Here is a 115,343-nt window from a genome sequence, read left to right as displayed (position 1 = left end):
ACGTTCCCGCGCTGCGACTCGGTCGCAGCGTTGTACGCCTTGCAGAACTCCATGATGTTGACGCCGTGCTGGCCAAGTGCAGGACCGACCGGCGGGGCGGGGTTGGCCTGCCCGGCCTGGATCTGCAGCTTGATGAGCCCGGCGACCTTTTTCTTCTTCGGGGCCATGCTTCTGGTGTTCCTTTACTTGCTCATCCAAGGGCGCGTGAACGCCCTTTGTTACTAGCCGCTGTGGCGACTAAATCTTGGAGACCTGGGTGAAGGTCAGCTCGACTGGTGTCTCGCGGCCGAAGATGGACACCAGCACCTTGAGCTTCTGCTGCTCGGCATTGACCTCGCTGATGGAGGCGGGCAGTGTCGCGAACGGGCCGTCCATGACGGTGACGGACTCGCCGACCTCGAAATCGACCAGGATCTCGGGCCGCTCCAGGGTGGCCTCGGTGCTGGCACCGGCCGCGGCGGCGGCGCTGGACTTGGCGGGCTTCTTGGCTGCGCCCTGCGGCAGCAGGAACTTCACCACGTCGTTCAGCGACAGAGGCGACGGACGCGAGGTGGCACCGACGAAGCCGGTGACGCCCGGTGTGTTGCGCACCGCACCCCACGACTCGTCGTTGAGCTCCATGCGCACCAGGATGTAACCCGGCAGCACCTTGCGGTTGACCTGCTTGCGCTGGCCGTTCTTGATCTCGGTGACCTCTTCGGTGGGCACCTCGACCTGGAAGATGTAGTCACCGACGTCCAGGTTCTGCACGCGGGTCTCGAGGTTGGCTTTCACCTTGTTCTCGTAACCGGCGTAGGAGTGGATCACATACCAGTCGCCGGGCTTGAGTCGCAGCTCCTTCTTGAGCGCGACTGCCGGGTCCTCGTCTTCGTCGACCTCAGGAGCCTCGTCGGCAGCAGCCTCTTCGGCCGGAGCCGCGTCCGTCTCGTCGACCGTATCGGCCTCGACGGCCTCCTGGCCCTCGGTCAGATCGTCGGTCTGCGACTCGACGCCGTCGACGGTCTCGTCGGCGACCGTCTCGTCGCCGTCGAACGTAGTCACGTTGTCAGTCCTCTCTCAAATTCCAGATCAGGTGCCGAACACCAGCGACACCAGCCGCGCCAGTCCAAGGTCGGCGCCGGAGATCAGCGCAACCATGAACACCAGGAAGGCCAGCACCACCGTGGTGTAGCTGACCATCTGCTTGCGGTTCGGCCAGATCACCTTGCGCAACTCGGCAACGACCTGCTGCAGGTAGTTGACGACGAACATGATCGGGTTCCGCGACGGACCGGTTTTCTTGGCCTTCGCGTTCTTCTTGGCTTTCTTCGACTTCCCGGAGTCGGCCTTGGCATCGTCGCTCGACGCGTCGCCATCGGCGGCCTCGTCGCTGTCGGCCTCATCAGCCACACCACGACGGGTCCGCTTACCGGTCGGGCGCAGCGGCCGGGTCACCACCGCGGTCTGACCGTGGGTGGTGTCCGTAGCCCCGGTATCGGTGCCAGCGTCGGTTCCAGTGTCGTCTGCGGAGCCGGCACCTTCGCGCTCGTCGCTCACCGCATGCCTTTCATCCTGGTTTGTGTGTTCACCTTCCAGTGTCCACACGTTGTCGAGTATTCAGTTTGAGCAGGGGCGACAGGACTTGAACCTGCAACCTGCGGTTTTGGAGACCGCTGCTCTGCCAGTTGAGCTACGCCCCTCTGTTGGTGACATGCTGGCGCTTTCGTCACCGTGCTGCGCCGAGGCTTACACAATTCGCGCGCTCTCCGATCGCTCGATGGTCAAGCCGACGGACAGCGCGCTGAAATGGGAAAAACCCCGGGTTCCGAGTGTACCCGGCGTGGGCGCCAGAAACTAATCGCGCCCATTGATGACAACTACTCCCCGGCGGCCTTCCGCATGACCTTGCCGGTTTCCGGATCCCACTTCACCTGGATGGAATCGTCGGCATCGTGACCCATCATGGTGGTGATGGCTTCCAGAACCACCGCACCGTCATCGTCGGTGCAGACGTTGTGGGTGACGACGATGTCGGCGCCGAAGCGCTCCTCGACCGAGGTGACCTCCATGATGGCGTGCAGCTGATCGCCGGCCTTGAGCGGCTTGCGGTACACGAACTTCTGATCCACCTGGACGATCTGCTTGGTTTCCATGCCGATGTCGACGTTCTGGAAGAAGTGTTCCTGCACCAGTAGCGCCAGAGTTGAGGCGAAGGTGAGTGGCGCGACCAGGGCGTCATGGCCGAGTTCGGCGGCGGCAGCCTCGTCGTGGCTGGCCGGATCCATGGCCTTGACAGCCTTGGCGTACTGACGGATCTGCTCGCGGCCGATCAGGAACGGATACGGATACTTCCAGACCATTCCCTTGATGTCAGCCTTGAGTGCCATTGGCCCAGAACTCCTTACGCCAGTTTCGCGGTCGCTACGGCCCGCCCGAAGATCTTCTTCCCGCCCGCGGTCGCCGAGATGGCGACGGTGACCAATTTGGCTTCGGGATCCACGGACTTGACCCGCCCGTTGAAGACGATCTCTGCTCCGACACCGTCATTGGGGACCGGCACCACCGCGGTGAACCGGACGTTGTACTCGGTCACGGCAGCCGGGTCGCCGACCCATTCGGTGACGTAGCCGCCACCGAGGCCCATGGTCAGCATGCCGTGGGCGATCGCGGTGTCGAGGCCGACCTGCTTGGCGATCTCGTCGTCCCAGTGGATCGGGTTGAGGTCACCGGACACACCGGCGTAGTTGACCAGATCTCCGCGGGTCAACGGGATCACGCGCTCCGGAAGCGTGTCACCGACCTTGACCGAACTGAACTCGCGCAGCGCCATCAGTTAAAACCCTCTTCTCCGTCACCCGCACGCCCGGCCAGGGTCGTGTAGGCCTCCTGGACCACCTCACCCTTGTCATCGGTGATGATGTTCTTGGTCACGATGATGTCGGTGCCGTGCGCCTTGCGAACGGAGTGCACGTACACGTCGCAGTACAGCTTGTCACCGGCCCTGACCGGCTTGAGGAACTTCAGCTCCTGGTCGACCTGGACGATCTGAGCGTCCTGAATACCGATTTCGGCCCATTCGAAGAACGCCCACTGCGCCTGGTAACCGAAAATGCAGATAAAGGTCAGAGGCGCGAGCAGCGAGTCGTGTCCGAGCTCGGCCGCGGCAGCCTCATCGTGAAAGCACGCGTCGTTGTTCTTGACCGCGAGAGCATGCTCGCGGATCTTTTCGCGTCCGACCTCATAGTGCTCAGGATGCCGATAGTGCATCCCGACGATGTTCGTCGATAGAGCCACGGCGAATTGCTATCGCGACTCTTTGTGCGGCTGGTGGGTGCCGCAGTTGGGGCAGAACTTCTTGATCTCGAGCCGGTCGGGATCGTTGCGGCGGTTCTTCTTGGTGATGTAGTTGCGGTGCTTGCACACCTCGCACGCCAAAGTGATCTTCGGCCGTACGTCGGTACTCGACGCCACGTCAGTTCTCCCTGCTCAAAATCATGCTCTGCTTTGATGTTCCTGTAGCGGTGGGGGGACTCGATCCCCCGACCTCACGATTATGAGTCGTGCGCTCTAACCAGCTGAGCTACACCGCCCCGATGAGGCGAGTCGGCGCACCGCCTGCTCGTCCACCGAGCCCCCTAACGGAATCGAACCGTTGACCTTTTCCTTACCATGGAAACGCTCTGCCGACTGAGCTAAGGGGGCTTGTCCCGCAGCGTTGCGGCTGCGGGGCCTTAAAGAGGGTACAACCTCCCCGGCGGCCGCACCAAACCGCAGGTCAACGCGGCCGCCGGGGAGCTATTTTGCCTGGTCGGCTAGTCCAGGAGCCAATCGTTGGGTGCGAACAGCTCGCAGTGCACCCGCTCGGTGGCGACTCCGCGCTCGCTCAGTTGGGTGCGGACCGCCTCGATGAATCCGGCCCCGCCGCACAGGTAGTAGGCGGCGTCGGCGGGCAGCTCGATGCCGTCGAGCTTGAGCAGGCCGGCGTGTACACCGGGGGCACCACCGGTGACGCCGTCCTCGTACCAGAGGTCGAGGCTGGCGTTGGGCAGTGCGTCGATCAGCTCGTGCTGACGCTCCCGCAGCGGGTGGCCGTTGTCGGTGCGGTCGGCATGCAGGACGCGCACGTGGGCGTCGGGCGCCTCGGCGGCCAGGAATTCCAGGATGCCGACCATCGGGGTGACACCGATTCCCGCGGACACCAGCACCAGCGGGCCATCGGGCCGGCCGCCGTTGTACAGGTCGCCGAAGGGCACCGTGACGTCGAGCAGGTCGCCGACGCAGAGGTTGGCCCGGATCCAGGACGACACCTCGCCTGCGGGCTGGTCCGCGACGGCGTCGACCGGTTTGACCGCAAACGTCAGATCGGTCGATCCGGGCGCCCCGACGAGGCTGTACTGGCGTAGCTGACGGGCCCCGTCGGGCAGTGTCACGCCGACCGAGACGTATTGTCCGGCAGCGAAGTTGACGGGCTCGGCGGCGCGGACGGTGACGAGCACGGCGCCGGACGGGTCGTCGACGCGGGAGATGACGCGCAGCCGCCGGAAGACGTCACCGGGTTCGACGCCGGCTCCCGCGTACAGATCCCGCTCCAGCGCGATCAGGGTGTCGGCCATGATCCAGTAGACCCGGTCCCAGGCCTCGGCCACCTCGGCGGTCACGGTGTCGGCGCCCAGCACCTCCACGATCGCGGCGAACAGGTTGTCGTGCACGATCGGGTACTGGTCGGCGGTGATCCCGAGCGAGGCGTGCTTGTGGCCGATGCGCGCCAGCAGGGCCGAGGGGTGGGGCAGGTCGGGGTTCACCAGATGGGTGGCGAACGTGGCGATCGAGGCCGCCAATGCGCGCTGCTGGGCACCCTGGGCCTGGTTGCCACGGTTGAACAGGTTGCGCAGCAACTCGGGGTGGTTGGCAAACAGCCGCCGGTAGAACTCCGAGGTGATCTCGTCGATGTGCGCGCCGATGAGAGGCAGTGTCGCCGAGACGATCTCGGCGTGGTGCGGCTCCAGTTCGTCGCGTACCGCAGACGGCTCGGGGCTGGTGACGGTCATCGGAGATTCCCTTCGGTTGTGAGTTGTAAAACAATCGGTAGGCGGTTGCCTGCCGTCAGGTCTGTCACGGTGTACCGGTCGAGTTCGCGATAGAACGCCTCTTTGGCGTCGGCCAGTACGCGGCGGAGCCGGCAGGCCGCGATGAGCGGACACGGGGAATCCCCGCCGCATTCGATGACCTCACGGTCACCTTCGAGTTCGCGCACCAGCCAGCCGATCGAGGCGTTGCGCCCGGCGTCGGTGAGCACCAGTCCCCCGACGCGGCCGCGCCGGGCATGCACCATGCCCAGTTCGGACAGCTTGGACACCGCCTTGGCGACGTGATGCTCGGAGGCATTGGCGCCCGTGGCGATGGTGCGGGTGGTGATGCGCCGGTCCTCGGACTCACCCGAGGCCAGCAGCATCAGCGTGCGCAGTCCTAGGTCGGTGAACCGGGTGAGGTGCATACCGCTGACGCTAGTAATTCCGCATTTGAGATGCGAGTTTTATGCCGTGTGGGGTCAAACACTTCGTGACGTGCGGTTTTTAGACCTGCGGGGATGCGCGCAGCGGGTGATTCAGGGCACCGCACACCCCGTCGGTCATGGGCCTCGTAGCGCCCACGAATAGTCTTGATTCATGTCCGAGCCCCAGGTTGATGACCGCTTGTACTTCCGGCAGTTGCTGTCCGGTCGCGACTACGCGGCGGGCGACGTGATCGCCCAGCAGATGCGCAACTTCTCCTACCTGATCGGCGACCGCGAGACGGGCGACGCCGTGGTGGTCGACCCTGCGTACGCGGCCAACGACCTCGTCGACGTGATCGAGAACGACGGCATGCACCTGTCCGGCGTGCTCGTCACCCACCACCACCCCGACCACGTCGGCGGCACGATGGCGGGCTTCTCCCTCAAGGGCCTGGCCGAGCTGCTGGAACGTCAGAGCGTGCCGGTCCACGTCAACACCCACGAGGCCGAGTGGGTCTCCCAGGTCACCGGAATCGCGCCGAGCGAGCTGATGGGGCACGTGCACGGCGACAAGGTTTCGGTGGGCGCGGTGCAGATCGAGCTGCTACACACTCCCGGCCATACCCCGGGCAGCCAGTGCTTCCTGCTGGACGGCCGCCTGGTCGCCGGGGACACGTTGTTCCTCGACGGATGCGGGCGCACCGACTTTCCCGGCGGCAATGTCGACGACATGTTCCGCAGCCTGCAGGCGCTCGCCAAGCTGCCCGGCGACCCGACCGTCTTCCCCGGGCACTGGTACTCGGAGGAACCGAGCGCCCCACTCGATGAAGTCAAACGCAGCAACTACGTGTATCGGGCGTCAAACCTTGAGCAATGGAACATGTTGATGGGCGGCTGATGAATCGTTCCAGTCCGGCCGAATACGGAATCCAGTGAATTAACGGCGCCGCAACGGAGCAATTCCGCCTTAGGATCAGCCGTCTGCCACGGATTTCGTTGCCTGAATGGTTGCAAGGGGAACTATGGCCCATTTTGCGCGATTCGAGTAGTGCAATACTCAGGACATCAGGCCGCATACCCGGCAAAGTAAATGTCAGCAATTGTCGAGGAGTAGTTGACAGTCCCGCCGGGGGTCACCGTGAAGAACATCGTGCTGTGCTTCGACCACACAGATGAACATCCCGGACTCCGTGACGCATCGAATACCGAGATGCTGTTTCGGTTGCTGGACGGCACCGATCAGCTGAACTGGTATCACAGCGGCACGCCGATGCGACCCGGTCGAAGAATCACGCCGGGCCGCCGCGGCGACGCCGTCAGCGAAGCCCGGACAGCCATCGTCGAGGCGTACCGGTTCCTCGGAGACGCGTGGGATCCCGGGGACCGGATCTTCGTGTTCGGGGGCGGCGAGGGCGGACACCGCGCCGGTGAGCTGGCCACCCTGCTCGGCACGGTCGGCCTGTTGCCGGCCCACTCCGACGACGTACTGGATTACGCGCTCGCCACCTACGTACTGTCCCGCACCCCGCGCACGCCGCAGGATTGGCGACAGATCAGGGTGCTGGCGGCGCAACTCGTCGGCGACCGCGACCCCGCGGTCCCGGTGCGGTTCGTCGGCCTGTGGAACGCGACGGCCACTCCGGGCACCAAACAGCAGATGGGCCCGCTACCGACCGTGGAATCGGGTCGGCACGCGGTGGGCGTGGATGGCGGGCGCCGGACCATGCGGTACTGCGAGCGCCTGGACGAAGTCTGGTTCCGGGGAACCCGCTGCGATGTCACCGGCGGCACCGGCGCGTGCTGGCCGCTGTCCGATATCGCGCTGGACTGGATGCTGGACGGGGCCATTGCCGCGGGGCTGCTGGTTGTCGACAACAGTGCCTGCCCCACTGACCTCGATGCGCTGGCCGGGACCGCGCCGACGATCGGTCGGTGCCGGCCGCCGCTGGACGCCAAGGTGCACGCGAGTGTGGAGGTGTATCTCCGTTCGCACCCGCACTATTGGCGGCGACTGCCCGCGCGTATCGAATGGGCCGACGTCGAATGGCTGGCCCGCGGTGAGCGCCTGGTGCACACACCGGTCACCGAGACCGTGCACCGCGACATCCTGACTGCCGTCGCGTCATGAGGCCGGTTTTGGTCGGAGTTTGCTGAGCCGGACCGCTGCCCGCGCCGAATGTCCGTGATATACCCACTTGGTGGGGATCATCGATTCAGTCACGGAGCGGGGGCGTGAGTTGGCTAGTTTCGAACCGGGTGCATGGACTGCGCTCGCGGCATGGGTGGCAATTGTCGTCGTCGTCATCGCGTTGATCTATGCGTGGCGGCAGTATCTGAAAGCCAAGGACCGGCAGGCCGAGCTGACCCAGCCCAATGTGTCGATGTTCATGGAGCCCAGCAGTGCCGATTGGCACCTGGTCGAGCTGGTCGTCCGCAATTACGGGCAACGGCCGGCCTACGGTTTGCGGTTCGAATTCGCGAACCCGCCGACGGTCGGCAAGTACGAAAGCTCCTATGACGACAACTTCGTCGACATCGTGCCGCTGAACCTGCCCGCCGAGATCCCGTACCTGGCGCCATCGCAGGAGTGGCGCATCGTGTGGGATTCGGCGCTGGACCGCAAGCAATTGGGTGAGGCCATCGCGTCCCGCTTCGATGGCGCGGTCACCTACTACGACGAGCCGGGCTCCCCCGGCAAGCCCAGTGGCCGCAAGCTGCGCAACACCGCGGTGCTGGACTGGGCCACGCTGCCGCCGGTGGACCGCATGGAGCTGCTGACCACGCATGACCAGGCGCGCCGGGAGAAGCAGAAGCTGGAGTTGTTGCGCGGTGTGCTGACCTATTTCCAGTACGCGGCCAAGGAGAGCGACGAGCAGACGCTGCGGAACGAGATCAACCGCATCAACTCCTTGGGCTCCGAGGTGCGGTCCCGCTGGCGCGACCGCTACGAGGCCAGTCATGACGATGACGACGACGATTACGACGATGACGATCCCGAGACCGACCTGATCAAACCGGCGGCAACGTCCGGCAGGCGTCATCGGGCCTGAGGCCACTCACTACCATCGGTGCGATGAGCAGTCTGGTGAGCTACGAGCTCAACAATGCCGTGGCCACGATCACGATGGACGACGGCAAAGTCAACGCACTGTCGCCTGCGATGCAGGCCGAGATCAACGCGGCGCTGGATCAGGCGGCCGCCGGCGCGGCGGCCGGCGAGGTGAAAGCCGTGGTGCTGGCGGGCAGTTCGAAGGTGTTCAGCGGCGGGTTCGACCTGAGCGTGTTCTCGTCCGGCGACGTGGCGGCGACGCTGGGCATGCTCGCCGGCGGCTTCGAACTGTCGGTGCGGTGTCTGAGTTTCCCGGTCCCGGTGATCATGGCCGCGACCGGACACGCCATCGCGATGGGCTCGTTCCTGCTGCTGTCCGGTGATCACCGGGTCGGCTCGTCGACTGCGCGGTGTCAGGCCAACGAGGTGAAGATCGGGATGACGCTGCCGATCGCGGCCATCGAGATCATGCGGATGCGCTTGACCCGGGCGGCTTTTCAGCGCGCGATCGCCATGGCCGCGGTGTTCACCGGTGATGCGGCGATCGCGGGCGGCTGGCTCGATGAGGTCGTCGAGGCCGACGCGGTCCTGTCCCGCGCTCAGGAGGTCGCCGCCGAGGCCGCCGCGACCTTGAACACCGGTGCGCATGTGGCCAGCAAGCTCAAGGCCCGCGCCGAGACCCTGACCGCGATTCGCGCTGGAATCGACGGACTGGCAAAGGAATTCGCGGGCTAGGCGCAGTTTTTTGGGCGTTGGCTTCGCGTACGTAGCGCTACGGCGATTTTTCGACCGTTTTTCCGCCACAGCGCTACGCACGCGAGGCGCGAGCTTTGGCGATCCGGCCGAGCACGTTGGCGGCACCGTCCCTGCGAGTGACCCGGATGACGATCCAACCCATCTCGATCATCTCGTCGACCCGGGCGATGTCCTTGCGGAGCCGGTCGAGGTCGGTGTGAAGGCGCCCTTCGTATTCGAGCGCAATCTTCAGCTCCGGCCAGGCGAGATCGACCTCGCCGACCACCACGCCGTACTCGTTGCAGACGGGATACTGCGTTTGGGGCGGCGGATAACCAGCGCGAACGACCAAGAGCCGCAACCAGGTTTCCTGCGGTGACTCCGCTCCCGGATCCACCAAAGCGATCGCGGCGCGGGCCCGCTTGATACCTTTACGGCCCGAATGGCGTTCGGCCGCCAACTCGATGTCAGAGACCTTCAGCCGGGCCGATCTCGCCAGTGCATCGATGGCCGCCACTGCCGTATCTTCGGGAAACTTGCAGGCCAGATCGAGCGCGGTGCGGGCAGGTGTGGTGAGGCGGATATCGCCGACCCGGCAGATTTCGTCGTCCGCGATCGCGTCGGCCCACGTGACGATCCCTCGGGCCGGCCTCCGATTGTTGTTGTTGATGACGTAGGCGGGCAGGCCCGCATCAATCCACCGCGCCCCATGGAAGGCCGACGCCGAGAACCCGGCCAGGACTCCGTTTCCGCGACATCGCAACCAGCAGGCCTTGGCGCGCATGAGGGCAGTCGGCTGAGTGCCGTTGGCGACGTAGATGTCCCGATGAACGGCCATGAACCGGGTTCGCAGCTGATGCCGGGTCAGAGCACCTGAGGCCAGCGCTTCGCTTCCGACGAATGGATCCCCCATGGGCGGAGTGTGCCGAGGCCTACCGACATCTCACGTGTGTAGCGCCACGGTGATTTTTCGACCGTTTTTGCGCCCTGGCGCTACGTACGCGGATCAGTTCGGCCACGCACGCGCCGCGGCCGCCAATATATCTATGTGCTATGCACATATGGTGCCTCGCTACAACCAACTCGATGAGCTTCTCGTGCGCATCCACACCGTCCGGCAGCGCCCGGGATGGCGGCGCCGGCTGATCGACGCATCGGGCAGTGTTCCGACGCTGTCGACGCTGCGGGTGTTGCGCGCCGTCGAGCAACGGGAGAAGGCCGGGCAGAGTGCATCGGTCGGCGAGGTGGCCGAGTACATGGCGGTCGAGCACTCCACCGCCAGCCGCACCGTCGCCAATGTCGTCGCTGCCGGTCTCCTGACCAAAACCCAAGACGTCGAGGATCAGCGTCGGTGCGCGCTCGCCCTCACCGACACCGGGCGCCAGGCCCTGGCCGACGTGACCGAACGGCGCCAGGAGATGGTCGCCGAGACCGTGGCCGACTGGCCCGCATCCGACGTGGACAAACTCGTCGACCTGTTGGAGCAGCTGGTCTCCGATTTCGAGCGGGGGATCAGCTCGTGACGGCCCAGGCCACTTCCCGCCCGCAGCCGCGCGGTGCCCTCCGGCTGATGTTCGACCCGGTCTTCGGCGCCTTGTTCTGGGGCAAGATGTTCTCGGTCGTCGCGGTGTGGACGCACGGCATCGTGGCGGCCATCGTCATCTTCGACGCGACCGGCTCGGCGGTGATGGTGGGCATGGTCGGCGTCGCGCAGTTCCTGCCCCAGCTCATCCTCAGCCCGACCAGCGGCAAGTGGGCCGACGTCGGCAACCCGGCCCGCCAGATCCTGTGGGGCCGGGTGTTGTGCATCATCGGCTCCGGTTCGACCGCGGTCTGGCTGGCGCTGTCCCCCGATCTGCAGGGCACCGCCGCCGCGGTACCGGTACTCGTCGGCTCCACCCTCGTGGGCTTCGGATTCGTCATCGGAGGACCGGCCATGCAGTCGGTCGTGCCGAGCCTGATCCGCGACGGCGAACTGCCGACGGCCATGGCGCTCAACAGCATTCCGATGACCATCGGCCGCATCCTGGGCCCGGCCATCGGCGCGTTCCTGGCCGCTCGTCTCGGTGCGGCGCCGGGCTTCGCGATCAGCGCGGGCCTGCACATGGTGTTCGCGATCTTCCTGCTGCTGGTCACTTTCCCGGCCCGGCCCGAGCGCAGCCCCGACGGCGACTACCGGGTGCGCGCGGCGCTCAATTACGTCTGGCGGGACCGCCCGCTGCTGCTGGCGCTGCTGGCCGTGACGACCGTCGGGTTCGCCTCCGATCCGTCGATCACGCTCACCCCGTCGATGGCAGAGGAGCTTGGCGGCGGCGCCCACCTGGTGGGTGCGTTGTCGGCGGCGTTCGGCCTCGGCGCGGCCGTCGGCATGGTGGTGCTGGCCTCGATGCGCGGACGGTTGCCCGCTGCCCAGGTGTCGGCGATCGGTCTGTGGCTTCTGGTGGCCGGGTCTGGCCTGCTGGCGCTGGGCACCGTGACGGCCTTGGCCCTGGCCGGTTTCGCGGTCGCGGGGCTGGGTTTCGGTTGGGCGATGACGGGCCTGAGCACCGTCGTGCAGGAGCGTGCCCCAGAGGAACTGCGGGGCCGCATCATGGCGTTGTGGCTCGTCGGCTTCCTCGGGTCGCGTCCGTTCGCGGCGGCGCTGCTGGGCGGCGCGGCCGACGTGTTCAACGTGCGGGTGGCGTTCGTCATCGCCGGTGCCGTCACACTGCTCGTCACCCTGGCTGCCCGACCCGCCGCGCTGTCGGCCCCGAATCCGGTGACGGTCTGACGGTCTGACGCTCAAGCCACCCGCACGATGCGTCCGGCGGCCCCGTCGACCTCGACGATGTGGCCGGTACGCAGCACCCGGCTGGCGGTCTTCGATCCCACCACGCACGGTATGCCGAACTCCCGGGCGATGATCGCCGCGTGCGACATCGTGGCCCCGGTACTCATGACGACGGCGGCCGCGTAGGTGAAGTACGGGGTCCAGCCGACGTCGACGCTGTCGGCGACCAGGATTTCGCCGGGGCTCAGTTGGTGCAGCGATTCCACGGTCACCACCCGCACCCGACCGGTGGCGGAGCCGACAGACGCCGGTATTCCGGAAAGCGCTTCGCCACATCCGATTTCGGGAACCGTCTCCGGACTCGGCGTCCAGGTCCCGACGAAGTCCAGCGGTGGCCGCTCGCGCTCCAGACGCGCCCGTTCGGCCCGCCGACGCAGTACCAGGTACCGGACGTCGAGCGGAGGCCACAGCAGTTCGTCGAGCACGAGGTAGAACACGTCGTCGGGGTCGACGATGACGCCCTGCGCCACCAGCCGCGCTCCCAGTTCTCGGGCAGCGAGCCGATATTCATGGGTGAGGCGGATCGCGGCGTCGCGTCCGCGTTCCCTGGACCGCTGGAACCACGCTCCGACCCAGGTCAGCAATCGCACCCACGGCGACATCGCCGGCTCGGGCACTCGACGTCGGGCAGCGCTCGCGAGCTTGCCGACCACCTCCAGCAGCACTGCCGGGTCATCGGCGTAGACCGGGTTGGCCAGCTCGCTCTCCCCCGGTCCCCGGTGGCCCCACGCGGCGACCACATCATCGAGCCGCGCAACGAACTCCGGGTGCTGCGTCCTCAGCAGTTCGATGGCCGACGCGGGTGGGTGTTCACCGAGGATGGTCGCGATCGCGGGGTCCGACGCGACATCGGCGGCCAGCGAACGGGTGGCCACGGTGAGACCCGCGCTCGCCAATTTCTCCATCCCGCCGAAGAATTCGGTGGACAGCGAGCGGCGGGCCAGGATCTCCAGAACGCCGGTGAACGACACCGAGGCCAGGGTGATGAGTGCCGCCGTGGCCCAGGCGTCGACGACTTCGTCGTGCAGACAACGCATTTCGTCGCGCAATTGCACGTCGGACCGGCCGCGGTAATGGGCGGCACCGCGCTGCCGGCTGCGCGCGTCGGCGTCCATCCGCTTGGTTTCGGTACCGGAGGATGCCACGAACACCAGCAGCCGCGGCAACCGGCGCGCCTTCGCCCACAGCCCCGCCCGCGCGGTCTCGGAGCCATTGTCGTCATGGTCGGCGCCGAACAGCTTGTCACGCCAGCCCGCCGGTCCAGCGGCGGGAAGCACGGCGCCGGCCGCGAACAGCACGGTGAGGTTGGCGTAGATGCGGTGGCCGAAGGCCCCGGTCTGCTCCTCGATGACCGCGCGGCGCAGCTCACCGTCCACGCTCATCGCCTCGACCGCGTGCACTCCCATCGCCCGCATGCCGTCGAGCGAAAGCTCCAGCGACAGCGGTGTCATCGGCCCCGGAAACGCCTCGGTGGTGTTCACCGCGGTGTACGCGGGCCAGCGTGGATCGATGTCGGTGTCGAATTCGCCGCGGGCCTCGCTGGCCGGGTATCGAGGCGCCGGCGCACGGGTAGGCACACGCGCCCACGGGTAACGCCACGGCAGCCGAACCTGCCTACCGCGCACGACGATGTGGGCCCGGTTGGCCTTGGCGAAGTCCTGCACGCATTCGGCCGTAGACCACCCGGGCCGGAAGCCGAACGCGCTCAGCCGGGTGGTGTCGAGCACCGGTTGGTCCTCGCCGGCCCGTTCGAGGTACGGCTTGCCCAGCAGCGCGGCCACCTGCCGTAGCGGCAGCGGATCGGCGGCCAGGCCCACCGTCCCGGCCCAGTCCGGGGTGTCGACGGCGTCGGCGATGAAGCGCGCGACGTCGTCGTGGTGAATGAACTGCACCGTGTTGGGCCGGTTCCTGGCCCCGACGATGACGGGTGCGCCGTAACGCTGTCGCGCCGCACCGGCCGAATCCCGGCCCAGTACCGGGGCCAGCTCGACGCGCAGCTCGGCGTCCCGTGTCACCGTGATGACGCGGGACGCGAGCCGGAGGACGACGGCGGGGACAACGGAGCTGCCCGCCTCGGACAGGTGGTGTCCCCTGCGCCGCAGTTCCGCCCGGATAGCGGCGTCGGCGCCGTCGCAGGTACCGCTGACCACAACACGCATCCCAATCAGTGTGCGGCGGCCACAGGCGGGCTGTCAGTCGATTTGCTCAGGATCGTCGGCCTGGGGTTTTCGGTGTCAGCCCGCGGTCTTATCGTGTGTGTCGATGGCACTGCACCTGCACCGGGCCGAGCGCACCGATCTGCTCGCCGACGGACTGGCCGGTCTGCTGTCGCAACCTCCGTCCGATCCGTTCGCCCAGGACCTCGTGCTGGTCCCGGCCAAGGGCGTGGAGCGCTGGCTGAGTCAGCGGCTGTCGAACCGGCTCGGGGTGTGCGCGGCGGTCGAGTTCCGCAACCCGCGTTCGCTGATCGCGGAGCTGACCGGGACAACAGATGAGGATCCCTGGTCGGCCGATGCAATGGCCTGGCCCCTGCTGGCGGTCATCGACGACAACCTGGATCAGCCGTGGTGTCAGCCGGTGGCCACACACCTCGGGCATTTCGAGACCGGTGACGAGTATGAGCTGCGTCAGGGCCGGCGCTATGCGGTGGCCCGCCGGTTGGCCGGGCTGTTCGCCTCCTACGCGCGGCAGCGCCCGCAACTTCTGGTTGACTGGGCCGACCTGCCCGACGACCTGGCCTGGCAGGCCCCGCTATGGCAGGCGCTGGTCGAGCGGATCGGCGGCGAGCCGCCGTACCTCCGGCACGCGAAAACCCTTGCCCGGCTGACTGAATCACCCAGTGGCCTGCCTGAGCGGCTGTCGTTGTTCGGGCATACCCGGCTACCGGTGGCCGAGATCGAACTGCTCACCGCGCTGGCCACCCATCACGATCTGCATCTGTGGCTGCCGCACCCCAGTGACGACCTGTGGCAGTCGCTGGCGGCGCACACCGGACCGCTGCCGCGTCGTGAAGACAGCAGCCACCGCGATGTGGGCCACCCGCTGCTGGCCACCCTCGGCCGCGATCTCCGCGAGCTGCAGCGCAGCCTGCCCGCCCCGGACACCGATGAATATCTCAGTGGCACCGGCTATCCCGACACCGTGCTGGGCTGGTTGCAGTCCGATATCGCCGCCAACGCGGTGCGCCCGATCGGGCGGGTGCCCCGTCGCGACGACCGCTCGGTGCAGGTGCACAGCTGCCACGGCCCGGCCCGGCAGATCGAAGTGCTGCGGGAGGTGCTGCTGGGCCTGCTCGCCGACGATCCGAGCCTCGAGCCACGCGACATCCTGGTGATGTGCCCCGACATCGAGACGTATGCGCCGCTGATCACGGCGGGGTTCGGGTTGGGCGATGTGGTGCGCGGCGCACATCCGGCGCACAAGCTGCGGGTGCGGTTGGCCGATCGTGCTCTGGTGCAGACGAATCCGCTGCTGGCGGTGGCGGCGTCGGTGTTGGCCCTGGCCGGCGGGCGGGCCACCGCGAGCGAGGTGCTCAATCTGGCTGAGTCGGATTCGGTGCGGGCCAGGTTCGGGTTCACCGACGACGATCTGGACGCCATCACCGCCTGGGTGCGTGAGGCCAACATCCGGTGGGGTTTCGATCAGGAGCATCGCGGCCCGTACGGCGTCGAATTCCTGCACAACACCTGGCGTTTCGGTATCGACCGGGTGCTGGCCGGGGTGGCGATGTCCGACGATTCGCACGCCTGGCTGGGCACGACTCTGCCGCTCGACGATGTCAGCAGCAACCGCGTCGAGTTGGCCGGCCGGTTCGCCGAGTTCGTGGAAAGGCTCAGGCACGCAGTCGATCAGCTCAGCGGGGTCCGCCCCCTCGGTGAGTGGCTATCCGCGCTGAGCACCGGGATCGAGGCGCTCGCCTCCTCCGACGAGGAGTGGCCCGCCGCCCAGGTGCAGCGCGAGTTCGCCGAGATCACCGAGGCCGCAGGCGCGGCCGCGACGCCCATGCGGCTCAGTGACATCCGCGCACTGCTGGACCGGCATTTGGCCGGCCGCCCGACGCGGGCCAACTTCCGCACCGGAACCCTGACGGTGTGCACCATGGTGCCGATGCGCTCGGTGCCGCACCGGGTGGTGTGCCTGGTCGGGTTGGACGACGGGGTGTTCCCGCGGCTGGGGGCCGTCGACGGCGACGACGTCCTGGCTCGTGACCCGCGTACCGGCGAACGCGACATCCGTTCCGAGGACCGCCAGTTGCTGCTCGACGCGATCGGGGCGGCCACCCAGACCCTCGTCGTCACCTATACCGGCGCCAACGAATACTCCGGTCAGGCCCGCCCGCCGGCGGTGCCGTTGGCCGAGCTGCTCGACACGCTCAAGATCACCGCCGAGCAGCCCGTGGATGTGGTGACCGCACACCCGTTGCAGCCCTTCGATATCCGCAACGTCACCCCCGGCGCCCTGCTGCCCGACGGCCCGTTCACGTTCGACCCCACGGCGCTCACCGCGGCGCAGGCCAGCGCCGGGCAGCGGGCCGACCGGCCGCCGTTCTTCGCCCACCCGCTGCCGGAACCAGCTGCCGCGGATGTCGCGCTGGAGGATCTCGTCACGTTCTTCAAAGATCCGGTGAAGGGCTTCTTCCGGGCGCTGGAGTACACGCTGCCCTGGGATGTGGACGGGGTGTCGGATGTGATGCCGGTCGACATCGACGCTCTGGAGGAATGGACCGTCGGCGATCGCATGCTGAACGACATTCTGCGTGGCATGACCCCGGCCGACGCTCAGCAGGCCGAGTGGCGTCGCGGCACCCTGCCGCCCGGACAGTTGGGCTGGCGCCGTGCGATCGCGCTGCGGGATCAATGCGCGCTGCTGGCCGCCGAGGCATTGCGGCACCGCGGCACCGACCCGCAGGCCTACGACGTCGACATCGATCTGGGCACCGGGCGGCGGCTGACCGGTACGGTCTCCCCAGTGTTCGGCGACCGGCTGGTGTCGGTGACGTATTCCAAGCTCGACGGCAAGCACCTGCTGCAATCCTGGATTCCGTTGTTGGCGTTGGCCGCGGGGCATCCGGGGCGGGACTGGTCGGCGGTGTGCATCGGGCGGCCCCGGCGCGGCGACAATCCACGCGTCGAGGGGTTGGGCCGCCCCGATGATGCGGTCGCGCTGCTGGCCGATCTGGTGGCCATCTACGACGCGGGCCGCCGGGAGCCGTTGCCGCTGCCCATCAAGACCTCCTATGCGTGGGCGGCCGCGCGGCACGCCGGTGACGACCCGGAACGGGAAGCCGGATTCCGGTGGCGTAGTTCCAGATTCCCCGGCGAGGACGAGGCGCCCGCCCATGTGCGGGCGTGGGGCCGCGGCGTGCCGTTGAGCCGGTTGGTCGGGCTGGGTGAGTATTCCGAGCGGTTGTGGCTTCCGATGCTGCGGGCCGAGAGGTCACCATCGTGAAGGTCTTCGATCTGCTCGGCCCCTTGCCGGAGAAGAACAGCACCACGGTGCTGGAGGCCAGCGCGGGCACCGGCAAGACGTTCGCGCTGGCCGGGTTGGTGACCCGGCTCGTTGCCGAGGGCGCGGCGACGCTGGATCAGATGCTGCTCATCACGTTCGGCCGGGCCGCCAGCCAGGAGTTGCGTGAGCGGGTGCGCGCGCAGATCGTCGGTGCGCTCGTGGCTTTGGAGGATCCCTCGCGTGCCGACAACGATCTGCTGCGGTATCTGATATCCGAAGATCAGCAGGCCCGCGGGCAGCGGCTGCGCGACGCGCTGGCCGGTTTCGATGCCGCGACCATCGCCACCACGCATCAGTTCTGCCAGATCGTGCTGAAATCCCTTGGCGTGGCCGGGGACAGCGATTCGGGTGTGACGCTGGTCGAGAGTCTTGACGAGCTGGTGTGCGAGATCGTGGACGATCTGTATCTCGCCCACTTCGGTGCTCAGCGGGATGTCCCGGAGCTGGGGTATGCCGAGGCCCTGCGGTTGGCCCGCGTCGTGGTGGCCAATCCGGCGACAGAACTGCGCCCGCTGGATCCCGAGCCGGAGTCCCCGGCGGGGATACGGATCGGGTTCGCGCGGGCAGTGCTGGCGGAGTTGGAGATTCGTAAACGCCGCCGCAGTGTGCTGGGCTATGACGATCTGCTGACCCGGCTGGCCGGATCGCTGGCGGCGGAGGGCTCGGCGGCCCGGGTACGTATGGCGCAGCGCTGGCCGATCGTGATGGTCGACGAGTTCCAGGACACCGACCCGGTGCAGTGGCAGGTGATCGAGCGGGCCTTCTCCGGGCGTTCCACCCTGATTCTGATCGGCGACCCCAAGCAGGCGATCTACGCGTTCCGCGGTGGGGATATCGACACCTATCTGCGGGCCGCGGCCACCGCCGGCGACAAGCAGACGCTGGGCATCAACTGGCGCAGCGACAGCGTGCTGGTGGACCGGTTGCAGGCCGTGCTGCGCGGCGCCGAACTCGGCGGCCCGGACATCGTGGTGCACGACGTACAGGCCAACCACCAGGGCCACCGGCTGGCCGGGGCGCCGCACAACGATCCGTTCCGGCTGCGGGTGGTGACGCGGAACCGCACCGGCACCAAGGTGATTCCGATCGCCGATCTACGCGGGCACATCGGCAAGGACCTGGCCGCCGACATCGGTGCGCTGTTGACCAGCGGCGCCACCTTCGACGGGGACAAAGTGCAGGCCCGCGACATCGCGGTGATCGTCGAGACCCACAAGGATGCCCGGGCCTGCCACACCGCGCTGATGGAGGCCGGTATCCCTGCGGTCTACACCGGGGATTCGGATGTGTTCAATTCCGAGGCCGCCGAGGACTGGCTGTATCTACTGGAAGCGTTCGACCAACCGCACCGACCCGGGCTGGTGCGCGCCGCGGCGGCCACGATGTTCTTCGGGGAGACCGCCGAAACCCTTGCCGCGGGCGGGGATGCGTTGACCGACAGGGTCGCTGACACGCTCCGCACCTGGGCCGGTCACGCCCGCGAGCGCGGTGTGGCGGCGATCTTCGAGGCCGCGCAACTGGCCGGCATGGGCAAGCGCGTGCTGTCCTGGCAGGGCGGTGAACGGTTGATGACCGACCTGTCCCACGTGACCCAACTGCTCGGCGACACCGCGCACCGGGAGGGGTTCGGGTTGGCAGCGCTGCGGGACTGGCTGCGCACGCAGCGCTCCGAGGGCGGCGGCACGTCCGAGCGCAACCGTCGCCTGGACAGCGATGCCGCGGCGGTCCAGATCATGACGGTGTGGGTGAGCAAGGGCCTGCAGTTCCCGATCGTGTATCTGCCGTTCGCGTTCAATCGGTATGTGCCGGAGCCGGATCTGGTGTTGTTCCACGACGCGGGGGTGCGCTGCCTGCAGGTCGGCGGGCCGGACCCGGCGGTGACCCGGGCCGGGCGGGCCGAGGCGGCCGCCGATGACAGCCGCCTGACCTATGTGGCGATGACGCGGGCCCAGTCCCAGGTGGTGGCGTGGTGGGCACCGTCGAACGACGAGCCGAACGGCGGCCTGTCGCGTCTGCTGCGCGGGCGCGCCCCCGGCCAGGCCGCGGTGCCCGACCGGTGCGCGCCGGCCAAGGTCTCCGATGACGATGCGCTGACCCGGTTGCGGGCCTGGGAGGCCGCGGGTGGTCCGGCGTTGGAGGAGTCGCTGATCTTTCCGGCGCCACCGGTGCCCGCCCCGGCGATACCAGATGATCTGGCGGCGCGGCATTTTCATCGCTCCATCGACACCGCGTGGCGGCGCACCTCGTACTCGGGGCTGCTGCGTGCGGCCGAGGACGACGGGAACTCCGGGGTGTCCAGCGAGCCGGAGGTCGCCGAGCTCGATGACGAGTCGACCGACATCGCCGTCGTCGCCCCCGCCCAGGGTGCCGATGTCCCCTCCCCGATGGCGGCGCTGCCGACCGGGGCCGCATTCGGCTCGCTCGTGCACGCGGTACTTGAGACCGCCGACCCGCTGGCCGCCGATCTGACCGCTGAGCTCCAGGTCGAGGTGCGCCGCCACGCGGCCCACTGGCCGGTCGAGGTGTCAGCCGACGAGCTGGCCGCGGCACTGTTGCCGATGCACGACACCCCGCTGGGCCCGTTGGCGCCCGGCGTGACGCTGCGCCAGATCGGGCTGGCCGACCGCCTGTGCGAGCTGGACTTCGAGTTCCCCATGGCCGGCGGCGATCTGCGCGGCGGCGAGTTCGCGCGGCTGGCCGACGTCGGGGAACTGCTCGATGAACACCTACCGGACGACGATCCGATGGCCGTCTACGCCGAGCGGTTGTCGACGGGGCTGCTGGGCCGCCAGCCGCTGCGCGGGTACCTGTCCGGTTCGGTGGATGTGGTGCTGCGGATCGGGCAGCGCTTCGTCGTCGTCGACTACAAGACCAACTGGCTGGGCACCGGTGACGCGACGCTCACCGCCGCCGATTACGGGCGGGACCGGATGGTCGAGGCCATGCTGCACTCGGACTACCCGCTGCAGGCGTTGCTGTACAGCGTTGTGCTGCACCGGTTCCTGAGGTGGCGGCTGCCGGATTACGACCCGGCCACCCATCTGGGCGGGGTGATGTACCTGTTCGTGCGCGGGATGTGCGGGGCTCAGACACCCGTCGCCGACGGACACCCGGCCGGGGTGTTCAGCTGGGAGCCGCCCGCGGCGCTGGTGATCGCGCTGTCGGAGCTGCTGGATCAGGGAGCCGCGTGATGCTGGACGCTTTCGCCGAGATCCTGGAACCCGCCGATGTGCAAGTGGGCAGGAGGTTGAGCACGCTGGCCGACGAGACCGACCCCTCTGTCATCCTGGCGCTGGCGCTGGCGGTGCGGGCCCTGCGCGGCGGCTCGGTATGCGTGGACCTGCGCACGGTGGCCGAGCAGACCCAGGTGCCGGAGCTGCCGTGGCCCCAGCCCGACGAGTGGCTGGCGGCGGTGGCGGCCAGCCCGCTGACGGGCACTCCCCCGGTGTTGCGGTTGTTCGGGGACCTGCTGTACCTGGACCGGTACTGGCTGGAGGAACAACAGGTCTGCGACGACGTGCTGACCCTGGTGGGAACCCCGCCGGGCGGCTCGGCGCCCGATGTGGCACGGCTGTTCCCGCCGGGTTTCGAGGAGCAGCGAGCCGCGGCGAAAGTGGCGCTGTCGCAGGGATTGACGGTGCTGACGGGTGGGCCGGGCACCGGAAAGACCACCACGGTGGCGCGGCTGTTGGCGCTGCTGGCCGAGCAGGCGGCGCTGGCCGGTCGTCCGTCCCTGCGAATCGCGCTGGCCGCGCCGACCGGTAAGGCCGCCGCCCGGCTGCAGGAGGCCGTGCTGCTCGAGGTGAACCGGCTCGATGCCGTGGACCGTCAGCGGATCTCGGGCCTGCAGGCCACCACGCTGCACCGGCTGCTGGGGTCACGCCCGGACACGTCGTCACGGTTCCGCCATCACCGGGCGAATCGCTTGCCGCACGACGTGATCGTCGTCGACGAGACCTCGATGGTGTCGCTGACCATGATGGCCCGGTTGTTGGAAGCGGTGCGGCCGCAAACCCGCCTGCTACTGGTCGGCGATCCCGATCAGCTCGCCTCGGTGGAAGCCGGCGCGGTGTTGGCCGACCTTGTGGAGGGGCTCGGGTCGCGTGGGGTCGCGGCGCTGCAAACCTCGCACCGGTTCGGCGAGTCGATCGGCGCGCTGGCGTCAGCTATCCGGGCCGGGGACGCCTCGGTCGCGGTGGAGGTGCTGGCGGCCGGTGGTGAGCACGTCGAGTGGGTGTCCGCCGAACCGACCGAGCGGCTGCGGGAAGTGCTTGTGCCGCATGCCCTTGCGCTCCGGCAGGCCGCGATCCTGGGGGACGCGCGTGCGGCCCTGACCATCCTCGACGAGCATCGGTTGTTGTGCGCCCATCGGCACGGTCCGTTCGGCGTCGCGCAATGGAACCGTCAGGTACAGCGGTGGCTGGCCGAGGCGACCGGCGAGCCCACGTGGTCCTCGTGGTACGTGGGACGGCCAATCCTGGTGACGGCCAACGACTATGGGCTCAAGCTCTACAACGGCGATACCGGGGTCACGGTCGCCACCCCGGACGGACTGCGGGCCATCGTGGGTGGGACCGTGGGCGGGTCCGCGTCATTCGCGACGGGCCGGCTCACCGAGGTGGAGACCATGCACGCCATGACGATCCATAAGTCCCAGGGCAGCCAGGCCGACGAGGTGACCGTGCTGCTACCGCCGGAAGACTCCCGCTTGTTGACCAGGGAGTTGTTCTATACCGCGGTCACCCGGGCCAAGACGCGGGTTCGCGTGGTGGGTTCCGAGGCGGAGATTCGCGCAGCCATCGCCCGGCAGGCAGTCCGAGCGACCGGCCTGCGAAAGCGGCTGAAGCTCTAAACGGCGCGTCCGGCGAAAAATGCGCCGGAAATGAGGCCGATCACGAGTGCCAGGGTGGGCAAGCCCATCGCGACAGCCGTGACGACGCCGGCGACCGCACCGATGCCGAGCACCAGCAGAAGTACGCCCACAAATGCACCGACCATTGCACGCCCTTTCCTATGACAGCGATCACAATGTACATCGTCCGTGGGCTGAATCACATACGGATCGCGCACCAATTCGGTTAACGATTTCGCGGCAAAATGTATAGCTGAGCTTGGTATATGCCTCGTTCAGCGGATGTCAGCGAACTCGAGCGCGGCGCTATCCGGCACCCGAGAGGCTCAACGCCGAGAACACCAGCGCGTTGAGGGCCACGAGGGCCAGCAACGAGATGACGAAGGCGCGCCCCCATCGGTTTCTGGGTGCGGCGAACGGCAACACCAGGGCCGAGAAAAGGCTCAGTGGCACGGAGATGAGGACGCCGAAGACGATCCCGTAGCCGTGCGGATCGGTGGCCGGGTCCGTGTCGAAGGCCGAACTCAGCATCGCGAAGACGACGAGAGCCCACAGCGCCGCGGCGCCGGCGCCGATCAACCCGACGAAGGCGCGGATGGCCAGCACGGCCTGGTAGTGACGCTGGGTCGCGGACGTGGGCGGGAGATACCCCTGGGGCACATACACCTGGGGTACATACGCCTGCGGTCCGAACCGGTCGACCCACTCGTGCGGGTATTCCTCTGGCGGCGTTTCGTCCACAGCCACGGCAACCCCCCGGGTTCGGCGTCCACACCAGGATATGGGCCGAATCATGGGGCGGCAGACGCCGATTTTCGACCGTCAGACGGTCAGCGCAACCGGCTGTCCGGCCGGCGGCTCGTACGCCGTGTTCCTGGAACAGGACGTCGAGGATCACCTCGGCGACGCCGTCCCACGGCGTGAACACATGAATTGCCCACCCGGGCTACTGGGCCCGCAGTCCTACCAGTTCGGTCGAGTTTCTCGCGATCAGCGCGGTCCCGACCTGTTCCACAACGCCGCGGTCATCGGGCGCCGGCATCCGCCACAGGCGTTGGCAGGTGGTCAGATCGGTGGCGACGATCTCATCGCGCAACCCTTGATAGATCGTGCTGAGAACGATGTGGCCATCGGATCCGACATAGTGGGTCAAATCGACCTGGCAGCGGGTGCCGGAGCTGCCGGAGTCCAAGCTCCACTGCTGCCAGGTCTCGTTTTCCCAGCCTTCCTCGCCCTGCCACGCATACAGATCGTTGCCGATCACCTGGAATCTGGCATCGCGGTAATCGACTGCGGCACCTGGTAACTCGACGGTCTGCCGACCGTCGCGGGAGTACACCCGGAGCGCAGAACGGTCGAGCACCACCGGCACGGTGGTGGCGTCCAACAGGTTGTATCCCTTGAGTTCCTGCTCCGCCCGCAATTCGCCGGCCGAGTTGTAGAACAGCACGCCGGCCGTATCCTGCGCTTCATATTGATAGGCGAAACCGCCGGGATAGACGGCGGCGCGTCTGAGCGTGGCGCCCGGCGGCGGAGTCGGGGTCCGCTCAGTGCCGTCGATCAGTGAGAACACCCGGTAAGTCGGGTCTTCCGGGGTCGGGATCTGCGTCGCGAGGGTCAGCGGCGCGTCGTCGGAGACGGTCAGCGTCGGCACGTCCAGCTGCCCACTGCCCGGAACGAACCACGTACGCTCACCCGTGGCCCCGATCCCATAGACGCCGGCGCCCAGCACCGTGGCCACCAGCCGAGTCTGCCCGCGCGGGTTTCCGATCGCTTCTACGACCGGCTCGGGACCGTAACCTTCGATGTGCAAGTCGGTTTCGCCTGAGTGGGTGACCTGTCCCCGCTCCAGGTCGAGCACCCATACTCGGCGGGGTTTGCCGCGAATGGTGTCCGCGTCGGTCAGGCACACCGCGGTGTGCTCGCCGTTCAAATGGCAGTTTCCGTCGAACCTGCCCTTCAAGCCCTCCAACAGGATGGGGTCGAACAACCTTGCGCCCGTGCGCAGGTCGATGCCGTACACCCAGCCGCGGTAGCCGTCCCCGCAGGACAGATCGCAGTCGGCGAGAAAGTAGGCCCGCTCACCGGCGCTGCCGAACGGCTTGCCGACCGGAATCTCGTCGGGCAGCCCGATCTCGGCCGGCGTCACCCGCCACCCCTGCGCCGGCGGGTTCTGCAGCGAGAAACCGATCAGCTGCGGTGTCGGCGCGGGCAGCTCAGGTCCGTGGCGTCGCATCCACAACACCGCCGCGGTCACCGCCACCGCGACCGCGGTGGCGGCAGCGAGCCCGGCGAGAACGCCCCGGCGCACCGCTAGAAAACCCAACTGCCCGAGGGCTGCACGACGAATCCGTGATTGACGACCGGGTCGATGCAGGCGACCCCGTCATCGGTCACCGCGCAGGTGGTGTTGACGGCGGTGAGCTTGTGGCCGGGGCGCAGTCTCGGATAGTCCTCTGGCGACGGACAGTGCCCGCTGCCACGGATGAAAGTCGAACCGACCCCGTCGCACGACGATCCGGCCTCGCTCTGACGCGCGTCGGCGGGAATCCCCACGATGGTGCCGCGACACCCCGCGACGACGTGTGCGTTGCGGTCTTGGAGGTAGTCCCAAGTGCACGTCATCGTCGGGGTGGTGAAGCCGATCCTGGAGACCTTGAGACCGTGCTCCACGTACGGCGCCGGATCGACCGCGGAGAACGCGTCGAGATCAGGGAAGCCAGGCGGGGCCGCGTAGACGGTAGGTGCCGTCGCACCAGCGAGGACGATCACAGCCCAGAAGGCCGGCACCACGAATGCACGACGCACGGTCCAATGCTAGGGGCCGTTCGCAGACCTGCTCAGCGGCAAAAAGTCAGCGCAGCGCGCTGCCCTTGACCCATTCGGTCCACGGCACCGACCAGTCGCCGTTGTTGGTCGGCTTGAGCGGGTCGCCGCCGGTGTTGCGGATCTCGACGATGTCGCCGGGCACCGAGAAGTTGTAGAACCACTCGGCATTGTCGCCGTTGAGGTTGAGGCAGCCGTGACTGGTGTTGGTGTTGCCTTGGGCCCACACCGTCGCGTTGAGCTGGTGCAGGTAGATGCCGTCAATGCTGATGCGGGTGGCCCACGGGATGGTCGTTTTGTAGCCCAGGCGGGAATTGACCGGCAGACCGTAGGTCGAGGAGTCCATGACCACCGGGTTGGCCTTGTCCATCACGGTGTAGATGCCGCGCGGGGTCCAGAAACTCATCGTCGTACCGGCGATGGTCTCGGTGCCGCCCATGCCCATCGAGGTCGGCATGGTGCGCACGAGCTTGCCGTTCTCGTAGACCTTGACCTGCTTGTCGGTGTCGTCGGCGACGGTGACGTGCGAGGCGCCGATGGTGAACGACACCTTCTCGTCCTGCGCGCCGTAGAGGTCGTCGCCGAGCTTGGCGCCGTAGATGCCGGCGTCGACGGTGACCTTGGTGCCCGGGACGTAGTACTTCTCGGGACGCCAGTGCGCGGTCTGGTCGTCGATCCAGTTCCACGAGCCGACGGCCTTGGGCTCGGTGATCACCTTCATCCGGTTCTCAGCGGTGGCCTTGTCGGTGACCGGCTCGTCGAAGCGGGCGACGATCACCATGCCGACGCCGTAGGTGGCGCCGTCCTGCAGCGAGGCGTACGAGGTGCCGTTGAGGTAGACGCGGGCCTGGTAGCCGGGGGTAAGGGTGGAGAAGGTGGTGGTCCTGCGGGTCGGCATGCCGCCTGGGCCGCGCGCGTCGACCTTCAACGTGTAGGTGCGTCCGTAGCCGAGCGTGGTGGTCGGCTTCCAGGTCCTGGCATCGGGGGTGAGGACGCCGGGGATCTCCTTGCCGGCGTCGTTGACCATCTTCACGCTCGCCACGGTGCCGGTATCGGCCGTGACCATGACCCGGGCCAGCGGGTCCACCTCGGCGTCAGGCTTGGGGATGATGGTCAACTTGGCCGGCTCGGTGGGCGAGGGCTGCGGCATGCCTTGTGGCGGCGCGGCCAACGTCTGGCAGTGCTCGGCGCAGTCCGGCAGGGCCGAGACAACGACACCACCCGACACGGCCAGCACGGCAAGTGCGACCGCCAGGTAGGCACGGCGAACAGACGTCAATTTCACTCCAATGTGGTTCGGCGACGGCCATATTGATCGAGGTTCCGATCAGTGGCCCAATCGTAACCGGACGGCCTGGTCTTCGGCTCAACGGCTACCCGTTGTGGGCGAGTCGTAATGGTGCTGTTGTCTGCGGTGGCAACACCGTCAGCGGGAGTGACGATTCGCCCGCGCCGGTTCAAAAGTTCGGGGATTGTGAAGCCAGGTCACGAAGGAGGTTCTCGTGATGTGCGGACGGGTCTCGGGCTGGTCGCGCGGTGCGGCTGCGCTGACGGTCATGGCCGCTGCCGCTCTGCAGTCGCCGGCACCGGCCGGCGCGGATCCCGGGGCAACGGCTGTCGTCACTGTCGTGGCCGTCGCCAACGGTGAGCCGGTCAACGGCTACCACGTGATCAACCGCCAACCCTCGCCCAACCTCTCGACATGCCCGGGCCCGTCACCGGCGGCAACGGCCGGCGACATCTACGCGTGTGAGCCAAATCAGGCCTTGGCCCAGGTGTGCTGGCCGAGCCCCGGTTCCGTGCTGTGTGTGGTGGATCCCTGGCGCAAGGAACTTCGCCGGTTCCCCACGCCGGGCGCACTGCCGCCGGTGGATCCGCCGGGTACACCGATGCCGTTCGCGCTGCTCCTCGAGGACGGAACGAGCTGCGTGCTCTCCGGCGGCATCGACTGGGGCGGGCGCAGAGACGGCCTGGTCCCCGCGTACGGATGCGATCCGAGGGTCATATCGCGAGGGGTCCTTATCGATCCCGGCCAGGACTTGGTATCAGCGATCGACCGCTCGCAGGAACCGTGGGCGGTGCAGGTCGGCCAGTTGGGTCCGCGGGGCACATCGTTTGAGCCCCCTCGCCGGTACACCGTGACGACCGCCTGGTTCGCGGGCAACTGACCCGAGGAGCTCGATTACGGGTTTGTACCCGAACCCCCATACCATCGCTAATCGAGATGACCGACAACGCCCTGGCCACCCCTGCCTCCAACACCCCGCAAGCTGCCCGGATCGCCGCCGAGGCGGCCCGTCGCCGCACCTTCGCCGTCATCAGCCACCCCGACGCCGGTAAGTCGACGCTGACCGAGGCGCTTGCATTGCACGCTCGGGTGATCACCGAGGCCGGCGCGATTCACGGCAAGGCGGGCCGGCGCTCCACGGTGTCGGACTGGATGGACATGGAGAAGGCCCGCGGCATCTCGATCACCTCGACGGCGCTGCAGTTCCCGTACCGCGACTGCGTGATCAACCTGCTCGACACTCCCGGGCACGCCGACTTCTCCGAGGACACCTACCGGGTGCTGACCGCGGTGGACTGCGCGGTCATGCTCATCGACGCCGCAAAAGGCCTTGAGCCGCAGACCCTCAAGCTGTTCCAGGTGTGTAAGCACCGGGGAATCCCGATCATCACGGTGATCAACAAGTGGGACCGTCCGGGCCGGCACGCGCTGGAGTTGATGGACGAGATCCACGAGCGGATCGGGCTGCGCACCACTCCCCTGACCTGGCCGGTGGGTATCGCCGGCGATTTCAAGGGCGTGATGGACCGTCGGGCCGAGAAGTTCATCCGGTTCACCCGCACCGCGGGTGGCGCCACCGCCGCTCCCGAGGAGCACATCGCGGCCGCCGACGCCCACGCTGCCGCCGGGGATGACTGGGACACCGCGGTCGAGGAATCCGAGCTGCTGTCGATCGACGGGTCCGACTACGACCGCGAGACCTTCCTGTCCGGCGAGTCCTCCCCGGTGCTGTTCACCTCGGCCGCGTTGAACTTCGGCGTGAACCAGCTGCTGGACATCCTGGTCGAGTTGGCCCCGGCGCCGAGCGGTTCGCTCGGTGTCGACGGGGTTCACCGGCCGGTGGACTCGCCGTTCAGCGCGTTCGTGTTCAAGGTGCAGGCCGGCATGGACTCGTCGCACCGCGATCGCATCGCGTATGCGCGGGTGGTCTCGGGCACGTTCGAGCGCGGCGACGTGCTCACCCACGCCGCCACCGGCAAGCCGTTCGTCACCAAGTACGCGCAGTCGGTGTTCGGCCAGCAGCGCTCGACGCTCGATGACGCCTGGCCCGGCGATGTGATCGGGCTGGCCAACGCCGCGGCCCTGCGCCCCGGCGACACGCTGTACCGCGACATCCCGGTGGTGTACCCGCCGATCCCGAGCTTCTCCCCCGAGCACTTCGCGGTGGCCCGCGGCACCGATCCCAGCAAGCACAAGCAGTTCCGGAAGGGGATCGAGCAGCTCGAGCAGGAAGGTGTCGTGCAGGTCCTGCGCTCCGACAAGCGCGGTGAGCAGGCGCCGGTGTTCGCCGCGGTCGGGCCGATGCAGTTCGAGGTGGCCGCCCACCGGATGGCTACCGAGCTCAGCGCACCGATCTCACTGGAGAACCTGCCCTATCAGGTGGCGCGGGTCGTCCGCCCCGAAGACGCCGACTTTGTGAATCGCCAGGTGTCGGCCGAGGTGCTGACCCGCAGTGACGGCGTCATGCTCGTGCTGTTCTCGACACCGTGGCGGCTGGAGGGTTTCCAGCGCGACAACCCCGACATCAAGCTCGGGTCGCTGGTGGCTGCTGAGGGATAGCCGATGACCGACCCGACACCGCCCGTCAGCGCCCGCAACAGCGGGAAGCACTGGGCGTGGTTCGTCGGGTTGCTCAGCGTCATGGGCATTTTCGGTTTCGTAGTGGCCTTCGTGTTGATGCTGCCGCTGGCCATGGCGACCGACCCTTGCCACGAAGGCGTCACCGACAAGGTGTGCCAACTGTCCGCGAAGGGCGAGAACGTCCTCGTGTGGATTCCGTGGATGTGTCTGGTTGCCGGCACCGCCCTGGCTGTCGCGGGTGCAGCGGTGGCCGAATGGCGCAAGTGGACGCCGCTGATCGGGATCCCGGTCGGAATCCTCGGGTATTTCGCGACGATCCCGATCGGCTACTGGCTGGCATTCGCCGTCTAAGTCGTCATCCCCACCAGAACGATGCGGCGATGATGCAGTACAACGCGATCAGCGCCGCGCCTTCCAACCAGGTGGATTCGCCGTCGAAGGCGATGATGGCCGCCAGAACGACGGCGACCAGCAGTGCGACGATCAGCATGGGCCCGAACACCAGGGTCAACGACGCCAACCCGAAGATTTGACTCACCAGCACGAGCACCGGGGCCAGCACCAGGGCGATCTGGATCGGGCTGTTCAGGATGATCGAAAAGGCGTACTCGGACTGGTTTTTGGCGGCCAACTGCACACCGACCACATTCTCGACCGCGTTGCCCGCGATCGCCACGATCACCAGACCGGCGAACGCCTGCGAAATGTGCAGCGAGTCCATCGCCGGTTCCAGTGCGGCGACGAACCAATCGGATACGAACGCCGCCGATCCGCCGGCGATGGCCAGCATGCCGATCGCCAATCCCACCGGCCACCGCGGCGGCTCCTTATCCGGTTGCGGCACAGCCGCACTGGTCTTGTCCCGGTCGCGGCTCAGCGAGTACGGCAGCGACAGCCCGAACAGCACCAGCAGGACGACCGACACGATCATCGAGAAGGACACTTCGTGTTCGGAAGCGGGAGAGTGCACCTCGTGAGCGATCGACGGAATCGCCATGGCGGTCACCGACAGCACCATCAGCACGAGGATGGTCCGGACCTGGGCCGAGCCGAGCTTCTGCGATCCATGCTTCAGTCCACCGACCACGAAGGCCAAGCCCAGCACCAAGAGCAGGTTGGCCAGGATGGAACCGATCAGCGCGGCCCGCACCACGTCGACCAGCCCGGCCTTGAGCGCGAAGATGCAGATGAACAACTCCGGCAGGTTGCCGAGCGCGGACTGCAGCACTCCGGTTGCCCCGGGGCCGAACCGATCTCCGAGTTGATCGACGGCCAGGCCGACGAGGGAGGCCAGCACGCCCACCGCCAGTGCACTCACGGCGAACGCGAGCAGGTGCGGCCAGCCGCCGTAATGAGACAGCCCCGCCACGACGCAGATGGCAAGGCCACCAAAGATCAACAGCTTGTCGGATCGGATGAGCGCCGTCCCCATGCGCGTCATCATGACACGTCGGCCAGGCTCAGGGGCCGAACCGGCGCTACCCCTTCAGCGCCTCGGCAACCGGGCCCAGATCCAGAAACACGGTTTCGCCGTTGGCGTCGTCGAGCCCGTCATTGTCGGTGACCACGTACAGGTTCTGATTGCCGGCGATCGCGACACCCTCGACCTTCTCCTGCGCATAACCGTTGGTGGCCTGCAGATCGGGCAACAGGTTGCGGGCCAATGTCTTCGGCAGGACGCGTAGCTGGTCGGCCGCCGCGGCTGCGCCCTCGGGAATCGTCACCCGGTACAGCGCCTTCACCCGTGCCTCGGGTCCGTTGAGTTTGTCGCGTTCGAGTACCAGCAATTCGCCGTCGTGGACCGAGATTTCGGAGATGCCGATCCAGTCGTCCTCGGCGCTGGTGGAGTCCAGCTGGTAGCCGAACCACTCCCACTTGTCCCCGCCCGGCGTGTAACGCCCGATGCGGACCACGCCTTTCGGGTCGAACTTGAGCTCGCGCTGCAGCGCCACCCAGACCGAGTCTCCATCGACGGCAACACCTTCGAGCCCGTTGCTCCCGAGTTGTGCCGCAATGTCTTTGGGCAACGGCACCCGCTTCTCGATCTTGCCGTCGGCGGCAACGTAGATGAGCTGGTTCCCGGGCCCGTCTTCGCCTTCCACCGCCAGCACGAATCCGCCGTCAGGCCGGGCTGAGACGCCTTCGGCGTCGAGGGTGACGGGCTTGCCGTCTTCGGTGATCGGCAGTTCGGTGTCGATCAGGGCCGGCTTCTGCGCCACGTCCACGCCGAGGATGCGGGCCGGACCGTAGGCGATGTCGGTGGCGGTGTAGAGCCGGTTGCCGTCCTTCGGGTCTGCCGCCAGCGCGCCGAGCGCGCCCCAGCCGATCGGCGCACCATCGATGTCGCCCGAGACGATGGACGGAAAGTTCGGTTTGCCTGCGGCGGCGAAGGATTCGCCGTAGCCGTAGAGGTTGACCGAGGCTCGCACGTGGTTCTCGGCGTCATCGGCCTCCGAGGAGATGGCCAGCAGATTGCGCGACGGGATCGGCAGGACCCCTTCGGGACCGGGCGTGGTCGGCAGGATCTGCCGGAAGGTCGGCGCCGTGGGGTCGCTGACGTCGTAGACGGCGACGAAGTTGCTGCGTTCCGAGGCGATCAGCGCGGTGGGCCGGCCGCCAATGTTGGTGATGGCCAGGCCTTCCGGCTCGGACCCTTTGGACTTCGCCCGGCTTTCGATGTGCAGGCCGGTGCGCACGGCGAGCTGTTCGAGGGAGTTGTCGGCGTCCCAGGTGACCTCGCCAGTGCCCGCGTCGAAGATCGTCCAGCCCCGCGTACCGCCCTTCCAGTCGCCCTCGTTCGCGGTGGCGACGTGATCGTCACCGATCCAGCCGATGGCGTCCGGTTCGCGCGGGGTATCCGGGATCGAGCCGGTCTGGTCGATCGCACCGTCGTCTTTGGTGTCGATGCCGTGGACGGATTGGCTTCCGGCGCTGAAGATCTTCTGCACCTTGCCGGTGTGGCCGTCGATGACGGCGATGCCGTTGTTCTCCTGCAGAGTCACCGCGACCTGGCCGCGGGAGTTGATGCTGACGTACTCGGGTTCGAGGTCCTCGGGAGTGTCCAGCCCGGCTTTTCGTGCGGCTTCGACATCGAAGTCGACCTTGCGCGGCGTCCAGGTGTTCGGCGCGCCCTTCAGGTCGACGAGTTGCACGAATCCAGTTGGCGGCTGCGGGAGGTCGCCTTCCGCCTTGCCGGGCGGGGTGAACTCCTCGTTGCGCTGGTTCTCCATCGCGATCGCGGCGAAGGTGCCGCCGGGGCTGATGGCGATCGAGTCGGGCTGGCCGTCTAGGTCGATGCTGTGCACGCGGGTGCGGTCACTGACGCGGACGATGTCGACGCGCCCGGTGGGATGCGCGAAGTCACCGCCGGTGGTGTCGACGACGACGAGGACGAACTCGCCGACCGCCGCCACCGAGGTGGGCTGGTCGTCTTTGTGGCCCAGCTCTGCGAGGGAAAGCGTGCCTTTACCAACGGGTTTGGCGGGGTCGGTGATGTCGACGAAGCCGATACGTTTGGCGGCAGCGTCGGTGTAGATAACCGTGTTGCCGTCGGGGGTGACGGTGGATATCTCGGCGACGGTCTCCCTGTCGACCGGATCCTCGGCCGGCTTGTTGAGGTACACCGGGTACGTGGCCGTGCGGTGGTAGCGGTCCGCGTCGGGCAGGTTCCAGTCGATCGGCGACGTCGCCTTCGGGGATGTGACGTCGCCGGGCCGTTCGTCCTCGGTGGAGCAGCCCGCCAAGATCAGCGCTGCCGCCGTGGATACTGCCGCAGCCGCTCTCGCCCGTTTCATTCGCCACCCTCTTCAGTTGTGCCGGTGCGTCGACCGAGCCTGCCTGGCACAGGTAACTGACAGGGATTCCACAGGTGAACGAACGGCGACAGATCGGCCGTCCGGTTCAGGCGCCGTCCGTGACGGTTACAGCGGCGCTGAGAGCGGGCCCAGCACCTGGCACTGCGGGGCGATCTCCGCAATGCCCATCCACCCGCCGCATCCCCGGCCGGTGGACACGTAGGTCGCTCCGGGCCGGTAGGGCGTCAACACCTCCGCCGGTTGGGCTCCCCTGCCCTGATTGCACTGGATGGGTGAGGCGTTGTCCTGACGCTGTACGCACGCCACGCTGAAGCGGGGGTCTGCCGGAGCTCCACACGCGGCTGGGGCGACCGTCACGCTGACCATGTCGGCGCCATCAACGTGGACGACGGCGGGCGGCGACAGTGTGAAAGCGCACGGCGGCGGTGGTTCAGCGTGGGCCACCGTGGCGGTGACGACGCCCGTGAACCCCGCGATCACGACCCCTGACAACAGCACCGAACCGGCCCGAGCCATACGGCGAGCATAGTTGAGTTCCGACGCCACCACGGGCCAAATGCGCATGTCACAGGCACCTCACTCACCGATCGGAATCAGCGACGCGACCACGCCGCACAAGCACTCGACCTCCGTGGTGGACGGCTGCATCTCGAAGGCGTGCACATGGCAGGCGACGCTGAGGCGGTTCCATGCGAGCGCCGCGCGGTCGGCGGCCTCGACAGTGTCCAGGGACTTGAGCACGACGAGCTTGCTGCGCGAATTCGCCCAGGGAGCATCGGCGTTGAGGGCAGAGCACCGCTGATCGATGATCTTTTGGTGGAGGTTCTGCCAAGCCTCGGACCACAGTCGCGTTGCTTCCGGGATGGACTCAGCCTTTGAGCCACCTGCCGATCTCGTAGCACAGGAGGTACAGCAGCGCTGGCGCGCAGTACAGAGGAATGGACGCCACGGCGAGGACGGCGGCGGGCACGTACTGGCGGCGGAAACGCGGGAAACCCCCTGCCATGTCGACAAATCCGATCACCCCCGCGCACAAGGCGAAGATCGCCGCCGCGATGATCGGCGAACCGGCCCAACCTTCGACCCATACGAGGAGGGCGCTCGCACCGACCAAGATCGCCAGCAACCACCACAACGTCGGCGCACTCATTTTTCCGTAGCTGTCTGCCGGCCCGTCGGCCTCACCGTCGTCTGCGGGCGGGTCCGGTCTCCGGTCGCCGCTCGATGCGGCGTAGATGGTGTTGCCGATCTTGAGGTACGGAGTTCTGAAGAACGCCATCATCACCGACATCGCTGCCGAGAAACCCGCGATGCCCAGCGCCCGATCAGGGTTCTGCATCCGGGCAGCGAGGATCATCAACAGTCCGCCGGCCAGCCAGGATAGCCAGTACGTCCGCCGCCCGAGGCGGCGATCGTTGAGGAAGATGCCGCTCAAGATGCCGGCGATCACTATGGCCGCCCCGCCCCAGAATGCCCACTCACTTGCCCCACTGAACTGCATGCCCGAAACACTATTCCGGCGGCTGGTAGCGGCCGTGCACTCCGCGCCTTGGACGCACTTGTCGGAGCACCCGGTTATCGTCGAGATAGATCAATGCGCCGCGCTCCGACTCCGGGCAGCGACTCTGATGCGCAGCGATGTATTCGATCTCTCCCGCCGCCGGCGCGCGAACCGACAACCTGATGATCGATCGGAAGATTGGAGTCACCAGATGACCGACGCCACCGTCCAGGGTTACGACATCATCGGCGACGTACATGGATGCGCCGGCCAACTGGAAGCGCTGCTTGCCGAGCTCGGCTACCGGAAAGCCAGCAGTACAAGCGAATACCGCCATCCCGACCGCCAGGCCATCTTCGTCGGTGACCTGATCGACCGCGGCACAGAACAACTGCAGGTCCTGCAGATCGCCAAGGACATGGTCGATTACGGCAGCGCGCAGATCGTGATGGGCAACCATGAGTTCAACGCGCTGGGCTACGACACCGAATGGCCGCCCGGCAGCGGCAAGTACCTTCGCGCCCACGACGACCCGGACAGCCCGTGGTCGGCGAAGAACACCAGGCAGCACGCGGCGTTTCTCGAGCAGGTCACCGGTGCTGACCGACGGCGGTACCTGGACTGGTTCAAGACCATTCCGCTGTGGCTGGACCTCGGCGCCCTGCGCGTCGTCCATGCCTGCTGGCACCAGGATTCGATCTCGGTCGTCGAAAACCACTGTGGTTCAGCCACTCCGTTCCACGACGTGGACCATCTCGTGGCGGCCACCGATGAGAACCACTGGCTCTACCGGGCGGTCGAGACCCTGCTGAAGGGACCCGAGATCAGTCTGGTCGAGCGTGGCCAGCCCGAATATCACGACAAGGACGGCATCCCGCGGCCCAACGCCCGGGTCCGCTGGTGGAACAGCGACGCCCGCACGCTGCGTGACATCGCTGAAATGGGAGGAAATTTCACCACCACAACCGGTGAGCCCTACCCGCCGCTACCGGAACTGGAACTGTCGGACAGCGACCAGAGCTACGTCTACCCGGCGGGTGTTCCGGTGTTCTACGGGCATTACTGGCGGCAGGGTTCGCCCCAGCATCAGCACGACTGGACGGACTACACCGCATGTGTGGACTTCAGCGCGGTGAGGGGTGGCACGTTGACGGCCTACCGCTGGACGGGTGAAAAGCGGATCGACCCGGCCAATTACGTGCCGGGAGCATCCCGGCCGCCGACGACGGCGTGGATGCGGCCCTGCGGGTAGGGCAGGTCGATGCCGTTTTCGTCGTAGGCGCGCAGAATTTCCCGACGAAGCTTGCGCTGGACTGACCATTGCGCGTTCGGCCGGGTCTTCAACGTCATCCGCAACGTGAGCTGGTCCGCCGACAGCGACTGCACACCGAGCATCTCCGGTTCGCCGATGACCTTGCCGGCCATCGACGGGTCGGCGATCACCTCGTGCGCGGCCTCGACGGCCACCTGCTCGGCACGGTCGACGTCAGCGGTCAACGCGACCGGCACCTCGACCCGCGCGACGGCGTAGTCCTGGCTCATGTTCCCGACGCGGGCGATCTCCCCGTTGCGGACGTACCAGAGCGTGCCGTCGATGTCGCGGACCGTGGTGATCCGCAGCCCGACAGACTGCACTTCCCCGGACACCTCCCCGAGGTCGACGTTGTCACCGACGCCGTACTGGTCCTCCAGCAACATGAACACGCCGCTGACGAAATCGCGCACCAGGTTCTGCGCACCGAAGCCGATGGCGAGGCCGACCACGCCGGCCGAGGCGATGAACGGCGCGATGTTCACGCCCAGCACGCTGAGAATCGCCAGCACCACCCACACCAGCAGCACGATGGACGTGGTGGACTTCAGAACCGACCCGATGGTCTGAGCCCGCTGCTGACGACGTTCGGCCGCTCGGATGCCATTGGTCGTCGCCGAGGCCCGGTCCCGCAGATAGCGCAGCAGCGGAGGTTTCCTAGCTTGCCCCTCAATCGCTCCGCTACGGGGCTTCTTGGTCCGGCCGGTGGTCGCGCGGTCGATCATGCGATGCAGCAAAAATCGAATGATTAACGCGACGACGATGTAAGCGACAACCCGAATGGGAACCTCGATCAGCCAATGCCGATTGGTATCTGTCCATTCGAAAGCCTGGTTGTACATCTCCACGTTTTCGACCGTACGACAGAACTGACGCATGCGTCGAATGGGCGAAACAGCTCACGTTTGGTGGCCAGCAATTCGCCGTAGCAGACGGCGGATTCGCACAAATCGGATTTGAGGCTCACATCACGCTTCAGCGAAACAGCTCGACGGGTGACCGTCTACTCGGGCTGCTGCGTCGATCACACCGCGACACCGTGACCCAGCGCTTACGGTTAGTCAGCAACTGTAAACCGAGAGGATGCCGAGTTGGCTGTCGCAGAACCCACCACACCGACGCTGCGCGAACTGACCCTCCGCGGGATCCTGCTCGGCGGGGCGATCACGCTGGTGTTCACCGCCGCCAACGTCTATCTCGGCCTCAAAGTCGGCCTGACGTTCGCCACCGCGATCCCGGCCGCGGTGATCTCGATGGCGCTGCTGCGCAACTTCGCCAACCACTCCATCGTGGAGAACAACATCGTGCAGACCATCGCCTCGGCGGCGGGCACGCTCTCGGCGATCATCTTCGTGCTGCCCGGGCTCATCATGATCGGCTGGTGGACCGGGTTCCCGTACTGGATCACCGTGGCGGTGTGCGCGGTCGGCGGGATCCTCGGCGTGATGTACTCCATCCCGCTGCGCCGGGCCCTGGTGACCGGCTCCGATCTGCCCTACCCCGAAGGGGTGGCCGCCGCCGAGGTGCTCAAGGTCGGTGACAGCAGCGGCGGTGTCGAGGAGAACCGCGTCGGGATCCGGGTCATCGCGTTCGGCTCACTCGTGTCGGCCGGGTTCGCGCTGCTGGCCAACCTCAAGGTGCTTGCCAATTACGTGGCGGCGTATTTCCGGGTCGGGGCCGGCGGCTCGATGTTCGGTGCCAGCCTGTCCCTGGCATTGGTCGGGGTGGGGCATCTGATCGGGATGACCGTCGGCATCGCGATGCTCGTCGGGCTGGTCATCTCGTTCGGGGTGCTGCTGCCCATCCGGACCATTGGGACGTTCGGGACCGACGAGTCCGTGGCCGACGTCATCGACGGGGTGTTCGTGCACGAGGTGCGGTTCATCGGTGCCGGGGCGATCGCCGTGGCCGCGGTGTGGACGCTGCTCAAGATCCTGCGCCCGATCATCAAGGGCATCACCGAGGCGCTGGCCTCAGCCCGCGACCGCCGGCAGGGACAGCTGGTCGACATCACCCAGCGCGATATCCCGTTCCCCATCGTGGTGGGCATCGTGGTGGCGATGCTGATTCCAATTGCCGTGCTGCTGTGGGATTTCAGCCATGGCACCGTGCTGCACGGCAGCTCCACGGGGATCATCGTGGCGAGCGTGGTGTTCATCTTCGTCATCGGCCTGGTGATCGCCGCGGTGTGCGGTTACATGGCCGGCCTGATCGGCTCGTCCAACAGCCCGATCTCCGGCGTCGGCATCCTCACGGTGCTCATCGCCGCACTGCTGATCAAGCTGGTGTACGGCCCGACCACGCACGACGGATCCCTGGCCCTGGTGGCGTTCACGCTGTTCGTCGCGGCCATCACCTTCGGGGTGGCCACCATCTCCAACGACAACCTCCAAGACCTCAAGACCGGCCAGCTGGTCGGAGCCACCCCGTGGAAACAGCAGGTGGCGTTGGTGATTGGCGTGTTGTTCGGCTCGGCGATCATCCCGCCGGTGCTCGACCTGATGCAACGCGCCTTCGGGTTCCTGGGCGCACCGGGCGCCACCGACCACGCTCTGGCCGCACCCCAGGCCGCCCTGATCTCCTCGCTGGCCAAAGGCGTATTCGGCGGATCCCTGGACTGGTCCCTGATCGGGTTGGGCGCGGCGATCGGGGTGGCGATCGTCATCGTCGACGAGATCCTCACCCGGACAACCCGATTCTCCCTGCCACCGCTGGCCGTCGGGATGGGCATGTACCTGCCGATGAGTCTGACCCTGATCATCCCGCTCGGCTCACTGCTCGGGTACTTCTACAACAAGTGGGCCGACCGCACCGGAGGCAACGTCGAGCGCAAGAAACGCCTCGGCGTGCTGCTGGCCACCGGCATGATCGTCGGCGAGAGTCTCTACGGCGTGGTGTTCGCCGGGTTCGTCGCCGGCACAGGAAGCGACGACCCGTTCGCGATCTTCACCGGCAATGACGGGACGTTCGCCGAAGTCCTCGGGGTGATCGGGTTCGCGCTGGTTCTCCTGTGGCTGTACAAGCGGACGCAGAAGATCTCGGGGCGTGAGCCGGTCAAGAGCTGAGGCTGAGCGATCGCGCGCCGGGCAGCAGGCGAGAGCCGAGTCTCATCGCGACGAATCGTTGATCTCGTCGAGGGTTCCACGCGTGAAGGCATTGAGACCAACGCTCGTCAGGAAGGCGCGTCCAGGCGCAGAAGTGACGGAGCGAGCTTTGTGGCTATCATACTTATGTCACTCTGCGGGCCGAAGGTTTGCCACGGATACTCGCGGACCTTGCGGTGAATCTGTTCAGACGCAACGCTATGGTCGACAATTGAATGGATCTGGACCTTTGACTTCCCGAGCCGCGCGACACGGTCGATAAATGCGTCGAGCTCGTAGGTACACCAATGGGACGACAGGAACCCCGCACTCCACCAGAAGATCACGGCGCCAGACGACTCGATCCCTTTTTCGATTTCCGATACCAGGGTCTCACCGTACTCGATGTCGATCTCATCGAACCACGTTGGGACACTTCGCGAAAGCAATTGTTCCTGCAGTCTGCGAACCTCATCTTTTCTGTCCGAGTTGTGGCTCAGAAAAACCTTGGGGCGACGCTTGAAATTCGCGACAGGCGTGATGCCTAGCTCGTCGAGGCGCTCGCGGCTGGGCAGGATGAAACTCTTCTGCAAGTCGATGACGTTGGACAGCTCAAAGCAGGGGACCGACGTCATGACAAACTTGTCGATGAGGTCCTCTACGACGAGATCGCTCCGACGCCGCGCTCCTACCGCTTCGAAGAGTTGGTAGACCGCCGGTAGCTTCTGAGGGGCTTGCCGATGGGTCGGATTGAAGTACATCACCACAAAGAATTCGTGGTCATATGGCGATCGGCTCGTGTAGATCGAGAATCCTGTCAGTAGTCCGCCTGGGTAATCTCGATCGACGCGTTCTATCGCCGCAAGGATTGGATTTCGGTCCAGCACCGGCGCTTCCCATACCTGAGATTGCCGGTTCGACTCATCTCGCGTCCCGCTACCTCCGCTCGGGTGTGTCATGGCAGCCCCTTCCTTCGTCACGCGTCAGTCCGATGATTGCACTTGGCACTGACATCTGGCCCTTGGTTCGGAATGTCGTTCTCCGGATAACACAGGTGCCGTCACCGCATAGCTTGCTGAGCCGGATCACCCCCGCGGAGATCATCGCAACCTCGGCCCGCAGGACGCCGCGATAGACAATCGGGGACCTCCAGGTAGGCGACGACGTAGCTAATAGGCTGTGCCAGATGATCGACTGGCTGGCCCGGATGGTGGAGCCGCTCAACAGTGCGCTCTTCACGATCGGCAACGACGCGGTCAGTTGGGCCGAGTTCCTCGGCTTCGTCACGGGCGGCCTGTGCGTCGCGCTGACGGTCCGGCGCAACATCTTCAACTTCCCCGTCGGGATCGCCAACAACGCGTTCTTCCTCGTGCTGTTCACCTCAGCCAGTCTGTGGGCGGCCTCGGGTCTGCAGGTGCTCTACATCGCTCTGGGTTTCGCCGGGTGGTGGCAGTGGCTGAAAGGCCGGGCAGATGCGGGCACCACCGTGGTGCGTCGGTGCGGTCGGGTCGAGTTGGCTTGGTGCGCCGTGTTCTTGGTGCTCGGCACCTGGGTTCTGTACGTCATCCTGACCGCCGCGCATGATGCGGCCCCATTCCTGGACGCGGTCACGACGTGCCTGTCGCTGGTAGCTCAATGGCTGCTGAACACCCGGCGGATCGAGACCTGGTACTTCTGGATCGCCGCCGACTGCATCTTCATCCCGCTCTATCTCAGTCAGGGGCTGATCCTCACCGCGGCGGTGTACCTGTTGTTCCTCGGCCTGTGCGTCGCCGGTTTGCGTGCCTGGGCACGCGAGCTGGAACCGGCAGACGCTGCGCTGCCCACAGATAGCGCGGTGCGATGACCGAGTTCCGGCACGGCCTGATGATCGGCAAGTTCTATCCGCCGCGGATCGGGCATCACGACGCGATCCGCGCGGCGGCGGCGCGCTGCGATGTGTTCACAGTGCTGGTGATGGCGGCGGCGGTCGAGACGATCCCGCTGGCCGACCGGATGGCGTGGCTCCGCGAGGAGCACAACCGCGATGTGAACGTGCGGATCGCCGGAATCCCTTGTGATGCACCGGTTGACGTGACTGACCAGCGGGTGTGGGCAGCTCAGGTCGCCGCCATGCGCGCCGGCGTGCACGCTGCCGGCGCCGCGCCGGAGGTCGATGCGGTGTTCAGCGGTGACGACTATGTCGACGAGCTCGCCCGGTGGCTCGACGCTACCGCTGTGAGGACGGGACGCACCGGCAGCAGCACCGCGGTACGACGCGATCTCGGGGGCCAATGGCATGAGTTGGCCGCGGCCACCCGGGCGGGATTGACCACGCGCATCGTCGTAGTGGGTGCCGAATCGACCGGGACCACGACGGTGGCCGAACGCATCACGCAGCACTACGGCGCGCGCGGCGGAGCATGGGCCGCGACGAAATGTGTGCGCGAGTACGGCCGCGAGTACACCGAACTCAAGTGGGCGGCCAATCCCGAGGTCGGCATCACCGAACTGCAGTGGGATGGGCATGATTTCGATGTCATCGGCCCCGAACAGACCCGACTCGAAGAACTTGCGGCCCGGACCGGCTCACCTGTCTTGATCTGCGACACCGACGCCTTTGCGACAGGCGTCTGGAAGCGCCGCTACCTCGGCGACGCCTCCAGTGGGCCCTGGACGGAAGCCCCGCCACGGGCGGTGTACCTGCTCACCGATCACGAAGGCGTGCCGTGGGACGACGACGGAATGCGGGAAGGTGATCTCGCCATCCGTGCCGCGATGACGGGTTGGTTCGCCGATGCGCTTACCGCAGCCGGGCACTCGTGGGTGCTGTTGACCGGGACGCTCGAGGAGCGGCTGGATATTGCCGTCCGCACGATTGAGCCGTTGTTGAAGTTACGGGCGCGGTTCGGAGAGCCGTTGCGGGGGCCGGGGTTTGAGGCGACGCCATAACACCTAGCCCCGGTGTTGTTTCCAGTGCGCAGCGATCCAACTACGTTGAGGGTCGCTGATCGTAGGCACGCGCAATGGCGCACTATGCAGACCAGCGTAGGGCTCAAACCGTCGGAGTGAGGGAAGGACGTCGACAGTAAATTGGTGTGGATCGATGCAAATCCCTCCCCTGTCGAACAGGAAATGCACGTCCTTCCGTAACATGAAGCCTCCATGCTCGTAGTGTGTGCCTAGTTCCGCATAACTGTAGAGGTGCGCAGCATCGAGAACTTCAACTGGCGCGGCGCCCGAGATCGCGCAGACGGGGCCATATTTGGCCAAGATGCTCGCTCTGAAGGACGTCTGGCCGAGCCTGACACGGGTCATCCGCATTTGGTGGCCACCGCTGGCCCTTAACTGGCGTCGTTCAGAAGTCCACGTGCTGACGTCACTCCACCGCGGGTGATGCTTGATTGCATCGAGTAGGGCTTCCCAGTTCATAGATCGCAGACTCAGTTGCGAATCGGGCGAGAAACAGAGTTTGCGAACCTGTTCGCCAGTTAGAGCGCCGTTCAAGTCAACCCAACCTGCATCGTGTCGAGACGTGTACTGCCTAACAAGACGGACGGAGGAATCTGGCACATCGAACTCAGCCTCGCATTTAAAACATCGATACCTTGGCGATTTCTTCCTGCGAGCCTTCAAATTAGCTTTATGACAGCTGGGGCAACGATGAGCGACCTTTGGGACGTTGTCCTCAACGAAGATCTCCTCGATAACGGATGCGCCAAGCAACGTATGCTTGTCCCACAACGCAATGCGATCGCCGGCGCGCAACTTGCCATGGTTCGGAACCGTCTCATCCCAGGTGTAGCTGCAATTGGGCTCGTCGTCATAGCCATCATTGCAGCCGTGCTGACGATCGTCGCCCACAGCCATCAGAAGCCAAGCGGCCGGTTGAGCTCTCGGACCTTCTTCGGTCATCACTCCTCGGTTCACAGAGATCGTTCTCGGCTGGTTCAGTCGGGCTGAGGGTAGCGCTGATATCCGACAATAATCCGCAATACGTTCAAGAGGTCAGTTCCGTTGTCGGCGGAGTACCGGTTTGAATACACGTGCGACATCAAGCAGCCAGCCCGACCGAATGACCGCGTGGAATCCCAACCAGGGGAGACGCACCGTTCCCAATCGCCTTGGCAGACTTGTAGTCTCAAGGAACCTCCGCAGCTTGGAAATGAGGCCCCCTGTGCAAAACGAGACGTCATCTGTCGGCACAGGCCCAGTTCCACTCAATGAAGCGGTCAGCAAGCAGATGAAGAAGATGCCCCGCCGCGACACCACGACCGAGATCGCACTTCGCCGGGAACTGCATCGTCTCGGCCTCCGATTTCGCGTCCACCTCCGCGGAATACCGGGGACACCAGATATCGCATTGACGAAGGCGCGCGTGGCGATATTTGTCGATGGCTGCTTCTGGCACCGTTGCCCCGAACACGGCACGTCACCAAAGAACAACTCGGAATGGTGGGCTGCGAAGCTCAAAGGCAATGTCGAACGTGATCGCCGCAAAGACTGCCAGCTCGCAGACCTCGGGTGGGAGGCTCTCCACGTGTGGGAGCATGAGGATCCCGCAGTCGCCGCTGAGCGGATCCATGACATATGGCGGCTTCGAACAGGGCGCTCGGCGGGTCGGAGGTAAATCTGTCGGTCGGTCGTGAGACCCTGGACTTAATCAAAAGGGAGCCTTTATGCCGAGACAGATGGCCAGTGTCACACCGTCAGCTGCGCGCCTGACCGATTCGCTGCGAGACATCGGGTACGACTTCAGTGCGGCAATTGCGGACCTCGTCGACAACAGCATTACAGCTGAAGCAACCGAAGTGAACATCGTCATCGAGTTCTGCGGCGAACGGTCACGCGTTTACATCGCCGACAACGGCCGAGGCATGACAATCAACGGGCTAACTGAGGCAATGCGGTTCGGTAGCCGTCGCGCGTACGGTCGAGGTGACCTAGGACGCTATGGCCTAGGGCTTAAGACAGCTTCGTTGTCGCAGGGTCGGTGCCTGACTGTGGTGACGCGAACATCCCCTGAACGTCGGGTCATCCAGGCTCGTCAACTCGATCTCGACCTGATCGCGGAGTTCGACGACTGGTTGATCATCGAGCCCGAACGAACCGACGTGATCGGCAAGGCACGAAACCTTCTCGAGGATGCGCCCGGAACAGTGGTGATCTGGGAGAATCTGGATCGTGTGGTACCCGCGAAGAACGCGTCGGGTGGCTGGGCTCGACGCCGCTTCGAAACACTGCAACAGAAAACTGCAGACCACCTGTCTATGGTGTTCCACAAGTTCCTAAACGGTGAGCTGGGGAAAGACCGTCTAGTAATTACCGTCAACGGACAGAAGCTAAAGCCGTGGGATCCTTTTGCGCGCTGCGAACCCCAGACCCAGGAATTGGCAGAGCAGGTGTTCGAGATCGAGCACGGCGACTTCGCCGGACAGGTGACGCTACGACGCTTCGTGCTTCCTGGCCGCGATGGTTTTAGCTCACCCTCCGAGTTCGAACGCATGTCCGGTCCGCTCAAGTGGAATCGGCAGCAGGGGCTATACACCTACAGGGCCGACCGCCTCGTCCAGTGGGGCGGCTGGGCTGGTGTTCGCAGCATCGATGAGCACACCAAGCTGGCGCGAGCCAGTCTGGAGTTTGACACCGATCTTGACGAGGCGTTCAACATTAACGTGGCTAAGATGCGTGTTGCGTTACCTGGCCAATTGCGGCACATGATCGAGCGACCGATAAACGAGCTATGCAGCCTCGCCGACAGCGAATATCGGAAGTCCTCCAACCCGAAAGCCGGTCGGGAGCGAGACCGCACCATTACTGACACGTTCTCAGCGGGATTGAACGTTGGCATTGCGCTCAAAGGCGCAGCCCTCGATGCAGGCGAACTGCGATCGTTCAAGAAGATCGTCGCCGAACTCAGGAGGTCAGAGCCCAGTATTGCCAAATCACTCGGCCTGTAGCATCACTGGTCAGTAAAGGGTTGGACTGGATTCCATAGTCCGTCGCCCCTCGACACAATGGGTCTGCAGAGGACACATGGTGCATTCCGGGTTAGTCGGCCGACACCAACTGTTAGCTAGTTCAATCAAGCCCAAGTGCGCATCACGCGAATACGTGCCGAACCCCACCATTCTGGCGACTGCTAGCCGCCCGTCGGTAAGGCGGTTTCGACGGTCGACGTCGCTGCCCTGGAAGCGGCTTACTACTCGCAGCACGCCTTTGGTCACCAGTACGGGCTCCTCTGGACCTGCGCCAGAAGCATCGAGCATATCGACAGGAGCCGCTAAGACGGCAAGATCGGCTACCGACTCCGCAATCTCAAATGTCGACCGCAGATCATCTGCCGATCCGTTTAGCACCTGAGGCGAAGTGGCAATTCTATCGCGCAACCCTTGCATTCGTTCCAGGCGAGCTTCGCGCCCAGTGTTCTCCACAACGAAATCCAGGTATTCATCGAAACGCTCCTGTTTTGCCTTCGACAACGCCCACGGATTATTGTTCTCCTGGAGCAACTTCCACACTCGGCGCATAAGCGGCTTAGGAGCTCGGTCGAGCAGCTCTTCGGCAGCTATCACCAACCACCGCGACACCTGCCCACCTGGCGTACGTTGCAACCACGGCAACGCCCGGACATGCTTGGATTTGGACATCCATCTGGCCAAAATCTGTGCGCATTCTCGCGTCGAAAGTCCCGCATCGGCACGGTTGTCGAGTGACTCGCGAATCGCTTGGCCCATCACAAATCCCAACCGTGGCGGTACCGCGTTACCGATCTGACGAAACGCCGCGGAAGGTGGCCCATCGAACCTGAAGTCGTCGGGAAAAGTCTGTAGACGCGCCGCCTCCCGAACGGTCAGCGTTCGACTTTGCCGGGGGTGGATGTACCAGTATCCATCTTTGGCAATATGTGCCGTTATTGTCCTCGACAAGTCGTTCTCGTTGAGCCGATTGTATTTGTCATCAAAAATATCTCCGCGATATCGCTGATGTTCCTTATCCAGATCGGTGTACTTGGTCGCGTGCGTCATTGACTCGAAGGCTTCGCGGTCATCATCACGAACCGGCCGCGTGATGTGGTCGAACACCTTGTTTGAGTCCACTGGCGCAATGCGGCCTCGCATCTCACGTTGGTAGGCCGTTATCGGCCCAGCATAGTCGGCCCAGCCGTGTTCACCGCCCTCTGGGCGCCACCCGCCTTCAACCTCAGGCAGGTCGCCAATCGCATTCCAGACGGTAACCTTCCGCGCAGTCTCCGTCGGCCACCGGAACTGTGTGTTGCCCTGAAGCGCAACGAGGATGAGCCGCTGCCTGAATTGAGGAACTCCGTACCGCCACGTGTCGACGACCCGTTCTTCGACGGAGTAACTCATTTGCTCAAGTTCCTCGACCATACTCCGCAGAATGAACATTTCCCGATCAAGCGCCATGTCGGGGACGTTCTCCATAAGAACTGCCTTTGGACGCGCCCGATCGACAATCTCCAAGAATGACCGCCAGAGGTCACGGCGCTCATCATGGGGATCTCGAAGTCCAGTTTGCACCCGGTAGCGAATCATCGATCGGCCCGCCTTGGAGAACGGCTGACATGGTGGTCCGCCGGCGATCAGGTCAATCTCCGCTTCGCGCATTAGATCACCCAGCCGCGCTACCACGGAGGGATCCGACAGGTCCCAGTCAACCGACATCCCGCCAAAGTGGTGCGCATGCGTCCGGCTCGCGAAGGGCTCGTGATCTGCGCCGAAAACTATCTTGAAACCTGCGCTTTCCAGTCCCAAGCTGAGTCCGCCGGCGCCGCTGAAGAAGTCCGCAGCCAAGGGCGCCCCTGTAGCACGCCGCACTGACATCGCATGCTGTACGAAAGAGTCAATATCTTCGACATGGTCGCGGTGAGGCGCCAGCTTCACGAAGGGGCCGCGAATCAGTCGCACGCCATACCCATGTTTCGGCCCCTTGGGTGTCTGCGAGCGCTGAGGTGGCACAGATAGAAGATAGCGGTAGGCACTGACGCACGCGCCCAGCTCATTGTCATCACCGCTGAGGGCGCGTCGCGGTATGCCGCCCCTAGGTGTACCCGAATGAGGCGGAAGGTCCCTCCAACGCCCCTGCATCGAGATCAGCTCCGCACTCAGCACGGCCGCCGACAAGCTCCGATGCTGAGGCCCTCGCGATTCTTCTATCGAGCAAGTCCGTCGAGCATCGGCGTCATCCAACGGAATGACAACGTTTGGTCAGCGTCGTGCGTGCAGTCGATATCCGCGCAGTGACTCGGATAACTGGCGAAAAAATGCAACTGTTACTCGCTATCGACCCAGTATTCAAGGGCGCTAAGTGCGTTCAATGGAGGGTTGAGATCTCCCCGATCCGACGGCGCATCCGAAGGTGCCCTAAGTTCAGGTCAGCCGGGGACTCCACACCAGAACAAAACCTGAACCGCATTCCGGTCCCTGGACGCACCCAGTTCCACTAGCGTCTCCGCGCGGAGGGAAACAGTTGATGGATAGCCAGGCAGTCGCGCAGGTTCGAGGGATCATCATCGGACAGATGGTTCGGCTTCGCCAAAGCCTCGACGAGACGCTCGCGGACCTACGACCGATCATGCGTGACCAGATCTCTTTAGAAACTGCCGCAGACGAGATCCGTCGAGACATCGCAGAGAACGATCTACTCGATTCACCGACAGGTGTCGTCGACCGTCGTTCCCTAATTGCCAATGTGCAGATGGCACCTTGGTACTCGGGCCCCGAGCCCGGGGACCACCATTGGGAGGACCTTGAGACTCGTTTGCTCAGCGGGCGCATGGCTGATGCGGTGCCGGACATCGATCGAGCATCGACCAAGGTCGTCGCTCAAACGGCGAATCCGAACATCCACGGACTTAAGAAGTTAGGGCTGGTTCTCGGGTACGTCCAGTCGGGTAAGACGGCGAACTTCACTGCCGTGATGGCGAAGGCCGCAGACCGCGGCTATGGGCTGTTCATTGTGTTGTCTGGCATCCACAACAACCTCCGCGAGCAGACACAGGTCCGAGTCGAGAAGGACCTGAACTTCGCTGCCGGAGGTTGGGTGGGGCTGACAACCAAGCGAGAAGACTTCATCAACAGCGCCACCCATCGAGGCGCGTCGCAACTTGGCTCGGCGAAACCTGTGGCGATCATCATCAAGAAGAATGCTTCCAGGTTGGAAAACTTGCGCGACTGGCTCAAGGAGACCCCAGTCGACGTCCTACGACGAACGCCAGTGCTCCTGCTGGATGACGAGGCCGACCAAGCCACACCCAACAGTGCTGTCAGTCGGCAGAATCGCTCTGCGATCAATGCGCTCGTCAAGGAGATCTGGGACCTCATACAAAGCGGGACCTATATCGGCTATACGGCCACACCTTTCGCGAACATATTCATGGAGCCAGACGGATCTGACCTCTATCCATCCAACTTCATAATTAATCTTCCGCGGCCGACTGAGTATTTTGGTGCTGAGAGGCTGTTCGGTCGGGAACCCCTCTCAGATGACGACGATCCTGATCCTGGCCTCGACATGATCCGGAAGATCTCGGATGCTGAGGCAGCTGGTTTGCGGCCGCCGAGCGGGACTGAGGCGCGCCTCGCGTTCGACCCGCCCATTCCGATGTCCCTACGCGAAGCTACAGAGTGGTTCGTAGTCGCGACGGCAATCCGAAGGGCAAGAGGGCACGCCGATCACAGCTCGATGCTCATCCACACGACGCATTACTCTGACCCTCACTTCGCGATGCGGAGCACGATGCAGCGATTCATCGAGCAGCTCGCTGTGGAGTGGCACAGTGGGAACACGTCAACACTCGAGGCGTCCTACGACCGGGAACAAGCGCGGGCAGCATCTTGCGCAACCGAGCCCATGCCATTGTGGGATGAGCTCGCAGAACACATTTCGGTCACGCTCTCCGACGTCCGAGTGATCGTCGACAACGGGATGTCCGATGATCGACTGGATTACGACCGCCGCGACAAACAGGGGAACCCCATCCGTGAAGTAGTGATCGCGGTCGGTGGTGGCACCCTTTCTCGGGGGCTCACTCTTGAGGGCTTGACCGTTTCCTATTTCACGCGAACATCGAACACCTACGACACGCTGCTTCAGATGGGTCGCTGGTTTGGGTACAGGCCCGGTTATGAAGATCTCCCCCGGATCTGGCTGCAGCAGTCTCTGGCTGACGAGTATCGGTTTCTCGCGTTGGTCGAAGCCGAGATCAGAGCAGATATAGCCGATATGGAGCTTCAGCTTCAGACCCCAATGGATGTAGGGGTGCGGGTGCGTGAACATCCAGGACGTCTTGCGATCGTCGCCCGGAACAAGATGGGCGCGGCACGTGTCATACGAGTCACGTATGCCGGTGAACGGATGCAGACCTTCATCTTTGACCGCGAGGCCGAGACCGCGAGGAACAATCTCGCGGCAGTCCAAGAGTTCATCGCTCTGTGCAAAGAAGAATCCAGCCTAGCGACCACCAACACCCCACCCCGTTGGCGTTTTGCCAAGGTCTCGGCAGAGAGCGTGTCCAAACTGCTGGAGCAGTACACGTTCCACAAAGACCAAGTGTCGATGCGGTCTGAGTTCATGACGGAATGGATCCGCACCGCTGCCCCGGACAGTCTCTGGAACGTCATCGTGATCAGCACCTCACGGACCGCTCGCGACGAGAGCGGCCGAGTCGTCGAACTTGGCGAACTCGACCTCGGTTTCGGCGAGGTCCGGGCAGTCAACCGTGCTCCCCTCAAAGACTCGGCAGCAGGCACCGCGAACATCAAGTCTTTACTTAACCATGATGACTGGTTCGCAGACTTAGATCCCGAGGACGTACGGAACCTGACCCCGAAACAGCGCCGACAGCCACGGGACGTCCGGCGCCGGCTTGCCAACGGAGCCGGCCAGATTATCATCTACGTAGTCAGTAAAGACTCACTGCCCCAGACAGAAGGATCGCGTCGAGCTCGCGACGCGATGGCAACGGAAGCGCATTTGGTCGGGCTCGGCATCATCTTCCCGAGTAGCGGCGCCGACCCCCGCACGGATGGCACTTACATCGGCGTTACTCCCGACTGGCAGCCGGAACTGGATCCGTCGAGCGAGGAAGTGCCCGCGGACACCGAGGGCGATGCAGAATTCGCCACCGGAGAAATATGATGAGCCGCAATGTATCTGAGCATTTCAGCCTCTTGCTGAGCGACCGGCGCCCTGAAGGGGACCAAATCCTGACACGGCAGAGCGGCGTCACCACCGTCCTAGGCCACGTCCTCCTCGGAGTTGACGGAGACGGAAGGCGCCACCTGTTAGTTCCGATTCCTGCGAAGGATTCTCCGAGTGACCGCGTCAGTCGCGGCATCAACTTGGGCTATCGCGATCTCTCTGTGGGCTCCGGCCCAGTCCGCTTCGCGGACCTGTATTGCACAATTTCTCGATTGGTCGGTCCGTTCGATCGGCTGATCGAAGATGTCCTCAATCGGCTTGAACGTGCCCCGAGTGGAGGACTCAACGCGGTGATCACCACGTTGGACGACTGGAGGGCACTCCTTCGTCGTGCTCTAGGTGGATTGTCGCGGGAAGAGGTGGTCGGTCTGGTTGGCGAGCTAGAGGTTATGCTCCTGCTCGCTGCGGTCGATCCTGCCGCTGCGGTATTCGCTTGGACGGGACCCGCAGGCGCGATTCACGACTTCAGCCGACAGGGACGTGATATCGAAGTCAAGGCAACGGCGGCCGTTAACGCCACGGCAGTTCGGATCTCCAACCTCGACCAGCTCGATCCGGCTCTCTCCGCATCATTGCACCTTGCGGTAGTTCACCTTGCCGCTGCGACGGACGCGCCCGACATCGACGCACGGATCGACTCCTTGCTGGCGCTGGGCGTTCCCGCAGATACTCTCGAAACCAGGCTGGGCGACGCGGGCTACTACCAGGGGATGGAGTGCGCGGTCCCGACTCGCTACCTATTGCGCGAAATCCGCTGGTGGAGAGTCGATACCGGGTTTCCTGGCCTGCGCGCGAGCGATATTGAGAAATCCCGCTTAGTCGGTATTGACGGTGTCTCGTACGAGTTACTGCTTGGAGTGCTCCCTCCGGCGCTATCGACCGACGCAGCCGCCAATATCGCATGCGAATGGGCTGGAGGACCGGTGTGAACGCGACTCGACACATGCAAGACTCGGCGCCTCTCCAACATCCCAGCCGCCTCGACGGTGTCACACAAGCGACGGAACTGACTCGTCAGCGAATCTCCCGAGGCCCCCTGGACTGGTTTCCTCAGAAGTTTGAGCCAGGCGCTATCCAGGGTGTCGGTGCAAAGAAGCTCCTCGGCACACCCCACGTCTCGACGGGAGGGTTGCTCGTCCGAGAGACTGCCCAGAACAGCTGGGATGCCAGGATCGGTGACCGCCCAGTGGAGTTCACGATAAATATCCGCCAGTTGCCGGAGGAAACCGCTGAGCTTCTCGGCAATTCCGTCTTCACGGGGAGCGCGTCTGGTACTCAGATCCGAGGTGCGCTAACGGCTGACGAGGTCTGGGCGGTCGAAATCTCCGACCGCGGGACGGTTGGCCTAGGCGGGCCAGTTCGGAACGATCGCGCGATCCCTCCGAACTCCGTCACCCACTTCATCGACCTCATCTTTAACATTGGTGCTACCAAGGGCGACCCGACATCCGGGGGGACATACGGATTCGGTAAGTCGATCGCGTACATGGTCAGCCAGGTCAGCGCCATCATTGTCTGGTCCAGATGTGCTACGGACAAAGGACCGGAAGATCGCTTGATCGCGTCTGCTATTGGAGACGTATTCGAGCTGGATGGATACCGCTACACCGGTAGACATTGGTGGGGCCGAACAATCGAGGGACGCCCAGAACCGGTAGTAGGCCCATTCGCCCGGGAGCTTGGAAGCCAAATCTTCGCAAAAACATTCGGGGACGATGAGCTTGGCACCAGCATTCTGATCCTCGCTCCCGAACTCGGCGCGCCTGGCCCAGAAGATGACGCAGAGGTACTAACGGAAGCAGTGCTCTGGAACTTGTGGCCGAAGCTGCTTCCCGATAACTCCGGAATGCACCCGATGGACGTGCGCGTACAGGTCGACGGCGTTGACTACCCGATTCCGGATCCATCGAGCCACCCAGTCCTTTGTGGCCCGGTCTCGTGTCTACGCACAGTGCGAGCCATCCAAGCTGGAAGTACTCCTACACCCTCGCTATTCGCTGTGGACGTCATCGAGATCAAACGGTACAACGAGGTCCTCGGGCATCTAGCCCTAACGAAGTACCCCGCGCCTCGCGGCACAGCTGCAGAAGTAGAGCCGAGCCGGGCTATCACGCTTATGCGCAACGGTGCCGAGTTGGTTGTCCGACAGATACAGCGATCGGCGCTCGCTGAGCCAGGCTTCCAATGGGCCGGCGTGTTCAAGCCGGTGTCAGACCTAGATCCCACATTCGCCAAATCAGAACCACCCGCGCACGACGACTGGTCCCCCGCATCACTGCAGGACAAGACTCAGCGCAGCCAAGTCAAGCTAGCGATCCAACGAATCCAAGAAGCTGCAGACAAGTTCGTCGAGCCTTTCAGCACTACTAGGCCAAGCCAGTCCTCAGCCTCGGCCGCCGCAGTTGGCGATATGTTGGCCGGCCTAGTGACTGGGTCGATCGGCTCCGCGCCGACGCTGGCAGGCGGCTCGAAGCCAAGCGCCGGTGCTAGCCGGAGCTCCAAAGCTAGGGCGCAATTAGGCGATCCCCGCTGGACAGACTGTGGCATACCGGGATGGACGCGAACGACACTGCCGATCCGCGTAGATGGTGGCCCGTCAGACGGATCCCGCGTCCAGGTCGAGATTGGCATCGGGACAGACGGCGGCACCGAACGATCGATCGATCCAGACTACTTGCGAGACGGCGGCTGGGAGGGCGCTGACGGTAACGCGACGGCGGTGATCATGCCTGGTCAATCGCTTGAGTATTGGTTCGACTCGAGTGACGAAGTTGCCATCGACATCACAGTCCGGATTGTCGACGAAGGAAGTCATGAGTAAGACACGCCTGCTGCCATACAGATCTCTTGTCTCCAGCAATGTTTCGTGGGGTGGGTGGTGGCTGGAACGGAACGGCCTTCGCGAACCCCTTCCAGATCTTCTTCCAGGGTGGGACTACGCCTCGACCGATGCCATCGGGCTCTCCGTCGAAGTCACGAGTTCAACGGTTCTCGAGGCCACAGGCTTAGAACAGATCGATCTGATCGAGGCGGTCGCAGTTGCAGATTGTCCGGCAATGTTGCGACGCTTCGTCGCTCAGAAGCGCTTGTCGACTGACGACACCCAAACAGTGGAGTTGTCGATCGAGCTGCCTCCAGGCGAAGCCGCACAAAGGCTCGAACTTTCGGCGTTTTTGCTCCTGGCTGAGGACGTCATTCCCAAGGGCCGCGCCGCGTCGCGGCGCGGATCACGGCTCTGCGTGGGACCGCCTCGCAACATCTTGCTAGAAGGTGACGCCTCGCGATTCCCAACCGAGGCAGTTTCGTTCTCGGCGCTCCATCTCGAGAACGCACCTTGGACGATCAGCGCGGTGTTTGATGACGTGAGTGATTCGTTCATGGGGTCTGTTCGACTCCTGGTCAACGAAGAACACGAACTTGGCCGTGCGCTACTCGCACCTCCCGTTGAGCCACAACTCGAGGCCAGGCTCAAGCTCGAGGTGCTTCGGTCTCTAGTCGCGCTCACGAGCGCGCAGGAAATCTCTGACGATGACGATTTTCCGGCAGACTCCGTTGGCCAAGTGGTCGATTCGATGTGCAAGTTGTTCCTGAACCGCTCGCTGCACGAGGCCATTCAGACATACACACGAAACCCTTTGAAGTTCGACAGACTGTTGTTTGCGGGGGTGGGCCCATGAAACTCTGCTATCCGCGATTGAATCGAGGCGACGCTGAGGCGATCTTCGACGAACTTCGCACGAGATATGCGGTAGGCGGCCGTGCAGCGCTCGCCGACGAGGTGAGATTTGATCACGAGCGCAAGGTTCCAGTTGCAACTGGCAGGATTGCGACTCCGGAGGAGATAGCGGGAGTACGGCAATCTGTGCTTGAGCACATGGCATCTTGGCTCGTGCAGGAACGCATATCGGACAAGGCAGGATTCGATGGGGCGCTTGGGCGTTCGCTCCACGGCGTGCTCAACATTGTTCCCGCAGATGCAGCGCACGAGGGGACTTGGAGTTTCCTCACCCTCGTCGTGTTCCCCGATATTGCAGCAGTCCGCTTTCCTGATTTCCATATCAACCGCTTCATCGGGACCGCCCGAAACGCCTTGAGACGCCCGTGGCAGCGGCAAGAGATCCTAGGTGACCTGCCCGAAGACCGCGGTCGTCCGTTGGGAGAAGACGAATTGGTCGGCCTTACCGAACGAAGCGCTCTGGTTCGCAATCGGCGACTGGCCCGAGCCCTTGCTGGCAGAGTCCAAGCGTACGACGGACCCAATCGATCGCAGTGGGCCCGCGGGCTGTACAAGTCGGCTACGTTCCAAAGCGGAGTCCGCCTGCTTGATGCGCTAGACGATGCGGAGATAGATCGCTTTGTCGCATCTCTCCGCCATTCGCTAGAAGGTCAGTGAGCAGACCTAGCGAATCGGCGTTCGTCGCTGAATGCGCGCGCCGCATACGCTGTCGTTGACGGATGTCCGAACCGACCCGCGCCGCCGCCGAGCCAACTCGACCCCAACCCGTAGCCCGCAGATATCCCACCTCCATCACGCGACGAGTGCCCCACAACACCGAGATAACTCGGTCCGATCAGCCACGCACCGACACCGGCACCGGCATATGCAGGGCCAGTTGACCTTCCGTCACGACATCGAGCTGAATGGTCTTGATCGGTCTCAGTGCCCGCAGGTCATCGGCCATCCGCCCCTGCCCGATCTGCAGGTCCACACCTCGCGGGAACCGCGCCGTCCCGGCCGAGAGCACATTGGTCTGGCTCAGCGTGGAATGCCAGGCGCCGCCCAATGACGTATAGGACGTGAGCGTCGAAACCCGCTCCCCCGTCCGATACTTCACCTGAGGCGGGGTGACAGCAGAGAGCGCCAGGTCCACCCCACCGGCGTCATTAGCAACGCGCGCCACAGCGCGATCCGAGTCGATACAGACATCCAGCTCCGCCACCCACTTCGGGAAGCCATACCCGTCATGCCCGCGCACTTGGGCGATCTGCGTGCTCACCGGCAACGACGGCACATAGGAGTGCAGGTGATCGTTGGCCAGACTGCTCGCCAGGTCGGCGAAGCCCAGCTTGCCGTGCCGTGCTGGCCGTACCGCCACGCCGACGGCGGCCTCGGTGTAGAAATCGATGTCGCAGACGTCGTACCGGAAGAACATCACCGACACGATCCCGAGTCCCGGCGCAACCTCCAGGGGCGCAAGTGCTTTGGGCAGCCGGGTGCGGATGTCACGGGACCGGGCCAGCATCACGAGCCGTGCCGTCGAGATGCGGTAGTAGAAGTTCGGAGTCAGCGTCGGACCGATCGCCGAGTTCACCTCGGTCTTGGGCAGCCGCCGGAAGAAGTCGACGCTGGACACCCGGGGATCGCGCTCCACCTCGTCGAGGTCGGTCCGCATCCGAAACTGGTCATACAGGCCACCTTTGGGCACAGTCATCAGACGCCCACCGAGATCAACCTCGACCACATCCTGAACAGACATCAGCCTCTCCCCACGTCGGCCACCAGTCGCTCCGCCAACTTCTCCGAGGACTGCGGGTTCTGCCCGGTGTAGAGATTCCCGTCGACCACGACATGGGGCCGCAGCGGCAACAAGGCCTTGGAGTAGTCAACCCCGGCCTCTTTCAGCTTGTCCTCCAACAACCATGGCGCCTTGCGCCCGAAGCTGTTCAACAACTCCTCCCGGTTCGACAACCCGGTCATCCGCGTCCCGGCGAACGGTGACACCCCGTCCGGCCCAGAAGCAGCCAGGATCGCCGCCGGCGCATGGCACAGCAGGGCCAGTGGCTTGCCGGACGCCAATCGATGCGCCAGCAGTGCACCGGAAACCCGGTCGTAGGCAAGGTCCTCCATCGGGCCGTGCCCGCCGGGGTAGAACACCACGTCGTAGTCGTCGGCGTTCACGGTGTCGAGGGCCACGGGATGGGCCAGCACGTTGGCGATGCTGTCGAGGTAGCTCTTGACCTCGCGGCGCTTCCACGGCAGGCCGCCGGCAATGCCGAGGCTGAGTTTGTCCAGCGTCGGCGTCCTACCGCCCGGTGTCGCCACCGTGATCTGCCACCCGGCCTCGGTGAAGATCTGGTGGGGCCGCGCCACTTCCTCGGCCCAGTACCCCGACGGATGGACCTCCCCTTCGTTGAGTGTCCAGCGGTCGGCCGCCGAGATCACCATCAGAACTTTCGTCATGGCCCCTCTCCCCTTAGATGTGTTGGGCACCAACAACGCGAGCCGGCCGCGGCCGGGTCTTCAACCACCGTGAGTACCCACGCAGGGCACGTCGCGACACCAGTTGATCGACGACCAGCGCGAAAGCCGGTCCGACACCCAGCGCAGGCATCTTCCCCGCACCGAGTCGACGCATCTGGTAGCGCACCATCGCCATGCTGGCGATGGAGGCCAGCGGCTTGTCCGACCAGGTCACGGGCTTCAGTCGTCCGGTGGCCTCCGCGCCCCGGCGCCACCGTGCGGGGAGGTCGGGGGTTTCGGCCAGCGCGGTGGCCATGCCGACCACCGCGACGCCACTGGCCAGCACCCGCTCGGCGGTCTGGTGCCGGGTGATCCCGCCGGTCAGCATGAGCGGGATGGGACTGCTCACGGCGAGCTCGGCGGCCAGCTCCAGGAAGTACGCCTCGCGGGCCGCGGTGCGATCATCGGCCGGGCGGCCGGTCATGGCAGGGCTTTCGTAGCTGCCGCCAGACAGCTCGATGAGGTCGACACCCAGCGGCGCGAGCATGTCGATCACATTTCGGGCGTCGTCGGCGTCAAATCCGCCACGCTGGAAGTCCGCTGAATTCAGTTTCACCGCAACGGAAAAGCCCGGTGCCACCTCGGCGCGGATGGCGCGCACGATCTCGCACAGCAGTCGGGCCCGGTTGTCCAGCGAGCCGCCCCATTCGTCGGTACGGGTGTTGACGAGCGGAGACAGGAACTGCGACAAGAGATATCCGTGCGCGGCATGGACCTCGACCCCGTCGAACCCGGCCTGCTCGGCGCGGCGCGCGGTGGTGGCGAAGCGCGTGATGGTGTCGGCGATCTGCTCGGCCGTCATCGCCATCGGCTGCCCGAAGCGCTTCGAGTGCCGGCCCAGGTCGACCGCGACGTCCGACGGTCCCCACACCACGCCAGGCATGTTGGCCTGGACCTGACGGCCGGGATGACTGATCTGCATCCACATCGCCGCACCGTCGCCCTTGCCTGCACGTGCCCATGCCACGAAGGGCTCCAGCGGGGAGTCGGCGTCCAGCACGACGCCACCTGGCCCGGTCATCGCCTCGGCGTGGACCATGACGTTGCCGGTGATGAGCAGGCCCGTTCCGCCGGAGCCCCATTGCCGGTACAGCGCGATCAGGCGCTCGTCGGGCAGCTGCGCCCGCCCGGCCATGCCCTCTTCCATGGCCGCCTTGGCGATCCGGTTACCCAAGACCTCGCCGGACTTGAGCTGCAGGGGCGCGAACAACGCCTCCGACGCTTTCGACATGGGAACTCCCTACCGATGTTGACAGTGCTTACTTACGATGGGTGCTAACATACGACCAGGATGTAAGCGGTGTCAACACTTGTGAGGTAAGTCCCGAATGCCCACGTCAACGAGGTCGTATCACCACGGCGACCTGCCCAGCGCGCTCGTGCAGGCGGCCCTGGAGCTGCTCGAGGAGGGCGGCGCGACCGAACTGTCGCTGCGCGCAGCGGCCCGGCGTGCGGGAGTCTCGACCGCCGCGCCCTACCGGCACTTCGCCGACCGCGACGCGCTGTTGTCGGCGGTCGCCGCGGTGGGCTATCGCGATCTGGCCACCCAGTTGGCAGCAGCCAGCCCGTCACCGAATACGCCCGACGACCTCGCCGACATCGCCATCGCCTACGTGAACTTCGCACTGAAACGCCCCGGCCTGTTCCGGGCCATGTTCGCCGAACCGTGCGACCCCACCAGCCCGGAGCGGGTCGCCGCGGTCGCGGCGATCAGCGAGTACCTCAGATCGATTGTGCGGCAGGCGATTCCCACGTCAGACCCGGACGCTATGGCGAACGCGGTGTGGGCGCTCGTGCACGGCCTGGCTTTCCTGCACCTCGACGGCAAGTTCGACGCGTCCTCCCCCGAGACCGTCGCCGCGACGGTCCGCGCGGCGGTCGCAGCGGCGCTCGGCCAACGCGCCTGACCGGCTCAGAGCGAGGAAGCCCCTACCAACTAGCCGGCGAGTAGTCCTTCAAGAAGCACCCATAGAGATCCTCGCCCAATTCCCCGCGCACGATCGGGTCATACACGCGCGCAGCACCATCCACCAGATCCAGCGGTGCGTGGAAACCTTCTTCGGCCAGCCGTAGCTTCGTCGGGTGCGGACGCTCGTCGGTGATCCACCCGGTATCGACGGCGGTCATCAAGATCCCGTCCTGCTCCAGCATCTCCCCAGAACTCGTGCGGGTCAGCATGTTCAGCGCGGCCTTGGCCATGTTGGTGTGCGGGTGCCCGGGCCCCTTGTAGCCGCGGCCGAACTGGCCTTCCATCGCTGACACGTTCACCACGTACTTGCGCCGGGCGGGTGAAGCGGCAAGCGCCGGGCGCAGCCGGCTCACCAGAATGAACGGCGCGGTCTGGTTGCACAGCTGCACCTCGAGGAGCTCCATCGCGTCGACCTCGTGCACGCGTTGGGTCCAACTGTTCACCGACGCGGTATCCGGCAGCAGCCCACCCGCGTCAATGGCAACCCCGGCGGAGATCCGCTCGGGCGAGGCGCTGCGCGCGGTCAAGGCGAGCTCGGTCAACGCATGCGCCGACGGGTGCTCGCCGAGACTCCCGGCCAGAGCATGCGGGTGTGCGTCACTGACATGGTCGAAGGTGATCACGTCCACCAATGCCGGTGGCGGCGTCCGCTCGGCCTCGACCAGTGCGGCATACGAGCCCGGCGGGCGGCGCACCGTCTGCGCCGCATTGTTGATCAGGATGTCCAGCGGCCCCTGCGCGGCCACCTCGTCGGCCAGGGCGACCACCTGAGCCGGGTCACGCAGATCGATCCCCACCACCCGCAGCCGGTGCAACCAGTCGGCACTGTCCTCCATCGCGGCGAAGCGGCGCACCGCGTCGTTGGGAAACCGGGTGGTGATCGTGGTGTGCGCACCGTCACGCAACAGCCGCAGCGCGATGTACATGCCGATCTTGGCGCGCCCGCCGGTCAGCAGGGCCCGGCGCCCGGTCAGGTCGGTTCGGGCATCGCGCTTGGCCCGGTTCATTGCGGCACAGTCCGGACAAAGCTGGTGGTAGAAGGCGTCGACCACGGTGTGGTGGTTCTTGCAGATGTAGCAGGCCCGCGAGCGCAGCAACGTGCCCGCACTGGCCCCGACCGCCGTGGACACCAACGGCAAGCCCTGGGTCTCGTCGTCGATCCGCCCCGGCGCACCCGTGGCGGTGGCGGCGATGACAGCGCGGTCAGCAGCCGCGATCGCGTCACGCTTGGCGGTCCGGCGGGCCTTCTTCAGCGCCTTGAACATCTTCGCGGTGGCCTGGCGCACAGCAACGGCGTCGGGGTGCTCGGGAGGCAGTTCTTGCACCTCGGACAGCACCCGCAGGCACGTGCTGAGCTGGTCAGGATCGATCGCGTTCACGATGGAAGGGTACGGGGGGTGGGCACAAATCCCCGTATCGAGCGAACAGCGGCACAACGAAGCGGCCCCGATACATCAGTCGTAGATGACGTCCAGCCCTCGCCGCCGAAGGTCAGCCAGGCCGTCGCGCATGTCCTGCAGCTGCTCGGGTGAATGCCCCACCCAGTCGGTGATCTCACCGACGATTTTCACCGGCTCACGGGTTCGGTAGGAGCGGGTCGGGTTTCCGGGAAGCTTCTTGTCGGTCACGTTCGGGTCGTCCTCGATCGCGCCTTCGGGTTCGACGATGTAGATGCGGCCTCGCCCCTCGCCGACGGCCATCTCGGCTCCCCACACCGCGGCGTCCAATGTGCGGGTGACGTACACATGGTTCATGATCCGCCCAGCTTCGTAGTTCGACTCGCGTCCAGGCACCAAGCAATCACCCACCGCCAGGTCGGCCTTGGTGCCGTGCAGGAGCGCACCGGACTCATGCACCTCAAACGGTTTCGGCGTACTCGTCACAACATCCCCATCTCGTCACGGATCGAAAGATTGTGCAGCACGTCAGGGGCCTTGCCGCAAGCCCCACCCCCCGCCGTATATTGAGAGTGGGAACGGATTCAAATTCCTTCGCGCCCAGCCCATCCGATTCGGCGGCATCCGCACAGCCGACCCTCACGTGGCATTCCGCAGTGGGCCCCGGGCTGACCTCGTGAACTACCGACTCCACCCCACGCTGACCGGAACTAATCTATGGGCAACGAGTTCCCGAGGGGGCAAATGAGCGGATACTTCCGATTTGTCGACGATGGCTGGTCATGGAATTCGTCGGTGACCCACTTCTTGTTCGATTTCCTCGCCGAGCAGCTACCGGAAGGGGCGAAAAGATCAGAAGTCGTTGAGCTGCACGACAACAACGTGCTCATGATGGATTTGCGCGAGCCGTCGAACGACATCATCGTCACGACGATCATCGAGAAGCTACCGACCCACCTCGAAACACTGGATCCGGACACACGTTCGGCGTTTCAACCACCGCTCGAGAAATTGCTTCGTCTGGCTGCGTCCCAGCATCGCCACAATCAGACCGCAGCACAGTAAGCAGGTGCTACCTGGCGCATCCAATGGCAGTGACGGGATCCGAAAGGTGAACTACCTCAACACTGTTCAACGGCTCATCGACGCAGACACACAGCTGGTCGAGGACTGCAAGACGTGAACCCAGGCCGAGTTCCCCCGGCTGCCCCGCCCGGATTCCACACCTGGCCTTCGACCAGGCGCTGTGCAGACGGGACAGCCGGTCCGATTACCTCAGGGACATTCCTCGGTATCGATGCGCACCACCCCGAAGTCGATCTTGGTCGACGCAGAGAACTTCGTCCCGGGCGGCGGGGTCGAACTGCACACCTACCAGTTGCGATCGCTGATCTGCGCCCGGCCCTTCCCGGTGAGATCGGTTGAGCTGCTGAACCACACCTCACCACGGGTCAGCGACTGAATCGCATCCTGCGCACCCTGCAGATCCATCCCGATCAGATTTGGCATCGTCCACGACGGCGCCGCCGCAGCCGTCGGGCTCCCCGCCAGGGCCGCCACCGTCAGCAGCACCGCCACACCACACACACCAGTCTTCATCAGAACCTCCAGTCCTCATTTGAGTGAACCGGGCATCGTCGCACCAGGCACCGACAAATCTCGGTGCCGCTCGTCATGGCGCCTCAACCCCCGAGGGCACCGGCGATCAGAGTTGGCCGAGCAGCCGGTCGACGAGTTTGTTCAATCTCGCGAAATGCGTCCCGGGCCAGTAGATCTGCCCGCAATCCGGGCAATGACTGAACTCGTCGTAGTAGCGGCGGGTCAACGGCTCAAGACGCTCCATCACCGCCTCCTTAGGCACCGCGGCCAGCTTGCCGTTGCATCGCACGCACCGCGTGAATGGCGCGACCCGACGCCGCAGATCCAGTCGTCGCAGCACCTCCAGGGTCTGCTGCTCCGGAAGCTGGGAGTGCACGAACAGGCCGTGGGTGATCGCACGGCGCTTCAACAGACCACGGTCCCGAGTCAGCAAGATCCGCTGCTGCTCGACACTGATATCGGCCAAGCTCTGATCATCGGCGTCGTTGGACCACCACACGTCGAGCCCGAGCAGGCGCAGCAGCCGCGCCAGCCGGCCGAGATTGACGTCGATCACGAACCGCGGATCCCGCAGCGGCACCGGACGCAGCCGGGCCGTCGCCCCGATCTCGAGCGCCTCGAACATCGGGTACACCGCGATCCGGTCGCCGACGACTGGGCGATGCTCGAAGCCCACCGGCTCCCCGTTCACCAGGATCAAGTCGATCTCGGTGTGCGGGATGCCCATCGCCTCGAGCACATCCTTGACCGTCTGATGACTCCGGACTGGCCGGTGCACGGGCAGACCCCGTGACTCGGGGCCCAGGAAGTCGTTGAGCTCGGCGTAGGCCCGGACGGTAACGAAGCCGGCCATACCGCCATGGTCCCGCGCAGGGCCGCCGCGAGCAATCGGGATCCACCGGAACCCTGGGCAACGTCGGACAATCGGCCTAGCGTGAGGTCATGACAGCGCAATCACCCGCGATCACCGTGACGCATCCGCCGAAAGCGATGATGCGCGTCGTCAACCCGGCCCTGGGGTTCATGCTGCGCACGCCCCTCGCCGGCCCCGCACGCCACCAGTTCATGGTTCTGACCGTGCGCGGCCGAAAAACCGGACGGCAGTATGTGATTCCGCTGAGCGCACACGTCGTCGACAACACCCTCTATGCGATGACCGATGCCGGATGGAAGCGCAACTTTCGCGACGGTGCCACCGCCGAGGTCCTCCATGACGGCAAGACAACGACCATGCGGGGCGAACTCATCGAGGACCGCGCGAGCGTCGCCGATCTGTTTCGGCGCTGCGCCGAGTCCTACGGCGTCAAACGCGCCCAACGCATGATGGGGTTGACGTTCCGCGATCAGCGCATCCCCACGCTGGAGGAGTTCACCGAGGCGGTCGATCGTCTGCACCTCACCGCGATCAAGCTGACCCCGTCCGGCCAACCCTGACGGCAGCCCGAAGGTCAGGCGTGCCGGCAGCAATTACGCGTCAATTCCCACTACGGAATCGGCAACCGAGAATAAACTTGTCGGCACCCCACGCTACGTTCGCCTGTTCGCCAGTCGAGGAGGCACAGGATGGTCGAGAACAACCCGCGCGTGGGTGGTCGTTTCGGCAAGTACGAGCTGACCGCGCTGCTCGGCCGAGGCGGCATGGGCGAGGTGTACGAGGCCGTCGACGTCGACAAGGGCCGGACCGTCGCCCTGAAGATCCTGCGCGCGGAGTTTGCGCATGATGAGCTGTTCCGGACCCGGTTCCTACGCGAGTCGCAGGCCGCGGCAGGTTTGGAGGAGCCCCACGTCGTGCCGATTCACGACTGGGGCGAGATCGATGGGAACCTCTACATCGACATGCGCCTGGTCCGCGGACAGACCCTGCACGACCTCATCAACACAGGTCCTCTCGAACCGCGCCGCGCGGTAGCGATCATCGAGCAGATCGCCGCCGCGCTGGACGCCGCGCACGCTCAAGGACTGATCCATCGAGACGTCAAGCCCCAGAACATCATCGTCACCCCCACGGACTTCGCTTACCTGCTGGACTTCGGAATCGCTCAGGCCCAAGGCGATTCGCGGATCACGCAGGCAGACATGCGGATCGGCTCGTTCAGCTACATGGCCCCGGAACGGTTCGGCGACGGGCCGTGCTCGCCCGCCGCCGACACCTACTCGCTGGCCTGCGTGCTCTACGAGGCGCTGACCGCCGATGCACCTTTTCCCACCCACAGCCACGAACAGCTGATCGCGGCGCACCTCTCCAGCCCGCCACCACGGCCTAGTACGGCCCACGCGGGGATCCCCACATCCCTGGACACCGTCATCGCGCGCGGCATGGCCAAAGAACCCGACGACCGTTACGGCAGCGCCGGCGCATTGGGTCGCGCCGCGCAACGCGCGTTGCACACGACGGACGAGGCGATCGCGGCCAGCGCCGAAACCATGATGGCGCCGTATCTTTCACCGCCAGTGTTCACGGCACCACCGGTCTTCGCGCACATGGCATCCGGAACCCCGGATGCCGGCACGCCTTCGCGGCAACCGCTGGTGCCGTTGGCGGTCGTCGGGCTGGTGTCTGCACTTCTGCTCGGCGCCGTGGGACTCGTCATCGGTCTGCTGGTGTCGAAAAACTCTGCGCCGACGGTCAACTCGTCACCGGCACAGACATCAGCGCTCGCGCCGCCGCCGAGCGTGACCGTCGCCGGGCCGACCGTATACAAGACGGTGCCGGCGCCGACGACGCCGTCCTACACACCGACGGCAGCCCGCAACCCCGAAGTGTCGAGTTCCGCGCAGCTACGGCAGATCTCACTGGAAGACCACACCGTCGTCAGCACGCAGGGCTCCGATCGATGGGTGCCGCAATTGAGTTCCAAGCGGCCAGGAGTCGTCGACGAGGGTGTCGTATGGAACAACGCATTGACGCTGGAGGAACATCTGCGCCTGCGCCAGGAGTACGACGCCAAGCTGCTGTGGTCGGGTGACTGGTCGACGTTCGATGCGCCCAACTTCTGGGTCACCATCGCGCCGATCACCTATCCCGACGCGAGCGGGGCGTTGGCCTGGTGCAGCTCCCACGGCTTCGACTCCAACCACTGTTACGCCAAGCTCATCAGCAAGACCCACGCCGTGTCCGGTAGCACCGCGTTCAACTGACCTGGTAACGGAAATTTGGCGCAACCAGCCCTCGACGAGCGATGTCACAATCGCAGGAAGTCTGCTGAACGCAGCGCCATCCGTCGAAAGGACGTCGTCCGTTGTGGGTTTGGTACAACATCGCCCCGTGGTGGGCTCGTTGGCTCGTCACGTCGGCGTGGATGACGGTGTGGTCCTTGCTGTTCTGCTGGGCAGTACTGCAGCCGCAATACCTTTGGTGGACACCATGGCCGGCCTGGGTCATGGTGTCCGGCCTGGCCGTGTTCGGGCTGCTGGCCGGCATCCCGATCACCCTGCTCACCCAGCCCGTCGTCAACACCTACGCCACCGTGCTGAACGGGCTCACCGCGCCGCAACGCACCGCTGTCGCCCGTGCGGTACGCGGCGAACCGATACCCACTGACCGGGCCGTCCTGACTGCGACCGTGCGGGCCACCGACCTCGCCCACGCATATCGGAACCGTGTCACCCCGGCGCGTCGCCGTCTCAGCTGGGTGCTCATCGGATTGTTCGCGGTTCTGCTTCCGGTCCTCGAATTCGTCGCGGACCGGCCGCGGCTGGGGCTGACCTATCTGGGTCTCGCCGTGGTGTTGGTCGTCCTCCAGGTGTGGCCGGAATGGGCCCGGCGTCGCCGCGAGCCACATCTGGCACGGTTGCGTGCCGCGGCCGACGCCGATCCAGAGGTCGCCGCCGCGGTCGCTCAGGCCGTGGCGCCTGCGGTACCGACGGCCCGTCAGCGCTGGCTTCGAGTCGGTCTGGTCCTCGTGTTGGTTGTCGCAGCCGGACTCGCAACCGCTTGGCTCAGCCACGTTTCCGGCCGCGACTGCCGCACCGCGCGGACAGTGGTGGGCTACATCAGTGACCACCAGGATCTTCTCGACCCCGGCCGGATCGCCCCCGGCGGTCCAGACCTGTCCGAGTACCGAGCGTGGTCAGCTCAATTGGGCCGTAATGCCGATCGGGTCGACGACCCGGCGCTCGGCCGGCATCTGCAACAGATCAGTGACCTGTCGGCTGAGGCGGTCGACATCGTCAAGCAGGCCCGCACACCCGGAATGTCCAACGGCGAGATCGGCATCCGACAAATGAGTTACCTCAACATCGTTCATCGACTGGTCGACGCGGATACGCAGCTGCTCGACGAATGCAGGCGGTAAACAACGCTCAGCTGGCACGCTGGACAGCCGCGAGTGCCACCCGCTTGGCGCTGTCACCGCAGTTCTCCCCCGCGGGCGCGTTCAGCCAGACCGAGACCACGGGAATTGGTGGCGCCAGGTCGGGTGCACCGGTTTGGACGTCGGTCGGTTCGATGGTGACATCGGTCTTGGCGATGACGGAACAGCTGGGTGAGTCGGCAGAACTGAAGTCGAGCAGTTGCACACCGTCCTGCTCGCTGCGGACAGGAACATTGCCTGACGGAGACTGGACAACATCGTCGGACCAGACGGCGAGCCCGTACTTGACGATGGCCGACCGGGCCGCGGGGCCGTCAGCGGCCTTTTCCCGTTGCAGCTCACAGACACTGGGATGCCGCCAGGTGGTCGGCCACTGCGCCTCTGGATTGGGTTCCCACCACTTGAAGCTCACCGCGTGAACGTCCGCCGCAGCGGCACACGGATCGGCAGTGAGAAACCGCGTAGCACTTGAGGACTTGTCGGAATGCACCGGCACCCCGTTCGTTTCGACGTGTGCCGCGACGCCACCCGCGATCACGCCACCGAGTTCACACAGCGCGAAGTCGTCGAATTCCACCCGTCCATCGGCGATGTTGATCGGAGTCACCTCGAGCACGGGATCGCGCATCGACGCGGGCGCGCCTTCCAACCCCGTCAGTGGAATCGGGGCGCGGAACGTGCACATCGACGTCCGCTGCATGACACCCGGGTGCGCAGGGTCGGGGCCGAATTGCATGTCATTGCCCCGACGCTCACCCGCTGCGACCGAGAGTTCGAGGCCCACCGTCATCGACGGGAAGGCGATCGTGCAGCCGTCTCCGCCGATCGGGAACACCGGGGACACGCCCTCCACCGCGATCGCGTGCGCGGCGGTGTAGGTATAGCTGAAGTCCTTGTGGCCGTTGTCTTCCAGGGCTTTCCGGTCGACGAAGCCGCACGGATCGATCTGACGAACCGCGTACAACTCGGCCAGGTGGTCCTGGTCGGTCGGTGTGAGGTCGAGCCCGTAGGTCTGCACCGTCCCCGGAAAGAAGACCTTCGATTGATCCGGATGCACTGGCGCAGTGCCGGCGGGCGATTGAACGGGTGGGGCAGCCTGAGTGCGGCACGCCGTCACCGATACACCGAATGCCAACAGCACGGACGTACACACGATCGCTCGCAACATCTGGTCCCCCCCGGTTCCGTCGTCAACCAGATTAAAGCGGGCCGGCCTACTACCGACTCAGAGAATCATGGGGCTCGAAGCGACGGCCTCGAGCCCCATGAGTAACAGCGTCACGGACACTTCTCCGTGCTGATGCGCACCACGCCGAAGTCGATGTCGGTCACCGCCGAGAACTTGGCCCCCGGCGGCGTCGAACTGCACACCTGCCAGTTGCGGTCGCTGATCTGGGCCCGGCCCTTGCCGGTGAGATCGATCGAGCTGCTGAACCACACCTGAGCGCCCGTCAGCGACTGGCACCTGTGCGCCCTGCAGATCCATCCCGATCAGATTCGGCATGGTCCACGACGACGACGCCACCGCCACCGGGCTCGTCGCCAGAGCGGCAGCCACAAGACCGGTCACCGCCGGCGGCGACCGAGCGAGGATTTGTGTGGTCAAAGTCAGCCGGGAGAGATCGTCAAGAATCTTGACGATGTCCCAGCCGCGCATACCGCCCGAACCGGCCCGGCCGATCCGTCGCAGCTGCCATGACGATCGCGACTGGCCACCCACACCCCTCACCAAATGCCCCAATAACCGCCACCCGCCACACCCACCTCGGTAACGTCACACACGATGAGCGGGGCACCGACGTGTTGATCGCGGCGTTACGCGATCTGCAGTGGCGGCGACGGCGATTCATGATCGCCGCGGTCGGCACCGCGTTGGTTTTTGCCATGACGTTGGTGTTGACGGGCCTGGCCCATGGCTTCCGCGTCGAGGCCGAACGCAGTGTCGACGCCCTGGGCCTGGACGCATTCATGATCAAGTCGGGTGCAGCCGGCCCGTTCCTCGGCTCGGCGCCGTTGCCGCCCACTTCAGTTCAGCTGGCGGCCAAGCTTCCGGGTGTCGTCACAGCCGTCCCACTGGTGTACGGCTCGTCGACCATCCCGGCCGGCGGCACCCCGCGCAATGTGAACGTGTTCGGAGTCCCGGACCAGGGCCCCGGCACTCCGGCATTGAAGGACGGCCGGGCGCCCCACGCCCCCGACGAGGTCGCGGTCTCGACGACGATGGACCGCCCGATCGGCGCCGATATCGACGTCGGCGCGTCCAAACTGCGCGTCGTCGGGCTGGTCGACGACCTCACCGCCCTGGCCGCCCAGGACAACATCTACCTGACGGTGCCTGGCGCCCAACAACTGCTGTTCTCCGGGCAGAAGCTGATCTCGTCGGTCGGCATCGTCGGCAACCCGGGCGCGGCACCGCCAGAATTCCGCATCGTCGACCGGGCCGGCGCCATCGACGACATGGTCCGCCCACTGCGCGGCGCCAACCAGGCGATGAGCTTGATGGCCGGCCTGCTGTGGGCGGTCGCGGCGCTGATCGTCGGCTCGGTGATCTACCTGTCCGCCCTGGAACGCACCCGCGACTTCGCGGTGTTCAAGGCCGTCGGCGTGGCCACCCGATCCATCATGGCCGGATTGGCGATGCAGGCCGTCGCCGTCGCCCTGCTCGCCGCCCTGCTGGGCGCGGGGCTGTCACTCGTGCTCGGGCCGCCGTTCCCGATGCGCTGCGACGTCCCCACCCTGGCGTTCATCGCGCTGCCCATCGTCGCCGTCGTGATCGGCCTGCTGGCCAGCGTGGCCGGGCTGCGCCGCGCCGTCACCGTCGACCCTGCCCTGGCATTCCGAGGACCCTGACATGGCCGACCTACTCGTCAAAGACCTCGTCGTGGAGTACTCCAGCGGCGGCTACGCGCTGCGCCCGATCGACGGACTCGACCTCGAGGTTCCAGCCGGATCACTGACAATCCTGCTGGGCCCCAGCGGCTGTGGGAAGACCACCCTCCTGTCCTGCCTGGGCGGGATCCTCAAACCGACCGCGGGCCGCATCGAGTTCGGCGATGTCGATGTGACCACCCTGAACAAGAAGGAGCTGTCGGACTACCGGCGCGACACTGTCGGCATCGTGTTCCAGGCCTTCAACCTCGTACCCAGCCTGACCGCGCTGGAAAACGTGATGGTGCCGCTGCGCGCCGCCGGCAGAACGAGGCACGCAGCCCGCGAACGCGCCACGGAACTGCTGACCCGCGTCAACCTTGAGGACCGACTGCACCACCGCCCCGGCGATCTCAGCGGCGGACAACAACAGCGCGTCGCGGTGGCCCGCGCGATCGCCCTCGATCCGCCGCTGATCCTGGCTGATGAGCCGACTGCACACCTTGATTTCATCCAGGTCGAGGAGGTACTCCGGCTCATCCGTGAGCTCGCCAGCGGTGAGCACGTCGTTGTCGTCGCCACCCACGACACCCGCATCCTCCCGCTCGCCGACCAGGTGGTGGAGCTCGTCCCGCACGTTGCCGTCGAGCATCAAGGCCCCGAAACCGTGACCATCGAAGCCGGCGAGGTGCTGTTCGCGCAGGGCGAGATGGGCGATCTGATCTACATCATCACCGACGGCGACATCGAGCTCGCTCGCGAATTGGCCAGCGGTGGTGAGGAAGTCATCAAAATCGTCGGTCCCGGCGACTACTTCGGCGAGATGGGGCCGCTGTTCAGCCTGCCCCGGTCGGCCACCGCACGCGCCAAGACGGACGCCACCGTCATCGGCTACACGGTGCAGGCATTCCGGGAACTGCTCGGCCCCACCGGCGCTCGAAACCTCATCGGGCGATCCGAATCAGAGGACTGATGTGACCGAACTCGACACCCGCGTCGCGGTCTACCTCGACTTCGACAACATCGTCATCTCCCGTTACGACCAGGTCAACGGCCGCAACTCTTTTCAAAAGGACAAGGCCAAAGGCCTGGAGACCGACAAGCTCACCAAGGCCACCGTCGACCTCGGTGCCATCCTCGACTTCGCCTCGTCCTTCGGCACGCTGGTGCTCACCCGCGCATACGCGGACTGGTCGGCCGACCTCAACGCCGGATACCGCGAGCAGCTGGTCGGCCGTGCCGTGGACCTGGTGCAGCTGTTCCCCGCCGCCGCATATGGCAAGAACGGCGCCGACATCCGGCTGGCCGTCGACGCGGTCGAGGACATGTTCCGGCTCCCCGACCTCACCCATGTGGTGATCGTGGCCGGCGACTCCGACTACATTCCCCTGGCCCAACGCTGTAAACGGCTGGGGCGCTACGTCGTCGGCATCGGGGTGGCCGGGTCCTCCAGCCGGGTGCTGGCCGCCGCGTGCGACGAGTTCGTCGTCTACGACTCGCTGCCTGGCGTCCCTTCTCTCAGTACCGAGCCCGAACCCAAACCGCAGAAGCGAACCCGCAAGCAGGAAGAACCCGATCCGCAGGCAGAGGCCACCGCGCTGCTCACCCGCGCCCTGCAGATCGGCCTGGAGAAGGACGATGCCGAGTGGCTACACAACTCCGCGGTCAAAGCGCAGATGAAGCGGATGGACCCGTCCTTCAATGAGAAGTCGTTGGGCTTCAAGTCGTTCAGTGATTTCCTGCGATCACGTTCCGATGTGGTCGAGTTGGATGAGAGTTCGACGACGCGGCTGGTCAAGCTGCGGTAACCGGCCCCGCACCGGCGCCCGCATGTGTCCTGGTGATGGCCGGCTCCGGATATCCGGCATCGCGCACCGCCTGGACCACCGCGTCACCGACGGCATCCACCCGCGCATCCGGTACCAGCGCGATGACACAGCCGCCGAACCCGCCACCGGTCATCCGGGCCCCGATCGCGCCCGCCCGAACCGCAGTTTCCGCGATCAGGTCGAGGTTCGGGGTGGTGATCTCGAAGTCGTCGCGCATCGAGACGTGCGATGCGGTCCACAGCTCACCAACCGCGGCGAAGTCCGAAAATTCCATCGCGGCAACGCAATCGAGTACCCGCTGGTTCTCGGTCAACACATGACGTGCGCGCCGGGCATCGACCGGATCCTTCACCGCCCCGACCGCTGACGTGCCAGACACCTCACGCAGCGAGGCCACCCCGAGATCGGCGGCAGCCCGCTCGCAGGATGCCCGCCGCGCCGCATACTCGCCACCGGCGTGCGCGTGCCGGGCCCGCGAGTCGATCAACAGCAGGGCCACCCTGGAGGCCTCGGGGTCGAAGCGCACCGGCTGCACGGTGACGTCGCGGAAGTCGATCAGCATCGCCTCCCCCGGCGCGCCGAACAACGACGCCAGCTGATCGAGCAGTCCCGTTGGCGCGCCGACGTACTCGTTCTCGGCCCGCTGGGCGACCCGAGCCTGCGCGACGCGATCGAGATCGACACCGGCCGCGGTGAGCAGGGCACCGAGCACCCCGCATTCCAGCGCGGCCGATGACGACAACCCCGAACCGATCTCGACGTCGCTGGTGATCGTCATGGTCCCGCCCGGCACTTCGATCCCGGCACGCCGCAGGGCCCATACCACCCCGGCGACGTACGCCGCCCAGCCTGTCACTCCTCCCGGCGCGGTGTCCAGGCCGATCCGCGCGTCACCGAACACACTCGACACCGACAGCACACCCGACGAGTCCGGATCGAAACCCACAAAGGTCCGCTGCGGCAATGCAATCGGCAGCGCGAACCCGGAGTTGTAGTCGGTGTGCTCGCCGATCAGATTGATCCGGCCGGGCGCACAGTAGCGGACCGTCATAGCCGAACTCCTCGGTCAGCGCCGATTCACCCGATGGGCCCGGCGGAAGCGGTCCAGGTAGGCCGGCCAGTCCCAGGTGGACAGGAACTCCGTCGTCGCCGCGTAGCCCTTCTCGTACAGGGCTTCGGCCTCATTGAGGGTGATGTCGAAGTCGAGCACCCCGACGTCGGTCGAATCCACCTGGATCGCACGCACCTTCACCCACGGCTGGCTGAGGTAGGCCTGGTCGTGGCCGACCAGCATGGTGGTGATCAGGCTTTCCAGAAAGGTCGGGCGGCCGAAGCGCAACATGCCCAACCCGGGGATGAGTTGCTCGGCCGTCGGCGCGGGCAGGTACGGCACCACCGTCACCCCGAACGTCGGCCAGCGCGGCTCGGCGCCGTCGGGACGGTCGAAGGTGTCGATCGGGAAGTTCGACAACACCCCGCCATCCACGAGCGTGCACGCCTGCCCGTCAGCGGTTTTCAGCGTCACCGGGTGGAACAGGAACGGTATCGCCATCGAGGCCCGCACCGCGTCGGCGACGAGTTGCTCGTCGGGGTCCAGTCCGTAGACTCGCCGGTAGTCCCACGGCAGGCGCACGAGTTGCCCGGTGGTCACGTCGGTCACCGTGACCGTCAGCCGGTAGCGCCGCTCGGGCAGTAGGTTCTTGTCGTCGATGGCCAGATCGCCAAAGGTCTTGACGCCCAGATTCTTCAGCTCGCTGCGGATCCAGTCGTACGCGAAGTCACCGCGATAGATACCGGTCTCGCACAGCAGGCCCCACGCCGTGCCCAGCACCGGGATGCGCTCGATCGGCCCACTGTCGCGAAACTTGCGGTACGGCACGCTCAGCGCCAACTCGCGCAGTTGGTCACTGGTCAACTCGTTACTATGCACCGCCGCGGCCACCACCGCGCCGACCAGTGAGCCGGCCGAGGTGCCCGAGATCCGCTCGATCGCGTATCCCGCGTCCTTGAGCGCGACGACGGCGCCCACCAGGCCAATGCCCTTGACCCCGCCCCCGGAGAGCACGAGGTCGGCACGGTGCGGGGAACGATTCGCAGCCATAGCCCCAGCTTGGCACGCCTGCCTGACAATCAGCCGCAGATCGCGTGACGCATGGCGCGTACTTGTCGGTGGCGGTTTGTACGTTCTCCTGTTCGCCTGGCGTGGGTGCCGGCACGCATCGAACTGCATGACTCGATGTTCTCGGGCGGGGTCACGGTGACCCTGACGCCGTAGCACTCTTGCGTGAGGACCACCCCGACCCCGGACAGTCCTCAGCTGGGGTGTGAGCCCATGGTGGTCTCCAACCCGGTGAACAGCACGTCGAGCCCGCGGTCGAGTTCGGCTGCGCCGTCGTAGGAACCCAGCGCGGAAGCCAGTGCGCGTACCTGTGGGAACTCGGTGATGGACAGTCGGTGCAGACCCAGCCGCAGCACATCGTCGGGCTCCTCTGGCCGTTCGACGACCTCCTGCAACTCGGTGAGGATGTGGCCGTGCAGGTAGCCGAAGAGCATTCGGTAGATATGCAGGGCATCGGTCCCGGAGAATCCGGCCGCCGTCAGCAGCGTCAGGACGTCCTCCAGCGGCCGCAGCATTCCCGGCGGACGCTGCCCCAACGGGGTGGCGAGCGGACGAGTTACCATCAGCGGCACCACATTTGGGTGCGCCAGAGCCAACTGCCGAAAATCACGCGCCACCGTACGGAGCTGGCCGACCCAATCGGGATCGGCGGTGTCGACGCGCAACTGGCCGATCACCATCTCGGTGACACCATCGAGCAAAGCGGCCTTGTTGGGCACATGCCGGTAGAGCACGGCAGGATCCCGGCCGACCTCCTCACTGAGCCGGCGCATGGACAGGCCGTCGACACCGTCGCGGTCCACAAGACGAAGGGCAGCCTGCAGGATCACCGAACGGTTTATCTGCCCCTCCACACCACGCCGTGCCGCGGTCGCCTGTTTGACCATCGTGACGACTCCTCCACCTGACTGGGGAGCGCCAGATTACATCGCATGCCCACAACGGAACGTCTACATCTTGACAGCAGCCCGAACACTTCTCCACGGGCCCGGTTGGTTTCGCGCACGACCGCCAGATCGCACCCTTGTCGCAAGCTCGATCAGTACTCAAGTCAACGCGCTCCGATAAGCACTGTCAACAGTGTAGGCATACATCGTTGCGGTTGCGGTGGACCGCGCGTAGGGTCGAGCCATCGGGACCGCACAGGCCCCCGAGTCAAAGGGGCCAACCATGGCTGACAAGTCGCCACGCCAGAGCATGACCAAGAAATCGGGCAAGTCGCTCAAGGAGAAACGCGCGGCCAAGCGGGACAAGGCAGTCGACGCGCACTCGACCGAGGAAGTCCTACACCACAAGAGGCGCTGAGACTTCGCCAACGCGGCTCGCCAGATAAGCCAGGGGGTAGGAGGGGCCCGGACGTACTCAACGTCCGGGCCTTTCGACGTAAAGGCGCGGCATGCCCGAAACCGCCGCTCACGTAGCATCGAATCGCTATGCGAATCGCCATCAGTGGGGCCGGGGTTGCCGGGGCGGCGCTGGCACATTGGCTGCACCGCACCGGCCACATCCCCACACTGATCGAGCGGGCGCCGGCGTTCCGCACCGGCGGCTACATGATCGACTTCTGGGGCATCGGCTACCGGACGGCCCGGCAGATGGGCATCGAGTCGGCGATCCGCGAGGCGGGCTACGACGTGCAATCGGTGCACTCGGTCGGACCCGATGGCACGACGCGCGCGGCACTCCGCGTCGACGTGTTCCGGCGCATCATCGGCAATGACTTCACCAGCCTGCCGCGCGGTGATCTGGCTGCGGCGATCTACCGCACGATCGAGGGCCGCGTGCCGACCGTGTTCGGCGACAGCATCACCGGCATCGATCAACGCCCCGGCGGGGTGCGGGTGACGTTCGAGAACGGCCCGGCCGACGACTTCGACCTCGTCATCGGCGCCGACGGCCTGCACTCCAACGTGCGTAGCCTGGTCTTCGGGCCCGAGGAGCGGTTCGAGCACTACCTGGGCTGCAAGGTCGCCGCCTGCGTGGTCGACGGGTATCGCGGCGGGACTTCGGATGCCTATCTCACGTACAGCGTTCCGGGCCGGCAGGTCGGGCAGTTCACGTTGCGCGGCGACCGCACCATGTTCCTGTTCGTGTTCCGTGACGAGCACGATGACCACGGCATGACGCCAAAAGAGCAGTTACACAAGCAGTTCGACGATGCGGGCTGGGAATGCAGACAGATCCTGGCCGCGGTGGACGGCTTCGACGACCTCTTCTTCGACGTGGTCAGCCAGATCCGGATGGAGCGCTGGTCAGATGACCGGGTGCTGCTGATCGGTGACGCGGCAGGCTGCATCTCGCTGCTCGGCGGCGAGGGCACCGGGCTGGCTATCACCGAGGCCTACGCCTTGGCCGGGGAACTCGCCCGCGCCGACGGCGACCACCGCCGCGCCTTCGAGAACTATCAGTCGCTGCTGCGGCCGTTCATCGAGAGAAAGCAGGCTGGGGCCGAACGGATGCTCGGCTTCTTCGCCACCAGAACAAGGTTCGGGTTGTGGTTCCGCAACGTGGCGCTGCGGGCGATGAACCTGAGCCGCCCGGTGGCGGGCCTGTTCACCGGCAGCGTGCGCGACGACCTCGACCTGCCCGACTACCGGATCGACTAGCGGCGGGCCGACTCCGCCCGATTGCCCTCAACCTCGAACGGCTCCCGAACCGCCCGCACACAGATCCGCGCCCCGCGGTGCGGGACCAACGTCACGTGCTTCACGCGCTGCTGCTCGCCGGCAGCTGTGGTGGTGAAAAGGTCCACCCGGCGCAGGATTTCGCGCAGCACGACCCGCAGTTCGACCATCGCGAACGTCGCGCCCAGGCAGCGACGGTTGCCACCACCGAACGGGAACCAGGTGGTGGGGCCGAGCGCCACGCCGAGCATCCGGTCCGGGTCGAACCGGTCGGCGTCGGGATACACGTCGTCACGTTCGTGCACCAGGCCGATGCCGGGCGCCACCATCACCCCGGTCGGCAGTCGGTAGCCCGCCAACTCGACCGGCTGCTTGAGCACCCGGCCCACGTCGAACACCACCGGCCGGATCCGCAGGGTTTCCTTGGCCACCGCGTCGAGGTACTCGTCATCGCCGTCGCGCGCGGCCCGCACCGCCTTGTCCAGCACCGCGGGATGACGGGTCAACCGTTCCAGCGCCCACGACAGTGCCGTCGCGGTCGTCTCATGCCCGGCGGCCAGCAGGGTCATCAACTGATCGCGCAGCTCACGGTCGGTCATGGTGTGCCCGCCCTCGCCGGCGGATCGCACCAGCATGGCCAGCACATCGGTGCGGGTCGCGACCTCTGGGTCAGCCCGCCGGTCAGCGATCTCGGCGTACAGCAGCCGGTCGGCCTCCTCGACGTTGCGCTGCAAGGCCCGCCACGGGCGCCGCTGCCGCAGGCCCGGGCTGGCCAGCGCCAGCGTCTCCCAAGGGCCGACACTGAGCAGCCGTGGCATGACCGACCGCAACGCGGCCAGCCGGGCCGGATCCGACGCCCCGATCACGGTCCGCAGGATGACCTCAAGGGTGATCTCGGCCATCTTCGGGGCTACCGGGAAGGAAGTGCCCACCGGCCAGCCCGCGATGTTCGCGGCGGCGATCTCCGTCATGATCTCGGTCTGGCGGACCACCGCGTCGCGGTGAAACGGCGGGAGCATCTGCCGCCGGCGTTCGTGGTGTTCATCCTCATCGATCACCAGCACCGAGCTGTCACCGAGTAGTGAACTCAGCACCGAATTTGCTTCTCCGGCATGAAAGATCGTCGGATCTCCGGCGAACACCACCTTGATGTCAGTGGGGTCTGCCAGATACACCATCGTGCCCATCGCCGCGACCCGCAATGTGAATACGTCGCCGTAGCGGCGCCGGCAGGCCGAAACGAATCGCGGCCAGTAACGCAACATCAACAACGCCTGCACCAAAGGGGGCAACGGAGGCCCCGGGGGTAACCCCACCATGCCTCCACCCTACGAGCCGTTGCCACCTGTTGCTGCGGATACCGACGCCGTGATGCTGGAGCATGCGATTCTCCGGCCGCGACCGTCAGGCATCGATCGTCAGGAGCCCTTCCCGGACAAGACGTTTGACCAGAACCAGGCGGCCCGGATCGTCCAGATTCCCCGGTAGGTCCTGCGGGGTGAAGGCACCGGTGCCGCGGATGAATTCCAGGTCTTCAGAGACGAATTCCGGCATCCGCAGCGTCTTGCCGTGGAAGGTCAGCTCAGCCTTCCCGCCGGCGACTGCGAAGGTAGACGGAGTCGGCCGGCGCCGCACGCGGGTGTCGAGCCGCAGGTCAGGCGTCGCGGTCAGATCGACCAGGTGCCTGTCCAATGACGCCCCGGTTCGACGGGCTATCACCGCAGCGGCGTTCTCGATCATGTGCGGGACATCGACGTGCGGGCCGAAGGTCTCGATCAGGCCAGCCAGTCGACGCTCGGCGTCCACCCGCGCTTCGCCGCCACAGGCGAAGCCCACCGGAAGCGATTCCCGCAGTTGCGGGTCCCGCTCGATGGCCTCCTCCATGGCCGCGAGCAACACGAACGCCCATGTGATCGGCCGGACGCCCACGGTCAGATGCAGCGATGTCGAACCGACCGACACCGCGTCGTGGCCGAAGCCCCGCGGGATGTAGATGGCATCTCCCGGGTACAAGTCGACCTCGGCGATCAGATCGCTCTGCGTCGCGCTGACGGGTCGCATCTCCTGCCCCGGCAAGGGCAACCTCACGGCTTCGTTGAACAGACGCCAATGCTTGACGCCGGCGATCTGAAGGACGAACACGTCGTGAGTGTCGTAGTGGGTGTCGAGCCCTTGTTCGTCCGGCGGGGTCAGGTAGGCATTGACCTGGAAAGTAGCGGAAAGCTCAGCCGCCAATGCCCGGCAGAGACGGGCCAGTGAAGATACCCGCTCCTGCAGGAACTGCAGCGCAATGGTGCATCCCTGTTGAAACTGCCCATAGGTGTCCTCGACGTACCCCGGGCTCCCCACCGACACTTCGTCGCCTTTGCGCAGAATGCGCAGACGTGGAGATCTCAGCGGCAACGCAAGGAGGTCGTCGAAACCCGCGAGCGTCATCAAATCGTGGTAGTAACCGGGCTCCTCACGTTTGATCACCAGAGGCGACTGCTCCCAGTGCCGACGTTTGAAGTCTTCGGGGCTGAACGGATGGATCAGACTCGCCAAAGTCAGCTCGGTATCAGTCATCGAGTTCTCCTCGAACGGATCGTGAACGGAGTGCATGGCGGCAACCCCTCGCTGCCACCATGCGACCGCTGGTCAAATCGATTGCGCTGCCGAGCTAATGCGGAAGATCACCGCCGTGTTCAGGACCACCGTCGTTGAAAGCGTCGGTGCCGTCGTCGTTGTCGGCCCAGAACGGATCTTTGTGTCGGCGTTGTGATCGGGCCGCGCCGGTGGTGACCACCATCTTGTCGAGGAGAGCTGAGCTCGGCACAGTGAAAGTCACTGCCACCGACTCGATGTCACCGTCTCCGAGGGTGGCACGTTGCACTGTGAACGTCGTTTCCTCGGAGGAGCTGAACTTCTTGCGCAACCGGTCGGCTTCCTTCTGGACAGGGTCGACGGCCTGGTGAGTATCGGATTTCTCGGTCATTTCAGGCACTCCTACTGGGCTGTACCGTGGCCCTCCACGGCATGTTCGGTTCCTGCATTGCGATGCTCACACCGAACTGCCCGGCGGCAATAGAGTAGTGCGCTACTCGTTCCTGGGCGGAAGGCCGCACAGCCGGAAGCCCGGACGCTGGCTGCGTCCGGGCCCCGCCTCCCCTGGCCTACTTGGCGTGGTTGTTCTGGTGGTGGTGATGAATCGAGGACCCGGGCTGCGGCATGTTGTGCTGGTTCGGGAAAGCCTTGTGCGAGCTGACCGACGGGCCGGTGTTGGCGACGGAAGCGTCGGCGTGAGCGGTGGCGGCGCCCAGGGCGATCAACGCGGGGGCGGCGGCGAGGGCGAAACCGGCGGCGATGCGGCGGGTGATGGTGCTCATGTCGACTCCTTTGTCGGATAAGGCTTTTGGTGTTTTTGTCCGGTGTGTTCCGGCGTTGAAATAAGAATGCGCCGATCTGATCCGCGGCTGTATCGACCGACCGGCCCCTCCACCGGACGAATCCCGTGTCCCCCGATCGGGGGAACGAGCAGGCTCGCCGGCGCGCGTGCGAGCTGCGGGCTGCGGGCTGCGGGCTGCGGGCTGCGCCGTTTTCTACCCCCGGGTCGTGGCAACTCGACCATCACGACGCGGGCGTAGAAACGGGCGCGAACATCCGACAGAGCAGCTCACCGATTTCCACCCACGGGTCGTTGACTACGCAGACGAGCAGCCGTGGCGTAGAAAACGACGGCAAGGGAGACCTGCTGGCCGGTGCAAAGGAACGAGCCAGTTGTCACCCACTGGCCACCAAATTGCCGTCTGGCGCATTCCGGGTTCGCGATTAGGATCAGCAAACAGATCCAAGGGGGGACCTGATGGGCATCGATCTCAAGGCGGCCGGCGTCACGCTGTGCGCGGTCCTACTCGCCGCCTGCACCCCGACCGTCCCCGGCTCCGACGGCACTCACGTCGACGTCCTGGGCAGCATGATGGCGAGCGAATCCGAGATCAACACCGTGATGAACGCCAAGGTCCGGCCCAAGACCGCGCTGCGCAGCCCGATGACCAACGCCAACTACGAGCCGCTCTCCCGTCCGGAGTGCATCGTCGTCATCGGCAACGGGATGGAGTGGGTCTACGGCGACAGCGGCTACAAAGAGTTCCGCGAGACCCAGCTCGCCGACGACGCCGACGATGTGGAAGTCGACCAGGCCATCACCAGGTTCGACACCCCCAAGGCCGCCGAGGCCATGGTGGCCCGCACCGTCGACATCTGGCGCCGCTGCGGCGACGACACCCTGACGTTCAGCTACGACGGCGGCGAGACGCGGGACGCCCGCCGGATGGCCGTCCCGACCGTGCTCGACGGTGTCAACATCACCCACGACGACCCGACGGATGTCACCGACCGCATGACCCACCGCGCGATCCTGGCTGTCGACGCCTTCGTCGTCGACCTGCGGATCAGCGGCTACACCATCAACGACCAGCAGACGGTCCAGCTGGCCAAGATCATTGCCGGCCGCAACGCACTCTGACCGGCCTACGCTGGTCACAGAAGTGCGAGGACGACGACATGACGAGCGATGTGGTGAATCAAAGGGTCCCGAAGACCCTGCGTTCCCGGTGGATCGTGCGCAGCGCCGCCGTCATCACCGACACCCTGTTCGCCGACGTCTCCGAGTGGCAACGCCCGGTCGACGACACGTACCCGTACCAGGTGCTGTCGATCCGGGTCAGCGACGGCACCTACCGCGACCACAATTTCGCGGCCAACTACGCCTGGATGCGCAGCGCGTTGGATTCCGGGCGGCTCGTGTTCGGCATCGTCTACACCTACTGCCGGCCCAACTGGCAGGCCAACGCCGACACCGTGCGCTCGATGATCGAGGCGAACGGCGGGCTGCACCCCCGCGTCGCGCTCATGCTCGACGTCGAACAGGGCGGCAACCCGCGCGGTGACGGGTCGGATTGGATCAACCGGATGTACTGGAACCTGGCCGGGTACACCGGCAACCGTGCCCGCATCATCGGCTATGGCAACGTGGGCGACCTGAACAACATGTGGCCCACCAAACCCAGCGGCATCAGGCTCATCATCGCGGCGTACGGCAGCAATCCCGACTATCCCGGCAAGGTCGCCCACCAATACACCGACGGGCGCGGTTTCAGCCCGGGATTGCCGCAGGGCGCACCGCCGTTCGGCAGCTGCGACATGAACTCGGCCGACGGCCTCAACCCGGTGCAATTCGCCGCGGCCTGCGGTGTCTCTACCCCATCGCCGGATGGCACCGAGCTCGTCTGACGGGCACGGTCAGACGACATCGAAACACACTGCACCACAATGGATTACAATCGGTCATCCGGCCACGTTGACACGGCTCCCACAACGGCGTGTACTGGGGGTACAGGGCGCGCCACCCGATGATCGACAGCTTCTCCCTGTTCGACCACCAACGGCACAGGGACTGCAGAAGTGAAGTTCCTTTTCGGGATCCCGGTCAGACGGGTGGCGCAGCTCGAAACAGTGATCGCCACCCCGCATTGGGCAGTGCGAGTTTGAAGATCGTCCGCAGCGTCTGCAGATACTGGCGGGCCAGAGAACCGCTGGTGTAGGGCAAGTTGTACTTGTCGCACACGTCGCGCACCCGCACGCTCACCTCTGCCATTCGGTTGCTCGGCAGATCCGGGAACAAGTGGTGCTCGATCTGATAGCACAGGTTTCCACTTGAAAATGCCAGCACCGGACCGGCTTTGAAGTTCGCCGCACCCAGCATTTGTCGCAGGTACCACTCGCCGCGGCTCTCCTCCTGCAACGTTTCCGGGCCGAACCTCTCCGCGCCGTCGGGGAAATGACCGCAGAAGATCACCAGGTACGCCCACAGATTGCGCAGCACGTTCGCACCCAGATTCGCGACGAGCGTCCGCTTCCAGCGCCGCAGGCTCAGCGCCGGCAGAATGATGTAGTCCTTGGTGAGCTGGCGCCCGATCTTGGCGCGCAACAGTGCTCGCGCGGCGTTCTTCCCGTCCTCGGTGTCCGCCCGGTCCCGGGCCGAGTAGAAGTCGTGTAGCGCGATTCCCCACTCGAAGATCATGGCCAACAACACATTTCGCAGTGGTTGCACCAGGTGCTGAGGTTCCCATTGCTGGTCACGGCTCATCCGCAGGATGCCGAAGCCGAGGTCGTCGTCCACGCCCAGCACGTTGCTGAACACGTGATGGTGGTAGTTGTGCGAGTAACGCCACTGCGCAGACGGGCCCACCATGTCCCACTCCCAGGTGGCGGAGTGAATCTCGGGATCGTTCATCCAGTCCCACTGACCGTGGCCGACGTTATGCCCGATTTCCATGTTCTCGACGGATTTCGCGTAGGCCAGCGCAGCCGTCCCAGCCAACAGGCCGGTCTTCGACCGGGTGCCTGCGATCAGCAGCCGTGCGACCACCTCGAGCGCCCGCTGGAACACGATGGTGCGCCGAATGTAGGCGGCGTCCCTTGCCCCCAGCGACTCTTCGATGTCGCTGCGGATGGCGTCGAACTCGGCACCGATCGCGTCGATGTCCGCACGGCTCAACTTCGCGTACGCCGCAATATCCCTGATTGTCAGAATTCCCGGTCCGTCTGTGTACGGCGGCATAGTCCGGGCCACCTGGATGAAAGTACTTTCAGCCTAAGGGGTGATACCGATCCCTGCCACCACACCAGGTCGAGCACCCGTGACCGGTGCCCATGCTGCGCTATGCGCGCAATGCGCCCAGCAGTTCGGGCAGGGGAACGGTGGCGATGCGGATGGCGGAGTCACCGACCCCGAACGGCAGCACCAAGGTGCCGGCGTGCACGAGCGCGCCACAGGAGTACACGACATTGGGCACGTAACCGTCGCGTTCGTCGTCCGCCGCACTCAGCAGCGGTTCGGTCAGCCGACCGAGAATCCGGGTTGGATCGTCGAGGTCGAGCAGAAGGGCCCCGATCCGGTAGGTGCGCATCGGGCCGACGCCGTGAGTGAGCACCAGCCACCCATCCTCGGTCTCGATGGGTGGACCGCAGTTTCCCAGCTGGAGCGCCTCCCAGGCCTGTGTCGGCCGCTGGCACGGCAACGAGCTCGTCCACACCGCCGGGTGGTCCGAATAGGCGATGGTGTTCGATTCCCGGTCGGATCGCGACATGGCCGCGAATCGTCCGCCGATCCGGCGCGGAAACAGGGCAAGTCCCTTGTTCGCGGCGGCCCGTCCGACCATCGGCACAGAAGTGAACGACCGGAAATCAGTGGTCGCAAGAAGCTGTTGGCTGATCTGCGAGCCGCTGTACGCCGTGTAGCTCGCGTAGTACCTGACCGCACCGTCGTCGTCGACGAACCGCACGAACCGCGCGTCCTCCACTCCGGCGGCTTCAGCACTGGTAGCGGGCCACAGCACGCGTTCGGAGAGTGCGGTATCGCCGGAGAACTCGACCCCGTACGCGCGGTCCGCGATCGCTCGGATCGACGCGATCGTCGCCGGTGCATGCCTGCGGGTGCTGCGATGTCGCTGCAACTGCTCCAGCCGCTCATCCAGGTCGGCACGGGTGAACCGATCGCCGAGCGCATCGAGCACATAGTCGGACGCCTCGCCGCCATCGTGCAGCCAGGCCAGCTCGCTGCGGAACACATCCGCATCGAGGAGTGTCGGCACGGTCGCACCGGCGGAGGCGAACGGTACCGGGTCGTCGACCACGACGCCGCCGTCATCGTCCACGGTGCCGGTCCGGAACCCGATCGAAGACCGGTGCCCCTCCCCGATCCCCCGCACACTCATCACGAATCTCACACTGCCTGTGGCGGTTCCGGATTGGTCCGGGTGCACGACGATACTGGGGTTGCACAATGCGGCACCCTCGATCGCGTATTCGTTGGTGAACACCGCGCCGAGCAACAACATTCGAGACTCGGACAGTTTCGAACCGGAAGCGAGCCGGTCGGCCAGTTCGGCGGCGTGACGCCGGAACGTGTCGATGAGGCCGCGGTGGCGATCACCGTATCCGAGAAGGACGTCGTCCAGCGCCGACAGCACCTGGGTCTCGTCCAGATCCAGGATCCGGGTGAGGACCTTGCCCGCCCGGGATTCCTGATGCTCGAAACCCTCCTGACCCGGTACGAACAGCTGCGTGATCACCCGTGAATGGTCAGCTCTCAACCACTGCGGACTGCGCGTGAGGGCTACCGGCCGGATCGACGTCATGGGGTGACATGAGAAAAGCGTTGCGCCTGCAGAAAAGTCGAGAGCGCCGCCAGCGTCGACTCGGCACCCTGGTTGCGGTTCACCCCATCGGCGTGCAACCCGTCGAATCCGCCTCCGGTCTCGGGATCCCACATCAGCTCGCCGATGTCGTTGGCACCCTGAAACCAGGCGGCAGCGGCCCGCACGGTTTCCGGCCAGATGGCGCTCGGATCAACAGCTGCGGCGCGGGCACATGCATCCGCCAGTGCAGCGACCTCGATCGGCTGCTGGTCGAATCCCGGTCGCGGGTCATCGGCACCCCAGCCGCCGGCGGGTGTGACCGACAGGTGATCGTCGGCCGTCTCGCGCTCGACCAGCCATGCCAGCAGGTCCAGGCCCCGGTTGTACAGCGCCGAGTCGTCGATCGCGACGCCCGCGGCAATCATGGCCTCGGCGAGAACCGCATTGGCGTAGGCGAGTCGCGGTTCGGGCCAGGGCCAGGCCGGGTTACCGGTGGGCGCGGGGATACCGGCGACGTAGTCGGTGATGAGTGCGAGGGCGGCACTGTGCCCGGGTTGGGCGGAGAGCAGCTCAGCCGCTCCCAGCACAGCGAACGCCATCGCCCGTGGCCATATCGACCGCTGCTGCGCGGCACGCTTGAACTGGATGACCGCCATCTGGCGGACCATGCCGACATCACTGTGCGCAGCCGCGGTGCCCAGGCCCCACAGGCAGCGGCCCCAAGAGTCCTCCAGCGCCGGTTCGTCGACCCACGTGCCGGTGCGGTCCATACGGTTGTGGCAGGCGCCGGTGAGCGTCTGCGCCTCGTTGAGGAAGCGCATCGCCACACCCGCCAGACGGTTCAGGTCACTGTCGGGGCCGGGTGCGCGGGTGGCGACGATCAATACGCGCGCCATATCGTCCGTGCAGTAACCGTTTTCGGCTCTCGGTTCAGCCAGTCGGGCATGTTCGAAGGTGCCGCTGCCGTCCGTCATCCGCAGCAGGTGGTCGAACCGCGGAATCGGCAGGTCGGTCACTGGCGTTCCGATCGCTTGGCCAGGATCTGCCGTGCCACCGACTGGTACGAATTCGCGACGACGGACCACGACATCGCGGGCGCCAGCCGACGAGCCTCGGCGGCCATCGCGCCGGCGAGGCGCGGTTGGGTGAGCACGCTGCGCAGGGCGGCGGTGAGCGCCTCCGGATTCCCGTGCTCGACCGCAATGCCGGCCCCACTCCCGAGTAGCTCGACGGCATGCGGAAAGGCGGTAGCGACAACAGGCCGCCCATGGGCAATCGCGTCGACCAGCACCCCGGACGTGACCTGCTCGGTCGAGTCGTAGGGCAGTACCACCACAGCCGCGGCCCGGAGCTGAGCAGTCAGCGACCGCGCATCGAGGTAGCCGGAGTCGAAGTGCACTGCGTCGGCGAGGCCACTCAACCGTGCCTTCTCGATACAGAAGTCGCGGTACTCCTCACCATCGGCAGCCAGCACCTTTGGATGGGTCTGGCCGGCCACCAGGTACCGTGGTCGGCCGTTGAGCTGATGCAGCTCGCCCATTGAGTCGATGACCCGCTCGATACCCTTTCCCGGCCCGAGCAACCCCCAGGTCAACAGGGTGGGTCTGCCGCCGCGCTTGGTCTGCGCGGGTGCCGGGACCATCGCACCGTGCGGGATCGTGGTGACCTTGTGTCGGTCAACGTGGAAGCCGAGACACAGTCGCCGGTGGGCCGCCTCGGACATGACGACGACCCGGTCCGCCAGCGCCGCCACTACCTCGAGTAGTGAACGCTGGTGGGGCGTCGGATCTTTGAGAACGGTGTGCACAACGACGATCGACGGGATGTCGAGGTCACCGATGATGTCGACAATCTCGTCGCCGTCCAATCCCCCGTAGAGGCCGTACTCGTGCTGGATGACGGCAATGTCGTTGTGATTGAGCAGATCCGAACTGGCAGCCATCGATGCCTCGGATCCGTTGACCAACTCGCCGACCACCCGACCGTCGCCGGACGGCGAACCATCAGAGACTCGAACGACACTCACATCCGCACCGGTCGCGGACAAACCGCGCGTGAGCGATGCGCTGAACGTCGCCAGACCGCAAGGAGTCGGCGGATACGTGCTGAGGATCCCAACCCTGAGAGAGTCGGGATAGGCGCGCACCGCGGTAGGGCCCGCCGGCAAGTGCAGAACGGACGGAGCACTCAAGATGAACCCGACATGATCTGGGCGCGAAGCACTTCCCCGGCGGTCAAGGCCGCGATTGAAACTTCTGAATCGTCAGCGCTTTTCGGCTTTGACGGCCCCATGTCTGCGTGATTGCCGATTACCCGCGGCTCGGTGATGTGCGTAATGACTGCCCTCGCTTCGGCTCGCGGCCGACATCTCGGGCTACTCCGAGCACGTCAAGACCGACGTGAATGAACTGAACCGAATTTCGCGATACCGCAGGAAAACTGATTGCTCTCCGCTAGCGCTTGGATCGATTGTGCCTAGTGACGGGATCCGGGCCAGAACCCTAGTCAACGCTGCACCACAGGCATTGTCAACTGCACGGGTCCGCCTTGCCCGGAACTGGCATCACCCGCGATACCGCTTCCCGGGATCGAATATGGGCACTCCCCCTGGTGCTGCTGTGACCCGTGTGATTGCGGATGTTCAGCGCATCCTCGAACGCTGCGCCCGGCCCCTCTGACAGATTACGATCAGCAAACACGGGCAAGGGGGTCAGATGGACGTGCAACGAGTGGTCGTCCCCGTCATCGCGGCTATCGCGCTGGCGGGTGCCGCCCTCAGCGGGTGCAGCACCAAGCAAACCGGCGACGACGGCAGTCCACATGTCGACGTCCTCGGCAGCATGCTCGCCAGCGAATCCGAGCTCAACACGATCCTGGCCACCACAGGGCTGCGCTCCAAGACCGCACTACGTCAGCCCGCCAGGCTCGACGCCGACGAGCACGCGTCGCGGCCGGTGTGCCTGGCTGTCATCGGCAATGCCATGGACGAGGTGTACCGCGACAGCGGATTCCGGCAGTTCCGCGAGTCCCTGTTCGCCGACGAGGGCGACGACCTGGAGGTCGATCAGGCCGTCACGGCCTTCGATACCCCCACGGCCGCAAAGACACTCGTCGCCCGCACGGTGGACACCTGGCGGCAATGCGCCGGGGACAACCTTACGATCAGCTACGACAGCAATCGCCGGCCCAGTACCTTCGTGCTCGGCAACCCGAGCGTCGTCGACGACATCGACGTCACCAATGAGCAGTCACCGACCAGCCCGCAGCAGGGCAGCCGCCGAGCGATCCTGGCCGTCGACAACGTCGTCGTCGATGTGCGGATCACCGGAACCAACCTGACCGACGGCCAGGTGGTGCAACTGGCCAAGGCCATCGCCGGCCGCAACGCGGTCTGAGATCCAAAATCCTTAGTGGAAGGCACCATTGATCACCGGCTGGGTGATCATGCCCTTCTCCACGCCCCACATGGTGGCGATCGTGCGGTACTCCCCGGTGTTCATCACGTGCTCCAGCGCCAGCCGCAGCGACTCGGCCAAACCGGACCCCTTGGCCACGGGCCAGCCGTAAGGCGCGGAGTCGAACACCTCACCGGCCGGCTCCAGCGCACTGCCGCTGAGCTTGATTGCGAATCCCGCGACGGGTGAATCGGCGGTCATCGCGTCGACCTCGCCGGCGATCAGCGCGGCCGTCACCTCGTCCTGATGGGTGCGCACCACTTTCTCGATGGGCGGCAGCCCGGCCGCCACGCAGGCATCCGATTTGGCCGGGATCTCCTGAGTCTCCTGAATCGTGCTGTACGCCACGCCTACTCGCAGCCCGCACGGGGATCCGGGATCGGCCGACGATCCGGCCCGCCGCGCCCACAGCGTGCCCGCCTGGAAGTAGGTGACGAAGTCGGCCTCTTTCTCGCGCTCGGCGGTGTCGGTGATCGAGGACATCCCGACGTTGAAGTTGCCGTCCTGAACCGACGGCAGAATCCCCTCGAAACCGGTCTCGCGGAAGTCGGGCACCAACCCCATCGTGCGCGCGACGGCCTTCATCAGATCGATGTCGAACCCGACGATCTCGCCGCTGGAATTCTTGAACTCGTTGGGCGCGTAGGGCACATTCACCCCGATCACCAGTCGCCCGGAGCCGCGGATCCCTGACGGCACCGTCTGCGCGATCTCGTCCACCGCACCCGTCGGCACCTGCACCGGACCGGACCCGGCTGAACCGGCCACATTGGCAACACGGCCCGAACCGTCATCGCGCAGCTGCCACACCCCCACCGCGCCCAGCGCCGCCACCAGAACGGTCGCTCCGGCGATAACAGCCACCTTCTTGGACACCCGCGCCCGGGTCGGAACCCGCTGTGCCGAATGGCGCCCCGACCGCCCGCCCGGGCGCACGGGCACCGCCGACGCGGCGCGCGCCGCAGCTGCCAGATCCCCAGCGGTCTGATAGCGCTTGGACGGCTTCTTGGCCATGCCCTTGGCGATCACCTCGTCGAAGGCCGCCAGGCGCGGATCCTTGTCGGACGCCCGCGGCGCCGGGGACACCATGTGCCCGGCGATCTGCTGCTCAAGACTGTCCCCTGGATAGGGCCGCACTCCAGTGAGGCATTCGTAGAGCACGCACGCCAGTGCGTAGATGTCCGAGCGCGGATCGGCCTTCCCGCCTTCGAACCGCTCCGGGGCCATGTACGCCAGCGTGCCCACCGTGCTGCCCGCGGTGGTCACCCCCACGTCGTCGGCGCAGCGAGCCAACCCGAAATCGATGAGATAGACGAAGTCGTTGTCAGCGATCAGGATGTTCGACGGTTTGACGTCCCGATGGACCAGCCCCACCCGGTGGGCGGCGTCGAGCGCCATTCCGACCTGCTCGACCATGCTCACCGCAGCAGCCGGCTCCATCGGCTTCCCGGTGTTGGCGAGCATGGCGCCGAGGTTGCGTCCCTCGATCAGCCGCATGTCCAGGTAGAGCCGGCCGTCGATCTCGCCGTAGCCGTGGATCGGCACCACATGCGGATCGTTGACCCCGGCCGCGGCATGCGATTCCTGCCTGAACCGCTCCTGGAAAGCCCGGTCCTGGGCCAGGTGCGGCGGCAGAACCTTGAGCGCGACGACGCGATCGGTGTCGGAATCGTAGGCCTGGTAAACCTCACCCATCCCGCCCCGACCGATCAGCTTCTGCAGCTGATAGTGCCCGAATGGGGTCGAATCCACCGTTCAACTCCTCCGGAGCGGCCAATTCGGCGTCGGCATGTCGATCGAAGTTACATCACGTTTGCCGCATGCGTCGCCCTGGATCACAACGCGCGAGCAAAAATTGTCGCCCTCGGTGACGAATGAGACCGATGTGAATTCGTAACGGTCCAGATCCCCACCAAATGCCGATATCCGCATCCGATCCCGCTACTTTGGTCGCGGGCTTTGATAGCGGGTCTCGATAACCGGCTGGGAAAGGGGGAACATTGCGCGTTGACGGACGGGACATCACTGTCACCGGCAGCCTCCTGCAACCGCCGACCCGTCGCACCAACGACATCCTGCGGCTGACGCTGGCCGCGATCTTCCTGGCCACCGTCATCACCAGCTCGCTGATCACCCGCTACGAGTGGGTGGCGCTGGAGAAGTCGATCTCCGAGATCGTCGGCGTGCTGACGCCCACCCAGTCCAACCTGGTCTACCTGGCGTACGGCATCGCGATCCTGGCACTGCCGTTCGTGATCCTGGTCAGCCTGGTCCTGGGACGCCAGTGGAAACTGCTCGGCGCCTATGCCGCCGCGGCCCTGATCACCATGCTGTCGCTGTCGATCACCGCCAACGGCATCGCCGCGCCCAGATGGCATTTCGATCTCTCGGACCGGCTCAGCTCCCAGCTCTCGCAGTTCCTCGATGACCCGCGCTGGATCGGCATGCTCGCCGCTGTCCTCACCGTCTCCGGGCCGTGGCTGTCACGCCGGCTGCGCCGCTGGTGGTGGACGCTGCTGCTGGCATTTGTCCCGATCCATCTGGTGGTCAGCGCCGTCGTGCCGGCCCGCTCCCTGCTGGGCCTGACCGCGGGCTGGTTCGTCGGCGCCCTGGTGGTGTGGCTCGTCGGCACCCCCGCCCTGGAAGTCCCGCTCGACGGCGCGGTGCGCGCGCTGGCCCGGCGCGGGTTCGTCGTCTCGGCGTTCACCGTGGTGCGCCCGGCCGGCGCCGGCCCGTTGACTTTGACCGCGCAGTCGCCGGATCCCGACTCCAGCGCCATCGTCGAGCTTTACGGCCCCAACCAACAGAGTGGCGGCGCCGTACGGCAGGTGTGGCGCAAGCTACGGCTGCGCTCCAATGAGACCGCGCCCCTGCAGACCTCGATGCGCCGCGCCGTCGAGCACCGGGCCTTGATGGCCATCGCCATCGGCGACCTGGGCCTGGCGAGCACGTCGACCATGTCGGTGGCGGCGCTGGACCGCGGGTGGACGCTCTACGCACACAACCGCAAACGCGGCATCCCGCTGGACCACAGCACCGAAGAAACCACCGTCGGTCGCGTCTGGAACGCGCTGCGCACCCTGCACGACCACCAGATATCCCACGGCGACCTGTGCAGCAACGAGATCACCGTCGACGACGGCGCCGTGCTGTTCGGCGGGTTCGGCAGCGCCGAATACGGTGCCACCGACGCCCAATTGCAGTCCGACATCGCGCAACTGCTCGTCACCACCACGGCGTTGTACGACGCGAAGGCGGCGGTCACCGCGGCGATCGATGCGTTCGGCCGCGACACCGTGCTCACCGCATCACGCCGGCTGACCAAGGCCGCGGTGCCGTCCCGGGTGCGCGACGCCGTTCCCGACGCCAAAGCAGTGATGGCCGCCGCACGCGATGAGGTGAAACGCCAGACCGGTGCCGACCAGATCCAGGCCGAGACCATCACCCGGTTCACCCGCACCCAGGTGATCCAGCTGGTGCTGCTGGTGGCGTTGGTCTACGTGGCCTACCCGTTCATCAGCACGGTGCCGACGTTCTTCTCCGAACTGCGCACCGTGGACTGGTCGTGGGCCCTGCTCGGGCTGACCGTCTCGGCCCTGACCTATGTCGGCGCGGCGGCCGCGCTGTGGGCATGTGCCGACGGGCTGGTGAGTTTCCGCAACCTCTCGATCATGCAGGTGGCCAACACCTTTGCCGCCACCACCACGCCCGCGGGCGTCGGCGGCCTGGCACTGAGCACCCGGTTCCTGCAGAAGGGCGGGCTGAGCACGACGCGTGCCACCGCGGCGGTGGCCCTGCAGCAGTCGGTACAGGTGATCGTGCACGTGATCCTGCTGATCTTCTTCAGCACCATGGCCGGGGCCTCGGCCGACCTGTCGCATTTCGTCCCGAGCTCCACCGTCCTGTACCTCATCGCCGGGCTCGCACTCGGGCTGATCGGGGCGTTCCTGGCCGTGCCCAAACTGCGGCGCTGGCTGTCGTCCTCGTTGCGCCCCAAACTCAAAGAGGTCACCGACGACCTGGTCAAACTGGCCCGCGAACCACAACGGTTGGCGCTCATCGTGTTGGGCGCCGCGGGCACGACTCTCGGCGCAGCCCTGGCACTGTGGGCCAGCGTCGAGGCGTTCGGCGGAACCACCTCATTCATCACCGTCACGGTCGTCACCATGGTCGGCGGCACCCTGGCCTCGGCAGCCCCCACCCCCGGCGGTGTGGGCGCGGTCGAGGCGGCCCTGATCGGTGGTCTCGCGGCATTCGGCGTGCCTGCCGGGATCGCAGTGCCGGCGGTGCTGCTCTACCGGGTGCTGACCTGCTGGTTGCCGGTGTTCATCGGCTGGCCGGTGATGCGCTGGCTCACGAAGAACGACATGATCTGAGGCTTTCGCGTGTTGCCCGGCGGGATCGGCGTGTCGCGGGCGGGACGGGAGTGCCGAGTTGCCCGGCTATCAGCGACTTTTCAGCGACAATCGCCACATCCACACCGTGAGCACCATGTGCCGCGCGCCCGAAGTGAACTTGTGCCACTCGAATGCATACCAGTTTCATTCGTCACAGATTTCGAGGTGCCCGGTTATCAGCGACAGTGTCGCTGATACGCGGGCACTGGACCAGTGAGACTGATGAGGTCAGCGGTGCCGGATTGGCGAAAACGGTCAGCGACAATGGGTTTGACGAGCTAGGAGTTAGCCGTGTGGCAATTGTCGCTGAAAAGTCGCTGACAGGCGGGCACATCGATCAATCGTCCGAATCGGCTAAATCGGCATGCGGTAGCCGAAATACTCGTGGTCCTCGTTGTACCCACCACGGCCCCAACCGACTTCACGGAAATCAGACACGAATTCGACCGCCTCGATCCACTTCACCTGTTTGAAGCCGAGCTCCAACTCGTTGTCGACGGCCATGCCCCGACCTCCTAGAAACAGTGCGCATCACAGAATCCACGGGAAGGCCCCGTACATCGGGAACGCGTCGACGAACGACGGAGAGTCGTTGATCTGCGCATTGCCGGGCGAGATGCACTCACTGCCGACGTTGGTGGTGGTACACGACTGCGGCGCCGGCGCAATGTGCTGACTGCCATCGGCACTCCCGCCACAGTGGCTCCCGCGAGGGGCGCGAGGATGATCGACGTCGCGGCGCCGGCCGCAGCCAGCGCGGCGGCAGAGATTATTCGCATGATCCGCACCTTCCATACGTTTATGTACGGTCACCTCAAGCTATCGCTGCGACCTGGGCATTCCCCGTGGCGAAACTGAGCGGAGGCGAGATTCCGCCGAAGAATTCCCGACATTCCGTGCACCCGGCCACCGAGGTGAGGTGCCATGATGATGAGTCATGGACGGCGCCGATCTCACCGAGTTGATCCGCCATGCCGACTCCGCGCTCGCCGGTGTCGGCAAACTCCGCGCCGAGATCGCCGACCGTATCCGCGCCCGCACCGACGAGGTGGTTACGCAGACCCTGCACTCGGCGCCGCTGCAGCACCTGCGCCCGTATCTGGCGCCCGGCGCGCGTCTCGGCGGGCTGGCCAACTCCGAGTACCGCAGGGTCGCCGACATCCACACGGTGCCCGCCCGGCTGTTGACCCAGGTTCCCGGCGTCGACATCGAGGCCGCGCAATCGGTGCAGGCCGCAGCCCAGGCCATGGCCGACCACATCCGCACCACCACCCGGCCCCGGCTGCGCGCCGGGGAGGACACCGAGCTGCTGTCCTCGCTGCTGACGCTGGCCGAGACCGACGTGCCGGTCAAGCAGTTGCGCCGGCTGATGCCGCGGCTGCGCAGCCACACCGCGTCGGATCCGCTGCTCGAGTCGGCGCGCGGACTGCTGGACCGCATCGACGATGCCCACCACCACGACGGCGACGTGTGGGCACACTACCGCGCCGACCCTCGCCCCATCGACCAGCTTCTCAGTGAATTCGCCTCCGGGACAACCGATGTGGATGCAGCCCAGGGATTCGTCGGGGCCGAGGTGGCCGTACAGGTCGAGCAGACCCCGTTGAACCGATCACTGCTGCGCACCGAATTGCGCGGATACCAGGAATTCGGCGCCCGCTACGCGCTGGCCCGCGAGCGGGTGCTGCTGTGCGACGAGCTCGGCCTGGGCAAGACCCTGCAGGCCCTGGCGATCGTGGCACACCTGGCCGCCGCCGCACAGCTACGCCACACCCTGGTGGTGTGCCAGCCCAACACCGGAATCCATTGGGCCGCAGAGACCGCCAAGCACACCGCGCTGCGGGCAATCGAGATCCGCGGCAGCGAACGCGATGCGCGCCTTGAGGATTGGAAGACCTCCGGCGGTGTGGCCATCGTGTCCTACAACACCCTGCAACGCATCAAACTGCCCGAACGCCCCGGGCTGGTCATCATCGACGAGGCACACCTGCTGCGGGACCCGAAGTCCGACCGGTCCCGGGCCGTCCGCAACGTGCTGACCTCCGATAACCGCGTGCTGTTCCTGTCCGGCGTGCCGATGCACCAGCGGATCGGCGGTTTTCGCCATCTCGCCGACTTTCTGCAACCCGACGTCGCGGGCAAGGTCGCGCCCAACGCCGGCGAACGCGGATCGATCGCCTTCCGCCGCGCCGTGGACCGGGTGTACCTGCGACGGGACTACCGCGATGTTGTCGACGAACTGCCGGTTCGGATCGCCACCGAGGAGTGGGTGCGACTCAGCCGAGCCGACCGTGAGCGCTACCGACAGTGCGTCTCCAGCGGAAACTTCAGCGCGATTCGGCAAGGCGCCTGGCCGTCGGGCTCACCGACACCGGGAGCCAAGCTGGACCGGCTCATCGAACTCACCAACGAGGCCCACATCAACGGCGCCCGGGTGGTGGTGTTCTCGCATTTTCCCGCGGTACTCGAGGTGATCCGGAAAGCCCTGCCGGGCAACATCTTCGGACCGGTGGACGCGTCGGTACCCGATCAGCAGGCCGTCGTCGACGCGTTCGCAACCGACCGCGGCCCGGCCACCCTGTTGGCCCACATCGGGGCCGGCGCGCTGGACCTGCGCCGGCTGAATGCTCCGGTGGTGTTCATCATCGCCGAACCCCAGTGGCAGCCGCGCACCGAGCGGCAGGTGATCGGACGCACCCAGCGGCTCAGCGAACTGCACACCGTGCGGGTGTACCGGCTGCTGGCCAGGGGCACCGTCGATGAGCCGATCCGTCGCCTGGCGCAGCATCCCGAGCAGGCCCCACCACATCAGGACGAGGTCGTGCGAGCCGAGCAGGCCCGGCTGGCCCGAGCGGGGCTGACCGCCAAGTTCAGTGGAACCGGTTGATGATCGGAATGCGCTCGATGATCCGGTCCCGCAGCCGCGGCTGCGGGTAGGTCACCGGCGGGGGAACATACGGCGGCGGTGCATAGACCGGCGCGGGTGCGGGCGGAACGTAGGCGGGCGCGGGCGCCGGGGCCGGAGCTGCCGGGGCCGGCGGGATCTGGGCGGGTGGCTGGTGTGCCGGCGGATTGGCGGCCTCGACCGCCTGAGCCGGCGGCGGAGCCGCGGGGGCCGGTTTGACGGCGGGCTTGTCGACCGGCTTGTGCACCGGTTTCGGTGCCGGCCCGGCAGCGGGCGCCGATTCCTGGATTCCAGCGGCGTGCGCGGTTTCCGATACCGCGCCCGGATGCAGGTGCAGCCCGATGGCGGCTGAGGTCGCGACGACGAGCGTCACCAGTGCCCCGCCGACGACCGACGACAATGCGCCGACCTTGGTCCAGTGCACCGCCTTGGCCGGTGTGGCCGCGGTGTTCACCGCGAGCGCCGCCGCCAGTCCTGCGCCCCGCGCAAACGCCAGATCGGATTCGGCCGCGGTGATCACCGCAGTCGAGACGGAATCGGCCAGCTCCGACACGATCGGACCGCAGGCGTCGGAGCCCAGGACGAACATCGCGCTGATCGGTCGGCCGGTCAGCGCCAACAGTCCGGTGATGTCGGCGACGAACGTGTCGGACCGCTCGATGCGGTCGGCACTGACGTCGTCGGGGGTCACGATCGCCACCACCGCGGCGTCGGGTTCGACGATGCACACCGCGATGTCGTCGTGCTCGGTGATCTCGGCGATGCCACTGGCCAGCATCCCGGCCGCCTCGATCTCCGAGACCGCGAAGACATTTCCGTAGCCGCGGTTATCCAGAGATTGCATGATGTGACCGGCCAGTGGCGCGGCATCATTCGTCCACGTCACGCCGATGGCATGGATACGGTGTCCGCCGTCGAGTTCGGTGTCGTCCACCAAGCCCCGCAGCAGGCCGTCGGGGTCATAACCGGCGACATCCTCGAACGAGATCGCGCCGCGATCGAGCGGACGCCCCTCGCCCGTCGTCCCTTCGACGAGCACCCACCGAACGGCTCTCGAAGTCATCGCGAGGCCGAGCACGAGATCCATACCGATCCCCCGATCTGCCTAGTCAGTCGTTGATCAGGTTACCGGTGTGACGCCGGTTACACGTGGGTGCGGCGATCTGCGCGCAAACTCCTCCGTCTGATATCGGCCCGCACCCACGCGGCCGCACACCATAAGCTCGCTGCATATGAGGTACCTCGCCGCCGCGTTGGCCACCATGTCCGTGCTCGCCGGGTGCGCAGTCGCGGGCAGGCCGACCGCGGCCCCGGTGGACGATGAATGGCGCCAAGCGGTAATGGACGCGGTCGCGGGACTGGGCACGCAACTGGGCCCGATCGGCGACGCGATGACGGCTCCCGTCACCGACTACCCGGCACTGCACCGCGCCTGCACCGATATGCGCGCCTACGTCGACTCGACACAGCCGAAAGTACTGCCCGGGCCCGACGTCCTGGTCAACGCCGCCCTCGGGGACGGCTTCGACGGCTTCCGCAGCATGGCCGACCAATGCGTGGCCTTGACCCCGGCAAACAGTGCCACCCGGTTGACGAAGTTGGGCACCACCATCGATGAGGCCCATCTCCGCATGAACGAGGGGCTCAAGCTGCTGGGCATCGAAATCCCGAAACGCTGACGGCCCACCAAACCGGCTACCACACGCGAGCCATTTTCGGAGCCACACCTCGGGGTCCCGAACGTGACAGAGACCTCAGCCAGTTAATTAGGCTTCCGTAGCGATTGTGTTCAAGAATTGTTTACCGTGTCGTTACAGTTCCTCCTGCTGTGCATTGTCGTTTTCACCGCTTTGATGTTCGACTTCACCAACGGGTTTCACGACACCGGCAATGCGATGGCGACGTCGATCGCCAGCGGAGCACTGAAACCACGTACGGCAGTAGCGCTGTCAGCGCTGCTGAACCTCGTCGGCGCGTTTCTGTCCACCGCTGTGGCCGCAACGATCGCCAAGGGTCTCGTCGACGCGAATCTCGTGACCTTGGAGCTGGTGTTCGCCGGGCTCGTCGGCAGCATCCTGTGGAACTTGCTCACCTGGCTGATGGGTATTCCGTCGAGCTCGTCGCACGCCCTCATCGGCGGCATCGTCGGCGCGATGATCGCCGCCGTCGGAGGCCATGGCGTGATCTGGCACGGCGTGGTCTCGACCGTCATCGTGCCCGCGGTGTTGTCACCACTGATCGCCGGTGTGGTGGCCTGCATCGCCAGTTGGCTGGTCTACCGGCTGATCCGGGGCCTTCCGAAGGACCGCACGATCGCCGCCTTTCGTTACGGACAGATCGGCTCGGCATCCCTGATCTCACTGGCGCATGGCACGAACGACGCGCAGAAGACAATGGGCATCATCTTCCTCGCCCTGATCTCCTACGGCGCCGTCGACGACTCCGCGACGATGCCGCCGTTCTGGGTGATCGCCGCCTGCGCCATCGCCATCGCCCTCGGCACGCTCTCGGGTGGCTGGCGGGTCATCCGCACCCTCGGCAAGGGACTGGTCGACACCGAGGCTCCCCAGGGCATGGCCGCCGAAGTCTCCTCGGCGGCAACCATCCTGCTGTCCAGTCACTTCGGCTATTCGCTGTCCACCACGCACGTCGCGACCGGGTCCATCCTCGGCAGCGGATTGGGCCGTCGCACCGAGGTGCGCTGGGGCGTCGCCCGCAACATGGCCACCGCGTGGCTGATCACCCTGCCGGCCGCGGGCCTGATCGGCGCACTGACCTACGTCCTCGTGCACGGGATCGGCGGCTTCGCCGGGCCGCTGGTCGGGTTCGTCGCCCTGATCGCCTCGACCGTGCCCATCTGGCTCAGGTCGCGTAAGCCCCCGATCGACCACAAGAACGTGAACGACGCGTGGCAGGGCAGCCTGACCGCGGTCGAGGACCGGAGCGGGAACATCGCATGAGTAACTGGATCAATCTCGTGGCCGTCGGCAAGATCCTGCTGTTCGGCCTGGCAGTGGGCGCATCCGTGCCGACCCTGTTCGCGATCGGTGTGCGCCTGCACATCGCGGGTGATGTCGCCGACGACGCCTCAGACGTCGGCCGTCGCCGTCTGCTGACGGGCCTCAGCTGGGTGATGTTCGCGTTGGTGCTGGTCGTGGTGGTCGCCGGCGTGCTGTTCATCGCCAACAATTTCATCGGCCATCACACCGGCGTCTACCTGTTCGGCGGTAACGCGCACCGCTAGGCCGGCTCAGGCCAGCGGCGCGACGGGCGCCGGTGCGGCCGGTGCCGGCGAGGGCGCGGTCGGCGAAGTCGCCGGCGGGCTTTGAGCAGGGGCCGGACCGGGAAGTGACTGCGGCGCCGGGCCCATGTGCTGGGCGGCCTGGGCGGGCTGGGCCGGCTGGACACGCGCAGGCTGCGCCGGGCCGGTGCCGCCCAATATCGCCGGCGCAGCGGGCTGGGTTGACTGCTGCGCCCAGTCGTCCTGAAGCTTGCTCGCCGCGAACGCGGCGCCCTGGTTCACCAGGCCGGCTTCCGCGTACTGCGTGTGGATGCCGAAGCTTCTGCCCTGCGGGTCGCACACCAGATCGTTGTCGACGCAGAGGTCGATGGACTTGGCCGTGTAGTTCGGCCCGACGACGACCGACGGGTTGTTGAGCACCTTCATGAATCGCGGCGACGGCTTGCCGAACAACGCGACGGCCGCCACGTGGTCCGCCACATCGGACGGCATCGGTGCGGGCACATCTGCCGGTGAAACCCCGTCCGGCACAACGCTTGCCGTCACGAACCCGATGACCGCCGCACCCTGGGAGAACCCGCCGAGCACCATCTTGGTGTCCGGGCAGTTGGCGGCGGTGGTCATGATGCGCGCCCGAGCATCAGCGATTCCTTGTACGGCAGTTGGGAAATCGGTGGTCGCCGGGTAATCGACGGGATAGACCCCCACCGATTTCGGAGCGACGTTGGCGCGCAGAGAATTGATGAACGCCTCCCCGGTGTCTCCTACGCCCGGCGCTTCCATCGTGCCGCGGGCGAAAACCACCTCTGCATCCGGACACGGTGTCGCATTGGCGGACGGAATCGCCACGTTGTTCATCACGGAAGCCGCCGCCGCCATGACGGCAACTAATCCGGCACTTCCGAATTTCCCCACCAATTCACTGTGACACAGCGCAGCATGGAGCGCGCCCCGAGAAGGCGGAGGCATAAAGGTCCCTCAAGAACCAACGAGAACTCTTAAGAAAGGAATTCATGAATGAAAGGTCGGGGGATATCGTCATGCCGTCCGCGCCGGCAGCGTTTTTCGCATCGGTGGGCTTCGATGTTGTTGGCCGGTGGCGTCGTGGTCGCGGTATCGGCAGGAATCACGGTCAGCACACCAACAGCCACTTACAGTGCTGAGATTCGGCTGGTGGGCACGACGATCGGCGTGGGGCCCTCTTTCGACGCATTCGGATTGACCGTCCCGATGTTGTTCTACGGAAGCACCATCCCGGAAGGCGACTCGTACCACACCCTCCCCTACCCCGCACAGATCAACCTCAACTACCCGATCATCTCGGATCTGCCGGTGCTGTCGGGTCTTCCGTACTGGCCGCAGTCCCTGAAACGATCCGAGGGGGTCGGCGCCGGCTACCTGCTGCAGGACATCGCCAACACGGCGGCCGGTGAGAAGATCACGATCATCGGCGTATCGCAGGGCAACCAGGTCGCCGAACTGGCGCGGGCAGCAATGGCCAAAAGCCTGAATTACGTTGCCAATGCCGAGAATTACGAGTTCGTCTTCATCGGAAACCCCTATCAACCAAACGGCGGCATTCTCACCAGATTGGCATCGTGGAGCACCCTTCCGGTACTGGGCGACATCTTCCCGCTCGGCCGTCCGGGGCCTTCCGACAGCCCCTTCAAGACCACGTACTACCAGAATCAATACGACGGCATCGCCGACTTCCCCGCCTATTTCAACGTGCTGTCGCTCGTAAATTCCTTTGCCGGCCAGGCGTTCGGGCATGCATTCCCCGGCTACGTCCTGGAGTATCCCGACGCCCCGAACGCGGTGAAGACACAGGTCGGCAACACCACCTACGTGATGCTGCCCCAGTATCTTCCGTTGCTGGCACCGCTTCGCATACCCGCATCCCTGGTCGGCGCGGAACGATTCGTCGACGCCCTGGACCCCGTGCTGCGGGTCTTCGTCGAGATGGGATACGACCGCACCGCAGATCCCAGTCACGCCCAGGAATTCAGCTGGGTCATGCCTCAGGAGAAGGTGCAGGAAGCACTGAACGAACTGCCGCGCGCGTTCAAGCAATCGATCGCCATCCTCGCCGGCGAAAAGTACACCCCCACGCTGCCCCAGCCGGTCGTCTCCGACACCGAACCCGAGACACCGGTGACCGAGCATCCGATTGTGCCGGTGGGCACCTCGCCGTTCGAGCAGGACGTACGCCGCGCGGTGGAGGACATGGCGGCAACGTTGTCGAACGCCACCCGGCCGTTTGCCAAAGTGCTTCAAGCCATCGGCGAGGCGACGAGGACACAGAAGACCATTGAGCCCACCGAGCCCACCGAGCCGACCGACGCCGTCAACGCGCCGACGTCACTGCGCGCCCCGAAGACGCACACGCAAGTGGGCTCGCCCCGCAGCGATTCGGTGCAGCGGTTGAGGGCGGCCCTGCAGGCGAAGGGCTCCGACCGGGATTCCGTTCGCTCGATTGTTCGCTCGTCGGTTGGCTCGGCTGTCGGCGCGGCCAAGGCCAAGAAGGCCGCGAAGTCTGCACCCGCTGAACGCCATCGCCCTTCGGATCGCAAGCGCAAGCGCGCGGGCTAACCGTCCGACCTCGGGATACCGACCGCACTACACTCCGGGCCATGGATAGACCGCCGGCGGCGCCCGGCGCAGGCACAACGCCGGGCCAGGCTGCAAAGCCCCGCGGGCAGCGCACGATCCGCGGACTCGACGCCGAGCAGCGTCGTGCGTATCGCCGTGAGCAGTTGTTGACGGCGGCCTTTGACCTGATTGCGCGCGACGGGTATGCCAACACCTCGATCGAGCAGATCTGCCAGACGGCGTATGTCGGCAACAAGGCGTTCTATGAAGTCTTCGACAGCAAAGAAGACTGCTACCTGGCCCTGCTCGCCCAGATAGCAGCACGGATCGAGAAGCAAGCGGTCGAGGCGCTCGCCGATGCGCCGGACGATCCCGACGAAACCGTCCACCGACTGTTGTCGGCCTTCGCCCACGCTCTCGTCGACGACCCCCGGGTGGCTGTGGTCGCCTTCGGGGAATGTGCCGGCATCTCGCCGCGCGTCGAGCGGCTGCGCCGCGAGAATCGCCGCTGGACTGCGGCGTTTCTCGAAAATCTGTGGCGGCAGCGCGAGTTTCCCTGCCTGCCCGATACGGGCGCGGTCGACTATCACGCCTTGGCGGTGTCGACCGTGGGCGGGCTGTTCGAAAGCGTGGCCGACTGGCTGCACCAGCGGGAGACCGACAGCGCTTCACCGCCGACCATCGACACGCTGATCGGCAATCTCGCGAGCTTTGTGGCGGTGGTTCGCGCCGGGATCGCGGCGTCCACCCGCTGAATCTGCAAACCCCGGTTTGCAACAAGAGCCCTTGTTTCAAAAAGCGACTCTTGTCATTCATCTCTACCCACTGGTAGCTTTCCGGCAGCATGCGAAGTGGCGCACGTCACATTCCGCTGTTGACGTGCTGGTCGCAGGCTCAGATGTTCCGGCCGTGCCATCTGGACGGCCGACTCACCACGATGAGGAAAGAAGGAACAGCATGCGGGGTTGGGGTCGGGGGGAGTCGTCGCGCGGTGCGCGCCGACAGCGCGGTTCACGCCGTTGGGGGTCGATGTTGCTGACCGGCGGCGTCGTCGTCGCGGTATCGGCGGGAGTCACGGTCAGCACCCCGACGGCCACATACAGCGCCGCCGTTCGACTGATCGGTACGACGATCGGCGTCGGGCCCTCCTTCGACGGATTCGGGTTGAGCATCCCGATGTTCTTCTACGGGAGCACGGTGCCCGAAGGCGACTCGTTCCACACAGTCCCCTACCCGGCGCAGATCAACCTCAGCTTCCCGATCATCTCCGATCTGCCTGGGCTGTCCGACATTCCGTACTGGCCGCAGTCGCTCAAACGATCCGAGGAGATCGGGGCGGGCTACCTCCAACAGGACATCGCCAACACCCCCGCAGACGACAAGGTCACGATCATCGGCATGTCGCAGGGTACCCAAGTCGCCGAGATCGTGCGCGCCAGCATGGCCAAAGACCCGAATTATGTTGCCAACGCCGACAATTACGAGTTCGTCTTCATCGGCGACCCGTACCAGCCCAACGGCGGCATCCTGACCCGCTTCACCTCGTGGAGCGATCTGCCCGTGCTCGGCGACATCTTCCCGTTCGGCCGGCCGGGGCCGTCCGACAGCCCCTTCAAGACGACCTATTACCAGAACCAGTACGACGGATTCGCTGATTTCCCGGCATATTTCAACGTGCTGTCCGTCGCGAACGCTGTTGCCGGGATCTTGTTCCAGCATGTCTTTCCCGGCTACGTGCTGGAGCACCCTGACGCACCCAACGCCGTCACCACACAGGTCGGCAACACCACCTACGTGATGCTGCCCCAGTTCCTGCCACTGCTGGCACCGCTGCGCATTCCCGCATCCTTGATCGGCGCGGAACGATTCGTCGACGCCATGGACCCGATCCTGCGGGTGTTCATCGAAATGGGCTACGACCGCACCGCAGATCCCAGTCAGGTCAAGGAGTTCAGCTGGGTCACGCCTCCAGAGAAGATCCACGAGGCACTCAACGAGCTGCCGGCGGCGTTCGCACAGTCACTGGCGATTCTGGGCGGCGAAAAGTACACCCCCACCCTGCCCCAGCCCGTTGTGTCGGGCACCGAACCCGAAACACCAGTGACCGACCATCCCATCGACCCGGTGGGCAACTCGCCGTTCGAGCAAGGCGTGCGCCACGCGGTCGAGGACGTCGCGGCAGCGCTGTCCGACGCCACCCGGCCACTGGCCAAGGTGCTGCAGGCGATCGGCAGCGCGACAGCGCCGCACAAGACGGTTGTCCCGGCCAATAGCCCCGTTCCGGCAGAAATCAAGGCGGACAGCACTGTTGCCGCCACGGTCGAGACCGGCAACGAGACGAAGTCAACATCGATCGGTCGTCCGACGCTGACACGATCGGACTCCCCGCGCACCGACTCGGCGCCGCGGTTGAAGGTGGTCCGCGACACGGACGATTCGCAGGCGCGCGACGGGAAGGCTTCGCCCGCCGGCGAGTCAGCCCATGAGTCCGCGCCGAGCGCCGGGTCGGACAGTGACAAGCCAGACCGGACGTCCGTTCGCGCCGCGAAGCGTGCGGCCAAGCAGGCCGCGAAGTCGGCGGACACTCAGAACAACCGGCCCTCGAAGCACGAGAGCGCGAAGGCCGGCTAACGCTCTGACGGCGGGCGCTGCGGACGACGCTGAATCCGCAGCGCCCGCGTCGGAACCTGAAGATCGGCGGTCGGCGGGGCGGCCAGCACCGTCGTCGAATCCTCTTTCAGGCGAACGATTCTCGGGACGGACGCCGCCCGGGGTTGCCGAACGATGGTCGGCGGTGCGAACTCTTCGACGGCAGGCTTCGACGGCACGGCCTCCGTCGGTGGCTCGGGCACCCGCTTGGCGGAACGGGTTTCGCGTCGCACCAGGTAGCCGGCGAACGGCCCGGTGAACACCATCACCGCCAGCACGAGCAGGCTCAGCACACACACGGTGACATCGAAGGTGCTGGTGATCTGCTGAGCCAGGTTGTTGCCGTAGATCGCCGCGGGCGCCGGACCGGCGTAACGCGGCGCCAGAGCCACCCCAATGGCCACGTTCGCCACGGTGAAGACGAATAGCACCGCGCTGAAGGCGGCGGCCACGGTCGTCGAGGTCAGCCCCTGGTCGAGCTGGCGATGCAGCCACCGTGCGACCAGTGCGGTGACCAGGTTGAACACCGTCATCGCGACGGTGTCGTACGGCGCCCGAGGGAGGTCGAGTGACAGGGCGATCAAGAAGTCGACGATCCGCAGCGCCGCCGCCGCGAACGCCCAGAAGGCGATGAGCGTCAGGCACTTCTGCGCGGCACCGCGGTAGGCCCCGATGGTCGGCGGCTTGATCAGGAAGACGGCGTACAGCGTCGTCGGCGCCACGATCGCGGCCGCGGCGGCCCAGGCGAGGTAGCCCTCGTAGCCCACGGCCGCCGTCGAGGTGTTCTGGGCGATGCCGTGGAAGGCGTCGATATCGCGGCCGATGCCGGCAAGCCACACCAGCGTGGCGGCGATCGCGCCCGAGACACCGACGGCCGTCGTGGCCAGCCGTGCCGCCCCGGTCCGCTCGGTCAGCCAGCGTGAAGCGATGACCAGCGCGATCATCGCCTCCGCGCCGTACAGCAGGGTGGTGACGATGACGGCGATGTCGTGACCGCCGAACTCGACCTGGGTGACGAACAGGTACCGCAGCCGCCAGTAGAGGTTGAACGCCACCGACAGCGTCGCGAGCGCGATCGAGAGGAAACCGATCACCCGGGCGATGGCGTACCAGCGGCGAAACTTGTTGTCCTCGATCGTGATCGAGGTGATGGGCGGCTGCGCGGCCAGCAGTGCACCGGCGAGGCCGAGCAGCATGCCCGGCCCCACCCCCGGCGGCACGGCCCCGGTTCCGCCGCTGCTCACCGTCTGCGCCAGGTGGTAGCCGACAAAACAGATGACCACCACGAGGTAGGCGACGCTGAGCACGAGCCGGATGCGGCTGGTTCGACGGACGTCGGATTTGGGGCCGGCCAGGCGGAACGGACCGAGGTGCGGGGCGAGCGCGGCACCGATGGCCAGCAGCGTCACGACGGCCAGCACGCCGAACGTCGACCCGGCACTGCCGGGCACCCCGAGACCGAATTCAAGGTTCCACGGGAGCAGCATCGCGACGACGAGCAGCGCCACGGCGAGGCCGTCACGCACCCGGTTGGTCCGGCTGGGTACGTAGCCGACCCGCGGGGGCCGCTCCACGACCCGAGCGGCCGTCGTCGCCACCTGGATGGTGGCGGACGCGTCGTAACGTTCGTCGCTCACGTACCGATTCCTCTCTATGAGTGACAACGCAACGGGACTCAACCAGCGTGCTCACTTTTGCCCCGACGCACAAGCAGCGCAGGCAGCCGCACCGTTTGACCACCAAGGGGTGTCGCAGCTGTGCGGTAGCTTGGATTTGTCCGTCGGGGCTCGAACAACATGCACGAAGCAAGGAGTGGAACCGTGGACGTAGTCCTCGGGGTGGCGGTCACCGGGCGTGTGGCGCGCTTGGCCATGATCGGTTCGCCCGCGAGTGGCGGCCAGGTTCTGGACCAGTACGCGCTCGATCTGCCCGACGACCTGGTTGCCGAGATGTCGGAGTTGGCCGAGACCATCATCGGCACCTATCGCGCGGTGACCGAGTCCGGTAATCAGGTCGCCGCGACCCGGCTGTGCGTGCCCGACGACTCGGCCGCCGATACGTTGCGCCGGACGGTGCTCGACGCCGGGGTGCCCAACGTCGAAGTGGTGACCGAAGCCGAGGCCGCCGCAGCCCTGGCGCGCAGCGTAGGTGCCGACGCCGCACTGCTGCTCGCCGATGACGACACCGTGTCGCTGACGACGGTCGGCCAGAGCAGCGAGACGCCCGCGTCGACATTGACGACATTGGCCACCATGCCGATCGGCACTGCCGGGCCGGCCGCCGCGTGTGCAGCCGTGCTGCACCGGGTACCCGCTGGCGAAGCCCCGGGGCGCGTGCTGTTGGTCGGACAGCGCCTCGATCTTGATTCCGTTGCGGCAGAGCTTCGTTCGACCGCACCGGTGGAGGTGGCACCGGACGCGGGCTACGCGATCGCCCGGGGTGCGGCCCAACTGGTCGGCGATGTCGCACCGGCCGGCGCGGCCACCCAGATGGCACCTGCCCTCGAGGCGACGCAGATGGCACCTGTATCGGAGGCCACCCAAATGGCTCCCGCCGCAGCCGATGCCACGCAGATGGCGCCAGCTGCCGCTGATGCCACGCAAATGGCTCCTGCCGCCGCCGATGCCACCCAGATCGCACCCGCCCGTGGGGACGCCGCCGCCGTCGGGCCGGACCTGGCCTACTCACAGGCGGCCGATGACGAGCCCTGGGCCGACGAGATGCCCATGGACGCGGTCAACGAGTTCGTCCCCGAGCAGGAAGACGACCCGGATTACACGACCGTCATCGCGCCGCCACCGCCGCGGATGCTGCTGATGGGCAGCGCCTTGGCATTCGTGGTGGTCAGCTTCGCCACATTGGCCGTCACCGTCGCGATCAATGTCCGGCCGACAGCCGATGTGCGGGCCCAGCCCGCGCCCACCCAGCAGGCGAACACCGTTCCAGGTAACTACCTTCCGCCGGTGCCGCACGAGCCGGATCCCGTTGCACTGCCCGTGTCGGTGCTCACCCCGCCACCGGCCGCTCCGGCTGCGCCCAAGGTGCGCTCTGACACCGGCAACCAGCCGGTCAACCAGGCTCCTGCGGTGGTGCCGCCGGCCGCACCGCCGGCCGTGCCGGCTCCCCCTCCGGTCGAGATTGCACCGGGACCAGTTCCAGTACCTGTGCCCATTCCTGTGCCCATTCCGGTCCCGCTTCCACCGGTTGTGTGGCCGACTGTGCCGACGTGGGTGCCGACGACACCTCCGACGACCCCGCCGACCACGACCACCGCACCACCCACCACCACTACGGCACCGCCGACGACAACGACAGCCCCGCCGACCACGACCACTGCGCCACCCACGACGACAACGGCAACGCCGACGACGACCACCGCGCCGCCGACCACTACCGCGCCACCCACGACGACGGCACCGCCCACCACCACGGTGGCGCCGCCGACCACCACCGTGCCGCCGACACACACGTCCACGGAAGCGTCGGAGCCGACGATCGAGGCTCCGGCCCACACCGCGCCGGCGTACACCCCCCCGGTCGAACAGCCCGTGACTCAGGCTCCGGTGACTCAGGCTCCGGTCACGACGGTGGCGCCACAGTCCCCGTTTGGTGGTGACTCCCCGTTTGGTGGGTCTTCGTCCGGCGGCGGACTCTTCGGTCGCGGAAGTGGCTCAGACAGCGGCAGCCGCAGCGGCTCCGGCTCCGGAGGCTCGCCGGTGACGACGATGCCCCTCAGTCCGTAGCTCCCACTTCCTCGAAAGGAACGCCCTAGTGGCCAAGAAGCGCTGGAATGACCTGTCCCCCAATGCCAAGAAGGCCGTCATCGCCGTGGCCGCAGTCGACGCCGGGCTGCGGGCCTGGGCGCTGCGTGACCTCGCGGGCCGCCAGGCGAACCAGATCAAGGGACCAAAGTGGTTGTGGGGCAGCGCACTCGGACTGCTGAGCACCTCGGGTGTGCTGCCCGTGGCCTATCTGGTTGCCGGGCGTAGGCCCTGACCTGGCAGCTCAGGACCTACGTGCCCTTCACGTTGAGCACCTGACGCAGCTCATGCTCAACTTCGATGAGGCCGGCGGCGTCCGCCATGACGACGTCGATGTCCTTGTACGCGTCGGGGATCTCGTCGACCCACTCCGCGCCATGGCGGTACTCGATACCCTGCATCCGCTGTGCGAGGTCGTCGGCAGTGAACCGGCGACGCGCCTCGTTACGGGAGAACCGGCGCCCGGCACCGTGCGGCGCTGAGCACAGGCCGGCGGGGTTGCCCTTGCCGCGCACCACATACGAACGCGTCCCCATGCTGCCGGGAATCAGCCCCATGACGCCTGCGTGGGCGTCGATCGCACCCTTACGCGTCAGCCACACATCGCGGCCACCGTGGTGTTCCTTGCGGGTGTAGTTGTGGTGAGTGTTGATCCGCTCGACCTCGAAGTCGCCCGCCGTACGTGGCTGGTCCAACTGGGCATAACCCATCCACGCGGCGAACACCCACATGTAACGATCCATCATCTCGGCGCGGTTCTCGAAGGCGAATCGCTGCGCCCAGTTGAGTTCCCGCAGATAGTCGGTGAACTCCGGTGTGCCCTGAGGCAGGTAGGCGAGGTCCGGGTTGGGCAGGTCGATCCACCACCGCTTCATGAGCTTCTGCGCAACCTTGATGTGCTTCTGGGCGATCTTGTTTCCCACACCACGAGAACCGGAATGCAGGAACAGCCACACCCGATCGTCCTGATCCAGGCACAGTTCGATGAAGTGGTTGCCGCCGCCGAGGGAACCGAGTTGCTCGCGCCACTTGGGTGAGTGGGAGAGGTCGATTCCGCCGTCTCCTGCCAAGTGTTCGAGGTCGGCGATGCGGCCCTCCGTGAACGGGAACCGGGCGAGCGTGTCGTTGTAGTTGCCAGGCGACAGCGGAATCGTCGTCTCGATCGCGGTACGCAGGGCAGCCAGGTCACGGCCCTGAATATCGGCGGCGGTGAATTCCGTGCGGGCAGCGATCATGCCGCAGCCGATGTCGACGCCGACCGCGGCCGGGATCACGGCGTCAATGGTCGGGATCACCGTGCCGACGGCTGACCCCTTGCCGCTGTGAGCATCCGGCATCAGCGCGACATGGGGATGCACGAACGGCATCGAGGCGGTCTGCTTCGCCTGCTCGATGGTGTTGTCGTCGATGTGGCTGGCGAAGTTCACCAGCTTGTGGTCGGCGACGTGGTGGTGCGCGGTCATGACGTCGATTCTCCCGACGGTGTCGAGTCGATTATCAGCCACGGCTGCGCGGCCGCTGAAACCAATCAGGCCCCCGGGGCAGCATTTCACCGCCACGCCTGAGCGACGGCAACCCCGGTACGAGCGGCCCCTGGGACAGAGACTGTCAGGTCACCACGACCTTGAGAGTGGTTTGTCTCCTCGTGCGCGTGCGGCAACGGCGGTCGCAGAGTTGACGAATGCGGCGACCGCAGTGGAGCGGGACTGCTGCGACCAGGCGACAACCAATCTGGCCGGCGCAAGATCGGTGATCGGTCGGTAGTCACAAAGTGCCAGATCCGTTAGTTGTTCCCAGCCGTCATCGACTCGTCGATTGCGTTTTGCTGATCGACGATGCCAGCGCAGCCGCTACGACACCTAAGCCGCTGAACCGCATCCTGATTGGGCTCATCTTCACCGCCTCCTTGCGGCTTCGTCGAACCACGAATCGGTTCGAGCGAGGTCAACGTAGGGCGAGGGGCTAGCTAAGCGCTCTCTTGGCCTTATGGGTGAGCTGTGAATCGCGCTCAGGACTCTAGAACTTGGTGGGCTCATTCACCGGGAACGGGCCAGAGCCCAGGTCGGCTAACCTATTACCACAGATTGTTGTCTTGTATCCGAGACGACTAGGGGCGAGAGGGGGACGGGCTGTGGCCACGGCAAGTCGCGTGAAGTCAGCTGAGCGCGTCATGGACGTGCTGGACTTGCTTGCGCGACGAGGAGTTCCGATGGCGACCATGGAGATCGCGGAGACGCTGTCCCTGCCGAAAAGCACCACCCACCATCTGCTCAACGTCATGCGGGAACGCCGCTTCGTCTCGTACTGGCCCGATCAACGAGCCTGGACTCTGGGCGTGTCGGCCTTCGAGGTTGGCGCGTCCTATATGCGGTCAGGACCACTACATCGCGCCGGCCAGCGCTACATGCTCGCCTTGACCAATGCTGTCAACGAAACATCACACCTCGCCGTACTGCAGGGCACCGACGTCATCTACCTGGACAAGCGCGAGCCCCTGACACCCGGCGTTCGACTGGTGACCGAGGTCGGTTCGCGGCTACCGGCACATTTGACCGCGGTGGGCCGGGCCATCCTCAGCCGTCTGGATGTCGAGCAGCTCTCGACGCTGTATGACGGCTACGCCTGGCAGTCGCGCACAGGCGAGGGGCCAACCTCGTTGTCGGCGCTGCGCGAGGTGCTCCACGAGGTGCGCGCCCACGGCTACGCCCACGAACAGGGCACCACCACCTCAGGTATTGACTGCATCGCCAGCCCCGTGCTCACTCGCGACGGCCGCGCTGTCGCGGCACTCGGCGTGGCGTACATGTCGGCCACCAAGACAGCCGAACAGGCTGCCGAGATCACCAAGACGGTGGTCGCTACCGCAGCAGACTTCTCGGAAAGCTTCGGCGCGCGGGTGAATGAGGCGCCGGGCGATGGAGGCGCCTCCGGCCTCGCCTGACCATCGCCGGGCACGCTATTCCACTTTGCCATTCCACTTTGCCCCCGAGTCTGGTAATCAAGACTCATGTCTTGGATCACAGATCCCGGTGGCGGGCCGGCGCAAACCACAGCCTTGCTATTGGGCGAGAACTTGTCCCTGAGCGTCGGCACGCGCGAGCTGACCGACCTGGCCGACGGTGACGTCCTCGTTGACGTCGACTATGCCGGGATCTGCGGATCGGACCTGCACGTGCTGCAGACGGGTGACTGGGTGGCCTACTGGCCGGCCACGTTGGGGCACGAAGTGGCCGGGCGGGTGCGCCAGTCGCGGCATGCGAGCTTCGCCGCGGGCGAAGCGGTGGTGGCCGATTCACGGATACCGTGTCGTGTCGTCGATGGCCGCCAGCAATCCGACCGCTTGGCCGAGGATCTCCAATGGCTCGGCGAAGCCCGACCTGGCGGCTACGCCGGGGCCATGGTGATCCCCGGCGACAGCCTCTATCGCGTGCCGCCCGGTCTGAGCACGGCCGATGCCGTGCTGGCCGAGCCGCTGGCCGTCGTCATGTGCGCCATCGACCAGATTCCCGTCGACCACCCCGAGACCGTGGGCATTCTCGGTTACGGTCCGATCGGGGCGCTGGCCCACGCCGAGGTCGCACGCCGGTGGCCGCACGCCGCCGTCACCGTGGTCGAGCCGAACGCCCTACGCGCCGAGCTGGCGCACACCCAGGGTGCTCGCGTCGGAGTACTGACCGGGACGGACCGGTACTCCGTGGTGATCGATGCCGCAGGTTATGACGGCTCTTTGGAGACCGCCATCGCCGCCACCGCGTTCGGCGGCTCCATTCTGCTCATCGCGCTGGGCCACGCATCGGCCACCGTGTTGCCGGCCACAATCGTCGAGCACAGCCTGCACGTCGTGGGCAGCGTCGGATTCGACGACCACCACGTCGACGAGGCGCTCGCCGCCCTCGCCGAGAAGCCCGAGCGGTACAACGCCATCGTCACCCACACCGTCGACCTCGCCGAGATCCCGTCCTTCATGACCGACGGTGGCATGCGAGAAGCCATCAAAGTCCTGATTCGGTGCACCGCATGACCACTCCACGGCGCTACCTGATCACCGGCGGCACCAGCGGCATCGGCGACATGTGCGCCCAGTACCTCAGCGCCGAAGGCCACCAGGTGTGGGTGACCGGTACCAGCGAACAGTCCGTCGCCGCCGCCCTCGGACGTGGCGCTGCCGGCGGCAGCATCTGCGATGCCGCGGATGCCGCGGCCGTCCATCAGACGTTTGACGACGCCGCGACAGCGTTCGGAGGGCTCGACGGAGTTTTCCTGAATGCCGGGATCGACGGGGAGGGTAAACCCGCCGAGCAGCTTGATCCTGCGACCTTTCGCCGGGTACTCGACGTCAACGTGCTCGGCATCCTGCACGGAGCCCAGGCCGCGCACCGCGTCCTGACCCGGCCGGGGGCCATCGTCGTCAACGCCTCGGTCAACGCGATGCGACCCGAAGCGCACTTCGCCGACTACAACGCCAGCAAGGCCGCCGCGGCCGCGCTGGCGAGCACCTTGGCCCAGGAGTGGAGTACCGACGGCCTGTGCGTCACGTGCGTGTGCCCGGGTTATTTCCGCACCAACATGACCGCCCAGTACCTCGACGATCCACAGGTCCGGGCTGAGCTGCTGGCCCGCATACCGGCGGGCAGATTCGGCGAAGCCGCCGACATCGGCGCCACCGTGGCCTTCCTGCTCGCCAACCAGGCCCCGTTCCTCAGCGGTGCGACTATTCCGATCGCCGGGGCCAGCAACATCTAGACGACGCTGTTGCCCGCCAGGCCCGCGCATCCGGCGCGCGCCTGGCGGTTCGCGTCCCGCCGCATTCCAACCCCTTCAGAATGTTCCCCGATCCGTCGTCGAGTCTTGCATTACAGATCAATGTCTCGTATACAAGACGTGCGGCGAGTGTGACGCTTGCCTCACCTACAGTCACCGAACCAATGGGAGTCATGCACATGTCAACCGACCGCCCCATCCTCGAGCGCGGCCTCTGGCAGGAGATGTCGACCGCAGACCGGGCCGATCTCATCGACCGCGGCAGCGCCAAGATCTTCGACCCCAACCTGCGCGAAGGCGTGTTGGAAATCATCGAAGACGTCCGCCAGAACGGTGACGCCGGCCTGATCCGCGCCCTGGAAAAATGGGACAAGATCTCCATCACCCCGGATCGCATCCGGGTTTCGCCCGAAGAATTCGCCGCGGCACGGGAGAAGATCAGCCCCGAACTGCTCACCGCGATCCGGGACCTCCTGGCACACCTGAAGTCGTTCAACGAACAGCTCACCGCTCACGGCGACTGGAGCTTCGAAAGCGAGCCGGGTCTGATGGTCGGCGAGAAGGTGACCCCGATCGCCAGCGCCGGGTTGTTCGTGCCCAGCGGCAAGGGCTCCTACCCGTCGGTGATGGCTCAGCTGGGCGCCCCAGCGGTGGTGGCAGGTGTGCAGAAGATCGCCGTGGTCGTGCCGCCCATCCCCGGCGGGGACGGAGAGGTCGACCCGGCCGTTCTGGTCGTGGCCGACGAATTGGGCATCCACGACGTGTTCCGCGCCAACGGTCCGGCCGGTATCGCCGCATTGGCGTTCGGCACCGAGAGCGTGCCGCAGGTCCACAAGGTCTGCGGACCTGGCAGCCCGCCGGTCACCTGCGCCCAGGTCGAGGTGCAGCGCTACGGCACCGTCAGCGTGATGCTGCTGGGTCCCAGCGAGTCACTGATCCTGGCCGACGACTCCGCTGACCCGTACCTGCTGGCCGCCGACCTGCTCAACGAGGCCGAGCACGGCGCCGATTCCACGAGCGTGTTCGTCACCGACAGCCAGGCCCTCATCGACGCGGTCCAGGTCGAGGTCGCCAAGCAGCTGCTCGATCTGCCCGACAACCGCGCCGAGTACGCCCGTCAGGCACTGGGCAAGAACGGCGGCGCCGTCCTGACCACATCAGTCGAGGAATCCGCCGAAGTCGCCAACGCGTTCGCCCCCGAGCACATGCAGATCGCCGTCCGCGACGAAGACCACGCCCTGGACCTGCTGGTGGATGCCGGAGAAATCCTTATCGGTCAACACACCACGGTGTCGATGGCCAACTTCATCATCGGCTGCCCCGCCGCGCTGCCCACCAGCGGCTACGCCAAGGTCAGCAGCGGCGTCACCGCCGACGCCTTCCGCAAGCGCACCGCTGTGGCAAAGTCCACGCCCGAGGCGCTCAAACGGATGTCGGACACGGTGATCGCCTTCACCCGCCACGAGGGCTTCCCCGCCCACGAGTTCGCCGTCACCCGCCGACTGAACCGGCACTGACAGGCCGACCTCCGTGAGCCCGGCCCGGTCCTCCCCGCGGCTCACGGAGGTCACCTCTCCCACAACTCAAATTGTGCTATCCCACTTGCCTTTTCACACCACTTCCCCGATAGCCCGCGGGCGCACCGAAGGGACCACACACCATGTCCATCCTCAACCCCGAGCAGCGCTCGATCGAGTACGTGCCTCATCACGAGCGACACGGACGGGTCCGCAGCCTGTTCACCCTTTGGTTTGGCGCCAACCTGCAAGTCACCGCGATCGCCGCCGGCGCCATCTCCGTCGCCATCGGCCTGTCGCTACCGTGGGCGCTGCTGGCTAGCCTGGTCGGCAACCTCATCGGCGCGGTCTTCATGGCCCTGCATTCCGCGCAAGGCCCCATCCTCGGCATTCCGCAGATGATCCAGTCGCGCGCCCAGTTCGGCTTCTACGGTGCCGTGCTGCCGCTCATTCTGGTGCTCCTGATGTACATCGGCTACTTCGCCACCACCGCCGTGCAGGGCGGAGCCGCCTTCTCCAGCCTGACCGGCGTCAATATCGACGCCTCGATCATCGTCGTCGTGGTCGTCACCGCCACGCTGGCCATCGTCGGGTACCGCCTTATTCACGCCGCCGAGAAATGGCTCTCGGTGATCAGCGGCCTGGCCTTCCTCTATCTGAGCTACCGGCTGGTGACGGCCAACGACCTCGCCGCGGTATGGACGATGAACGACTTCTCCTGGGCGCTGTTCCTGGCCGCCGCCGCGATCGCGGCCACCTGGCAGCTGACGTACGCACCCTACGTTGCCGACTATTCGCGCTACCTGCCCGCCGACACCTCGGTACGCGCCGCATTCTGGTACACCTACGCCGGCGCGGTGCTGTCGACGACGTTCATGTTCGCCTTCGGCGCCACCGCGACCGCCGTCGCCGCCGATGCATTCGATGGCGGATCGGTGGACTTCATCGTCGCCCAGGCTGCCGGGTGGCACGCGTTGTTCTTCCTGATCATCATCGCCGGCGTCATCGGAGTGAACTCCCTGAACGTCTACGGCATGTTCATGTCGACCAGCACGGTGCTCAACTCGGTGTTCAAGATGAAGGTTTCCCCGTCGATGCGCGTGGGGCTGATCGTGGCCGTGGCCGCGGTGGCCACGACGATCGGCATCCTCGGCAAGGACAACTTCCTGATCAACTTCAGCAACTTCATCCTGCTGCTGGCTTACTTCCTGATCCCGTGGACCTCGATCAACTTGGCCGACTTCTACGTCATACGCAAGGAGCGCTACAGCATCGACGACATGTTCAAGCCGCACGGGCACTACGGCGGTGTGGACTGGCGCGCGATGACCGCCTACCTTGTCGGCATCATTGTCGAGATCCCGTTCATCGCCAGCCCCTTCTACACCGGCCCGATCGCCACTGCGCTTGGCGGCGCCGACATCTCCTGGATCCTCGGCATCTTCATTGCCGGCGGCCTCTACATCTTCCTCATGAAGAAATTCCCGACACGCGCCAACTACCCCGAACCCACCTACGCCATCCCGTCCACGCCTAGCCCGCAGGCCGACGCGATGGCCGACGAACAGGAAGCCACACCGGCATGAAGGCCCGCGAGGTACGCGCCCTCATTCAGGTCAAGCCGCCACAAATCGATCGCCGCACCGCCCGGCTGGACGCCTGCAGGACCATCGAGGATCTGCACCGGCTTTCGCGCCGACGACTGCCACGCCCCGTTGCCGACTACGTCGACGGGGGCGCCGACGAAGAACTGAGTCTGGCCAACAACGTCGCGGCCTTCCGGCGCTGGCAGTTCACCCCCAGCGTGCTGATCGACGTCGCCAACGTCGATACATCGACCACACTGCTCGGCCAACACAGCACAATGCCGCTGGGTCTGGCACCCACCGGCTACACACGGATGATCTCGGCTCTGGGCGAGCCCGCGGTCGCCGGCGCCGCCGGCCGCGCCGGGATCCCCTATGTGCTGTCCACGATGGCCTCGACCTCCCTGGAGGACTTGGCCGCTCATCGCGGAGCCGGCGACACCGACCGATGGTTTCAGCTGTACATCTGGAAGGACCGCGACCTCACCGCGCAACTGGTGACGCGCGCAGCCTCCGCCGGTTACCGGGTACTGGAGATCGCCGTCGACACCGCCGTCTCGGGCTACCGGGTCCGCGACGTGCGCAACGGCCTGACAATCCCCCCGCAGATGACCCTCAAGGGTCTCGTCGACATCGGCCTGCGCCCGGGGTACTGGACGAAGATGCTGGCCAGCCCGGCACTGGAGTTCGCCAACGTCACCAGTGGCACCGGCGGCGAGGGCTACACCATCGAGAACATCACCAAGCAGTTCGACCCATCGGTGTCGTGGCAAGACCTGGCTCGCATCCGCGATCTGTGGCCCGGACCCGTGGTGCTTAAAGGTCCGCTCGGCCCGGAGGACGCCATCCGCGCCCACGATCTGGGCATCGACGGAGTGCACCTGTCCAACCACGGCGGTCGCCAACTCGACCGTACGGTCGCGCCAATCGATCTCGTTGCACCCGTACGCGACGCTGCCGGCTCAGACTTCGCCATCTTCGTCGACTCCGGGGTGCGCCACGGCGCCGACATCGCCACCGCCCTGGCCCTGGGCGCCGATGCGGCGTTCATCGGCCGCCCCTACTTGTGGGGTCTGGTCGCCGGCGGCGGAGCCGGTGTCGACAAGGCGATCGGGCTGTTGTCGGATCAATTCAGCCGGACTCTGGCACTTCTCGGCGTCACCAGCGTTGACGAGCTGCGCAAACGCGGCCGCTCGCTGCTGCAACAGCACTGACCAATTTTTGGCTTCTTACACAGCGGCCTAGCTCCCACCAGTATCAAACAAACGAGACTTACGTCTGCAATA

The 115,343-nt window shown here is 65.7% G+C and carries 103 protein-coding genes and 3 tRNA genes (1 of these 106 only partly in view); 52 read left to right on the top strand and 54 right to left on the bottom strand.

The genetic code is table 11. From position 1 onward, the window contains the following. From rplK to EYZ64_RS06870, 12 genes are all read right to left on the bottom strand, one after another. Window positions 1-167: the beginning of a 50S ribosomal protein L11 gene (gene rplK / locus EYZ64_RS06925; protein WP_135452802.1), read on the bottom strand. The gene continues 265 nt to the left of window position 1, outside the view; the window shows 167 of its 432 coding nt (coding positions 1-167); its start codon is at window positions 165-167; the stop codon falls past the left edge of the window. A 70-nt stretch (window positions 168-237) separates the two neighbouring features. Next, complete coding sequence (gene nusG / locus EYZ64_RS06920; RefSeq protein ID WP_135452801.1) at window positions 238-1,041, bottom strand: transcription termination/antitermination protein NusG; 804 nt, start codon at window positions 1,039-1,041, stop codon at window positions 238-240. Between the two features lie 27 nt (window positions 1,042-1,068). Then, the gene (gene secE / locus EYZ64_RS06915; protein ID WP_135452800.1) at window positions 1,069-1,536 is read right to left on the bottom strand and encodes a preprotein translocase subunit SecE; all 468 of its coding nucleotides are present in this window, start codon (window positions 1,534-1,536) and stop codon (window positions 1,069-1,071) included. 70 nt (window positions 1,537-1,606) lie between these two features. Continuing rightward, a tRNA-Trp gene (locus EYZ64_RS06910) sits at window positions 1,607-1,679 on the bottom strand. A gap of 177 nt (window positions 1,680-1,856) precedes the next feature. Next, window positions 1,857-2,366 carry a (3R)-hydroxyacyl-ACP dehydratase subunit HadC gene (gene hadC / locus EYZ64_RS06905; RefSeq protein WP_135452799.1) on the bottom strand — a complete coding sequence of 170 codons (510 nt, stop codon included), beginning with the start codon at window positions 2,364-2,366 and terminating at the stop codon, window positions 1,857-1,859. A gap of 14 nt (window positions 2,367-2,380) precedes the next feature. Then, a complete protein-coding gene (hadB, locus tag EYZ64_RS06900) occupies window positions 2,381-2,809 on the bottom strand; it encodes a (3R)-hydroxyacyl-ACP dehydratase subunit HadB (RefSeq protein WP_135452798.1) in 429 nt (142 codons plus the stop codon). Continuing rightward, the gene (hadA, locus tag EYZ64_RS06895; RefSeq protein WP_135452797.1) at window positions 2,809-3,273 is read right to left on the bottom strand and encodes a (3R)-hydroxyacyl-ACP dehydratase subunit HadA; all 465 of its coding nucleotides are present in this window, start codon (window positions 3,271-3,273) and stop codon (window positions 2,809-2,811) included. The genes hadB and hadA overlap by 1 nt, the downstream gene beginning before the upstream one ends. 9 nt (window positions 3,274-3,282) lie before the next feature. After that, window positions 3,283-3,450, bottom strand: a complete 168-nt coding sequence (rpmG, locus tag EYZ64_RS06890; protein WP_003881823.1) for a 50S ribosomal protein L33 — start codon at window positions 3,448-3,450, stop codon at window positions 3,283-3,285. A 45-nt stretch (window positions 3,451-3,495) separates the two neighbouring features. Next, a tRNA-Met gene (locus EYZ64_RS06885) sits at window positions 3,496-3,569 on the bottom strand. 39 nt (window positions 3,570-3,608) lie between these two features. After that, a tRNA-Thr gene (locus tag EYZ64_RS06880) sits at window positions 3,609-3,681 on the bottom strand. A gap of 110 nt (window positions 3,682-3,791) precedes the next feature. After that, complete coding sequence (locus EYZ64_RS06875) at window positions 3,792-5,027, bottom strand: globin domain-containing protein (protein ID WP_135452796.1); 1,236 nt, start codon at window positions 5,025-5,027, stop codon at window positions 3,792-3,794. Beyond that, window positions 5,024-5,473: an RrF2 family transcriptional regulator gene (locus EYZ64_RS06870; protein WP_135452795.1), complete on the bottom strand. Its 450-nt coding sequence runs from the start codon at window positions 5,471-5,473 to the stop codon at window positions 5,024-5,026. The genes EYZ64_RS06875 and EYZ64_RS06870 overlap by 4 nt, the downstream gene beginning before the upstream one ends. A gap of 172 nt (window positions 5,474-5,645) precedes the next feature. Here EYZ64_RS06870 and EYZ64_RS06865 point away from each other — a divergent pair, with 172 nt between their 5' ends. The 4 genes from EYZ64_RS06865 (at window position 5,646) to EYZ64_RS06850 (ending at window position 9,257) form a co-directional block, all read left to right on the top strand. Then, window positions 5,646-6,371: an MBL fold metallo-hydrolase gene (locus tag EYZ64_RS06865; protein ID WP_135452794.1), complete on the top strand. Its 726-nt coding sequence runs from the start codon at window positions 5,646-5,648 to the stop codon at window positions 6,369-6,371. 240 nt (window positions 6,372-6,611) lie between these two features. Beyond that, window positions 6,612-7,601, top strand: coding sequence for a T6SS phospholipase effector Tle1-like catalytic domain-containing protein (locus EYZ64_RS06860; protein WP_135459859.1), 990 nt, complete (start codon window positions 6,612-6,614; stop codon window positions 7,599-7,601). Window positions 7,602-7,671: 70 nt separating this feature from the next. Further along, on the top strand, window positions 7,672-8,523 hold the full coding sequence (locus tag EYZ64_RS06855; RefSeq protein ID WP_135452793.1) for a DUF8453 domain-containing protein: 852 nt from the start codon (window positions 7,672-7,674) through the stop codon (window positions 8,521-8,523). A gap of 23 nt (window positions 8,524-8,546) precedes the next feature. Next, on the top strand, window positions 8,547-9,257 hold the full coding sequence (locus EYZ64_RS06850; RefSeq protein ID WP_135452792.1) for a crotonase/enoyl-CoA hydratase family protein: 711 nt from the start codon (window positions 8,547-8,549) through the stop codon (window positions 9,255-9,257). A 73-nt stretch (window positions 9,258-9,330) separates the two neighbouring features. Here EYZ64_RS06850 and EYZ64_RS06845 read toward each other — a convergent pair whose 3' ends face one another. Next, window positions 9,331-10,170 (bottom strand): type IV toxin-antitoxin system AbiEi family antitoxin, encoded by an 840-nt coding sequence (locus EYZ64_RS06845; protein ID WP_135452791.1) that lies wholly within the window; start codon window positions 10,168-10,170, stop codon window positions 9,331-9,333. 133 nt (window positions 10,171-10,303) lie between these two features. Between EYZ64_RS06845 and EYZ64_RS06840 the strand changes: the two genes are divergently transcribed. Both EYZ64_RS06840 and EYZ64_RS06835 read left to right on the top strand, forming a co-directional pair. Continuing rightward, a complete protein-coding gene (locus EYZ64_RS06840) occupies window positions 10,304-10,780 on the top strand; it encodes a MarR family winged helix-turn-helix transcriptional regulator (protein ID WP_167857736.1) in 477 nt (158 codons plus the stop codon). Beyond that, complete coding sequence (locus tag EYZ64_RS06835; protein ID WP_135452789.1) at window positions 10,777-12,027, top strand: MFS transporter; 1,251 nt, start codon at window positions 10,777-10,779, stop codon at window positions 12,025-12,027. The genes EYZ64_RS06840 and EYZ64_RS06835 overlap by 4 nt, the downstream gene beginning before the upstream one ends. Before the next feature lie 11 nt (window positions 12,028-12,038). Here the strand turns inward: EYZ64_RS06835 and EYZ64_RS06830 are convergent, their stop codons facing one another. Continuing rightward, window positions 12,039-14,246 carry a PEP-utilizing enzyme gene (locus EYZ64_RS06830; RefSeq protein WP_135452788.1) on the bottom strand — a complete coding sequence of 736 codons (2,208 nt, stop codon included), beginning with the start codon at window positions 14,244-14,246 and terminating at the stop codon, window positions 12,039-12,041. Window positions 14,247-14,349: 103 nt separating this feature from the next. Between EYZ64_RS06830 and recC the strand changes: the two genes are divergently transcribed. From recC to recD, 3 genes are read left to right on the top strand one after another with little or no spacing between them, the layout of a single operon-like run. Next, the gene (recC, locus tag EYZ64_RS06825) at window positions 14,350-17,535 is read left to right on the top strand and encodes an exodeoxyribonuclease V subunit gamma (RefSeq protein ID WP_135452787.1); all 3,186 of its coding nucleotides are present in this window, start codon (window positions 14,350-14,352) and stop codon (window positions 17,533-17,535) included. Further along, window positions 17,532-20,786 (top strand): exodeoxyribonuclease V subunit beta, encoded by a 3,255-nt coding sequence (recB, locus tag EYZ64_RS06820; RefSeq protein WP_135452786.1) that lies wholly within the window; start codon window positions 17,532-17,534, stop codon window positions 20,784-20,786. Before recC ends, recB begins: the two co-directional genes overlap by 4 nt. After that, window positions 20,786-22,447, top strand: a complete 1,662-nt coding sequence (gene recD, locus EYZ64_RS06815; RefSeq protein WP_135452785.1) for an exodeoxyribonuclease V subunit alpha — start codon at window positions 20,786-20,788, stop codon at window positions 22,445-22,447. Before recB ends, recD begins: the two co-directional genes overlap by 1 nt. Here recD and EYZ64_RS06810 read toward each other — a convergent pair. The 5 genes from EYZ64_RS06810 to EYZ64_RS06790 form a co-directional block, all read right to left on the bottom strand. After that, the gene (locus EYZ64_RS06810; protein ID WP_135452784.1) at window positions 22,444-22,593 is read right to left on the bottom strand and encodes a hypothetical protein; all 150 of its coding nucleotides are present in this window, start codon (window positions 22,591-22,593) and stop codon (window positions 22,444-22,446) included. The two genes, recD and EYZ64_RS06810, sit on opposite strands and share 4 nt — an antisense overlap. 160 nt (window positions 22,594-22,753) lie before the next feature. Further along, the gene (locus EYZ64_RS06805) at window positions 22,754-23,194 is read right to left on the bottom strand and encodes a hypothetical protein (RefSeq protein ID WP_135452783.1); all 441 of its coding nucleotides are present in this window, start codon (window positions 23,192-23,194) and stop codon (window positions 22,754-22,756) included. 199 nt (window positions 23,195-23,393) lie between these two features. Next, on the bottom strand, window positions 23,394-24,758 hold the full coding sequence (locus tag EYZ64_RS06800) for a 9-bladed beta-propeller domain-containing protein (protein ID WP_135452782.1): 1,365 nt from the start codon (window positions 24,756-24,758) through the stop codon (window positions 23,394-23,396). A 2-nt stretch (window positions 24,759-24,760) separates the two neighbouring features. After that, window positions 24,761-25,255, bottom strand: coding sequence for a hypothetical protein (locus tag EYZ64_RS06795; protein ID WP_135452781.1), 495 nt, complete (start codon window positions 25,253-25,255; stop codon window positions 24,761-24,763). A 46-nt stretch (window positions 25,256-25,301) separates the two neighbouring features. Continuing rightward, window positions 25,302-26,558: a L,D-transpeptidase gene (locus tag EYZ64_RS06790; protein WP_135452780.1), complete on the bottom strand. Its 1,257-nt coding sequence runs from the start codon at window positions 26,556-26,558 to the stop codon at window positions 25,302-25,304. A gap of 217 nt (window positions 26,559-26,775) precedes the next feature. Between EYZ64_RS06790 and EYZ64_RS06785 the strand changes: the two genes are divergently transcribed. The 3 genes from EYZ64_RS06785 to EYZ64_RS06775 are packed head-to-tail and all read left to right on the top strand — an operon-like array spanning window position 26,776 to window position 29,492. After that, window positions 26,776-27,441 (top strand): hypothetical protein, encoded by a 666-nt coding sequence (locus tag EYZ64_RS06785; protein ID WP_135452779.1) that lies wholly within the window; start codon window positions 26,776-26,778, stop codon window positions 27,439-27,441. 56 nt (window positions 27,442-27,497) lie between these two features. After that, window positions 27,498-29,120, top strand: coding sequence for a peptide chain release factor 3 (locus EYZ64_RS06780; protein ID WP_135452778.1), 1,623 nt, complete (start codon window positions 27,498-27,500; stop codon window positions 29,118-29,120). A gap of 3 nt (window positions 29,121-29,123) precedes the next feature. Beyond that, entirely contained in the window at window positions 29,124-29,492 is a 369-nt protein-coding gene (locus EYZ64_RS06775) for a hypothetical protein (RefSeq protein WP_135452777.1), read from the top strand. A 4-nt stretch (window positions 29,493-29,496) separates the two neighbouring features. Here EYZ64_RS06775 and cax read toward each other — a convergent pair whose 3' ends face one another. The 5 genes from cax to EYZ64_RS06750 form a co-directional block, all read right to left on the bottom strand. After that, on the bottom strand, window positions 29,497-30,573 hold the full coding sequence (cax, locus tag EYZ64_RS06770) for a calcium/proton exchanger (protein ID WP_135452776.1): 1,077 nt from the start codon (window positions 30,571-30,573) through the stop codon (window positions 29,497-29,499). A gap of 46 nt (window positions 30,574-30,619) precedes the next feature. Next, a complete protein-coding gene (locus EYZ64_RS06765; RefSeq protein WP_135452775.1) occupies window positions 30,620-32,935 on the bottom strand; it encodes an esterase-like activity of phytase family protein in 2,316 nt (771 codons plus the stop codon). Between the two features lie 126 nt (window positions 32,936-33,061). After that, window positions 33,062-33,472 (bottom strand): hypothetical protein, encoded by a 411-nt coding sequence (locus EYZ64_RS06760; RefSeq protein ID WP_135452774.1) that lies wholly within the window; start codon window positions 33,470-33,472, stop codon window positions 33,062-33,064. A 60-nt stretch (window positions 33,473-33,532) separates the two neighbouring features. Further along, entirely contained in the window at window positions 33,533-33,697 is a 165-nt protein-coding gene (locus EYZ64_RS32340) for a hypothetical protein (protein WP_286174670.1), read from the bottom strand. A gap of 127 nt (window positions 33,698-33,824) precedes the next feature. Continuing rightward, entirely contained in the window at window positions 33,825-34,457 is a 633-nt protein-coding gene (locus EYZ64_RS06750; protein WP_135452773.1) for a hypothetical protein, read from the bottom strand. Between the two features lie 211 nt (window positions 34,458-34,668). On the opposite strand from EYZ64_RS06750, the gene EYZ64_RS06745 reads away from it, so the two are divergent. Continuing rightward, window positions 34,669-35,709 (top strand): metallophosphoesterase, encoded by a 1,041-nt coding sequence (locus EYZ64_RS06745; protein WP_135452772.1) that lies wholly within the window; start codon window positions 34,669-34,671, stop codon window positions 35,707-35,709. Here EYZ64_RS06745 and EYZ64_RS06740 read toward each other — a convergent pair. Continuing rightward, window positions 35,652-36,611: a mechanosensitive ion channel family protein gene (locus EYZ64_RS06740; protein ID WP_502703008.1), complete on the bottom strand. Its 960-nt coding sequence runs from the start codon at window positions 36,609-36,611 to the stop codon at window positions 35,652-35,654. The genes EYZ64_RS06745 and EYZ64_RS06740 overlap by 58 nt on opposite strands. Window positions 36,612-36,860: 249 nt before the next feature. On the opposite strand from EYZ64_RS06740, the gene EYZ64_RS06735 reads away from it, so the two are divergent. Beyond that, window positions 36,861-38,834, top strand: coding sequence for an OPT family oligopeptide transporter (locus EYZ64_RS06735; protein ID WP_135452770.1), 1,974 nt, complete (start codon window positions 36,861-36,863; stop codon window positions 38,832-38,834). 107 nt (window positions 38,835-38,941) lie between these two features. Here EYZ64_RS06735 and EYZ64_RS06730 read toward each other — a convergent pair whose 3' ends face one another. Then, window positions 38,942-39,811, bottom strand: a complete 870-nt coding sequence (locus EYZ64_RS06730) for a toll/interleukin-1 receptor domain-containing protein (RefSeq protein ID WP_135452769.1) — start codon at window positions 39,809-39,811, stop codon at window positions 38,942-38,944. Window positions 39,812-40,038: 227 nt separating this feature from the next. Between EYZ64_RS06730 and pnuC the strand changes: the two genes are divergently transcribed. Next, window positions 40,039-40,698 (top strand): nicotinamide riboside transporter PnuC, encoded by a 660-nt coding sequence (gene pnuC, locus EYZ64_RS06725; RefSeq protein WP_135452768.1) that lies wholly within the window; start codon window positions 40,039-40,041, stop codon window positions 40,696-40,698. Further along, a complete protein-coding gene (locus EYZ64_RS06720; protein ID WP_135452767.1) occupies window positions 40,695-41,783 on the top strand; it encodes an AAA family ATPase in 1,089 nt (362 codons plus the stop codon). The genes pnuC and EYZ64_RS06720 overlap by 4 nt, the downstream gene beginning before the upstream one ends. Window positions 41,784-41,786: 3 nt before the next feature. Here EYZ64_RS06720 and EYZ64_RS06715 read toward each other — a convergent pair whose 3' ends face one another. Continuing rightward, window positions 41,787-42,746, bottom strand: a complete 960-nt coding sequence (locus tag EYZ64_RS06715) for an HNH endonuclease signature motif containing protein (protein WP_135452766.1) — start codon at window positions 42,744-42,746, stop codon at window positions 41,787-41,789. A 160-nt stretch (window positions 42,747-42,906) separates the two neighbouring features. Here EYZ64_RS06715 and EYZ64_RS06710 point away from each other — a divergent pair, with 160 nt between their 5' ends. Next, the gene (locus tag EYZ64_RS06710) at window positions 42,907-43,461 is read left to right on the top strand and encodes a very short patch repair endonuclease (RefSeq protein ID WP_353653668.1); all 555 of its coding nucleotides are present in this window, start codon (window positions 42,907-42,909) and stop codon (window positions 43,459-43,461) included. Window positions 43,462-43,510: 49 nt separating this feature from the next. Beyond that, complete coding sequence (locus EYZ64_RS06705; RefSeq protein ID WP_286174669.1) at window positions 43,511-44,791, top strand: ATP-binding protein; 1,281 nt, start codon at window positions 43,511-43,513, stop codon at window positions 44,789-44,791. Between the two features lie 9 nt (window positions 44,792-44,800). Here the strand turns inward: EYZ64_RS06705 and EYZ64_RS06700 are convergent, their stop codons facing one another. After that, entirely contained in the window at window positions 44,801-46,759 is a 1,959-nt protein-coding gene (locus tag EYZ64_RS06700; RefSeq protein WP_286174668.1) for a DNA cytosine methyltransferase, read from the bottom strand. 565 nt (window positions 46,760-47,324) lie between these two features. Here EYZ64_RS06700 and EYZ64_RS06695 point away from each other — a divergent pair. Genes EYZ64_RS06695 through EYZ64_RS06675 form a run of 5 tightly spaced genes read left to right on the top strand, consistent with a single transcriptional unit; the run spans window position 47,325 to window position 54,447 of the window. After that, window positions 47,325-49,991 carry a Z1 domain-containing protein gene (locus EYZ64_RS06695; protein WP_135452765.1) on the top strand — a complete coding sequence of 889 codons (2,667 nt, stop codon included), beginning with the start codon at window positions 47,325-47,327 and terminating at the stop codon, window positions 49,989-49,991. Beyond that, window positions 49,988-50,983 carry a PD-(D/E)XK motif protein gene (locus tag EYZ64_RS06690; RefSeq protein WP_135452764.1) on the top strand — a complete coding sequence of 332 codons (996 nt, stop codon included), beginning with the start codon at window positions 49,988-49,990 and terminating at the stop codon, window positions 50,981-50,983. The genes EYZ64_RS06695 and EYZ64_RS06690 overlap by 4 nt, the downstream gene beginning before the upstream one ends. Window positions 50,984-50,997: 14 nt before the next feature. Next, window positions 50,998-52,875, top strand: coding sequence for a hypothetical protein (locus EYZ64_RS06685; RefSeq protein WP_135452763.1), 1,878 nt, complete (start codon window positions 50,998-51,000; stop codon window positions 52,873-52,875). Next, entirely contained in the window at window positions 52,868-53,731 is an 864-nt protein-coding gene (locus tag EYZ64_RS06680; RefSeq protein WP_135452762.1) for a hypothetical protein, read from the top strand. The genes EYZ64_RS06685 and EYZ64_RS06680 overlap by 8 nt, the downstream gene beginning before the upstream one ends. Next, a complete protein-coding gene (locus tag EYZ64_RS06675) occupies window positions 53,728-54,447 on the top strand; it encodes a DUF6339 family protein (RefSeq protein WP_135452761.1) in 720 nt (239 codons plus the stop codon). The genes EYZ64_RS06680 and EYZ64_RS06675 overlap by 4 nt, the downstream gene beginning before the upstream one ends. A gap of 178 nt (window positions 54,448-54,625) precedes the next feature. On the opposite strand, the gene EYZ64_RS06670 is transcribed toward EYZ64_RS06675, so the two are convergent. Genes EYZ64_RS06670 through EYZ64_RS06660 form a run of 3 tightly spaced genes read right to left on the bottom strand, consistent with a single transcriptional unit; the run spans window position 54,626 to window position 57,526 of the window. Continuing rightward, complete coding sequence (locus EYZ64_RS06670; RefSeq protein ID WP_135452760.1) at window positions 54,626-55,531, bottom strand: acetoacetate decarboxylase family protein; 906 nt, start codon at window positions 55,529-55,531, stop codon at window positions 54,626-54,628. Then, on the bottom strand, window positions 55,531-56,235 hold the full coding sequence (locus tag EYZ64_RS06665) for a type 1 glutamine amidotransferase domain-containing protein (RefSeq protein ID WP_135452759.1): 705 nt from the start codon (window positions 56,233-56,235) through the stop codon (window positions 55,531-55,533). Before EYZ64_RS06665 ends, EYZ64_RS06670 begins: the two co-directional genes overlap by 1 nt. Before the next feature lie 13 nt (window positions 56,236-56,248). After that, window positions 56,249-57,526: an NADH:flavin oxidoreductase/NADH oxidase family protein gene (locus EYZ64_RS06660; RefSeq protein ID WP_135452758.1), complete on the bottom strand. Its 1,278-nt coding sequence runs from the start codon at window positions 57,524-57,526 to the stop codon at window positions 56,249-56,251. Between the two features lie 97 nt (window positions 57,527-57,623). On the opposite strand from EYZ64_RS06660, the gene EYZ64_RS06655 reads away from it, so the two are divergent. Then, a complete protein-coding gene (locus EYZ64_RS06655; protein WP_135452757.1) occupies window positions 57,624-58,202 on the top strand; it encodes a TetR/AcrR family transcriptional regulator in 579 nt (192 codons plus the stop codon). A gap of 22 nt (window positions 58,203-58,224) precedes the next feature. Here EYZ64_RS06655 and EYZ64_RS06650 read toward each other — a convergent pair whose 3' ends face one another. Next, window positions 58,225-59,643, bottom strand: a complete 1,419-nt coding sequence (locus tag EYZ64_RS06650) for an SDR family NAD(P)-dependent oxidoreductase (protein WP_135452756.1) — start codon at window positions 59,641-59,643, stop codon at window positions 58,225-58,227. A gap of 75 nt (window positions 59,644-59,718) precedes the next feature. Next, window positions 59,719-60,147, bottom strand: coding sequence for an NAD(+)--rifampin ADP-ribosyltransferase (gene arr / locus EYZ64_RS06645; protein ID WP_135452755.1), 429 nt, complete (start codon window positions 60,145-60,147; stop codon window positions 59,719-59,721). 258 nt (window positions 60,148-60,405) lie between these two features. Between arr and EYZ64_RS06640 the strand changes: the two genes are divergently transcribed. Continuing rightward, window positions 60,406-60,726: a hypothetical protein gene (locus EYZ64_RS06640; protein ID WP_135452754.1), complete on the top strand. Its 321-nt coding sequence runs from the start codon at window positions 60,406-60,408 to the stop codon at window positions 60,724-60,726. A gap of 306 nt (window positions 60,727-61,032) precedes the next feature. Here the strand turns inward: EYZ64_RS06640 and EYZ64_RS06635 are convergent, their stop codons facing one another. Together EYZ64_RS06635 and EYZ64_RS06630 are read right to left on the bottom strand one after the other, a co-directional pair. Continuing rightward, the gene (locus EYZ64_RS06635; protein ID WP_286174665.1) at window positions 61,033-61,260 is read right to left on the bottom strand and encodes a hypothetical protein; all 228 of its coding nucleotides are present in this window, start codon (window positions 61,258-61,260) and stop codon (window positions 61,033-61,035) included. A 106-nt stretch (window positions 61,261-61,366) separates the two neighbouring features. Then, window positions 61,367-62,113, bottom strand: a complete 747-nt coding sequence (locus EYZ64_RS06630; protein ID WP_135452753.1) for a Mut7-C RNAse domain-containing protein — start codon at window positions 62,111-62,113, stop codon at window positions 61,367-61,369. A gap of 89 nt (window positions 62,114-62,202) precedes the next feature. Here EYZ64_RS06630 and EYZ64_RS06625 point away from each other — a divergent pair, with 89 nt between their 5' ends. The 3 genes from EYZ64_RS06625 to EYZ64_RS06615 all read left to right on the top strand — a co-directional run bounded on the left by EYZ64_RS06625 (window position 62,203) and on the right by EYZ64_RS06615 (window position 65,555). After that, entirely contained in the window at window positions 62,203-62,694 is a 492-nt protein-coding gene (locus EYZ64_RS06625) for a hypothetical protein (RefSeq protein WP_135452752.1), read from the top strand. Window positions 62,695-62,823: 129 nt separating this feature from the next. Continuing rightward, window positions 62,824-64,398 carry a serine/threonine protein kinase gene (locus EYZ64_RS06620; protein WP_135452751.1) on the top strand — a complete coding sequence of 525 codons (1,575 nt, stop codon included), beginning with the start codon at window positions 62,824-62,826 and terminating at the stop codon, window positions 64,396-64,398. 101 nt (window positions 64,399-64,499) lie between these two features. Continuing rightward, window positions 64,500-65,555, top strand: a complete 1,056-nt coding sequence (locus EYZ64_RS06615; protein ID WP_135452750.1) for a hypothetical protein — start codon at window positions 64,500-64,502, stop codon at window positions 65,553-65,555. A 7-nt stretch (window positions 65,556-65,562) separates the two neighbouring features. On the opposite strand, the gene EYZ64_RS06610 is transcribed toward EYZ64_RS06615, so the two are convergent. Both EYZ64_RS06610 and EYZ64_RS06605 read right to left on the bottom strand, forming a co-directional pair. Beyond that, complete coding sequence (locus tag EYZ64_RS06610) at window positions 65,563-66,630, bottom strand: hypothetical protein (protein ID WP_286174662.1); 1,068 nt, start codon at window positions 66,628-66,630, stop codon at window positions 65,563-65,565. A 221-nt stretch (window positions 66,631-66,851) separates the two neighbouring features. Next, window positions 66,852-67,013 carry a hypothetical protein gene (locus tag EYZ64_RS06605; RefSeq protein WP_286174661.1) on the bottom strand — a complete coding sequence of 54 codons (162 nt, stop codon included), beginning with the start codon at window positions 67,011-67,013 and terminating at the stop codon, window positions 66,852-66,854. 360 nt (window positions 67,014-67,373) lie between these two features. Between EYZ64_RS06605 and EYZ64_RS06600 the strand changes: the two genes are divergently transcribed. From EYZ64_RS06600 to EYZ64_RS06590, 3 genes are read left to right on the top strand one after another with little or no spacing between them, the layout of a single operon-like run. Continuing rightward, on the top strand, window positions 67,374-68,423 hold the full coding sequence (locus EYZ64_RS06600) for an ABC transporter permease (protein ID WP_135459854.1): 1,050 nt from the start codon (window positions 67,374-67,376) through the stop codon (window positions 68,421-68,423). 1 nt (window position 68,424) lies between these two features. Further along, on the top strand, window positions 68,425-69,414 hold the full coding sequence (locus EYZ64_RS06595) for an ABC transporter ATP-binding protein (protein WP_135452749.1): 990 nt from the start codon (window positions 68,425-68,427) through the stop codon (window positions 69,412-69,414). Window position 69,415: 1 nt separating this feature from the next. Next, window positions 69,416-70,249, top strand: coding sequence for an NYN domain-containing protein (locus tag EYZ64_RS06590; protein ID WP_135452748.1), 834 nt, complete (start codon window positions 69,416-69,418; stop codon window positions 70,247-70,249). On the opposite strand, the gene EYZ64_RS06585 is transcribed toward EYZ64_RS06590, so the two are convergent. The 3 genes from EYZ64_RS06585 to EYZ64_RS06570 form a co-directional block, all read right to left on the bottom strand. After that, a complete protein-coding gene (locus EYZ64_RS06585) occupies window positions 70,236-71,321 on the bottom strand; it encodes a galactokinase (protein WP_135452747.1) in 1,086 nt (361 codons plus the stop codon). The genes EYZ64_RS06590 and EYZ64_RS06585 overlap by 14 nt on opposite strands. Window positions 71,322-71,336: 15 nt before the next feature. After that, a complete protein-coding gene (locus EYZ64_RS06580; protein ID WP_135452746.1) occupies window positions 71,337-72,371 on the bottom strand; it encodes a patatin-like phospholipase family protein in 1,035 nt (344 codons plus the stop codon). Between the two features lie 212 nt (window positions 72,372-72,583). Continuing rightward, window positions 72,584-73,276: a TetR/AcrR family transcriptional regulator C-terminal domain-containing protein gene (locus EYZ64_RS06570; protein WP_135452745.1), complete on the bottom strand. Its 693-nt coding sequence runs from the start codon at window positions 73,274-73,276 to the stop codon at window positions 72,584-72,586. Window positions 73,277-73,559: 283 nt separating this feature from the next. Between EYZ64_RS06570 and EYZ64_RS32335 the strand changes: the two genes are divergently transcribed. Both EYZ64_RS32335 and EYZ64_RS06565 read left to right on the top strand, forming a co-directional pair. Beyond that, window positions 73,560-73,694, top strand: coding sequence for a hypothetical protein (locus EYZ64_RS32335; RefSeq protein WP_268952471.1), 135 nt, complete (start codon window positions 73,560-73,562; stop codon window positions 73,692-73,694). 128 nt (window positions 73,695-73,822) lie between these two features. Beyond that, on the top strand, window positions 73,823-74,995 hold the full coding sequence (locus EYZ64_RS06565) for an FAD-binding domain (RefSeq protein WP_135452744.1): 1,173 nt from the start codon (window positions 73,823-73,825) through the stop codon (window positions 74,993-74,995). On the opposite strand, the gene EYZ64_RS06560 is transcribed toward EYZ64_RS06565, so the two are convergent. From EYZ64_RS06560 to EYZ64_RS06545, 4 genes are all read right to left on the bottom strand, one after another. Beyond that, a complete protein-coding gene (locus EYZ64_RS06560) occupies window positions 74,992-76,332 on the bottom strand; it encodes a cytochrome P450 (protein WP_135452743.1) in 1,341 nt (446 codons plus the stop codon). The two genes, EYZ64_RS06565 and EYZ64_RS06560, sit on opposite strands and share 4 nt — an antisense overlap. Before the next feature lie 85 nt (window positions 76,333-76,417). Continuing rightward, window positions 76,418-77,578, bottom strand: a complete 1,161-nt coding sequence (locus EYZ64_RS06555) for a cupin domain-containing protein (protein WP_167857733.1) — start codon at window positions 77,576-77,578, stop codon at window positions 76,418-76,420. 94 nt (window positions 77,579-77,672) lie between these two features. Beyond that, window positions 77,673-77,987 (bottom strand): hypothetical protein, encoded by a 315-nt coding sequence (locus tag EYZ64_RS06550; protein ID WP_135452741.1) that lies wholly within the window; start codon window positions 77,985-77,987, stop codon window positions 77,673-77,675. A 178-nt stretch (window positions 77,988-78,165) separates the two neighbouring features. Beyond that, window positions 78,166-78,378 carry a hypothetical protein gene (locus EYZ64_RS06545; RefSeq protein ID WP_135452740.1) on the bottom strand — a complete coding sequence of 71 codons (213 nt, stop codon included), beginning with the start codon at window positions 78,376-78,378 and terminating at the stop codon, window positions 78,166-78,168. A gap of 476 nt (window positions 78,379-78,854) precedes the next feature. Here EYZ64_RS06545 and EYZ64_RS06540 point away from each other — a divergent pair, with 476 nt between their 5' ends. Together EYZ64_RS06540 and EYZ64_RS06535 are read left to right on the top strand one after the other, a co-directional pair. Then, the gene (locus EYZ64_RS06540; RefSeq protein ID WP_135452739.1) at window positions 78,855-79,517 is read left to right on the top strand and encodes a sensor domain-containing protein; all 663 of its coding nucleotides are present in this window, start codon (window positions 78,855-78,857) and stop codon (window positions 79,515-79,517) included. 38 nt (window positions 79,518-79,555) lie between these two features. After that, window positions 79,556-80,284 (top strand): glycoside hydrolase family 25 domain-containing protein, encoded by a 729-nt coding sequence (locus tag EYZ64_RS06535; RefSeq protein ID WP_286174660.1) that lies wholly within the window; start codon window positions 79,556-79,558, stop codon window positions 80,282-80,284. A gap of 196 nt (window positions 80,285-80,480) precedes the next feature. Here EYZ64_RS06535 and EYZ64_RS06530 read toward each other — a convergent pair whose 3' ends face one another. From EYZ64_RS06530 to EYZ64_RS06515, 4 genes are all read right to left on the bottom strand, one after another. Then, window positions 80,481-81,584: a fatty acid desaturase family protein gene (locus tag EYZ64_RS06530; protein ID WP_135459852.1), complete on the bottom strand. Its 1,104-nt coding sequence runs from the start codon at window positions 81,582-81,584 to the stop codon at window positions 80,481-80,483. A gap of 130 nt (window positions 81,585-81,714) precedes the next feature. Next, a complete protein-coding gene (locus tag EYZ64_RS06525) occupies window positions 81,715-83,193 on the bottom strand; it encodes a glycoside hydrolase family 130 protein (protein WP_135452738.1) in 1,479 nt (492 codons plus the stop codon). Next, window positions 83,190-84,167: a glycosyltransferase gene (locus EYZ64_RS06520; protein ID WP_135459851.1), complete on the bottom strand. Its 978-nt coding sequence runs from the start codon at window positions 84,165-84,167 to the stop codon at window positions 83,190-83,192. Before EYZ64_RS06520 ends, EYZ64_RS06525 begins: the two co-directional genes overlap by 4 nt. A 38-nt stretch (window positions 84,168-84,205) precedes the next feature. Next, the gene (locus EYZ64_RS06515; RefSeq protein ID WP_135459850.1) at window positions 84,206-85,339 is read right to left on the bottom strand and encodes a glycosyltransferase; all 1,134 of its coding nucleotides are present in this window, start codon (window positions 85,337-85,339) and stop codon (window positions 84,206-84,208) included. Between the two features lie 568 nt (window positions 85,340-85,907). Between EYZ64_RS06515 and EYZ64_RS06510 the strand changes: the two genes are divergently transcribed. Next, on the top strand, window positions 85,908-86,588 hold the full coding sequence (locus tag EYZ64_RS06510; protein ID WP_135452737.1) for a sensor domain-containing protein: 681 nt from the start codon (window positions 85,908-85,910) through the stop codon (window positions 86,586-86,588). A gap of 12 nt (window positions 86,589-86,600) precedes the next feature. Here EYZ64_RS06510 and stpK7 read toward each other — a convergent pair whose 3' ends face one another. Next, entirely contained in the window at window positions 86,601-88,400 is a 1,800-nt protein-coding gene (stpK7, locus tag EYZ64_RS06505; protein ID WP_135452736.1) for a serine/threonine protein kinase StpK7, read from the bottom strand. Window positions 88,401-88,648: 248 nt separating this feature from the next. Between stpK7 and EYZ64_RS06500 the strand changes: the two genes are divergently transcribed. Next, entirely contained in the window at window positions 88,649-91,024 is a 2,376-nt protein-coding gene (locus EYZ64_RS06500) for a lysylphosphatidylglycerol synthase transmembrane domain-containing protein (RefSeq protein ID WP_135452735.1), read from the top strand. A 375-nt stretch (window positions 91,025-91,399) separates the two neighbouring features. Here EYZ64_RS06500 and EYZ64_RS32000 read toward each other — a convergent pair whose 3' ends face one another. Continuing rightward, a complete protein-coding gene (locus tag EYZ64_RS32000; protein ID WP_353653667.1) occupies window positions 91,400-91,549 on the bottom strand; it encodes a molybdopterin-binding protein in 150 nt (49 codons plus the stop codon). A 433-nt stretch (window positions 91,550-91,982) separates the two neighbouring features. On the opposite strand from EYZ64_RS32000, the gene EYZ64_RS06495 reads away from it, so the two are divergent. Beyond that, the gene (locus EYZ64_RS06495) at window positions 91,983-93,932 is read left to right on the top strand and encodes an SNF2-related protein (protein ID WP_135452734.1); all 1,950 of its coding nucleotides are present in this window, start codon (window positions 91,983-91,985) and stop codon (window positions 93,930-93,932) included. On the opposite strand, the gene EYZ64_RS06490 is transcribed toward EYZ64_RS06495, so the two are convergent. Further along, the gene (locus EYZ64_RS06490) at window positions 93,916-95,037 is read right to left on the bottom strand and encodes a DUF7159 family protein (RefSeq protein ID WP_135452733.1); all 1,122 of its coding nucleotides are present in this window, start codon (window positions 95,035-95,037) and stop codon (window positions 93,916-93,918) included. The two genes, EYZ64_RS06495 and EYZ64_RS06490, sit on opposite strands and share 17 nt — an antisense overlap. A gap of 145 nt (window positions 95,038-95,182) precedes the next feature. Between EYZ64_RS06490 and EYZ64_RS06485 the strand changes: the two genes are divergently transcribed. The 3 genes from EYZ64_RS06485 (at window position 95,183) to EYZ64_RS06475 (ending at window position 97,194) form a co-directional block, all read left to right on the top strand. Next, window positions 95,183-95,629 carry a hypothetical protein gene (locus EYZ64_RS06485; RefSeq protein WP_135452732.1) on the top strand — a complete coding sequence of 149 codons (447 nt, stop codon included), beginning with the start codon at window positions 95,183-95,185 and terminating at the stop codon, window positions 95,627-95,629. A gap of 126 nt (window positions 95,630-95,755) precedes the next feature. Further along, a complete protein-coding gene (locus EYZ64_RS06480) occupies window positions 95,756-96,910 on the top strand; it encodes an inorganic phosphate transporter (RefSeq protein WP_135452731.1) in 1,155 nt (384 codons plus the stop codon). Beyond that, window positions 96,907-97,194 (top strand): hypothetical protein, encoded by a 288-nt coding sequence (locus tag EYZ64_RS06475; RefSeq protein WP_135452730.1) that lies wholly within the window; start codon window positions 96,907-96,909, stop codon window positions 97,192-97,194. Before EYZ64_RS06480 ends, EYZ64_RS06475 begins: the two co-directional genes overlap by 4 nt. A 6-nt stretch (window positions 97,195-97,200) precedes the next feature. Here EYZ64_RS06475 and EYZ64_RS06470 read toward each other — a convergent pair whose 3' ends face one another. After that, window positions 97,201-98,106, bottom strand: coding sequence for a cutinase family protein (locus EYZ64_RS06470; RefSeq protein WP_353653666.1), 906 nt, complete (start codon window positions 98,104-98,106; stop codon window positions 97,201-97,203). Window positions 98,107-98,295: 189 nt separating this feature from the next. On the opposite strand from EYZ64_RS06470, the gene EYZ64_RS06465 reads away from it, so the two are divergent. From EYZ64_RS06465 to EYZ64_RS06455, 3 genes are all read left to right on the top strand, one after another. Then, the gene (locus EYZ64_RS06465; protein ID WP_286174659.1) at window positions 98,296-99,783 is read left to right on the top strand and encodes a PE-PPE domain-containing protein; all 1,488 of its coding nucleotides are present in this window, start codon (window positions 98,296-98,298) and stop codon (window positions 99,781-99,783) included. A 41-nt stretch (window positions 99,784-99,824) separates the two neighbouring features. Further along, the gene (locus tag EYZ64_RS06460) at window positions 99,825-100,538 is read left to right on the top strand and encodes a TetR/AcrR family transcriptional regulator (RefSeq protein WP_135452728.1); all 714 of its coding nucleotides are present in this window, start codon (window positions 99,825-99,827) and stop codon (window positions 100,536-100,538) included. Window positions 100,539-100,740: 202 nt separating this feature from the next. Then, a complete protein-coding gene (locus EYZ64_RS06455; RefSeq protein ID WP_286174658.1) occupies window positions 100,741-102,414 on the top strand; it encodes a PE-PPE domain-containing protein in 1,674 nt (557 codons plus the stop codon). Here the strand turns inward: EYZ64_RS06455 and EYZ64_RS06450 are convergent. Beyond that, a complete protein-coding gene (locus EYZ64_RS06450; protein ID WP_135452727.1) occupies window positions 102,411-104,069 on the bottom strand; it encodes a DUF7937 domain-containing protein in 1,659 nt (552 codons plus the stop codon). The two genes, EYZ64_RS06455 and EYZ64_RS06450, sit on opposite strands and share 4 nt — an antisense overlap. 183 nt (window positions 104,070-104,252) lie before the next feature. On the opposite strand from EYZ64_RS06450, the gene EYZ64_RS06445 reads away from it, so the two are divergent. Both EYZ64_RS06445 and EYZ64_RS06440 read left to right on the top strand, forming a co-directional pair. After that, window positions 104,253-106,175: a DUF7159 family protein gene (locus EYZ64_RS06445; protein ID WP_167857732.1), complete on the top strand. Its 1,923-nt coding sequence runs from the start codon at window positions 104,253-104,255 to the stop codon at window positions 106,173-106,175. 28 nt (window positions 106,176-106,203) lie between these two features. Further along, complete coding sequence (locus EYZ64_RS06440) at window positions 106,204-106,428, top strand: hypothetical protein (protein WP_135452726.1); 225 nt, start codon at window positions 106,204-106,206, stop codon at window positions 106,426-106,428. Window positions 106,429-106,444: 16 nt separating this feature from the next. On the opposite strand, the gene EYZ64_RS06435 is transcribed toward EYZ64_RS06440, so the two are convergent. Further along, window positions 106,445-107,656 carry an RtcB family protein gene (locus tag EYZ64_RS06435; RefSeq protein WP_135452725.1) on the bottom strand — a complete coding sequence of 404 codons (1,212 nt, stop codon included), beginning with the start codon at window positions 107,654-107,656 and terminating at the stop codon, window positions 106,445-106,447. A gap of 668 nt (window positions 107,657-108,324) precedes the next feature. Here EYZ64_RS06435 and EYZ64_RS06430 point away from each other — a divergent pair. The 6 genes from EYZ64_RS06430 to EYZ64_RS06405 all read left to right on the top strand — a co-directional run bounded on the left by EYZ64_RS06430 (window position 108,325) and on the right by EYZ64_RS06405 (window position 115,271). Continuing rightward, window positions 108,325-109,134, top strand: a complete 810-nt coding sequence (locus EYZ64_RS06430) for an IclR family transcriptional regulator (protein ID WP_286174657.1) — start codon at window positions 108,325-108,327, stop codon at window positions 109,132-109,134. Window positions 109,135-109,200: 66 nt separating this feature from the next. Continuing rightward, entirely contained in the window at window positions 109,201-110,214 is a 1,014-nt protein-coding gene (locus tag EYZ64_RS06425; RefSeq protein ID WP_135452724.1) for a zinc-dependent alcohol dehydrogenase, read from the top strand. Next, window positions 110,211-110,936, top strand: coding sequence for an SDR family NAD(P)-dependent oxidoreductase (locus tag EYZ64_RS06420; RefSeq protein WP_135452723.1), 726 nt, complete (start codon window positions 110,211-110,213; stop codon window positions 110,934-110,936). The genes EYZ64_RS06425 and EYZ64_RS06420 overlap by 4 nt, the downstream gene beginning before the upstream one ends. A 197-nt stretch (window positions 110,937-111,133) precedes the next feature. After that, entirely contained in the window at window positions 111,134-112,471 is a 1,338-nt protein-coding gene (gene hisD / locus EYZ64_RS06415; protein ID WP_167857731.1) for a histidinol dehydrogenase, read from the top strand. A gap of 143 nt (window positions 112,472-112,614) precedes the next feature. Then, a complete protein-coding gene (locus tag EYZ64_RS06410) occupies window positions 112,615-114,057 on the top strand; it encodes a purine-cytosine permease family protein (protein WP_135452721.1) in 1,443 nt (480 codons plus the stop codon). Beyond that, window positions 114,054-115,271, top strand: a complete 1,218-nt coding sequence (locus tag EYZ64_RS06405; protein WP_135452720.1) for an alpha-hydroxy acid oxidase — start codon at window positions 114,054-114,056, stop codon at window positions 115,269-115,271. The genes EYZ64_RS06410 and EYZ64_RS06405 overlap by 4 nt, the downstream gene beginning before the upstream one ends. The last annotated feature ends 72 nt before the right edge of the window (window positions 115,272-115,343 follow it).

This window comes from Mycobacterium sp. DL99, from assembly GCF_004762045.1.
Lineage (GTDB): Bacteria > Actinomycetota > Actinomycetes > Mycobacteriales > Mycobacteriaceae > Mycobacterium.
This window is presented reverse-complemented; position numbering and strand designations above follow the sequence as displayed.

What these genes read in the sequence shown, in the direction of transcription:
- hadC (WP_135452799.1), bottom strand. Translation starts at nt 2,366, where the DNA reads ATGGCACTCAAGGCTGACATCAAGGGAATGGTCTGGAAGTATCCGTAT.
- hadB (WP_135452798.1), bottom strand. Translation starts at nt 2,809, where the DNA reads ATGGCGCTGCGCGAGTTCAGTTCGGTCAAGGTCGGTGACACGCTTCCG.
- EYZ64_RS06875 (WP_135452796.1), bottom strand. Translation starts at nt 5,027, where the DNA reads ATGACCGTCACCAGCCCCGAGCCGTCTGCGGTACGCGACGAACTGGAG.
- EYZ64_RS06870 (WP_135452795.1), bottom strand. Translation starts at nt 5,473, where the DNA reads ATGCACCTCACCCGGTTCACCGACCTAGGACTGCGCACGCTGATGCTG.
- EYZ64_RS06865 (WP_135452794.1), top strand. Translation starts at nt 5,646, where the DNA reads ATGTCCGAGCCCCAGGTTGATGACCGCTTGTACTTCCGGCAGTTGCTG.
- EYZ64_RS06850 (WP_135452792.1), top strand. Translation starts at nt 8,547, where the DNA reads ATGAGCAGTCTGGTGAGCTACGAGCTCAACAATGCCGTGGCCACGATC.
- EYZ64_RS06845 (WP_135452791.1), bottom strand. Translation starts at nt 10,170, where the DNA reads ATGGGGGATCCATTCGTCGGAAGCGAAGCGCTGGCCTCAGGTGCTCTG.
- EYZ64_RS06840 (WP_167857736.1), top strand. Translation starts at nt 10,304, where the DNA reads ATGTGCTATGCACATATGGTGCCTCGCTACAACCAACTCGATGAGCTT.
- EYZ64_RS06830 (WP_135452788.1), bottom strand. Translation starts at nt 14,246, where the DNA reads ATGCGTGTTGTGGTCAGCGGTACCTGCGACGGCGCCGACGCCGCTATC.
- recC (WP_135452787.1), top strand. Translation starts at nt 14,350, where the DNA reads ATGGCACTGCACCTGCACCGGGCCGAGCGCACCGATCTGCTCGCCGAC.
- recD (WP_135452785.1), top strand. Translation starts at nt 20,786, where the DNA reads ATGCTGGACGCTTTCGCCGAGATCCTGGAACCCGCCGATGTGCAAGTG.
- EYZ64_RS06810 (WP_135452784.1), bottom strand. Translation starts at nt 22,593, where the DNA reads ATGGTCGGTGCATTTGTGGGCGTACTTCTGCTGGTGCTCGGCATCGGT.
- EYZ64_RS06780 (WP_135452778.1), top strand. Translation starts at nt 27,498, where the DNA reads ATGACCGACAACGCCCTGGCCACCCCTGCCTCCAACACCCCGCAAGCT.
- EYZ64_RS06775 (WP_135452777.1), top strand. Translation starts at nt 29,124, where the DNA reads ATGACCGACCCGACACCGCCCGTCAGCGCCCGCAACAGCGGGAAGCAC.
- cax (WP_135452776.1), bottom strand. Translation starts at nt 30,573, where the DNA reads ATGGGGACGGCGCTCATCCGATCCGACAAGCTGTTGATCTTTGGTGGC.
- EYZ64_RS06765 (WP_135452775.1), bottom strand. Translation starts at nt 32,935, where the DNA reads ATGAAACGGGCGAGAGCGGCTGCGGCAGTATCCACGGCGGCAGCGCTG.
- EYZ64_RS06760 (WP_135452774.1), bottom strand. Translation starts at nt 33,472, where the DNA reads ATGGCTCGGGCCGGTTCGGTGCTGTTGTCAGGGGTCGTGATCGCGGGG.
- EYZ64_RS06750 (WP_135452773.1), bottom strand. Translation starts at nt 34,457, where the DNA reads ATGCAGTTCAGTGGGGCAAGTGAGTGGGCATTCTGGGGCGGGGCGGCC.
- EYZ64_RS06745 (WP_135452772.1), top strand. Translation starts at nt 34,669, where the DNA reads ATGACCGACGCCACCGTCCAGGGTTACGACATCATCGGCGACGTACAT.
- EYZ64_RS06740 (WP_502703008.1), bottom strand. Translation starts at nt 36,611, where the DNA reads ATGTACAACCAGGCTTTCGAATGGACAGATACCAATCGGCATTGGCTG.
- EYZ64_RS06730 (WP_135452769.1), bottom strand. Translation starts at nt 39,811, where the DNA reads ATGACACACCCGAGCGGAGGTAGCGGGACGCGAGATGAGTCGAACCGG.
- pnuC (WP_135452768.1), top strand. Translation starts at nt 40,039, where the DNA reads ATGATCGACTGGCTGGCCCGGATGGTGGAGCCGCTCAACAGTGCGCTC.
- EYZ64_RS06720 (WP_135452767.1), top strand. Translation starts at nt 40,695, where the DNA reads ATGACCGAGTTCCGGCACGGCCTGATGATCGGCAAGTTCTATCCGCCG.
- EYZ64_RS06715 (WP_135452766.1), bottom strand. Translation starts at nt 42,746, where the DNA reads ATGACCGAAGAAGGTCCGAGAGCTCAACCGGCCGCTTGGCTTCTGATG.
- EYZ64_RS06710 (WP_353653668.1), top strand. Translation starts at nt 42,907, where the DNA reads ATGACCGCGTGGAATCCCAACCAGGGGAGACGCACCGTTCCCAATCGC.
- EYZ64_RS06705 (WP_286174669.1), top strand. Translation starts at nt 43,511, where the DNA reads ATGCCGAGACAGATGGCCAGTGTCACACCGTCAGCTGCGCGCCTGACC.
- EYZ64_RS06695 (WP_135452765.1), top strand. Translation starts at nt 47,325, where the DNA reads ATGGATAGCCAGGCAGTCGCGCAGGTTCGAGGGATCATCATCGGACAG.
- EYZ64_RS06690 (WP_135452764.1), top strand. Translation starts at nt 49,988, where the DNA reads ATGATGAGCCGCAATGTATCTGAGCATTTCAGCCTCTTGCTGAGCGAC.
- EYZ64_RS06685 (WP_135452763.1), top strand. Translation starts at nt 50,998, where the DNA reads ATGCAAGACTCGGCGCCTCTCCAACATCCCAGCCGCCTCGACGGTGTC.
- EYZ64_RS06680 (WP_135452762.1), top strand. Translation starts at nt 52,868, where the DNA reads ATGAGTAAGACACGCCTGCTGCCATACAGATCTCTTGTCTCCAGCAAT.
- EYZ64_RS06675 (WP_135452761.1), top strand. Translation starts at nt 53,728, where the DNA reads ATGAAACTCTGCTATCCGCGATTGAATCGAGGCGACGCTGAGGCGATC.
- EYZ64_RS06670 (WP_135452760.1), bottom strand. Translation starts at nt 55,531, where the DNA reads ATGTCTGTTCAGGATGTGGTCGAGGTTGATCTCGGTGGGCGTCTGATG.
- EYZ64_RS06665 (WP_135452759.1), bottom strand. Translation starts at nt 56,235, where the DNA reads ATGACGAAAGTTCTGATGGTGATCTCGGCGGCCGACCGCTGGACACTC.
- EYZ64_RS06660 (WP_135452758.1), bottom strand. Translation starts at nt 57,526, where the DNA reads ATGTCGAAAGCGTCGGAGGCGTTGTTCGCGCCCCTGCAGCTCAAGTCC.
- EYZ64_RS06655 (WP_135452757.1), top strand. Translation starts at nt 57,624, where the DNA reads ATGCCCACGTCAACGAGGTCGTATCACCACGGCGACCTGCCCAGCGCG.
- EYZ64_RS06640 (WP_135452754.1), top strand. Translation starts at nt 60,406, where the DNA reads ATGAGCGGATACTTCCGATTTGTCGACGATGGCTGGTCATGGAATTCG.
- EYZ64_RS06635 (WP_286174665.1), bottom strand. Translation starts at nt 61,260, where the DNA reads ATGAAGACTGGTGTGTGTGGTGTGGCGGTGCTGCTGACGGTGGCGGCC.
- EYZ64_RS06630 (WP_135452753.1), bottom strand. Translation starts at nt 62,113, where the DNA reads ATGGCCGGCTTCGTTACCGTCCGGGCCTACGCCGAGCTCAACGACTTC.
- EYZ64_RS06625 (WP_135452752.1), top strand. Translation starts at nt 62,203, where the DNA reads ATGACAGCGCAATCACCCGCGATCACCGTGACGCATCCGCCGAAAGCG.
- EYZ64_RS06620 (WP_135452751.1), top strand. Translation starts at nt 62,824, where the DNA reads ATGGTCGAGAACAACCCGCGCGTGGGTGGTCGTTTCGGCAAGTACGAG.
- EYZ64_RS06595 (WP_135452749.1), top strand. Translation starts at nt 68,425, where the DNA reads ATGGCCGACCTACTCGTCAAAGACCTCGTCGTGGAGTACTCCAGCGGC.
- EYZ64_RS06585 (WP_135452747.1), bottom strand. Translation starts at nt 71,321, where the DNA reads ATGACGGTCCGCTACTGTGCGCCCGGCCGGATCAATCTGATCGGCGAG.
- EYZ64_RS06580 (WP_135452746.1), bottom strand. Translation starts at nt 72,371, where the DNA reads ATGGCTGCGAATCGTTCCCCGCACCGTGCCGACCTCGTGCTCTCCGGG.
- EYZ64_RS06570 (WP_135452745.1), bottom strand. Translation starts at nt 73,276, where the DNA reads ATGGTCAAACAGGCGACCGCGGCACGGCGTGGTGTGGAGGGGCAGATA.
- EYZ64_RS32335 (WP_268952471.1), top strand. Translation starts at nt 73,560, where the DNA reads ATGGCTGACAAGTCGCCACGCCAGAGCATGACCAAGAAATCGGGCAAG.
- EYZ64_RS06565 (WP_135452744.1), top strand. Translation starts at nt 73,823, where the DNA reads ATGCGAATCGCCATCAGTGGGGCCGGGGTTGCCGGGGCGGCGCTGGCA.
- EYZ64_RS06560 (WP_135452743.1), bottom strand. Translation starts at nt 76,332, where the DNA reads ATGGTGGGGTTACCCCCGGGGCCTCCGTTGCCCCCTTTGGTGCAGGCG.
- EYZ64_RS06555 (WP_167857733.1), bottom strand. Translation starts at nt 77,578, where the DNA reads ATGACTGATACCGAGCTGACTTTGGCGAGTCTGATCCATCCGTTCAGC.
- EYZ64_RS06550 (WP_135452741.1), bottom strand. Translation starts at nt 77,987, where the DNA reads ATGACCGAGAAATCCGATACTCACCAGGCCGTCGACCCTGTCCAGAAG.
- EYZ64_RS06545 (WP_135452740.1), bottom strand. Translation starts at nt 78,378, where the DNA reads ATGAGCACCATCACCCGCCGCATCGCCGCCGGTTTCGCCCTCGCCGCC.
- EYZ64_RS06540 (WP_135452739.1), top strand. Translation starts at nt 78,855, where the DNA reads ATGGGCATCGATCTCAAGGCGGCCGGCGTCACGCTGTGCGCGGTCCTA.
- EYZ64_RS06535 (WP_286174660.1), top strand. Translation starts at nt 79,556, where the DNA reads ATGACGAGCGATGTGGTGAATCAAAGGGTCCCGAAGACCCTGCGTTCC.
- EYZ64_RS06525 (WP_135452738.1), bottom strand. Translation starts at nt 83,193, where the DNA reads ATGACGTCGATCCGGCCGGTAGCCCTCACGCGCAGTCCGCAGTGGTTG.
- EYZ64_RS06520 (WP_135459851.1), bottom strand. Translation starts at nt 84,167, where the DNA reads ATGACGGACGGCAGCGGCACCTTCGAACATGCCCGACTGGCTGAACCG.
- EYZ64_RS06510 (WP_135452737.1), top strand. Translation starts at nt 85,908, where the DNA reads ATGGACGTGCAACGAGTGGTCGTCCCCGTCATCGCGGCTATCGCGCTG.
- EYZ64_RS32000 (WP_353653667.1), bottom strand. Translation starts at nt 91,549, where the DNA reads ATGGCCGTCGACAACGAGTTGGAGCTCGGCTTCAAACAGGTGAAGTGG.
- EYZ64_RS06495 (WP_135452734.1), top strand. Translation starts at nt 91,983, where the DNA reads ATGGACGGCGCCGATCTCACCGAGTTGATCCGCCATGCCGACTCCGCG.
- EYZ64_RS06490 (WP_135452733.1), bottom strand. Translation starts at nt 95,037, where the DNA reads ATGGATCTCGTGCTCGGCCTCGCGATGACTTCGAGAGCCGTTCGGTGG.
- EYZ64_RS06485 (WP_135452732.1), top strand. Translation starts at nt 95,183, where the DNA reads ATGAGGTACCTCGCCGCCGCGTTGGCCACCATGTCCGTGCTCGCCGGG.
- EYZ64_RS06475 (WP_135452730.1), top strand. Translation starts at nt 96,907, where the DNA reads ATGAGTAACTGGATCAATCTCGTGGCCGTCGGCAAGATCCTGCTGTTC.
- EYZ64_RS06460 (WP_135452728.1), top strand. Translation starts at nt 99,825, where the DNA reads ATGGATAGACCGCCGGCGGCGCCCGGCGCAGGCACAACGCCGGGCCAG.
- EYZ64_RS06455 (WP_286174658.1), top strand. Translation starts at nt 100,741, where the DNA reads ATGCGGGGTTGGGGTCGGGGGGAGTCGTCGCGCGGTGCGCGCCGACAG.
- EYZ64_RS06435 (WP_135452725.1), bottom strand. Translation starts at nt 107,656, where the DNA reads ATGACCGCGCACCACCACGTCGCCGACCACAAGCTGGTGAACTTCGCC.
- EYZ64_RS06425 (WP_135452724.1), top strand. Translation starts at nt 109,201, where the DNA reads ATGTCTTGGATCACAGATCCCGGTGGCGGGCCGGCGCAAACCACAGCC.
- EYZ64_RS06420 (WP_135452723.1), top strand. Translation starts at nt 110,211, where the DNA reads ATGACCACTCCACGGCGCTACCTGATCACCGGCGGCACCAGCGGCATC.
- hisD (WP_167857731.1), top strand. Translation starts at nt 111,134, where the DNA reads ATGTCAACCGACCGCCCCATCCTCGAGCGCGGCCTCTGGCAGGAGATG.
- EYZ64_RS06410 (WP_135452721.1), top strand. Translation starts at nt 112,615, where the DNA reads ATGTCCATCCTCAACCCCGAGCAGCGCTCGATCGAGTACGTGCCTCAT.
- EYZ64_RS06405 (WP_135452720.1), top strand. Translation starts at nt 114,054, where the DNA reads ATGAAGGCCCGCGAGGTACGCGCCCTCATTCAGGTCAAGCCGCCACAA.